Source organism: Acidocella sp. (genome assembly GCF_036489515.1).
GTDB lineage: Bacteria > Pseudomonadota > Alphaproteobacteria > Acetobacterales > Acetobacteraceae > Acidocella.
In genome coordinates this window covers 1-93403 of sequence record NZ_DASXFO010000091.1, presented here as the reverse complement: position 1 = coordinate 93403, position 93403 = coordinate 1, and the positions used below count along the sequence as shown (strand labels likewise).

The 93403-nt window shown below is 63.8% G+C and carries 89 protein-coding genes and 1 tRNA gene; 36 read left to right on the top strand and 54 right to left on the bottom strand.

Annotated features, from left to right (window positions below; all coding sequences use genetic code 11):
* Positions 1-56: 56 nt before the first annotated feature.
* The 13 genes from VGG47_RS13490 to VGG47_RS13430 all read right to left on the bottom strand — a co-directional run bounded on the left by VGG47_RS13490 (position 57) and on the right by VGG47_RS13430 (position 14686).
* Positions 57-3146 carry a multidrug efflux RND transporter permease subunit gene (locus VGG47_RS13490; protein ID WP_331539411.1) on the bottom strand — a complete coding sequence of 1030 codons (3090 nt, stop codon included), beginning with the start codon at positions 3144-3146 and terminating at the stop codon, positions 57-59.
* A complete protein-coding gene (locus VGG47_RS13485) occupies positions 3143-4486 on the bottom strand; it encodes an efflux RND transporter periplasmic adaptor subunit (protein ID WP_331539409.1) in 1344 nt (447 codons plus the stop codon). The genes VGG47_RS13490 and VGG47_RS13485 overlap by 4 nt, the downstream gene beginning before the upstream one ends.
* Positions 4487-4874: 388 nt before the next feature.
* On the bottom strand, positions 4875-6146 hold the full coding sequence (gene serS / locus VGG47_RS13480) for a serine--tRNA ligase (protein ID WP_331539407.1): 1272 nt from the start codon (positions 6144-6146) through the stop codon (positions 4875-4877).
* A gap of 2 nt (positions 6147-6148) precedes the next feature.
* Positions 6149-6892 (bottom strand): twin-arginine translocase subunit TatC, encoded by a 744-nt coding sequence (gene tatC, locus VGG47_RS13475; protein WP_408842102.1) that lies wholly within the window; start codon positions 6890-6892, stop codon positions 6149-6151.
* A 45-nt stretch (positions 6893-6937) separates the two neighbouring features.
* Positions 6938-7462 carry a Sec-independent protein translocase protein TatB gene (gene tatB / locus VGG47_RS13470; RefSeq protein ID WP_331539403.1) on the bottom strand — a complete coding sequence of 175 codons (525 nt, stop codon included), beginning with the start codon at positions 7460-7462 and terminating at the stop codon, positions 6938-6940.
* Positions 7463-7485: 23 nt separating this feature from the next.
* The gene (locus tag VGG47_RS13465) at positions 7486-8154 is read right to left on the bottom strand and encodes a gamma-glutamylcyclotransferase (protein ID WP_331539401.1); all 669 of its coding nucleotides are present in this window, start codon (positions 8152-8154) and stop codon (positions 7486-7488) included.
* Positions 8151-8768 (bottom strand): SMC-Scp complex subunit ScpB, encoded by a 618-nt coding sequence (gene scpB / locus VGG47_RS13460; protein WP_331539399.1) that lies wholly within the window; start codon positions 8766-8768, stop codon positions 8151-8153. The genes VGG47_RS13465 and scpB overlap by 4 nt, the downstream gene beginning before the upstream one ends.
* On the bottom strand, positions 8755-9534 hold the full coding sequence (locus tag VGG47_RS13455; protein WP_331539421.1) for a segregation and condensation protein A: 780 nt from the start codon (positions 9532-9534) through the stop codon (positions 8755-8757). Before VGG47_RS13455 ends, scpB begins: the two co-directional genes overlap by 14 nt.
* Positions 9518-10204 (bottom strand): site-2 protease family protein, encoded by a 687-nt coding sequence (locus tag VGG47_RS13450; protein WP_331539397.1) that lies wholly within the window; start codon positions 10202-10204, stop codon positions 9518-9520. Before VGG47_RS13450 ends, VGG47_RS13455 begins: the two co-directional genes overlap by 17 nt.
* Entirely contained in the window at positions 10194-11051 is an 858-nt protein-coding gene (gene nagZ / locus VGG47_RS13445; RefSeq protein ID WP_331539395.1) for a beta-N-acetylhexosaminidase, read from the bottom strand. Before nagZ ends, VGG47_RS13450 begins: the two co-directional genes overlap by 11 nt.
* Positions 11048-11794 (bottom strand): SPOR domain-containing protein, encoded by a 747-nt coding sequence (locus VGG47_RS13440; RefSeq protein WP_331539393.1) that lies wholly within the window; start codon positions 11792-11794, stop codon positions 11048-11050. The genes nagZ and VGG47_RS13440 overlap by 4 nt, the downstream gene beginning before the upstream one ends.
* A 3-nt stretch (positions 11795-11797) precedes the next feature.
* Complete coding sequence (argS, locus tag VGG47_RS13435) at positions 11798-13534, bottom strand: arginine--tRNA ligase (protein WP_331539391.1); 1737 nt, start codon at positions 13532-13534, stop codon at positions 11798-11800.
* Between the two features lie 9 nt (positions 13535-13543).
* Positions 13544-14686 carry a deoxyguanosinetriphosphate triphosphohydrolase gene (locus VGG47_RS13430; protein WP_331539389.1) on the bottom strand — a complete coding sequence of 381 codons (1143 nt, stop codon included), beginning with the start codon at positions 14684-14686 and terminating at the stop codon, positions 13544-13546.
* A 64-nt stretch (positions 14687-14750) separates the two neighbouring features.
* On the opposite strand from VGG47_RS13430, the gene VGG47_RS13425 reads away from it, so the two are divergent.
* Both VGG47_RS13425 and VGG47_RS13420 read left to right on the top strand, forming a co-directional pair.
* Positions 14751-15092: a HesB/IscA family protein gene (locus VGG47_RS13425; RefSeq protein WP_331539387.1), complete on the top strand. Its 342-nt coding sequence runs from the start codon at positions 14751-14753 to the stop codon at positions 15090-15092.
* An 81-nt stretch (positions 15093-15173) separates the two neighbouring features.
* Positions 15174-15944, top strand: a complete 771-nt coding sequence (locus VGG47_RS13420; protein WP_331539385.1) for an exodeoxyribonuclease III — start codon at positions 15174-15176, stop codon at positions 15942-15944.
* A gap of 141 nt (positions 15945-16085) precedes the next feature.
* Here VGG47_RS13420 and VGG47_RS13415 read toward each other — a convergent pair whose 3' ends face one another.
* Both VGG47_RS13415 and cysS read right to left on the bottom strand, forming a co-directional pair.
* Positions 16086-16859: an RNA methyltransferase gene (locus VGG47_RS13415; RefSeq protein ID WP_331539383.1), complete on the bottom strand. Its 774-nt coding sequence runs from the start codon at positions 16857-16859 to the stop codon at positions 16086-16088.
* A 19-nt stretch (positions 16860-16878) separates the two neighbouring features.
* A complete protein-coding gene (cysS, locus tag VGG47_RS13410) occupies positions 16879-18270 on the bottom strand; it encodes a cysteine--tRNA ligase (protein ID WP_408842094.1) in 1392 nt (463 codons plus the stop codon).
* A 35-nt stretch (positions 18271-18305) separates the two neighbouring features.
* Between cysS and VGG47_RS13405 the strand changes: the two genes are divergently transcribed.
* Entirely contained in the window at positions 18306-19682 is a 1377-nt protein-coding gene (locus VGG47_RS13405) for a dipeptidase (RefSeq protein WP_331539381.1), read from the top strand.
* Positions 19683-20108: 426 nt separating this feature from the next.
* On the opposite strand, the gene VGG47_RS13400 is transcribed toward VGG47_RS13405, so the two are convergent.
* Positions 20109-20510, bottom strand: coding sequence for a YraN family protein (locus VGG47_RS13400; RefSeq protein ID WP_408842091.1), 402 nt, complete (start codon positions 20508-20510; stop codon positions 20109-20111).
* 59 nt (positions 20511-20569) lie between these two features.
* Positions 20570-21616: an AI-2E family transporter gene (locus VGG47_RS13395; protein ID WP_331539379.1), complete on the bottom strand. Its 1047-nt coding sequence runs from the start codon at positions 21614-21616 to the stop codon at positions 20570-20572.
* A 202-nt stretch (positions 21617-21818) separates the two neighbouring features.
* Between VGG47_RS13395 and VGG47_RS13390 the strand changes: the two genes are divergently transcribed.
* Genes VGG47_RS13390 through metC form a run of 3 tightly spaced genes read left to right on the top strand, consistent with a single transcriptional unit; the run spans position 21819 to position 24721 of the window.
* Positions 21819-22697, top strand: a complete 879-nt coding sequence (locus VGG47_RS13390) for a helix-turn-helix domain-containing protein (protein WP_331539377.1) — start codon at positions 21819-21821, stop codon at positions 22695-22697.
* Entirely contained in the window at positions 22697-23539 is an 843-nt protein-coding gene (sseA, locus tag VGG47_RS13385; protein ID WP_331539375.1) for a 3-mercaptopyruvate sulfurtransferase, read from the top strand. The genes VGG47_RS13390 and sseA overlap by 1 nt, the downstream gene beginning before the upstream one ends.
* A 3-nt stretch (positions 23540-23542) precedes the next feature.
* Complete coding sequence (gene metC / locus VGG47_RS13380) at positions 23543-24721, top strand: cystathionine beta-lyase (RefSeq protein WP_331539373.1); 1179 nt, start codon at positions 23543-23545, stop codon at positions 24719-24721.
* A 151-nt stretch (positions 24722-24872) separates the two neighbouring features.
* Here metC and VGG47_RS13375 read toward each other — a convergent pair whose 3' ends face one another.
* The 6 genes from VGG47_RS13375 to VGG47_RS13350 all read right to left on the bottom strand — a co-directional run bounded on the left by VGG47_RS13375 (position 24873) and on the right by VGG47_RS13350 (position 31255).
* Entirely contained in the window at positions 24873-25571 is a 699-nt protein-coding gene (locus VGG47_RS13375; protein ID WP_331539415.1) for a helix-turn-helix domain-containing protein, read from the bottom strand.
* A gap of 61 nt (positions 25572-25632) precedes the next feature.
* A complete protein-coding gene (gene folD / locus VGG47_RS13370; protein WP_413788649.1) occupies positions 25633-26538 on the bottom strand; it encodes a bifunctional methylenetetrahydrofolate dehydrogenase/methenyltetrahydrofolate cyclohydrolase FolD in 906 nt (301 codons plus the stop codon).
* Between the two features lie 184 nt (positions 26539-26722).
* Positions 26723-27583 carry a formyltetrahydrofolate deformylase gene (gene purU, locus VGG47_RS13365; protein WP_331539369.1) on the bottom strand — a complete coding sequence of 287 codons (861 nt, stop codon included), beginning with the start codon at positions 27581-27583 and terminating at the stop codon, positions 26723-26725.
* A 43-nt stretch (positions 27584-27626) separates the two neighbouring features.
* Positions 27627-28484, bottom strand: a complete 858-nt coding sequence (locus VGG47_RS13360) for a metallophosphoesterase (RefSeq protein WP_331539367.1) — start codon at positions 28482-28484, stop codon at positions 27627-27629.
* Positions 28485-28520: 36 nt separating this feature from the next.
* Complete coding sequence (locus VGG47_RS13355; RefSeq protein ID WP_331539365.1) at positions 28521-29090, bottom strand: cob(I)yrinic acid a,c-diamide adenosyltransferase; 570 nt, start codon at positions 29088-29090, stop codon at positions 28521-28523.
* Between the two features lie 152 nt (positions 29091-29242).
* Positions 29243-31255 carry a hypothetical protein gene (locus VGG47_RS13350; protein ID WP_331539363.1) on the bottom strand — a complete coding sequence of 671 codons (2013 nt, stop codon included), beginning with the start codon at positions 31253-31255 and terminating at the stop codon, positions 29243-29245.
* Between the two features lie 353 nt (positions 31256-31608).
* On the opposite strand from VGG47_RS13350, the gene VGG47_RS13345 reads away from it, so the two are divergent.
* The 3 genes from VGG47_RS13345 (at position 31609) to VGG47_RS13335 (ending at position 34522) form a co-directional block, all read left to right on the top strand.
* The gene (locus tag VGG47_RS13345; RefSeq protein WP_331539361.1) at positions 31609-31947 is read left to right on the top strand and encodes a P-II family nitrogen regulator; all 339 of its coding nucleotides are present in this window, start codon (positions 31609-31611) and stop codon (positions 31945-31947) included.
* Between the two features lie 242 nt (positions 31948-32189).
* Positions 32190-33488 carry a formimidoylglutamate deiminase gene (gene hutF / locus VGG47_RS13340; RefSeq protein WP_331539359.1) on the top strand — a complete coding sequence of 433 codons (1299 nt, stop codon included), beginning with the start codon at positions 32190-32192 and terminating at the stop codon, positions 33486-33488.
* A 260-nt stretch (positions 33489-33748) separates the two neighbouring features.
* On the top strand, positions 33749-34522 hold the full coding sequence (locus tag VGG47_RS13335) for a ferredoxin--NADP reductase (protein WP_331539357.1): 774 nt from the start codon (positions 33749-33751) through the stop codon (positions 34520-34522).
* Between the two features lie 103 nt (positions 34523-34625).
* On the opposite strand, the gene VGG47_RS13330 is transcribed toward VGG47_RS13335, so the two are convergent.
* Complete coding sequence (locus VGG47_RS13330) at positions 34626-35636, bottom strand: alpha-E domain-containing protein (protein ID WP_331539355.1); 1011 nt, start codon at positions 35634-35636, stop codon at positions 34626-34628.
* Positions 35633-37120 carry a circularly permuted type 2 ATP-grasp protein gene (locus tag VGG47_RS13325; protein WP_413788648.1) on the bottom strand — a complete coding sequence of 496 codons (1488 nt, stop codon included), beginning with the start codon at positions 37118-37120 and terminating at the stop codon, positions 35633-35635. Before VGG47_RS13325 ends, VGG47_RS13330 begins: the two co-directional genes overlap by 4 nt.
* A gap of 268 nt (positions 37121-37388) precedes the next feature.
* On the opposite strand from VGG47_RS13325, the gene VGG47_RS13320 reads away from it, so the two are divergent.
* The gene (locus VGG47_RS13320) at positions 37389-39587 is read left to right on the top strand and encodes a circularly permuted type 2 ATP-grasp protein (protein WP_331539353.1); all 2199 of its coding nucleotides are present in this window, start codon (positions 37389-37391) and stop codon (positions 39585-39587) included.
* A gap of 3 nt (positions 39588-39590) precedes the next feature.
* Complete coding sequence (locus tag VGG47_RS13315; RefSeq protein ID WP_331539352.1) at positions 39591-40457, top strand: transglutaminase family protein; 867 nt, start codon at positions 39591-39593, stop codon at positions 40455-40457.
* Between the two features lie 144 nt (positions 40458-40601).
* On the opposite strand, the gene VGG47_RS13310 is transcribed toward VGG47_RS13315, so the two are convergent.
* Positions 40602-40847, bottom strand: coding sequence for a hypothetical protein (locus tag VGG47_RS13310; protein ID WP_331539350.1), 246 nt, complete (start codon positions 40845-40847; stop codon positions 40602-40604).
* A 107-nt stretch (positions 40848-40954) separates the two neighbouring features.
* On the opposite strand from VGG47_RS13310, the gene VGG47_RS13305 reads away from it, so the two are divergent.
* The 5 genes from VGG47_RS13305 to VGG47_RS13285 all read left to right on the top strand — a co-directional run bounded on the left by VGG47_RS13305 (position 40955) and on the right by VGG47_RS13285 (position 49508).
* On the top strand, positions 40955-41350 hold the full coding sequence (locus VGG47_RS13305; RefSeq protein WP_331539413.1) for a DUF2177 family protein: 396 nt from the start codon (positions 40955-40957) through the stop codon (positions 41348-41350).
* Between the two features lie 121 nt (positions 41351-41471).
* Positions 41472-42794, top strand: a complete 1323-nt coding sequence (locus tag VGG47_RS13300) for a replication-associated recombination protein A (RefSeq protein ID WP_331539348.1) — start codon at positions 41472-41474, stop codon at positions 42792-42794.
* 176 nt (positions 42795-42970) lie between these two features.
* Positions 42971-43942, top strand: a complete 972-nt coding sequence (locus tag VGG47_RS13295; RefSeq protein ID WP_331539346.1) for an RluA family pseudouridine synthase — start codon at positions 42971-42973, stop codon at positions 43940-43942.
* Positions 43943-44163: 221 nt separating this feature from the next.
* Positions 44164-45987, top strand: a complete 1824-nt coding sequence (locus tag VGG47_RS13290; RefSeq protein WP_331539344.1) for an autotransporter assembly complex protein TamA — start codon at positions 44164-44166, stop codon at positions 45985-45987.
* Positions 45987-49508 (top strand): translocation/assembly module TamB domain-containing protein, encoded by a 3522-nt coding sequence (locus VGG47_RS13285; protein ID WP_331539342.1) that lies wholly within the window; start codon positions 45987-45989, stop codon positions 49506-49508. The genes VGG47_RS13290 and VGG47_RS13285 overlap by 1 nt, the downstream gene beginning before the upstream one ends.
* Positions 49509-49604: 96 nt before the next feature.
* On the opposite strand, the gene VGG47_RS13280 is transcribed toward VGG47_RS13285, so the two are convergent.
* Complete coding sequence (locus VGG47_RS13280) at positions 49605-51179, bottom strand: peptide chain release factor 3 (protein WP_331539340.1); 1575 nt, start codon at positions 51177-51179, stop codon at positions 49605-49607.
* A gap of 187 nt (positions 51180-51366) precedes the next feature.
* Positions 51367-52215 (bottom strand): fumarylacetoacetate hydrolase family protein, encoded by an 849-nt coding sequence (locus VGG47_RS13275; RefSeq protein WP_331539338.1) that lies wholly within the window; start codon positions 52213-52215, stop codon positions 51367-51369.
* A gap of 131 nt (positions 52216-52346) precedes the next feature.
* On the opposite strand from VGG47_RS13275, the gene VGG47_RS13270 reads away from it, so the two are divergent.
* The gene (locus VGG47_RS13270; protein WP_331539336.1) at positions 52347-52637 is read left to right on the top strand and encodes a YciI family protein; all 291 of its coding nucleotides are present in this window, start codon (positions 52347-52349) and stop codon (positions 52635-52637) included.
* A gap of 380 nt (positions 52638-53017) precedes the next feature.
* On the opposite strand, the gene parA is transcribed toward VGG47_RS13270, so the two are convergent.
* Positions 53018-53647 (bottom strand): ParA family partition ATPase, encoded by a 630-nt coding sequence (gene parA / locus VGG47_RS13265; protein WP_331539334.1) that lies wholly within the window; start codon positions 53645-53647, stop codon positions 53018-53020.
* A 93-nt stretch (positions 53648-53740) separates the two neighbouring features.
* Between parA and VGG47_RS13260 the strand changes: the two genes are divergently transcribed.
* Positions 53741-55075 (top strand): NAD(P)H-hydrate dehydratase, encoded by a 1335-nt coding sequence (locus VGG47_RS13260; protein WP_331539332.1) that lies wholly within the window; start codon positions 53741-53743, stop codon positions 55073-55075.
* 121 nt (positions 55076-55196) lie between these two features.
* Here VGG47_RS13260 and VGG47_RS13255 read toward each other — a convergent pair whose 3' ends face one another.
* Complete coding sequence (locus VGG47_RS13255; RefSeq protein WP_331539330.1) at positions 55197-56294, bottom strand: aromatic ring-hydroxylating dioxygenase subunit alpha; 1098 nt, start codon at positions 56292-56294, stop codon at positions 55197-55199.
* 379 nt (positions 56295-56673) lie between these two features.
* On the opposite strand from VGG47_RS13255, the gene VGG47_RS13250 reads away from it, so the two are divergent.
* From VGG47_RS13250 to VGG47_RS13220, 7 genes are all read left to right on the top strand, one after another.
* Positions 56674-56955 carry an RcnB family protein gene (locus tag VGG47_RS13250; RefSeq protein WP_331539328.1) on the top strand — a complete coding sequence of 94 codons (282 nt, stop codon included), beginning with the start codon at positions 56674-56676 and terminating at the stop codon, positions 56953-56955.
* A gap of 33 nt (positions 56956-56988) precedes the next feature.
* Positions 56989-57279: a hypothetical protein gene (locus tag VGG47_RS13245; RefSeq protein WP_331539326.1), complete on the top strand. Its 291-nt coding sequence runs from the start codon at positions 56989-56991 to the stop codon at positions 57277-57279.
* A 37-nt stretch (positions 57280-57316) separates the two neighbouring features.
* The gene (locus VGG47_RS13240) at positions 57317-57658 is read left to right on the top strand and encodes an RcnB family protein (RefSeq protein ID WP_331539324.1); all 342 of its coding nucleotides are present in this window, start codon (positions 57317-57319) and stop codon (positions 57656-57658) included.
* 197 nt (positions 57659-57855) lie between these two features.
* Positions 57856-60219: a transketolase gene (locus VGG47_RS13235; RefSeq protein WP_331539322.1), complete on the top strand. Its 2364-nt coding sequence runs from the start codon at positions 57856-57858 to the stop codon at positions 60217-60219.
* 146 nt (positions 60220-60365) lie between these two features.
* Complete coding sequence (locus tag VGG47_RS13230) at positions 60366-60977, top strand: cytochrome b/b6 domain-containing protein (RefSeq protein ID WP_331539320.1); 612 nt, start codon at positions 60366-60368, stop codon at positions 60975-60977.
* Positions 60974-61690 carry a molybdopterin-dependent oxidoreductase gene (locus VGG47_RS13225; protein ID WP_331539318.1) on the top strand — a complete coding sequence of 239 codons (717 nt, stop codon included), beginning with the start codon at positions 60974-60976 and terminating at the stop codon, positions 61688-61690. The genes VGG47_RS13230 and VGG47_RS13225 overlap by 4 nt, the downstream gene beginning before the upstream one ends.
* A gap of 145 nt (positions 61691-61835) precedes the next feature.
* The gene (locus tag VGG47_RS13220; RefSeq protein WP_331539316.1) at positions 61836-63299 is read left to right on the top strand and encodes a glycosyltransferase family 39 protein; all 1464 of its coding nucleotides are present in this window, start codon (positions 61836-61838) and stop codon (positions 63297-63299) included.
* 110 nt (positions 63300-63409) lie between these two features.
* On the opposite strand, the gene VGG47_RS13215 is transcribed toward VGG47_RS13220, so the two are convergent.
* The 3 genes from VGG47_RS13215 to cydD form a co-directional block, all read right to left on the bottom strand.
* Positions 63410-63871, bottom strand: a complete 462-nt coding sequence (locus VGG47_RS13215) for an Hsp20 family protein (protein ID WP_331539314.1) — start codon at positions 63869-63871, stop codon at positions 63410-63412.
* Positions 63872-64105: 234 nt separating this feature from the next.
* On the bottom strand, positions 64106-65734 hold the full coding sequence (gene cydC / locus VGG47_RS13210) for a thiol reductant ABC exporter subunit CydC (RefSeq protein WP_331539312.1): 1629 nt from the start codon (positions 65732-65734) through the stop codon (positions 64106-64108).
* On the bottom strand, positions 65731-67419 hold the full coding sequence (gene cydD / locus VGG47_RS13205) for a thiol reductant ABC exporter subunit CydD (RefSeq protein ID WP_331539310.1): 1689 nt from the start codon (positions 67417-67419) through the stop codon (positions 65731-65733). Before cydD ends, cydC begins: the two co-directional genes overlap by 4 nt.
* 81 nt (positions 67420-67500) lie before the next feature.
* Between cydD and panC the strand changes: the two genes are divergently transcribed.
* Positions 67501-68325 carry a pantoate--beta-alanine ligase gene (gene panC, locus VGG47_RS13200; protein ID WP_331539308.1) on the top strand — a complete coding sequence of 275 codons (825 nt, stop codon included), beginning with the start codon at positions 67501-67503 and terminating at the stop codon, positions 68323-68325.
* A gap of 142 nt (positions 68326-68467) precedes the next feature.
* On the opposite strand, the gene VGG47_RS13195 is transcribed toward panC, so the two are convergent.
* Positions 68468-69805, bottom strand: coding sequence for a hypothetical protein (locus VGG47_RS13195; RefSeq protein ID WP_331539306.1), 1338 nt, complete (start codon positions 69803-69805; stop codon positions 68468-68470).
* A gap of 205 nt (positions 69806-70010) precedes the next feature.
* Positions 70011-70769, bottom strand: a complete 759-nt coding sequence (locus VGG47_RS13190) for an ABC transporter ATP-binding protein (protein ID WP_331539304.1) — start codon at positions 70767-70769, stop codon at positions 70011-70013.
* Positions 70770-70941: 172 nt separating this feature from the next.
* Here VGG47_RS13190 and VGG47_RS13185 point away from each other — a divergent pair, with 172 nt between their 5' ends.
* Complete coding sequence (locus tag VGG47_RS13185; protein ID WP_331539302.1) at positions 70942-71370, top strand: TIGR01244 family sulfur transferase; 429 nt, start codon at positions 70942-70944, stop codon at positions 71368-71370.
* A gap of 164 nt (positions 71371-71534) precedes the next feature.
* Here the strand turns inward: VGG47_RS13185 and VGG47_RS13180 are convergent, their stop codons facing one another.
* Positions 71535-72101 (bottom strand): YbhB/YbcL family Raf kinase inhibitor-like protein, encoded by a 567-nt coding sequence (locus tag VGG47_RS13180; RefSeq protein WP_331539300.1) that lies wholly within the window; start codon positions 72099-72101, stop codon positions 71535-71537.
* Positions 72102-72236: 135 nt separating this feature from the next.
* Between VGG47_RS13180 and VGG47_RS13175 the strand changes: the two genes are divergently transcribed.
* Positions 72237-72725, top strand: coding sequence for a phosphate-starvation-inducible PsiE family protein (locus VGG47_RS13175; protein ID WP_331539298.1), 489 nt, complete (start codon positions 72237-72239; stop codon positions 72723-72725).
* A 129-nt stretch (positions 72726-72854) separates the two neighbouring features.
* On the opposite strand, the gene VGG47_RS13170 is transcribed toward VGG47_RS13175, so the two are convergent.
* Both VGG47_RS13170 and VGG47_RS13165 read right to left on the bottom strand, forming a co-directional pair.
* Entirely contained in the window at positions 72855-73550 is a 696-nt protein-coding gene (locus tag VGG47_RS13170) for a hypothetical protein (RefSeq protein ID WP_331539296.1), read from the bottom strand.
* 174 nt (positions 73551-73724) lie between these two features.
* Positions 73725-74156: a hypothetical protein gene (locus tag VGG47_RS13165; RefSeq protein WP_331539294.1), complete on the bottom strand. Its 432-nt coding sequence runs from the start codon at positions 74154-74156 to the stop codon at positions 73725-73727.
* Between the two features lie 392 nt (positions 74157-74548).
* On the opposite strand from VGG47_RS13165, the gene VGG47_RS13160 reads away from it, so the two are divergent.
* Positions 74549-75082, top strand: a complete 534-nt coding sequence (locus tag VGG47_RS13160) for a tetratricopeptide repeat protein (protein ID WP_331539292.1) — start codon at positions 74549-74551, stop codon at positions 75080-75082.
* Between the two features lie 92 nt (positions 75083-75174).
* On the opposite strand, the gene VGG47_RS13155 is transcribed toward VGG47_RS13160, so the two are convergent.
* The 14 genes from VGG47_RS13155 to VGG47_RS13090 form a co-directional block, all read right to left on the bottom strand.
* Positions 75175-75429 carry a WGR domain-containing protein gene (locus tag VGG47_RS13155; RefSeq protein WP_331539290.1) on the bottom strand — a complete coding sequence of 85 codons (255 nt, stop codon included), beginning with the start codon at positions 75427-75429 and terminating at the stop codon, positions 75175-75177.
* Positions 75430-75577: 148 nt separating this feature from the next.
* A complete protein-coding gene (locus tag VGG47_RS13150) occupies positions 75578-75949 on the bottom strand; it encodes a hypothetical protein (RefSeq protein ID WP_331539288.1) in 372 nt (123 codons plus the stop codon).
* Positions 75949-76578, bottom strand: coding sequence for a cytochrome c oxidase subunit 3 (locus tag VGG47_RS13145; protein ID WP_331539286.1), 630 nt, complete (start codon positions 76576-76578; stop codon positions 75949-75951). Before VGG47_RS13145 ends, VGG47_RS13150 begins: the two co-directional genes overlap by 1 nt.
* Before the next feature lie 2 nt (positions 76579-76580).
* Positions 76581-78647, bottom strand: a complete 2067-nt coding sequence (locus tag VGG47_RS13140) for a cbb3-type cytochrome c oxidase subunit I (protein WP_331539284.1) — start codon at positions 78645-78647, stop codon at positions 76581-76583.
* A 46-nt stretch (positions 78648-78693) separates the two neighbouring features.
* Positions 78694-79644 (bottom strand): ubiquinol oxidase subunit II, encoded by a 951-nt coding sequence (locus VGG47_RS13135; protein WP_331539282.1) that lies wholly within the window; start codon positions 79642-79644, stop codon positions 78694-78696.
* Between the two features lie 644 nt (positions 79645-80288).
* Positions 80289-80540, bottom strand: a complete 252-nt coding sequence (locus VGG47_RS13130; RefSeq protein WP_331539280.1) for a hypothetical protein — start codon at positions 80538-80540, stop codon at positions 80289-80291.
* Positions 80519-80749 carry a hypothetical protein gene (locus VGG47_RS13125; protein ID WP_331539278.1) on the bottom strand — a complete coding sequence of 77 codons (231 nt, stop codon included), beginning with the start codon at positions 80747-80749 and terminating at the stop codon, positions 80519-80521. Before VGG47_RS13125 ends, VGG47_RS13130 begins: the two co-directional genes overlap by 22 nt.
* Before the next feature lie 89 nt (positions 80750-80838).
* Positions 80839-80915 (bottom strand) — tRNA-Pro (locus tag VGG47_RS13120).
* 211 nt (positions 80916-81126) lie between these two features.
* A complete protein-coding gene (locus VGG47_RS13115) occupies positions 81127-81732 on the bottom strand; it encodes a MerR family transcriptional regulator (RefSeq protein ID WP_331539276.1) in 606 nt (201 codons plus the stop codon).
* 9 nt (positions 81733-81741) lie between these two features.
* A complete protein-coding gene (locus VGG47_RS13110) occupies positions 81742-82050 on the bottom strand; it encodes an integration host factor subunit alpha (protein WP_408842073.1) in 309 nt (102 codons plus the stop codon).
* A gap of 51 nt (positions 82051-82101) precedes the next feature.
* A complete protein-coding gene (locus tag VGG47_RS13105) occupies positions 82102-83073 on the bottom strand; it encodes a beta-ketoacyl-ACP synthase III (protein WP_331539272.1) in 972 nt (323 codons plus the stop codon).
* Complete coding sequence (plsX, locus tag VGG47_RS13100; protein WP_331539270.1) at positions 83066-84118, bottom strand: phosphate acyltransferase PlsX; 1053 nt, start codon at positions 84116-84118, stop codon at positions 83066-83068. Before plsX ends, VGG47_RS13105 begins: the two co-directional genes overlap by 8 nt.
* Before the next feature lie 51 nt (positions 84119-84169).
* A complete protein-coding gene (rpmF, locus tag VGG47_RS13095) occupies positions 84170-84373 on the bottom strand; it encodes a 50S ribosomal protein L32 (protein ID WP_331539268.1) in 204 nt (67 codons plus the stop codon).
* A 167-nt stretch (positions 84374-84540) separates the two neighbouring features.
* Positions 84541-85062, bottom strand: coding sequence for a YceD family protein (locus VGG47_RS13090; protein ID WP_331539266.1), 522 nt, complete (start codon positions 85060-85062; stop codon positions 84541-84543).
* Between the two features lie 187 nt (positions 85063-85249).
* Here VGG47_RS13090 and VGG47_RS13085 point away from each other — a divergent pair, with 187 nt between their 5' ends.
* From VGG47_RS13085 to VGG47_RS13075, 3 genes are read left to right on the top strand one after another with little or no spacing between them, the layout of a single operon-like run.
* Positions 85250-85801: an outer membrane protein assembly factor BamE gene (locus VGG47_RS13085; RefSeq protein WP_331539264.1), complete on the top strand. Its 552-nt coding sequence runs from the start codon at positions 85250-85252 to the stop codon at positions 85799-85801.
* Positions 85788-87386 (top strand): PhoX family protein, encoded by a 1599-nt coding sequence (locus tag VGG47_RS13080; protein WP_331539262.1) that lies wholly within the window; start codon positions 85788-85790, stop codon positions 87384-87386. Before VGG47_RS13085 ends, VGG47_RS13080 begins: the two co-directional genes overlap by 14 nt.
* Complete coding sequence (locus VGG47_RS13075) at positions 87383-87817, top strand: GNAT family N-acetyltransferase (protein ID WP_331539260.1); 435 nt, start codon at positions 87383-87385, stop codon at positions 87815-87817. Before VGG47_RS13080 ends, VGG47_RS13075 begins: the two co-directional genes overlap by 4 nt.
* A gap of 117 nt (positions 87818-87934) precedes the next feature.
* On the opposite strand, the gene VGG47_RS13070 is transcribed toward VGG47_RS13075, so the two are convergent.
* Positions 87935-88357: an acyl-CoA thioesterase gene (locus tag VGG47_RS13070; RefSeq protein WP_331539258.1), complete on the bottom strand. Its 423-nt coding sequence runs from the start codon at positions 88355-88357 to the stop codon at positions 87935-87937.
* 164 nt (positions 88358-88521) lie between these two features.
* Positions 88522-89271, bottom strand: a complete 750-nt coding sequence (locus tag VGG47_RS13065) for an orotate phosphoribosyltransferase (protein ID WP_331539256.1) — start codon at positions 89269-89271, stop codon at positions 88522-88524.
* 141 nt (positions 89272-89412) lie between these two features.
* Here VGG47_RS13065 and VGG47_RS13060 point away from each other — a divergent pair, with 141 nt between their 5' ends.
* From VGG47_RS13060 to VGG47_RS13045, 4 genes are all read left to right on the top strand, one after another.
* Positions 89413-90627, top strand: a complete 1215-nt coding sequence (locus tag VGG47_RS13060; protein WP_331539254.1) for an NADP-dependent isocitrate dehydrogenase — start codon at positions 89413-89415, stop codon at positions 90625-90627.
* A 264-nt stretch (positions 90628-90891) separates the two neighbouring features.
* Positions 90892-91605, top strand: coding sequence for a CatB-related O-acetyltransferase (locus tag VGG47_RS13055; RefSeq protein ID WP_331539252.1), 714 nt, complete (start codon positions 90892-90894; stop codon positions 91603-91605).
* A gap of 72 nt (positions 91606-91677) precedes the next feature.
* Positions 91678-92385: a CatB-related O-acetyltransferase gene (locus VGG47_RS13050; protein WP_331539250.1), complete on the top strand. Its 708-nt coding sequence runs from the start codon at positions 91678-91680 to the stop codon at positions 92383-92385.
* A 24-nt stretch (positions 92386-92409) separates the two neighbouring features.
* A complete protein-coding gene (locus VGG47_RS13045; protein ID WP_331539248.1) occupies positions 92410-93237 on the top strand; it encodes a sulfotransferase family 2 domain-containing protein in 828 nt (275 codons plus the stop codon).
* Positions 93238-93403 lie beyond the last annotated feature (166 nt).

The following is a 93403-nucleotide window of genomic DNA, read 5'->3' as shown; positions in this document are numbered from 1 at the left end:
GCCCAACGTCAGCAGCGTGGTGGCAACCGGCCGCCGGATGAAGAGCGCCGAAAGATTCATGCAGGCGCCGCCCCGCGCCGGCGGAAGCGCCGCGCCAGCCCATCAAAGGCAAGATAGACCACTGGCGTGGTGAACAACGTAAGCACCTGGCTCACCGCCAGACCGCCGACGATGGCAAGCCCCAGCGGCTGGCGCAGCTCCGAGCCCATGCCGGTGCCCAGGATCAGCGGCACCCCCGCCAGCATCGCCGACATGGTGGTCATCAGGATCGGCCGGAAGCGCAGCAGCGACGCTTCATAAATCGCATCGCGCGGCGACTTGCCCTCATTACGTTCGGCGTTCAGCGCGAAATCGATCATCATGATCGCGTTCTTTTTCACGATGCCGATCAACAGCACGATGCCGATGATGCCGATCACGTCCAACCCGTCTCCAGCCAGCCAGAGAAAAACCAGCGCGCCGATGCCCGCCGATGGCAGGGTCGAGAGGATCGTCACCGGATGGATGAAGCTCTCATAGAGCACGCCAAGCACGATGTAGACGGCGATCACCGCCGCCAGCAGCAAAAACACCTCGTTGGCGAGCGAGTTCTGAAAGGCCAGCGCCGCGCCCTGGAAGCTCGTCGTCAGCGCGGCCGGGAAATGCAGTTTTTGCTCAGCGTTCTGAATGGCGTCGACCGCGGCGCCGAGCGAAGCGCCCGGGGCCAGGTTGAACGAGATCGTGGTCGCCGGGAACTGGCCCAGATGCTCGATCATCAGCGGCTCGGGCTGGGTGGTGAAGGTGGCGATGGCCGACAGCGGCACCTGCCCGCCCGCGGCGGAGGAGGAGGGCAAATAGATCGCCCCCAGCGCAGCGATGCCGGTCATCTGCCGCGGATTGACGGTCATGATCACGCGGTACTGGTTGGTCTGCGTGAAAATGGTCGTGATGATGCGCTGGCCGAAGGCGTCGTAAAGCGCATTGTCCACGGTCGCGGCGGTGATGCCGAAGCGCGCGGCATTGGTGCGGTTGATGTCGATGTACACGCTGTTCCCGGCCGCCTCCAGCTCGCTCGCCACATCGGCGAGCTGCGGCAAGGTCTGCAGCTTGGCCATCAGCTTCGGCACGTAGATCGAAAAATCGTTCTCATTCAAATCTTCGAGCACGAACTGGTACTGCGTCGGCGAGACCGTGGTGTTCAGCGTCAGGCTCTGCACCGGCTGCATGTACAGATGCACGCCGGGCACGCCCGCCAGTTCCCGGTTCAGCCGGCGGATTACCGCGGTGGCGGAGAGCCGCTCGCCCTTGGGCTTCAGGTTGATCAGGAACCGGCCCTGGTTGAGCGTCGAATTGGTGCCGTCCACACCGATATAGGAGGTCAGGCTGAGCACAGCCGGGTCCTTCAGGATCACGTCGGCCAGCGCCTCTTGGTGCTCGGCCATCGCCGCGTAGGAGGTGCTCTGCGCGGCCTGGGAAATGCCCTCGATCTGGCCGGTGTCCTGGACCGGAAAGAAGCCTTTCGGGATGAAGACATAGAGCAGCACGGTCAGCACCAGCGTGCCGACCGCGACCAGCAGCGTCGCCCGTGCATGCGCCAGCACCCAGGTGAGGCCGCGCCCATAAGCGGCGATCAGCCGGTCGAAATTGCGCTCGTTCCAGGCCTCGAACCGGGTCGGCTTCACGCTGCCCTGCTGGCGCAGCAATCTGGCGCACAGCATCGGCACCAGCGTGAGCGAGACGATGGCGGAGATCACGATGGTCACGGCCAAGGTGATCGCGAATTCGGAAAACAGCCGACCGACCACATTGCCCATGAACAGCAGCGGGATCAGCACCGCGATCAGCGAGACGGTGAGCGAGATGATGGTGAAGCCGATTTGCCCGGCGCCCTTCAGCGCGGCCTCCAGCGGCGTGTCGCCCATCTCCAGATAACGGGCGATGTTCTCGATCATCACGATGGAATCGTCCACCACGAAGCCGGTCGCCACGGTCAGCGCCATCAGCGACAGGTTATCGATCGAGAAGCCGCACAGATACATCACGGCCAGCGTACCGATCAGCGAGACCGGCACCGAGATGCTGGGAATGATCGTGGCGCGAAAATTGCGCAGGAACACGAAGATCACCGCGACGACGAGTAAAACACTGAGGATCAGCTCGAACTCGGCATCGTCGACGGAGGCGCGGATCGAGGTGGTGCCGTCGCTCATCACGGTCACCTGCATCGCCGCCGGCAGGCCGTTGGTGAGCATCGGCAGCTCGCGCTTGATCGCATTCACCGTGGCGATGACGTTGGCATTCGGCTGGCGCTGCACATTGAGAATGATCGCCGGCTGGCGGTTCGCCCAGGCGCCCAGCTCGGTATTCTCCGGTGCTGAGATGATTTTTGCCACGTCGCCGAGATAGACCGGCGTGCCGTTATTATACGCGACGATCAACGAGGCATATTCCGAAGCCTCCGTGACCTGGTCGTTAGCGTTGATGGTGTAGCTCTGCGCCGGGCCGGAAAAACTTCCCTTCGGCGAGTCCACTGTGAGGTTAGAGATTTCCGTGCGGATATTGTCGATGCTGAGCCCATAACTCGCGAGCGCGCGCGGATTCACCTCGACGCGAATGGACGGCACGTGGCCGCCGCCGATACTGACCAGGCCGACGCCCGGCACCTCGGAAAGTTTCGAGGCGAGACGCGAATTCGCCAGGTCCTCAAGAGAGGTGAGGCTCATCGTCTTCGACGTGATCGCCAGCGTCATGATCGGCGCGTCGGCCGGGTTCACCTTGGCGTAGACCGGCGGCGCCGGTAGATCCGCCGGCAGCAGATTGCCGGCCGCGTTGATCGCCGCCTGCACCTCCTGCTCGGCGACGTCGAGGCTGAGCGACAGGTCGAACTGCAGCGTGATCACCGAGGCGCCGGCGGAACTCTGCGAATACATCTGGTTCAGCCCCGCCATTTCGCCGAGCTGGCGCTCCAGGGGCGCGGTGACAGTTGTGGTCATCACCTGCGGCGAGGCACCGGGATAGAATGTCTGCACCTGAATCGTCGGGTACGTGACGTCCGGCAAAGCGGAGACCGGCAGGAATTTGAAGGCGACCAACCCGGTCAGCACGATGGCGATCATCAGCAGCGATGTCGCCACCGGCCGCAGAATGAAAAGGCGGGAGGGGTTCACTGCGCTGCGGGAGCCGGGCTGGGAGGCGACGCGCCCGAGGAGACGGCGCCACTGCCGGTCTCACCCGGCGCCCCGGGCTGACCATTCGCATTGCCGCCGTGATGCCGATGCCGCGCGGCCATCTGCCCGTTTTGTGCAGACGGCGCCGCGTTGCCAGCCGCCGCCGCGGTTTGGGTACCCGGCGCCGTGACGACGCTAACCTTCGCCCCCGCGGTGAGCCGGTCCACGCCGTCCACCACCACGGTCTGGCCCGGCGTCAGCCCCTTGGTGATGACCGTATCGGTGCCGTTGCTCGGACCGGTGGTCACCGGCTGCACGCTCACGGTGTCGTTGGCATCCACCACATACACGTAGGTGCCGGGAGCGCCGGTCTGCACCGCGGGGCTCGGCACCAGGGTCGCGTTGGTCAGCGTGTTCACCAGCAGATGCACGTTGACGAATTCATTCGGGAACAGCTGCTTGTCGGCGTTGGCAAAATCCGCGCGCAGCTTCACCATGCCGGTGCTGGTGTTCATCATATTATCCACCGCTGAGAGCGTGCCGTCTTCGAGCTTGGTCGTGTCGTCGCTGGAATAGGCGGTGGCCTGCAGAGTCGCCCCCTGCCCCAGCCGCACCAGCACCGCCGCCAGATTGCTCTGCGCCACCGAAAAGATCACGGTCGTGGGCGCGATGGTGGTGACCACGGCGATGCCGGTCACGCTGCCGGGGGTGACGTAATTGCCCGGATCGACCAGGCGCAGCCCGATCCGGCCGGCCACCGGCGAGGTGATATGGCAATAGACGAGATCGAGTTTGGCGCTGTCGATATTGGCCTGATCGACCTGGACCGCCGCCGCATCCTGCGCGACCAGGAATTGCTGGTCGGTCACCTGCTGCTCGGCAATCGATTGCTGCCGCGCCAGCACCTCGTAACGTGCCAGGTCAGAGCGGGCCTGAGCCAGCGCGGCGCTGTCCTTGGCCAGCGTCGCCTCATATTGCTCGAGCTGGATCTGATAAGGCCGCGGGTCGATTTCCGCCAGGAACTGCCCCTGGGTCACGTCTTCGCCCTGGGTGAAGGCGACCTGCGTGAGATAGCCGCTGAGTTGCGGCAACACGGTGACGGTGGCGACCGGGGTGACGGTGCCGAGTTCGTCCAGCACCTCCGGCATCGAGCCGGACACCACCTTCGCGACCCCAACCGCCTGCACCGCCATCGTGCCGTGACGGCCGCCGCGACCTCCGTAACCGCCGGCGCCGTGGCCGGAATGGCGGTACCAGATAAAGGCGACAAGCAGGACCGCGATCCCGACAAAAATCCAGCGCGTCCTGCCCTTGCCGCGCCGCTTGACCGGATCAACCACGCAAAACCCCTTCAGAAAAACTCTGGCAGTCTATACCCAGTTACAAACGGCTTGTCCCACGCCCCTGTGTGCCGGTGCATAACAAATGGTAACCGAAGGGGAAGGCCTCTTTTTGTGAACAAAAAGAGGTTTTCGGTCCTTTAGAGCGCGATGACTTTAAGTCATCTGGCTCTAACTTATTTACCTAGAGCCGGATTCAGATTTTAGAGCGGATCGCTACGCGATTCGATCTAAAATCATCCGGCTCTAGGCCGTGCTGGTTTCAACGCCCGCGCCCTCCGGGGCTATTCCAACGGTGCTACGCACCGCCGGAACCTTTAGCCCCTCCGCCCAGCATAAAAAAAGTTTTTGCGCTGCTCTTTTTCAAAAAGCGGCCACTTGCTTTCCTCTACCCGACCAGCCGCTCGAGCCCGCCCATATAAGACCGCAGCACCGCCGGGATCGTCACCGAACCGTCCTCGTTCTGGTAATTTTCCAGCACCGCGATCAGCGCCCTGCCGACCGCCACGCCAGAGCCGTTGAGCGTGTGCACGAAGCCCGGTGCCTTGCCGTCGGCCTCGCGGTAGCGTGCGTTCATCCGCCGCGCCTGGAAGGCCCGCGTATTCGAGCAGGAGGAAATTTCCCGGTACATTTCCTGGCCGGGGAGCCAGACTTCCAGATCGTAGGTTTTTGCCGCCGAGAAGCCGGTGTCGCCGGCGCAGAGCAGCATGCGGCGATACGGCAGTTCGAGTTTTTCCAGCACGGCCTCGGCGCAAGCGGCCATGCGCTCATGCTCCGCTTCGCTTGCCTCAGGGGGCACGATGCTGACCAGCTCCACCTTGGTGAACTGGTGCTGGCGCAGCATGCCGCGCACGTCGCGCCCGGCCGAACCAGCCTCGGAGCGAAAGCACGGCGTGAGCGCGGTGACGCGGACCGGCAGTTGCGCTGCCGGCAGAATTTCGCCGGCGACAAGGTTGGTCAGCGACACTTCGGCGGTCGGGATCAACCAACGCCCGTCGGTGGTCTGGAATAAATCCTCACGGAATTTCGGCAGTTGGCCGGTGCCGAAAGCCGCCGCGTCGTTCACCAGCAGCGGCACCATGGTCTCGGTATAACCATGTTCGGTCACGTGCAGGTCGATCATGAACTGCCCCAGCGCCCGCTCCAGCCGCGCCAGCCCGCCGCGCAGCACGGTGAAACGCGAGCCCGCGAGTTTCGCCGCGGCGGCAAAATCCATCATGCCCAGCTTTTCGCCGATCTCGAAATGCTGTTGGGGTGCGAAGCCGAACTCGCGGATCGTGCCGTGCCGCTTGATCTCCCGGTTGTCCGCCTCGTCGCGCCCGTTGGGCACGGCCTCGTCCATCACGTTCGGCACCGCGGCGAGCGTCTCGCGCAGCAGCGCCTCCAGCCGCGGGACCTCGGCTTCCAGCGCCTCCATCTTCCCACGCAGGGCCGCGCCCTCGGCTTCCAGCGCCGCAGTGTCTTGGCGGGCGCGCTTGGCCTCGCCGATCCGCTTGGCCAGCGCGTTGCGCCCCGCCTGCAGCACCTGCAACTGCGCCACCGCCTGCCGCCGCTCTTCGTCCAGCGCCATCAGCCCGGCAGAGAGCGGCAAAACATTGCGCCGGGCCATGGCCGCGTCGAACGCCGCCGGGTTTTCCCGGATCGCCTTGATATCATGCATGGTTATGCTTCCGGATCGACTTTCGGTTCGACCATTTTCACGGAGAAGACCGAAATTTCATAAAGAAGGATCAGCGGCAAAGCGAGGCCGCATTGGGTCAGGATATCCGGCGGGGTCAGCACCGCCGCCAGGATGAAGCAGCCGACATAGGCGTAGCGCCGGTATTTGCGTAAGCCTGCGGAGCCGATGATGCCGACCTTACCGAGCAGCGTGAGCAGCACCGGCAGCTCGAAAGACAGGCCGAACGCGAAGATCAGCTTCATCACCAGGTTCAGATAATCGCTGACCTTCGCCATCAGGTCGATCTGCACATCGCTGCCCGGAGCGGTGTTCTGAAAACTCAGGAAAAATCTCCAGGCGGCCGGGAAGATCACGTAATAGGCCAGCGCGCCGCCGGCAAAAAACAAGATCGGCGTGACCACGAGGAAGGGCAGCATCGCCCGCTTCTCGCGCTTGTACAGGCCGGGCGCGATGAACAGCCAGAGCTGTGTCGCGATCACCGGAAAGGACAGGAAGGCGGCGGCGAACACCGAGACCTTGATGTAAGTGAAGAACGCCTCGTAGAGCGCGGTGTAGATCATCTCCGGCTTCTGGCCGCGCGCCTCCAGCGCGTGCGCCAGCGGGGCTGCGAGGAAATCGTAGATCCGCGGCGCGAAATGATAGCTGATGATGAAGGCGATGAGGAACGTCCCCGCCGACCACAGCAGCCGGCGCCGCAGCTCCGACAGGTGGTCCAGCAGGGACATTTCCTTGTCGTGGATCTCGTCTTCCGGGGTCACGTTATCCACCACTCAATATCCCCAACGCTTGGTGCCCGGCGGGATGAAATCCGGGACCGGCGGTTTGCGCGCCGCGTCCGGCGGAATGAAGGCGGGCGCCTCGGCGGTGACCTCCGCCACCACCGGCGGCGGCACGAAGCTCGGCCCGGCCCCCTCACCCATTTCATAGACGGATGCCAACTCCGCCGCAGGCTCTGATCCGGCCGCCGCGGCCGCCGCCACCGGTGCTGCGGCCATAGACGGCATATCGAACGGCCGCGCCACCGAGTCGCGCAACGCGCCGTCCGGGTCAATCGCGTTTTCCGCAGCGCTCTTGAAATCGAAGCGCCGCAGCTTGTCGATCTCCTGCTTGACGTCGGAGAGATTCGCATCGCGCATCATCTCGTCGACATGCCCCTGGAACTCGGCCGCCATGCCGCGCGCCTTCTTCATCATCGCGGTGACGGTCCGGATCGCCACAGGCAAATCCTTCGGTCCAATGGCGATCAACGCCACCGCCATAATCAGTCCAATCTCTGCCCAGGAAAATCCAAACATACCGGTGGCTTGCTAGCAGGCTCTTAAGGGTTCGGCAAAGCCGCGGCGATGCGGACGAGGCCCTCATCGCTCAGGCCAAGCTCGCCCAGGTGTTTCACGGTATTTTCGAGGTATTCGCGGCAGGTGCCGAGATCGCCGCAGCCGGTGGCGATCAGCGCCGCGGTCTGCTCCAGGCTGATTTCGCGGATATAGCGCGGATGGTCGTGGTTGATCACGAAGGTGACCGCCGCAATTGGCTCGCCCTCGGCTTCCAGCGGCAGCAGCCGCGCATGATAGGCGCCGCCATGCATCTCACGCTGCCAGAGAATGCCCAGCTCCTCGCGCACCTTGCCGGCGGCGATGCGGAAGGCCACCCCATGGCAGGCCCCGCCCTGGTCCAGCGCCAGCATCACACCCGGCGTCTGCGGCGAGCCGCGGCCCATGAACATTTTCAGGCAGAACCGCCGGTGCCAGCCGCGCAGCAGCGCCGGCCGCTTCTCGATATAATGGAAGGCCGGGTTCCAGATCAGCGATCCGTAGCCGAACACCCATAAATCCTGCGTGGCATCGTGCTGGGCGAGAATGTCCTCGAGCAGCGCCGCCATCTCCAACTCGGTGCGCCAGCGCATCTCCGGATGCAGCGCCGCATATTCCAGCTGGCGCGCGCGGACCGTGCCGTTCTGCAGCGTCTCGCGGGTGATTTTCAACGTCACGATGCGTCCTCCGCCGGCGCTTGCGCCTGCGGCGCTTCCGGCGGCGTCACTGACACGGTCGGATCGAGCAGCAGCTCCTCGCGCTTGGGCATGTCGCGCAGGTCGTTCAGCCCGAACTGCGCCAGGAAGGCAGGCGTGGTGCCCCACAGGGTCGGCCGGCCCGGCGTCTCCTTGTGGCCCTTCGGCGTCACCAGCCCGTTCTCCAGCAGCAGGTCGAGCGTGTTCTGCGACAGAGCGGCGCCGCGGATCTCCTCGATCTCGGTGCGCGTGACCGGCTGGTGATAGGCGATGATCGCCAGCGTCTCCATCGCCACGCGCGGCAGCCGGCGCGGCACCTCCACCACCTTGCGCAAGGCCGGGACGACATCCGGCGCGGTGCGGAACTGCCAGCCGCCGGCGGCCTGCACCAGGTTGATCCCGCGCGGCGCGTAGGCCTCGACCAGCGCCGCCATCACCGCGGCGAGATCGGCGTCATCGGGCAGAAGGTTGGCGAGCACGCGCGCGCTCACTGGCTGGGCAGAGGCAAAAATCGCCGCCTCGACCAGGCGCAGCGCCGACTCCGGCACGGGAACCCCGGTCACGCTCTCAGGGGCCTGCGCGTCAGTCTGGTCCATGCTCATCCTCAAAATCCGTCACCGTCCCTTCGCCCTCGACCGCCCGTACCAGGATCGGCCCAAACATCTCTTCCTGTCTTACCTGCAGTTGGCCGCCTTTGGTCATTTCAAGGCCGGCGATCAGGGTTGCTGAAAGTGCCGCCCTGCGCGGCAGGCCATCACCCAGCCCCTGCGGCAGAAACCCTTCCAGGCTCGACCAGTCCGGCTTCGAGCCGACCAGCCGGTGCAGGCGTTCCAGCGCGTTCTGTACGGAGAAAAAGATCATCGGCTTCGGCCGGTATTGCAGCTTGCCCCCGGCGCGGCGCCGCGCCGCCAGATAGGCGCTGAGCAGCCCGCTCATCTCCAGCCGCAGCTTGCTGCGGTCGGTCTCGGTGAGATCCTCCGGCATGCCGCGCGCGAACACGTCCACGCCCAGCATCGGTCGCTGGCTCAGCCAGGAAGCGGCGGCGCGCACACGCTGCAGGTCGATCAGCCTGGCGGCGAGGGTTTCCGCGGCGATCTCGGCGTCCTCATCCTCGCCCGCGGAGGGCACCAGCAGCCGGGATTTCAGCCAGGTCAGCCACGCCGCCATCACCAGCCAGTCCGCCGCCAGCTCCAGCCGAACCCGGCGCGCGCCCTCGATGACCGCCAAATACTGGTCGACCAGCGCCAGGATGGAAATCTTCGCCAGATCGACCTTCTGTGAGCGCGCCAGCTCGAGCAGCAGATCGAGCGGCCCCTCAAAGCCTTCCAGATTCAGGACGAGCGCCTCAGACTCCACCGCTATGCCCCGTAATTCGTAGGATTGTATCAACCGCCCAGGGCAGCACGCGCGCCATCGCCGCCTGGAACGGGTCGAAAGCCACGCCGAACTGGCCCAAGACCGTCGGCAGGACGAATAAAAGCAGCAAAACCAGAATGATGCCAGCTTTTTCTGATTTCGCAAGCCAACGCGCGGCGGGCAGCGGCAGCACGCCGACGGCGATCCGCCCGCCATCCATCGGCGGCACCGGCAGCAGATTGAACAGTCCCAGCGTCAAATTGATGATGATGAAATAAGTCAGGAATGTTGTCGCCTGGCTGATCGAGAGCAGGTAGCCGCCGAGTAGCGCAAGGGCGAAATTGGCGAGCGGCCCGGCCGCCGCGACGATCGCCATCAGCTGTCTGGGGTGGCGCTGCCCGTTCAGCTGCAGCTGCATCGGGTTCACCGGCACCGGCTTCGCCCAGCCATACAGGAATTCGATTCGGCCGATCGTCGCCAGCTGCCCCACCGCGAGGATCACGGGGAGCAAAATACTGCCGAAAGGATCGATATGCTTGATCGGATTGAGCGTCAGCCGTCCGGCCTGCTGCGCCGTGCGGTCACCCAGCAGGCGCGCCACCGCGCCATGCGCCAGCTCGTGCAGCACCACGGCGATGATGAGCGCGACGACGATGTCGAGCGTTTCAACGCTCATCCAGCGCCTCCAGCACCGCGCGATTGCCGGCGAAATCGCCGGGGCAATACAGCGCGATGTCGCACCCCGCGGCCAGCGCCGCCTGCGCCCGCGCGGCGGGCGAGCCGCTCAGCGCGTGCATGGCCAGATCGTCGCTCAGCAGCGTCCCGGCAAAACCGATTTTTCCGCGAATGATTTCGGAAATGATGATGGGCGACACGGTAGCCGGGTTCACCGGATCATATTGCTCATAGATCACATGCGCCGTCATCGCCCAGGGCAGGTTTTTGTTGGCGATGAAGGGCCGGAAATCGTCGGACAGATCCACCTTCGGCACCCTCGGTAGCGCCATATGGCTATCCACCAGCGCCCGTCCATGACCCGGCAGGTGCTTCATCACCGGGATCACGCCTTCCGCCAGGATGCCTTCGGCGATTTTGCCGCCCAGCAGCGCCACGGTCTCCGGCCCACCGGTGATGGCGCGGTCGCCCACCACATCACTGGCGCCGGGATAACGCAGGTCGAGCACCGGCGCCGCCGTGACGTCGAACCCGGCGGCCTTGACCATCGCCCCCAGCGCCCTGCCATGGGCATAGGCTTCCGCCTCGTCGCGCAACGCACCGGCAGCGGGCAAAGCTTGCCAGTGCGGCGGCTTCAGCCGCGCCACGCGCCCGCCTTCCTGGTCCACCATCAGCACCGCATCTGCCGGCAGAATCTCTCGAATTTCAGATGTAAGATCAGATAGTTGAAACGTGTCTTTTATGTTTCGCGAGAACAGGATCACGCCGCGATGCGGGTGCGCCCGGAACAACGCACGTTCGTCCGGTGCAAGCGCCGGACCGGAAATGCCAAGAATGACCGGCTTCAAAACACCGCCACCGTGCAGGCCGCGCCCTGGGCTTGGACGGAGGCGCAGAAATCCCGCGCGGCTTGGAGGTCGGCGAAGCCGCCGATGCGCAGCCGCCACACAGTCCGGCCGCTCACCACGGCGGGAATGATGTCCGCGTCCCGACGGCCGAGAAGAGCAGGCATTTTAAGCTTCAGCGCGTTCCAAACCGCTTGCGCGCCGGCCTCGCTGCCGGTTGCCGCCAGCTGCACGGCAACGTCGCGGGCACTTTGCCCCGGGGCCAGCGGCGCGTTGGACGATGTCGCCTGCGTCGCAGAAGACGGGGGCGCAGCAGAATGGGGTGCGCCAACGCCCGCTTCCTGGTCGAGCTGGGCAATGTCCGGGGTGGGCGCCGTCTGCAACACCGGCGGCGGCGGCGGCGCACCGATGCCCGCATCCTGGTCCAGTTGCGAGATATCCGGGGTGGGCGCGCCCGGCGCCAGTTGCGGCGGCGCGACCGACGCCACGCCGGACATGATCGGCACATTCGCCTCCGGTACGACCAGCCCGCCGGGATTGACCGGCGCGATGCGCAGCGGCCCCGGCGGTGCGGTGATCACCGGCGGCGGGCCAAAACCACTGCCGCGCACCCCACTCCACAGCAGCGCCACCACAATCACCAGCAGCGAGGCGCCGCCGGCGCCCAGCGCCATGCGGCGCATCGCCGGGTCCATCGCACGGGGATCGCGGCGCGTGCGATAGACGAAATCCTCCTCGGGCTCCACCGGCTACCTCATCTCTTCGACCGGGGTGACACCAAGCACGGCCAGGCCGGAACGCAGCACCAAAGCCGTGGCCGCCACCAGGGCGACGCGCGCGGCGGTCTCGGCCGGCTTGTCCTCCTGCAGGAAGCGCAAGGTCGCATTCTCGCGCCCGGCATTCCACAGCGCGTGGAAGTCGCCGGCCAATTCGTAGAGGAAGAAAGCGACACGATGCGGTTCGCGCGCCTCGGCCGCCTGCTCGACCAAACGCGGCCAGGAGATCAGCCGGCGGATCAGCGCCAGTTCCTCCGGCGCATTCAGCGAATCCAGAGCAGCGCCCGCGTCCACCTGTGCTGCGGCGCGCAGCACCGAGCGGCAGCGCGCATGGGCGTATTGCACATAGAAGACCGGGTTCTCGCGCGTCTGCGCCACCGCGGCGTTGAGGTCGAACTCCATCTGCGCGTCGGATTTGCGCATCAGCATGAGGAAGCGCACGGCATCCGGCCCGACCTCCTCAAGCAGGTCGCGCAGCTCCACGAACGTGCCCGCGCGCTTGCTCATGCGCACCGGCTCGCCATCCTTCATCACCCGCACGATCTGACACAGCACCACGTCCAGCCGCGCCTCGCCGTTGCCCGACAGCGCCTTCACCGCCGCGACCACGCGCCTGACGTAGCCGCCATGGTCCGCGCCCCAGACATTGATCATCTCGCCGAACCCGCGCGACATCTTGTCGGCATGGTTGGCGATGTCGTTGGCGAAATAGGTCCAGCTGCCGTCGGATTTCTGCACCGGCCGGTCCACGTCGTCGCCGAAGGCGGTGGAGCGGAACAGCATCTGCTCGCGCGGCTCCCAGTCGTCGGGCGTCTTGCCCTTGGGCGGCTCCAGCACGCCGCGATAAATCAGGCCCTTCTCTTCCAAATCGTCGATCGCCGTCTCGACGCCGCCGGCTTCCACCATCGCGCGCTCGGAGATGAACACGTCATGCCGCACGCCGAGCGCCGCCAAGTCTTCGCGGATCAGCTCCAGCATCTTTTCCACGGCGAAGTCGCGGAACAGATCCAGCCAGGAATCCTCGGGCTCGTCGACAAAATTGTCGCCATGCGCCTCGGCCAAGGCCGCGCCGACCGGGAGCAGATACGCACCGCCATATTGCATGCCGCCGTTCACCGTCGCGATATAGGCGTCCGGCGACCGGCCAAGCGCCTCCAGGTAGCGCACGTAAACCGAGCGGGCGAGTGCGATGACCTGCGCCCCGGCATCGTTGATGTAGTATTCCTTGGTGACGTCGTAGCCGGCCTTGGACAGCAGGTTGGCGAGCGCGTCGCCCACCACCGCGCCCCGGCAATGACCGACATGCAGCGGCCCGGTCGGGTTGGCGGAGACGTATTCCACGTTGATCGGCCCGCGCAGCGCCGGCGATTGCCCGTATTTCTGCTCCGCCGCCAGGATCACGGGCAATTGTCGCTGCAGCAGGCCGGTTTCCAGCGTGATGTTCACGAAACCAGGGCCGGCGGGCTCAGCCTTGGCAATGCCCTCGCGCTTGGACAGCGCCTCGGAGAGTGTGGCAGCGATCTCGCGCGGATTTTTGCCGGCGGGCTTGGCCGCGACCATCGCCGCGTTGCTCGCCATGTCGCCATGCGCGGCATCGCGCGTCGGCGTCAGCTCGACCTTCCGCAGCACCTCTTCCGGCAACCCGGGCAACAGGACCGCCAACTCCGCCAACACCCAGCTGCGCAGGACCAAAAACAAATTCTCAGACATTACTCACCTTCAAGTCGGCACGGACGGGTCGGTCAGCCGCGCATATTCATCCAAAGCATAGCGGTCCGTCATGCCCGCCACATAATCCCGCACCGCCGCCGCGGCCTGCTCGCTCTCCGGCTTGCCGGCGCGCTCGCGCCAGTCATCGGGCAGCAGATAAGGCCGTTCCAGCAGCAGCGTGCCGAGGGATTTGGTCACCATCTTGGCCTTGTGCGTCATGCGGTTGACGCGCCAATGCCGGTACATCCGCTCGAAAAGGAATTTTTTAATCTCCTTGTTCGCCACCGCCATGGGAGGAGAGAACGCGATCACCGGGTCGGGTGCTGCGCGGATGTCGTCGGCGCTTTGCGGATTCAGTGCGGCGAGGCGCCGCGCGCTCTCGGCGAGCGCGTCATGCACCAGCGCGTTGATCACCCGGCGGCTGATCTCATGCCTTACCCGGCCGATTTCTGTCGTCACGCCCTGCGCCTCGCGCACCGCGTCTCCCACCATCGGCAGGTGTAAAATATCCTCGAAGCCGAACAGCCCGGCGCGCAGCCCGTCATCCAGGTCGTGGGTGTTATAGGCAACATCGTCGGCAAAGGCGGCCACCTGCGCCTCGGCCGAAGGCTGGCGGTGCAGCTCCAGCGAATAGCCGGCATCGAAGGCGGCAATATAATCGGGCGGCGCGGTCAGCGGGCCGTTATGCTTGGCCAAGCCCTCCAGGGCCTCCCAGCTCAAATTCAGCCCGTCGAAATTGGCGTAGCGGTGCTCCAGCAGGGTCACCACGCGCAGGCTCTGCGCATTGTGGTCGAACCCCCCGAACGCCGCCAGCGCCTCGTTCAGCCCGGTCTCGCCGGCATGGCCGAAGGGCGGGTGGCCCAGATCATGCGCCAGCGCCAGCGCCTCGGTCAGATCCTCGTCCAACCCCAGCTTACGGGCGATGCTGCGGGCGATCTGCGCCACTTCCAGGCTGTGCGTCAGCCTGGTGCGGTAGAAATCGCCCTCGCGGGTGACGAAAACCTGGGTCTTGTATTGCAGCTTGCGGAAGGCCGAGCAATGCACCACGCGGTCGCGGTCGCGCTGATACGGGCTCCGGTCATCCGATTCGATCTCACTGAACTTGCGGCCCCGCGACATGCCCGCGGCCACCGCATAGGGGGCTTTCCACATGGTCTTGAGCCATACCCCATCCCTGCCCTTACCACCAAGGCCTACAGACGCTATATGCAAGGTTATGAGCCAGACCCTGGACCAATTCCGCCTCACCCCGTCCGCCGCCGCGCGCGTCGCGGAGATCCTCAACGCCGATCCCGAGTCGAAGGCGCTGCGAGTCGAAGTGCTGGCCGGCGGCTGCTCCGGCTTCCAGTACAAATTCGACCTGACCGCGACGCAGCATCCGGACGATCTGGTGATCGCGGCGGAGGGCGCCACCGTGTACGTGGACCCGACCAGCCTGGAGCTGCTGGCCGGCGCGGAGCTGGACTTCAAGGACGCGCTGATGGGGGCGCATTTCGCGGTTAAGAACCCTAATGCTACTTCCGCTTGCGGCTGCGGGACTTCGTTCTCAATCGACTGAAGGCAAGTAAGCGCTTCTTTTTGTGAACAAAAAGAAGCAAAAAAACTTTGATTAGTTTGGGCCTCGGGCTATGTCGGGGCCATGAAAATTACTACCTGGAATGTGAATTCGGTGCGGATGCGCGAGTCGCATGTTGCGGATTTCCTCTCCCGCGAGCAGCCCGATCTTCTGCTGCTGCAGGAGATTAAATGCGAGGAACACCAATTTCCCGCCCTCACCTTCCAGGCGCTCGGCTACGAAGCCATCGTGGTCGGCCAGAAATCCTATAACGGCGTCGCCATCCTGCACCGCATCCCCGTGGAAGTGACCGTGCGCAAGCTGCCGGGCATGAGCGAGGCGGACCTGCATTCCCGCTTCATCGAGGTGCGCGGCCAGGGCGTTTCGGTCGGCAATCTGTACCTGCCCAACGGCAATTCCCGCGGCGACGACGGCTATGCCTACAAGCTGGAATGGATGGCGGCCTTGCGCGCCCATGCACAGAACCTGATCGACGCCGACCAGGATTTCCTGCTCGCCGGGGACTATAATGTCTGCCCGACCGACGCCGATTTCGCCGCCGGCGCGCTGCCCGCGACGGACGCGCTGGTCCGCCCGGAAACCCGTGCGGCCTTCAACGCGCTGATCTGGACCGGGCTGACCGACGCCCTGCGCGCCCTGCACCCTACGGAAACGCTCTACACCTTCTGGGACTATCAGGCCGGCGCCTGGGACCGCAATGTCGGCCTGCGCATCGACCACGCGCTGCTCTCCCCGCGCCTGGCCGAACGCCTCACCGCAGTGCGCATCGGCAAGGATGAGCGAGCCAAAACCCAGCCCTCCGACCACGTGCCGGTGACGGTCGAACTAAGTTAGAAAGGAAGGCTACTTTTTGTGAACAAAAAGTAGCAAAAAAACTTTGTTATGCTGGGCCATGGGCATTGTCGGTGACAACGCCCATGACCCAGCGGAGCAAAAAATTTTTGCGCCGCTTTTTTTAAAAAGCGGCTGCTTTCTTTATCTGAGCTTCCGCCCTCGCACCAATTCGCTGACGATCCCGTGCAGCGTGTTCAGCTCCTGCCTTGTCACCTCGCCGCGCGTGAAGAAATGCCGCAGGTTGCGCACCATGCCGGGGCGTTTCTGCTCGTTCTTCAGGAAGCCCGAGTCATCGCATTCGCGGATCAGGTGATCCATGAAATTATCGAGCTCGCCTTTGGTGGCCGGGGCGGTTTCGTTGGTTTGTAGGGCGCGCATCGGCAGTTCGTCCTGCCGCGCCAGCCACCATTCATAGCCGAACACCATCACCGCCTGGGCCAGGTTCAGCGACATGAAGCCGGGATTTAGGTCGTAGCGGATCAGGCTGTCGGCGCAGGCGATGTCGTCATTGTCGAGCCCGGTGCGCTCGGGGCCGAACAGAACACCGCAGCGCAAGCCCCGACCACCGATCGCCACCACCTCGGCCGCGCCGCCGCGGGCCGTCAGCACCGGCTTGATGATGTGCCGCGGCCTAGGGCACGTCGCAAACACACGGTGTAAATCCGCCACCGCCGCCTCGACGGTCGGAAACACTTCGGCGCTGTCGAGAATGCGGTGCGCGCCGGAGCCGGTGACCCAGGCACGCTCCAGCGGCCAGCCGTCGCGCGGCGCCACCAGACGCAGGTGAAACAGCCCGCCATTGCCCATGGCCCGCGCCACCGCGCCGATATTTTCCGCCATTTGCGGCCGGACCAGGATCACCACCGGCGAGGGCTCGATCGGCTCTAGTTCCGCGCCACCATCCCGCCCGGTCATTTTTTGGCTCCGCGCATGATCACGCCTTGCGCAACGTGTAAGTACCGCCGGGGCCGTCCTCGATGATCACGCCGTGCTTGGCGATTTCCGCGCGCAGCCGGTCGGATTCCACGAAATCCTTGTTTTTGCGAGCGGCCACACGCTGGTTGACCAGATCGTTGATAGCGGATTGGTCGATGCCGCCCTCGAACCATTCCTTGGGCGTGACATTGAACAGGCCGAGCACCCCACCCGCCGCCAACAGGCTTGCGCCCGCCGCCGCATCACCGGCCATGGCCGCATCGGCCAGCGCGTGCAAAGCGGCGATGGCGCCCGGCGTGTTCAGATCATCGCATAGCGGCGCCAGAACACTCTCCGGCACCTCGGCTGCGGCAGTCACGCCCGGATGGCGTTCCAGCGCGCGATAAAACCGGTCCAGCTCCTTGCGCGCCTCGACCAGCCCGGCATCGGAAAAATCCAGCGTCGAACGATAATGCGCGCGCATCAGCAGGAAGCGCACCGCCTCGCCGGGGGCGGTCTCCAGCACATCGTGGAGGACCTTAAAATTGCCGAGCGATTTGCTCATCTTTTCGCCGTTCACCAGCAGCATCCGGTTATGCACCCAGACATTGGCGAAGGTCGAGCCGGGAAAGGCGCAGCAGGATTGGGCGATCTCGTTCTCATGATGCGGGAAGATCAGGTCGTCGCCGCCGCCGTGAATGTCGAAATTCTCCCCCAGATGCTTATGCGACATGGCCGAGCATTCGATATGCCAGCCCGGGCGGCCGCGCCCCCAGGGGCTGTCCCAGCCCGGCAGGTCGTCGGAGGAGGGTTTCCATAGCACGAAATCGCCGGCATCGCGCTTGTAGGGCGCGACTTCGACACGCGCCCCGGCGATCAGATCCTCAAGGCTACGGCCGGAAAATTTGCCGTAATCAGCATCCGAGGCCACCGCGAACATCACGTGCCCCTCGGCCTCATAGGCATGGCCGTTGGCGAGCAGGCGCTGGATGATGTCGATGATCTCACCCAGATGGTCGGTCGCGCGCGGCTCGATATCCGGCGGCAGCGCGTACAGCGCGCCCATATCCTCATGGTAATAGCGGATCGGCCCTTCGGTGACCGCGTCTATGGACAAGCCGCGCTCTTTGGCGCGCGCGTTGATCTTGTCGTCGATGTCAGTGATGTTGCGCACATAGGTCACGCGCGGATAGAGCTTGCGCAGCAGCCGGACCAGGATGTCGAACATCACGACATTGCGGGCATTGCCGATATGCGCACGGTCATACACGGTGGGGCCGCAGAGATAGACCCGCACATTGGCCGGGTCGATCGGGTGGAAAATTTCCTTGCCCCGCGTGCGGGTATTGAACAGCGTGAGTTCCATGATCCCCGCCTCTTCGGCGAGTTTCTGCTCCAGATCAAGCCTCATTGATTTTTCCGGAAGGCTGCGCCCAGATAAGCACCATGGAACAAATTCTGAAGCATATCGACGATCATCTCGACGCCTCCCTGCAACAACTGTTCAGCCTGCTGCGCATTCCCAGCATCAGCGCCCAGCCGGCGCATGCGGGGGACTGCCGCAAGGCCGCCGAGTGGGCGCGCGACACGCTGACTTCGATGGGGTTTGCCGCCCGCCTGTCAGAAACCGCGGGCCATCCGGGCGTGATCGCCACGCATCACGGCGCCGGGCCGGATGCGCCGCATGTACTGTTCTATGGCCATTATGACGTGCAGCCGGCCGATCCGCTTGCCCTGTGGGAGTCCGATCCGTTCGACCCGCAACTGGTCGACGGGCCGCGCGGAAAGCGCATCGTCGGCCGCGGTGCTGTGGACGACAAGGGCCAGGTGGTAAGCTTCTTCGAGGCCTGCCGGGCGCATCTGGCGGTGAATGGCAAGCTGCCGGTGCGCCTCACGATCCTGCTCGAAGGCGAGGAGGAATGCGGCAGCCCCTCTTTGGCTGAACTGCTGACCAATGAGAAAGAAACGCTGGCGGCGGATTTCGTGCTCGTGGCCGACACCAATATGTGGAATTTCGAGACCCCGGCGATCACAACCTCGCTGCGCGGCTTGGCGGCGGTCGAGGTGACCGTGAAGGCGGCGTCGCGCGACCTGCATTCCGGACTGTTCGGCGGCCTCGCGCTGAACCCCATCAACGCGCTGACCCGCGTGCTGGGCGACCTGCGGGACGACCAGGGCGGCATCCGCATCCCCGGTTTCTATGACGGCGTGGCACCGGTGCCGGAGGCGGTGCAGAAATCCTGGGAGCAGCTGGGCTTCGACGCGGCCGCGTTCCTGGGTGATGTCGGGCTGCGTCACCCGGCGGGCGAGCATGGGCAATCGCCGCTGGCGCAGCTCTGGGCCCGGCCGACCGCCGACATCAACGGCATCTACGGCGGCTATCAGGGTGCCGGCACGAAAACCGTGATCGCGGCGGAGGCGACGGCGAAACTGACGTTCCGCCTCGTCCCCGGCCAGGACCCGGTCAAAATTCTCAACAATTTTGAGCGTTTCGTGACCGAACGGCTGCCCACTGACGCGAAGGCTGAATTCAAGCGCTCCGGCGCCGCACTCGGCTTCGCCATGGACCTCAACGCGCCCTTCATGGCGGCGGCGCGGCAGGCGCTGGCGGACGAATTCGGCAAGCCGACGGCGCTGATCGGCTCCGGCGGGTCGATCCCGGTGGTGGAAGCCTTCAAAACCCATCTCGGCCTGGACACGCTGCTGGCCGGCTTCGGGCTGGATGACGACCGCATCCATTCGCCGAACGAGAAATTCGAATTGGCCTGCTTCCACCGCGGCGCCCGCGCGCACGCGCGGCTATTGGCGGCGTTCGGAAAGTGACCCGCAAGTAGAAGAAAGTGGCCGCTTTTTGAAAAAAGCGGCGTAAAAACTTTTGGTTATGCTGGGCCATGGGCGGTGGCACCAACGACGCCCATGGCCCAGCATCAAATAGTTTCAACATAAGAAAAAATAAGCTTTTTAGCGTTTAGCGATTGCCCTGGTCGTCCTCGTCAAATGTTCCTTGGTTCGATCTGCAAAGCGCCTGTTCCTTCGTCCCGACCTGCCATCAGAATGCCGCCGCGCGGAAATCTTGTCAGGGATGGCCTCGCTTAGAGGCCACCGCGCAGCGGCGCGTTAGCGTCCTTGACGAGATTGAGCACGGTGGCAGGCTGGTGGCAGGCCGAGGCGACTTCATCCGATCGAATGAGTCCATCCGATCAGCCCTTGCTCCAACGCACCCGCCCACCGCAACGCCGTCCGCGGAACCTACTGGTAGCGAACCGCATCCTCGATGTGCTGACACGCGCCGCCGCCGAACAGAACCACGTCGAAGCGGGTGCAGGGGCGCGCCCATTCGGGATGGCGCGCCATGGCGACGCTGGCGGCTTCCAGCAGCCGGGCTTGCTGGCGGGGCGAGACGGCGTAAGCCGCGTCCGCCAGCGATGAGCGCGCCTTCACCTCCACGAAAACCAGCGTGTCCCGGTCGGCCACGACGAGATCGATTTCCCCCACGCCTGTACGCAAGCGCTGCGCGAGGATCGTAAAGCCCTGCGCAACGAGGTACGTGGCGGCGTCATGCTCGGCGGCACGGCCGGAAATTTCCGCCGCGCGGCGCCGAGCGAGGCCCGTTGCAGTGGCTGTGGGAAACGCCGTGATTATGGGAAACAAACTTGCTGACGCCATAAGCCGGTTTTATCGCCAAATCATTAATACTTTTCTAATCCCCCTCACGGCTGGCGCCACGCTCCGCGCGGCTGACCGGCGAACTCTTCCGCCACCGCCAGACCAAGCACCAGCAGCACGGGGCCTACGAATATGCCCAGGGCGCCGAACGCGATCGCACCACCGAGCACGCCCAGCAGCGTGAGGGCATAGGGAAGCGAAGCCCCTCGGGCGATCAGCCAAGGACGGATGATCGAATCAGCGCCCCCGACGACGACAAAACAATAGATCAGCAACACAACCGCATGCAGAGGGTGCCCGACCGCCAGCAGAAACAGGCAGAGCGGCACATAGACGATCACCGCGCCGGCCGGCACGATCGAGACTAGCCCCGCCAATGACGCCAGCAGCAGGGCCTGGGGCGCGTGCACCAGCTCAAAACCGATCGTATAAAGAACGCCCTGCAGCGCCGCCGTACCGACGATGCCGAACACCACCCCACGCACCGTCCCGGCGACCAGCGTCAACAAATGCTCGACCGTATTCTCGTTCATCAGCCTGACCAGCAGCATCCGGATCCGCACGACGATCTGAGCCCCGGTGAGGAAGAAAAAATACGTGATGAACAGCGCCACGACGATGCCAACGAGCCCGTGCGTCAGCTTGAACAGCAAATGAATGCCCGAATGCGCCACGGTGCCGAGCACTGGCTGCAACGAGCTGGCGACCCCGCCCAGGTCATCCGCCGAATTGTTCCAGAAATCCGTAAGAATGCCACCAACCAGCGGCAGCCGGGCCAGGACCGGCGGGGCCGGCGGCAGGCCGTTTTGCATCACATCCTGCACCCAAGCACGATTATCCCGCGCCTCCCGGGCGGCGACCAGCGCAACATGCACCAACGGCACCAGAATGATCGCCGCCAGCGCCAAGGTGATCAGGCAGGCGGCGATGCTCGAAGGAAGATAGCGCGACAGTTTCAAGTAGATCGGCCACAGGCAGTAGGCCAGAATACCGGCCCAGAGCATGGCCGGCAGAAATGGCAGCAGGATGAGAAAGCAGCCGATGCCAAGCGCCACGGCCAAGGCCAGCAGCAAGATCCGTTCATATTTCATAGAGCTGTGATGCCCGATGAGGCATCCGGCCGGCAAGGCCTGTCTCGCCCCACAATAAATCTCAACCACACTTATCTTTTTTGGATTTTTGCGACATTTCATGTATATAAATTGCCGGCAGGTGCACCATGATGATTTATGAGATGCCCCATCTCGGCGGAAGTGCTCCTGCGGCGGAACCGGTTGGCAAGAGGTAATATCAATGCGATTCAATGAGATCGGTCAACAATTACGGGCCTACCGTATGGAATCCGGGCTCAAGGCAGAGGAAATTTCCGCCCGTCTCGGCGTCTCCCGCGCCGCCTTGTATCGATACGAGAAGGGCGAGGTCATTAAACTCGACACCGTCAACCGGCTCGCGGAACTTCTCAAAATATCGCCATTGACGCTGCTGGGCATCGGCGTGGAATATTATGCCAAGCCGGTCGGCTACATGGAGCGCGTCCGCCAGATCGAGGAGACCTCCGACCAGATCCTGCAAGTGTTCGGGCCGATCTGCTACCTGATCTCCTCGGAGCAATACGACAACGTACTGGCGCAGGTCTACGAGGAGGCAGCCGAGGCCACGGGCACCGACCGCGCGATCGCACGCGCCGCCGCCGAACAGCTTCTGAATGTCATGATTTCGCGCAAACGCATGTACGCGTCACGCAAACCCTCGATCATCGGCATCCTCACCGTCAGCTCGATCCAGAAATTCCTGGCCGAGGGCGTGGCGGGCGCGGTGCCGGTCAGCGAGCGGCTGCGCCATGCCGCACGTGAGGTCGCGCAGCGCGAGATGGAACTGATCGCCACTTTGATGGAAAGCGAGCCGATCGGCCTGCAACTCGGGCTGATGGCCGGTGGCGAGCCCAACGGCCCCTTCACCCTGCTGCGCTCACGCGAGCGCGCCACCCTCGCGATCAATCCGTTCCAGCCGGACTCCCTGCCCTCCGTGCAATCCGGCGTGGCGATGATCACCGGGGCCGAGGACGCCGTGGCAGCCCACCAGCGCGTCTCGGAAAACGCGTGGCGCGATGCGATCAAGGGCGCGACCGCGGCGGAACGGGTCCGGGCGCTGGCCGCGGCGGCGCGCAGCTGATGCCGTTTCTGGTTTCCCCCGTTTGGCTGCGGGAGCGGCTCGCCGCCCCAGCAGCCACCCCGATCCGCCTGCTGGACGCCACCTATTACCTGCCGAACGAGGCCAAGGATGCCGCGGCCCTGTTCCAGGCGGCGCATCTTCCCGGCGCCCGATTCTTCGACATCGACAAGGTCGTCGACGCCGGCTCGCCCCTTCCACATATGCTGCCGACGGCGCAAAATTTCGCCGCCGCCGTCGCGGCACTGGGCGTTAGCTCCACCGATCATGTCGTCGTCTACGACCAGCGCGGCCTGTTCTCGGCGGCGCGGCTGTGGTGGATGTTCCGCGTGTTCGGCCATGACAATGTGTCGGTTCTCGATGGCGGCCTGCCAGGCTGGATCGAGGCCGGTGGCGCGGTCGAGAGCGGCGCCCCCGCCCCGGCGATTCCGGGACATTTCGTCGCCGGCTTTCGCCCTGAACTGGTGCGCAGCCTGGACCAGATGAAAGCCAATCTGCAAAACCACGCCGAGCTGGTGCTGGACGCGCGCGCCGCCGGGCGGTTCGACGGCAGCGTGCCCGAGCCGCGCCCCGGCATGCGCAGCGGGCACATCCCCGGCGCGAAATCCCTACCTTTCACTGAGTTGCTGCAGGACGGCAAAATGCTGCCGCCAGAAAGTCTCCGCGCGAAATTCGCCGGGCTCGGCGTGACGCCCGACAGCCAATTGGTGACCAGCTGCGGCTCCGGCGTCACCGCCGCCGTGCTCACTTTGGGGCTGGCGGTGGCCGGCCTGCCGCAAGGCGCGCTGTATGACGGCTCCTGGTCCGAATGGGGCAGCCGCAACGACACGCCGATCGAGGTTTAAAAAATGGCTAAGAAGATTGATACGGCGCTGGTGCATGCCGGCCGCAACGGCACGAAGTCCTATGGCTACGTGAACCCGAAACTGGTGCGCGGCTCAACCGTGCTCTACCCGGACATGGCGACCAGGCGCGCCATCGGCCAGCGCCGCCGCGAACCGGTGGACATCTACGGCACGCACGGCAACGAGACGCATTTCGCCTTGCAGGCGGCGGTGGCGGAGATCGAGGGCGGCACACATTGCCAGGTGGTCGGCTCCGGCCTCGCGGCGGTGACTGTGCCGCTGCTGGCCTATCTGCGGGCCGGTGACCATATGTTGGTGCCGGACTCAGTGTATGGACCGACACGCAATTTCTGCGACGGGCTTTTGCGCCACTACGGCATCGAAACCGAGTATTACGCCCCGATGATCAGTGCTGCGGATTTGCGGCCGCACTTCCGGGCCAACACCCGCATCCTGTTCACCGAAAGCCCCGGCAGCCATACGTTCGAGGTTCAGGACATTCCCATGCTGGCCAGGCTCGCCCGTGAGGCGGGGGCAAAACTGTTCATGGATAATACCTGGGGGGTGCTCAACTTCCAGCCCTTCACCCATGGGGTGGATGTGTCGATCCAGGCTCTGACCAAGTATGTCGGCGGCCATTCGGACCTGATCCTCGGCGCGGTGACGGTGAACAGTGATGAGGACTGGGCCTGGCTGCGCGACGGCGCGCTGCAGATGGGCGCCTATGCCTCGCCCGACGATTGCTGGCTGGCGCTGCGCGGCCTGCGCACGCTGGGGGTAAGGCTGAAGGCCCATGAAGCGGCCGCGTTGCGCGTGGCAAAATGGTTTTCCACGCGGCCGGAAGTGGCGCGCGTGCTGCATCCGGCCTTGCCCGGCTGCCCCGGCCACGAAATTTTCAAGCGCGATTTCACCGGCGCCTGCGGCCTGTTCAGCGTGGTGTTCCAGCCCGAGTTTTCCGCCGCCGCAGTAGTGGCAATGATCGATGCGCTGAAGCTGTTCGGCATCGGCGCCAGCTGGGGCGGGTTCGAAAGCCTGGTGCTGCCAACCACCGGAACGATCCACCGCTCCGCCGGCAGCGGCGTGTTCGAAGGCGAACTCGCGCGCTTCCATATCGGGCTGGAAGACACCGACGATCTGATCGCCGACCTCGAGCAAGGCCTGGCCGCGCTCCGCGAAGGATAGAAAAAGGAAGGCTACTTTTTGTGAACAAAAAGTAGCAAAAAAACTTTGTTATGCTGGGCCATGGGCTGTGTCTGCGACAACGCCCATGGCCCAGCACAACAAAAATTTTTGCGCCGCTTTTTTTAAAAAGCGGCCACTTTCTTCCCTTTCTTCAGCTTGGCTCGCGCAGATAGCTGATGACTGACAAATACTTCATCGGCTGCACCAGCAGTTTTTCCGGCCCGTGCGGGGCGCCGGAATCGAACAGCAGCGAGTCTCCGGGGCGCAGATGATAGGAGTGGTCGCCATGGCGATACATCACCTCGCCGCTCAACATATAGATGAACTCGCGCCCGGCATGCTGGAAAGCCGGGTATGGGGTGGCGCCCTCGTGCAAGGTGATGAGATAGGGTTCGATCGCCACCTGACCGCCCATAGCGTGACCGAGCAGGCTGTATTCATGCCCGGCGCGGCTGCCACGCCGTTCGATGATGACGCCACTGCCGGCGGGCACGAAGGAGCAGTCGCGCCGCTCCTCGAAGGTCGAAAAAAACGTCGTGATCGGCACGTTGAGCGCCTTCGCCAGCGCCTGCAGGCTGGAGAGCGAGGGCGAGATCTGCCCATTCTCGATTTTCGACAGCATGCCACCGGACAGTCCCGCCGAGGCCGCGAGTTCGGAGACGGTGATGCCAAGACGGCGGCGCATCGCCCTCACCTGCACACCGAGTGCCTGCTCCAGGGTCAGATCCGATACGCAAGCCGCCGCATCCGACAGGTTCATTGGCAGGTTGACGTCCTTGAGAAGCTTCGGAAAATCGCCCGTCATGGTCTCCGCCTTATCGGCGGTCTTGTTTTTGATGCGCGCCGTCATATTGACCACTCTCCATCCCTGTGCAGTTTTATGACAGACTCGTTATAACTGCCAGACATGTTTACACATCAGAATGAAAAAGCTGCCGCTGCGCCGCGGTCAACGTGTTGCGCAGCAGGCAGGCGATGGTCATCGGCCCGACACCGCCCGGCACCGGGGTCAGATGCCCGGCGACGTCTTTCGCCGCGTCGAAGGCGACATCACCGACCAGCCTGGATTTCCCATCCGCGCCGCTGATACGGTTGATGCCGACATCGATCACCGTCGCCCCCGGCTTGATCCAGTCGCCCTGGATCATTTCTGGGCGCCCGACCGCGGCCACCAGAATGTCCGCGGTGCGGCACAGCTCACCTAAGTTCCGGGTGCGCGAATGCGCGATGGTCACGGTGCAGTTCTGGGCAAGCAGTAATTGTGCGATCGGCTTGCCGACGAGGTGGGAGCGGCCGACAACCACGGCGTGCAGGCCGGTGAGATCGCCCAGCACGTCCTGCAGCAGCAGCATGCAACCGAGCGGCGTGCACGGCACCAGGCCCGGCCGGCCGGCCGCGAGCAGGCCGGTATTCGTAACGGTGAGGCCGTCGACATCCTTGGCCGGGTCGATCGCTGCGATGATCTGCTCCGGGTCGAGATGCCGGGGCAGCGGCAGCTGAACCAGGATGCCGTGCACCGCCGGATCGGCGTTCAACTGCTGCACCAGATGCAGCAGCTCACCCTGGGAAATGTCGCCGGACGGGCGGTGCTCGAAAGAGCGCATGCCCACCTGCACCGTCTGCCGCGCCTTGTTGCGCACATAGACCTGGCTGGCCGGATCGTCGCCCACCAGCACCACGGCAAGCCCCGGCTGGAACGGCAGGGACGCGACCTCGGCGGCGATCGCCGCCAGCTGCCGCGCCGCGAAGGCTTTGCCGTCGATCAGTTGTGCCGCCAATGTTTTACGCCTTTCCGAAAAAATCGTTGTGGGAGCTATGAAACCGGCCCGCTCGAGTCAATGAGGGGACGGACTTTTCGGATAGAAAGAAAGTGGCCGCTTTTTGAAAAAAGCGGCGCAAAAACTTTTATTATGCTGGGCCTGGGGCTGTGTCAGCGACAAGCCCATGGCCCGAAGGAGCAAAAGACTACTTTTTGTTCACAAAAAGTAGTCTTCCCTTTTCCTAATTCGCGAACACGACGCTCTTGCGGCCGTTCAGGATCACCCGATCCTCCAGATGGTTGCGCACCGCGCGGGCCAGCACCCGGCGCTCGATATCCCGTCCCTTGCGAATCAGATCGTCCGGCGTGTCGGCATGGCTGATACGTTCCACGTCCTGCTCGATGATCGGCCCCTCATCCAGGTCGGCCGTGACGTAATGCGCGGTGGCGCCGATCAGCTTCACGCCGCGCCCATGTGCCTGATGATAGGGTTTCGCGCCCTTGAAGCCGGGCAGGAAGGAGTGGTGGATGTTGATGCAGCGGCCCACCAGCTTCGCCGTCAGCGCGTCGGAGAGCACTTGCATATAGCGCGCCAGAACCACCAGCTCGGCGCCGGTCTCCTTCACCAGCGCCCAGATCTGCGCCTCCTGCTCCATCTTCGTCTCCTTGGTGATGGGCAGATGGTGGAAAGGCAGGCCGCCGAAATCAAGGCCCTCATAATATTCCGCGCTGTGGTTGGAGACGATGGCCGTGGGGGTCATCGGCAATTCACCGATGCGCCAGCGATACAGAAGGTCGACAAGGCAATGGTCGAATTTCGAGACCAGCAACAGCACCCGTCGCGGCGTGGCGTGGTCGCTGATCTGCCAGGTAAGCTTCAGCGTCTCCGCCACGGCGGCGAAGGCTTCGCGCACTGCAGCGATATCCCCCTGGCCCAGCAGGTCGAAGGCGATGCGGGCAAAAAATTTCCTGGTCTCCACATCGTCGTACTGCTGCGCCTCGCGGATATCGGCGCCGTGCTCGAACAGACAGGAGGAGACGGCGGCGACGATGCCGGGCCGGTTGAGGCAGGAGAGGGTCAGGACGTATTGCGGTTTCGACATGGTGCTTCTGATAGGTTTCCGCGCAGCAACACGCAATGGCGCATCACAATTCCAGGATGCCCGGCCGGTACTCCTGCGCGGCCATCCCGTCATACAGCACATAGCCGCGCGGCGCGGAGACGAAACGGATCCCCTCCTCCTCGCTCTCATGCCGGAAATGGGTATGGCCATGGATCCAAGCGGCGGGCACATAACTTGCGAATTCCAGCAGCAGTTCCGAGGCATAGGCCGGGCCGATGCCGCCCGACCGCTCGCCCAGCGCCGCCCCGCTCGGTGCATGATGGGTGACGATGAGATTTTTGCTCCCCGCCTCGTAGTGGCGCAGCCGGGCCAGCGTCTTGTGCAGCCAGACGCGTGACGCGAGATGGCGGCGCAGCGCATCTTCCGGCGCAAAACTATGCCGGCCGGTGTGGATGGCGTCGTGGTCGTTAATCCGCCGCACCGCGGTGTGCATCGCGCCGGCGGGATCCCCGTAGAGATCGTAATCGGTCCACAGCGTGCAGCCCAGAACGTTCAGCCGCTGCTGATCGAACGTGAAGGTGGCGACGTTGTTTTCCAGAAAACTGACGCGGCCGTTGGTGCGCGCCGCGGCGCGATGCAAGGCGGGCAGCAGCCGCTCGATGTTCTGGTGATAGAATTCGTGATTGCCCGCCACATACACCGCCGGCGCCTGCAAAAACCGCGAGAGCTGATCGGCGTAGACGATCCCGCGCACGCTGTTGTGCACGTCGCCGGCCAGCACGATCAGGTCGACACGTTCGGACTCCTCGATCATCGGCCCGCGCAGCAGATGCTTTGGCACCGTGAGGTGCTGGGCCATGAAGGCGGCCCAGCCGACGATGTTGAGCCGCCAGCGCTCCATCTCCAGATGCAGATCGCTCATGTGCAGGATGCGGATCATTTCCGCACCCGCACCGGCATAACGAGAGATCCGGCCTCAGCCGTCACGATTTGCCGCCGGCACCCAGAGCACGTCATGCGCGCCCTTGCCGTTGACGTAGCGGGACATCACGAACAGCAGGTCCGAAAGCCGGTTGAGATAGACCAGCACCAGCCGGTTCACCGCTTCATCCGGCAGGGCCAACAGCGCCACCACCAGCCGCTCGGCGCGCCGCACCACACAACGGGCCTGATGCAGGAAGGCCGCGGCGGGCGAGCCGCCGGGCAAGATGAAGGATTTGAGCGGCGCCAACTGGGCGTTCATGCGGTCGATCTGCCCTTCGAGCCAGTCCACCTGCGCCTGGGTGACCCGCAAAGCCGGCGCCCCCTCCTTGATCGGCACGCAGAGATCCGCGCCCAGATCGAACAAATCATTCTGGATGCGCGCCAGCACGATGTCGTCCGGACCGGAAATATGCAGCCGCACCAGACCGATCGCGGCGTTGGCCTCGTCCACATCGCCATAGGCAGCCACGCGGGCCGAGGATTTGGCGACGCGCGCGCCGTTACCGAGCGAAGTTTCGCCGGCATCGCCGCCGCGCGTGTAAATTTTATCGAGCTTGACCATAGTACTAGGGTAATCATGGGCGGCAGACGGCGGCAAGCAGAAGGAAGAAAGTGGCCGCTTTTTAAAAAAAGCGGCGCAAAAATTTTTATTATGCTGGGCCATGGGCGTTGACCCCGACAACGCCTCAGGCCCAGATTCATAAAGTTTTTTTGCTACTTTTTGTTCACAAAAAGTAGTCTTTCTTCCTGCTTCTGTGCGACCGGCGGCGCCGGGCGGTAGCGGGGCGCCGGGTTGGCTTCGACCAGCAAGGTCCAGTGGCGGAGGATCAGATCGATCTTGGCGAACACCAGTGCCAGATCGGAGAACTCCTGGTTGAGCCGGGCCTGGGCGCGCAGGCCGCGATGCGAGGGCTCGCCTGAAATCAGCCGCGCTCCGGCGGAGACTCGCAACGCCCCTTGCACGCCCTCCCCGCCCGGCTGCGCCAGCGGCACCGGCTGGCCGATATGGCAGATGCGCGCCGCCAGCGCCCCGGCCTGCGGCAGCAGCGCCGAGAGGTCGGTGTTCAGCCAGAGATACACGCTGCGCGCCTCCGCCGGGGTCAGGCAACGGGGCTCATGCGGCGCACGCAGCGAGAAGGTGAAAATGCTGGGCAGAAGCTCCCAGTCCTCTGCGCCTTCAAACCGGGTTACGCCGGGTACTTCCAACAAGGTCAGGGCCTCGTAACGGGCGATGGCGGCGCGCGCGGTCTGGCCGAAACCGCGCAGGATTTCCACGCGCCGCGCCCCGGGCACGCGCAGCAGCGCGCGGATTTCCGCCAATGCCGCCTGCCAGCGCAGCGCCAGGCCGTAATTGCCGACCGGCGGCAAATGAGCGGCCGCCGGACAGTCGGCGGGAAACTCGTCGCGGCCGAAATAGGCGTCCAGCCCGTCCGGCAGCAGCGCCTGCCGCAACCGTGCCGCAACCGTCTCCGGCAGCAGCGCCGCCCCGGCGAAAGGCGGGCCGGTGAAGAATTTGGAGCCGGTGATCAGCACCACCGCGTCCAGCGCCAGATAACGCCGGATCGAGGCGGGGGAGAGCCGCGCCTGGCAGGCATCGAGCACGATGTCGAAACCCTGGCCGTACGTCGCGCGCAGTTCCGCCAAAAAGGCCGGGCGCGGCGCCAGCAGGCCGGTCTTGGACAGGTCAAGCCCGTGCAGGATCACCCGCCGCCCCGCGGCAATGCCCTGCGCCATCGCCGCCGCGATATCCGCCCCTACCTCTGCGCCCGGCCGCAGCGCACCGGTCGGGCCGCGCAAGGCGATGTTCGCCAATTCCGTGTCATCGCGGAACCCGGCGATCGGCGCCTGGAAGGTGACGTCGTGGCCGAGCGCGGTATCGACCGCGAAATGCAGCCCGCGCGCCGCCATCGGCACGCCGCGCCCGGTCTCCTCCGGGGCGATGAGAATGTTCAGAACCGGCCGGTCATCCGCCAGATGCGCCAGCGCCAAGGCCAGCAGCTCGGTATCGGTGCCCGAGGCGGCAAAAACGATGCGTGTGCCCGCGTCCAGGCCGAAAGCGCCGGAAATGCCGCGCCGTACCTCGTCGATCGCGTGACGGACCGCGCTGCGGCGCTCCGTGCCCTTGAGCAGCGCCCGCGTATTGCGCAGCCGGGCGCGATCGGCGGCGATATAGCCACGCTCGGACGACGAAGACGCGGTGGAGGAGGCGAACGTCACCGCCCAGGGGCGCGGCCGATGGCTGCAGCCATAGCCGTTCAGCGCCGAAAGCGGATCGCGCGCCAGGCGGATGTCCCCGCCGGTCTCCATCAGCGCCTCGGCCGTGCCGAGCAGGCCCCAGACGCTGCGCACCAGCGCGATGTGGGCGCCGTCGGCGGCAAAATGCTGGGCGATCACCGCGGCGGCGGGTGAGACCTCGGCGGCCATCACCGGCACCCAGGCGGGAAGTGCGGCACGGTCGGCTTGGCTCAATGCCTCGGCCTCGGCGGCGATGAACTGGGCGCTCACGCGGGCCGCCGCCAGCTCGGCCACGCCAGCGGCCACGCCATGGCGACGCAGCCAGGACGCCTCCATTTCATGGCGCAGAAAAAAGCCCAGCAATGCCGGGCGTTCATAGGCCGTCTCGGGTAGGTCGACGGGAACCCCTTGAAATGCCGCAAATTCCGGTTGCGAACGAAGGGCGTCGAGATGCAGCTTCCGTTCGACGTGGATCAACGTGGAAATCGTCATGCAGGCTCCAACCGAAGGGTCCTGCCGCTTAGCGCAGCTAAGCAAAAAATTCCACTGAGGCGAATTTGCCACAAGGAAAGCCTACTTTTTGTGAACAAAAAGTAGTTTTCTGCTCCTTTAGGCTCGTGCCGTTTCAGAGCCTCAGGCCCAAAGTCGCGAAAAGTTTTTGCGCCGCTTTTCATCGAAAAAACGGCCTCTTTCTCTCCCGCAAAGCTTGCGATTGCATCCGCCCCCGCCCCATGTCAGGCTTTATTCCTGCCAGTCGCACGCCGGCAGGGGACTCCAGGAAATATCGTCACATATCTTCACATGACATAAGGGAGACGCCCGGTTTTCCACGGGCGCGAGAGGCGATGAAAAAAATCGAAGCGATCATCAAACCGTTCAAGCTGGACGAGGTCAGGGACGCCCTGAACGAAGTCGGGCTGCAAGGCATCACCGTCACCGAGGCCAAAGGGTTCGGCCGCCAGAAGGGCCATAGCGAGGCGCATCGCGGCGCGGAATACATCGTCGACTTCCTGCCGAAGGTGAAGCTGGAAATCATCTGCGAGGATTCACAAGTGGAGAACGCGGTGGAGGCGATCTCCGCCGCCGCGCGCACCGGCCGCATCGGCGATGGCAAGATTTTCATCATCCCGGTGGAGGAGGTGATCCGCATCCGCACCTCCGAAAAGGGCGTCGCGGCTATTTGAGGTAAAGTAAGGGAAGGCTACTTTTTGTGAACAAAAAGTAGCAAAAAAACTTTACTATGCTGGGCCATGGGCGTTGTCGCCGACAACGCCCATGGCCCAGCATAGCCAAAAATTTTTCCGCCGCTTTTTTAAAAAAGCGGCTGCTTTCTCTCCCTGCGATACAACGAGCGATTGCATGCAAAAACTTTGGCCGAGCGGGCCAAAATTGTCTATGCAACAGGGAGCGGAAAAAAGGCCGTCCCGTGACGCAAACGCTGTTTTTCCGGCACGCTTTGCTGCCGGCAGGCTGGACCGAGAATGTCCGCCTGGAGATCGCGGCGGGGCGCATCGCGGTCCTGGAGAGCGCGGCGCCCGCTGGCGGTGAGATCCATGACATCGCCTTACCCGCGATGCCGAACCTGCACAGCCATGCCTTCCAGCGCGCCCTGGCCGGCCGGATGGAGACGCGCGGCACGGCTGAGGACAGTGTCTGGGCCTGGCGCGACATGGTGGACCATGCCGCTTTGCGCCTCGACCCGGACGATGTCGAAGCTGTCGCCACCCTCGCCTTCATCGAAATGCTCGAAGGCGGGTTCGGCGCGGTGGCGGAGTTTCACGTCCTGCACCACGCGCCGGATGGCCGCCCGTATGACGACATCGCGGAAATGGCCGCCCGCCTCGCCGCCGCCGCCGCTACCGCCGGTATTTTCCTGGTCCTCCTCCCGGTGTTTTACGCGCATGGCGGGTTCGGCGGTCAGGCCCCGCGCCCGGCGCAACGGCGGTTTCTCAACGATCTCGCCACTTACGAGACGCTTCTGCAGCACTGCGAAAAGCTCGCCCCCACAGGCATCGCCGCGCATTCGCTGCGCGCGGTCACGCTGCAGGAGCTGGCCGCCCTCACCCGGCTCGCGCAAAACCGGCTGGTTCACATTCCCATCGCCGAACAGAGCGCCGAGGTGGAGGATTGCCTGGCCTGGTCCGGGCAGCGCCCGGTGGACCTGCTGTTCCGCCATGCGCCTGTGGGACCGAACTGGTGCCTGGTGCACGCCACCCAGGCCGATGTGGTGGAGCGGCAGAAAATCGCCGCCAGCGGCGCGGTGGTGGGGCTCTGCCCGGTCACCGAAGCCGATCGCGGCGACGGCGTTTTCCCGGCCGCGAAATTTTCCGGCGCCTACGGCATCGGCTCGGATTCCAACCTGCTGATCGGCGTGGGCGACGAATTGCGCATGCTTGAATATGCGCAGCGCCTCACCGCCCGCCGTCGCAACATGCTCGCCAACGATGCTCATCCCGCCACCGCCACGGCGCTTTATCTGCGCGCTTTGGCCGGCGGCGCGCAGGCGCTCGGGCTTTCCGCCACCCTCGAAGCGGGCGCGCCAGCGAACATCGTCACCCTGCGCGGTGGCGAGCCCGACATCGCCTTGGCGCGGACGGTCTTCTGCCGCAGCCCGATCGACACGGTGTGGGTGCACGGCCAGAAACGCGTCACTGGCGGACATCACCCCCTGGCGGCGCAGGCGCGGCGCAAATTCAACACGGTGGTGAAAAAACTGGTATCGTGAGCCCCCGCCGCCCGCCGCCCGGCCAGCACAGAAAGGAAGGCTACTTTTTGTGAACAAAAAGTAGCAAAAAAACTTTACTATGCTGGGCCATGGGCATTGTCGGCGACAACGCCCATGGCCCAGCATAGTAAAGTTTTTGCGCCGCTTTTTTCAAAAAGCGGCCTCTTTCACTGCCTGCCGGGCTGAATTGTGAATTGAGAGGTTAACTTTTGCCGCGGGCTCATTTAATCAGCCCGATAAGATTCCAAGGAGCGACACTTTTGGCGACGATGTATACCGAGACGGTGCAGACCGTCCGGCACTGGACTGACACCCTGTTCAGCTTCACCGCGACCCGCAACCCCGGCTTCCGCTTCATCAGTGGCCAGTTCACCATGATCGGGCTGCAGGTTGAGGGCCGGCCGCTGCTGCGCGCCTATTCCATGTGCAACGCCAATCACGAGGACCAGCTCGAATTCTTCTCGATCAAGGTGCCGGAAGGCCCGCTGACCTCGAAACTGCAAAAGCTCGCCCCCGGCGACCAGATCCTGGTCGGCGGCAAGCCCACCGGCACGCTGATCCAGGACAACCTGCTCCCCGGCAAGACGCTGTACATGCTGGGCACCGGCACCGGTCTCGCCCCGTTCGTCAGCATCATCAAGGACCCGGACACCTATGAGCGCTACGAGCACGTGGTGCTGGTGCACGGCTGCCGCGCCATCGCCGAGCTCGGCTACGGCGAGCTGGTGGTCGACCGCCTGTTCGAGGACGAGTTCTTTGGCGAGATGGTCAAGGACAAGCTGCTTTATTACCCGACCGTCACGCGTGAGGCGTTCCGCAACACCGGCCGCATCACCACCCTGCTGGAGAGCGGCAAGCTGGAAGGCGACCTGCAGCTGCCGCGCCTGAACCGCGACACCGACCGCGTGATGCTCTGCGGCAGCCCGGGCATGCTGGAGGACCTGAACATCTTCCTCACCGAATCCGGCTTCCAGGAGGGCAACCATTCCGAGCCTGGCCATTTCGTGATCGAGAAGGCCTTCGTCGAGAAGTAAGAAAGCAGCCGCGCTGGGCCTGGGGCGTTGTCAGCGACACCGCCCCAGGCCCAGATTAACAAAGTTTTTTTGCTACTTTTTGTTCACAAAAAGTAGTCTTTCCCTACCCTTGCGTCTGCAATTGCCCAGACGACGGCGCCTCGGGGCGCCAGTCCCGGAAAAAGGCCCGGCCGATAGCGGCGGCGAGTTTCTGGATGTGCACCTGCACCGTATCGAGATAATCGTGCAGGCCCATGGGAAGAATACGGCCGAGTGGCTTCTCCACCAGCAGCTCGCGCAGATATTCCGCCAGCTCCATCGCTTCGGCCCCCCTCGCCAGACCATAGATGCGGCGCAAATCGTCCAGATGTGATTCCACCCGGCGGATGCAGAGCAGCACCGAGCGCGGTGAGGACGGGTCACGGAGCAGGAAATGCACCACATCCTCGGCCAAGAAATTCGCGCGGTGGCGGCGGCGGAAAGCGTGATAGGCGGCGGCGGCGCGCAGCACCGCGTTCCATTGCGTCAGCTCCGCCACGCGCTTGGCCTCGCCGTCGCGCGGCAGCATGGCGGTGTATTTGATGTCCAGCATGCGGGTGGTCTGGTCGGCGCGTTCCATCAGCCGGCCCAGCTCGTAGAAATACCAGCCCTGGTCGCGGTAGAACGTGCCCTCGGTGATGCCGGTATGCGCCTGCACCCCGTCCTTCAGCCGCGTGCACAGGCGCGAGAGCGCGTCGCCTTCCAGATCCTCCGGCGTAAGGTGGCTGACGAAGCGGTGGAACATGTTGATCTGCCGCCACATCTCCGTGCTCATCAGCGGCCGGAGCGTGCGGGCGTTCGTGCGGGCATCCTCGAGTGCCGCCGGGATCGAGGTCGGGTTGCCGCGGTCGAGCAGGTAGAAGCGCTTCACCTGCTCGGCCTCCGGTGAAAAACCTCGCGCGGCGAAATTCTCCTCATCGGCGTTGATGCGGATCAGCCCGAACCAGGCATCGCTCTCGAAACCGGGGCTTTCGAAACTCTGCGTCACGTCGATCAGCCGCGCCAGGTTCTCCACCCGCTCCAGATAGCGCGCCATCCAGAACAGCCCCTCGGCGTCGCGGGAGAGCAGGACCGCGTCGAAGCGCATGGAATTCATCGGCGTCCCTCCGCAAACTCATCCGCCAGCACCCAGGTATCCTTGGAGCCGCCGCCCTGGCTGGAATTCACGATCAGGCTGCCGCGCTTCATCGCCACCCGGGTCAACCCGCCGGGCAGCACCCAGCTTTCCTTGCCGGTGACGGTGAACGGCCGCAGGTCCAGATGGCGCGCGCCGACCCCCTCCTCCACCAAGGTCGGCGCGACCGAGAGGCCGATCATCGGCTGGCTGATCCAGTTGTCCGGATCGGCGAGGATAGAGGCGCGGGCGATGGCCAGTTCCTCGCGGGTGGCGCGCGGGCCGATGGTGATGCCGTAGCCGCCGGATTCACCGACCGGCTTGACGACCAGCCGGTCGAGATTCTCCAGCGTGTAGTTAAGCCCCTCCGTTTCGCGGCAGATATGCGTCTCCACGTTCGCGATCAGCGGTGCCTCTCCCAGGTAATATTTGATGATGCGCGGCATATAGGCATAGACCGCCTTGTCATCCGCGACCCCGGTGCCGACCGCGTTGGCGATCGCCACGTTCCCCGCTTTCCAGGCGCCGATCAGCCCGGGCACACCCAGCACGGAGTCGCGCCGGAACACCGCGGGATCGAGAAACTCATCATTGAGCCGGCGATAGATCGTATGCACCGGGCGCCGGCCGGTGGTGGTGCGCATATAGACGCGCTCATCCTCGACCACGAGGTCGGCGCCCTGCACCAGCGGCACGCCCATCTCGCGCGCCAGAAACACATGCTCGAAATAGGCGGCGTTGTAGATGCCCGGCGAGAGCAGCACGACCTGGGGATCTTCCAGGCCGCCGGGGGCGATCTCGTTCATCGCGGCGCGCAGCCGGCGGCCGTAATCGTCCACCGGCAGCAGGCGGATGCCGGCCATCAGGTCGGGAAAGCTGCGCAGCATCAGATGCCGGTTCTCGATGACATAGGAGACGCCCGAGGGCGTGCGGGCATTATCCTCCAGCACCCGGAAATCGCCCTGTTCGTCACGGATGATGTCGGTGCCGCAGACATGCACATAGGTGCCGTGCGGCACCGGAAAATCCTTCATCTCCGGCCGGTAATTGGCATTTTTGAAAATCAGCGCGGGCGGGATCACCTGGTCCCGCAGAATATGCCCCTTGCCGTAGATGTCGCCGAGAAACGCGTTCAGTGCCGTCACGCGCTGGATGCAGGCGCGCTCCAGGAGGCGCCATTCACGATTCGTCAGCACGCGGGGGATGCAGTCGAAGGGCAGGATACGGTCGATCGCCAGCGCGTCGGAATACACGGTGAAGGTCACGCCGAGATCGATCAGCTCGGTCTCCGCCGCGGCGGCGCGGGCGCGCAACGCGTCCAGGCCGATGCGCCCCAGGCGCTCCATCAGCCAGCCCGGCACCAGGCCAGCATCGGGGCGCTGGCGCGTCAGTTCACAAAAATAACGTCCGGGATCGTAATCCGGCCAGGTTCCTTGAGCGCTTCCGTCTTTTTGGATGTTTTCGATCAATCCAGCCGCTCCGTCTTGGGGTAAAACCCGTTCCGTGCAACTTCAGGCCGCGAATCGCCACGCTATTCACTATCGGTATTTACCTATCATTTGGGCAATTCGCGCCAGCAGCGCCAAGGACTTCACCATTGGTTACCTAAAAAAGGAGCGTCCACAACGTTTATTTCCCGGCTGCCGCAAAAATATGCTTTGCCGCCCGCACCGTCCAAACCACCGGCCGGTTTCACGGTGGCAGCATGCCCGCCACTCTGTTAAGCCCTCTTAGATGTACGTCGCCGCTGCCAGCGATGAAATGATCGACCGGTCCGGGCGGCTGCGCACCGCCTGGGTCCCGGTGATGGAGGCCGCCTACACCATCGGCCCGGACGAGTTGGCGCGCCGTGCCGTTTCACTGAACCGGCAGATGCATCTGGCCGCCCCGTTCGGCGCCAGCACCGCGCGCGAGTACGACCCGCTCCCGGCCCCCCTCACCGCCATGGAATTCGCCGTGCTGGAGGTCGCTCTCGCCCAGCGCGCGCGGCTGCTGAACGCCGCACTTGAGGATCTATACGGACCACAGACCCTGCTCCGCGACGGCACGCTTCCGCCGTCTCTGGTCTTCTCCAGCCCGCATTTCATCCGCAGCCTGCATACTGTGCAGAAACTGGCCGTGCCGCGCATGACCTTCTACGCCGCCGACCTGATCCGCGGCCCGCATGGCGGCTTCCAGCTGCTGCGCGATCATACCGGGATCATCCCCGGCCTCGGCCACGCCTTGTCGCTGCGGCGGCTGACCGCCGGCACGGTGCCGGAGATTTTCCGCGCCGGCGGGCTGCGCAGCCTGCGGCCGGCGCGCGACATGCTGACCGACCATCTGCACCGCGAGGCGCAAGGCGGGCTGGTGGCCGTGCTCTCGGCCCGCGCCGCCAGCCCCGCCGAGGCGCAGGACATGACCGATGACGCGCTGCTCGCCCGCGCGCTGGGCGTGCTACTGATCGAACCCGGCGACCTCGCCGCCCGCAACGGCGCGCTGCATATGAAGACGCTGAGCGGGCTGTTGCGTGTCGCCACGCTGATCCGTGGGCTCTCCGGCATCGAGCTCGACCCGTTGGAACAGGGCGGGCGTCCCGATGCCGGCGTTCCCGGCGCCTTCGGCGCGGTGCGCGCGGGCCTGCTGGCGCTGTTGAACATGCCCGGCAGCGGCCTGCTGGAAGGCCCCGCCTTCGCGCCGTATCTCGAATCGCTGTTCGCCCCCCTGCTGGGCGAAACGCCGCTACTGGAACGCGCCGCCGCGGAAACCGCGCCCTCCCACGCGCCTTTCGTCAACGGCGCGGCGCTGGAATCGCGGCCCATGATGTTCCGCCTGTTCGCCTGGCATGACGGGCAAGGCTGGCAGGTGCTGCCCGGCGGACTCGGCTTCGGCATCAGCTCCCAAGCGGCCCCGCTTGGCAATGCCGGCGTCAAGGATCTGTGGGTGCTCGAGGCCGAGGAGCCGCATTTCATCGCCGGCGCCGCCCCGGCGGAGCCGCCGGCACGCCCGACCTTCCTCGCCGCCGCCAACCTGCCCTCGCGCGTTGCCGACAACCTGTTCTGGCTCGGCCGCTCGGTGGAGCGGCTGGAAGCCGCCGCGCGCCTGCTGATGCTGGCGCTGCCGCGGCTGGAATCCGGCACCTCCCTGCCGCGCGATGCCGCCGAGCGGCGGCTGATCTCGCGCTGCCTGGCGCAGGCCGGGCTGCTGCCGGCCGATCTTTCCGGCGGCGCCGTCTCGGGCCGGCTGCTGCGCAGCGCGCTGGTGCGCCGCAAGCCGGTCGCCGGGCTGCTCAAGGAGGTCTCCCGGCTGGTCAACGCCGCCAGCGAGCGGCTCAGCCCCAGCATGCTGGCGACCGTGCGTTTCGCCCTGAACCAGGCTTCCGAAGCGCTGCCGGACGAGGAGAACGCCCTGCCCTCGATCCTCAGCTTCGCCGCCACCTTCGCCGGCATCGCCGCGGAAAACATGCTCCGCGACGGCGGCTGGCTGTTCCTGGAAATGGGCCGCCGGCTGGAGCGCGGCGAAACCCTGGCGGAGGGCCTGAGCCTGCTGCTGGACGGGCCGCCGGAACGGCTGGAGCCGGGGCTTGGCCTCGGCATCGAGCTCGCGGACTCGGTGCTCAGCTACGATCTACGCCATGCCGGCATCCTCGCCCCCGCCCCGGTGCTGGCCATGCTGCTCGCCGATGCCGGCAACCCGCGCTCGCTCGCCTATCAGTGCGCCGTGCTGTGCAACTGCCTGAAGCGGCTCGGCGCCGACGATGACGCCGAGGCGACAAGGCAATTGCAGCACCGCGCCGTGGAACTGGCAGGTGCGGCCACCGAATTGCGGCCCGCTTTGGCGGCCATCGCCGCCGATCTGCGCCTTCTCTCCGATCATGTGCAGCGGCGCTTCTTCACGCTGCTGCCCGAGGCGCACCAGCTCGAAGACCAGGAAACGCTCGAGGCGGCGCAATAACCCATGCTCTACCGCCTGCGCCACAGCACGACCTACGATTATGCCCAGCCGGTCGTGATGAGCACGCATTTTATGCATCTTCTGCCGCGTGAGCGGCCGGGACAAAGAGTGCGCGAGGCGGATCTGGAGATCTCCCCACGGCCCGAGACGCGGCGCAATGAGAGCGATTATTTTGGCAACCCGACCACCACCGTTTCGTTGACCACGCCGCACCAGCGGTTTTCCGTCAGCCTCAGCGCCACGGTCGAAGTCGCCCCCAAGCCGCCCCCGCCGCCCGAGGCCACCCTTGGCTGGGAGACACTGGCGGCCATCGCGATCCAGGACCCGCAGGTCGCGGAATTCTGCTTAAGCAGTCCGCTGGCGCAGCCCTCGGATGAAATCAACGCCTATGTGGGGCCAAGCTTTTCGCCCGGCCGCTTCGTCCTGGAAGGGCTGATCGACCTCAACCGGCGGATCTGGGATGATTTCGCCTACCGCCCCGGCGTGACCAGCGTCGTCACCACCGCGACCCAGGCGCTGCAGGCCCGCGCCGGGGTGTGCCAGGACTTCGCGCATCTGATGATCGCCGCCTTGCGCACGCTCGGCCTGCCGGCCCGCTATATCTCGGGCTATCTGCGCACGCTGCCCCCGGCGGGAGAAGTCCGCCGACGCGGCGCCGACCAGTCGCATGCCTGGGTGTCGGCCTGGCTGGGCCCCGAGTTCGGCTGGGTCGATCTCGACCCGACCAACAACCTGCTGGTCGGCGAGGAGCATGTCACCCTCGCCTGGGGCCGGGATTTTCAGGATATCAGCCCGCTGCGCGGGGTCATTCTCGGCGGCGGACGGCACACGCTGCGTGTCGGCGTGGATCTCGACCCGATCTTAACCTAGAAGGAAGTAGCCGCTTTTTAAAAAAAGCGGCGCAAAAATTTTGGTTATGCTGGGCCATGGGCGATGTCCACGACAAAGCACATGACCCAGCATCGCAAAGTTTTTTTGCTACTTTTTGTTCACAAAAAGTAGTGCTTCCTTCCTTCAGAAGCGGCGGAACTGCATCCGCAACGGGCCGCGGGCGAAGAAATAGCCGACCACGCCCAGCACGATCAGCACGGGAATGATGAACAGCGCCGCCCAGAACAGTAGCGCCACAACGCACAGCGCCACGCCGAACGCGATGATCCGTGAGACGATGGTGCCAAACGAGGCAGGCTGCTGTTTCGGAGGATCGATGAACGTGCCATCCGGGGTCATATCGATGACCGGACCGTCTGATTTTTCCATGGGCCGAATATAGGCTGCGCTCCGGGCAAATCAATCATGCGTCATCGCCGTTTGGCGTTCGGAACGTAACGACTACATTAACAGACTTTACGGAGCCTCGCTTGCCCATGTTCTGGAGCGGCTACCTCACGGTCTTTCTCATCCTCGGCTTTCTCGATGCCGGTTGGCTGAGTTTCAGTCTCAACCATTTGTACCGGCCGGCCCTCGGGCATCTGATGGCGGAACGGCCGCGTATGCTGCCGGCAGCGCTGTTTTACCTCGTCTACCCGCTGGGCGTGACCGCGCTCATCGTCGTGCCGAGCCTGCACGGGCTGGGCCTGTATTATGCCCTCACCCGTGGCGCGATCCTCGGGCTCACCGCCTATGCCACCTATAACCTCGCCTCGATGGCAAGCCTGCGCGGCTGGCCGGCCTGGATCAGCGCCATCGACATCGCCTGGGGCACGCTCACCACCTGTGTCGCCGCCATCGTCACGGTGTTCGTGCTGGGCCGGGTTGGTTGAAGCCGCCGCCGGGGCTAGATTGTGAGGATGCCAGAAGACGATCTTTTCACGCCACCGGTAACAGCCAAGGCCTCGCCCACGTGCGGCCAGCCGGGCGCCCGCGCTCTAAGGATACCTTAAAATGGCCGGTCGCTTTGACGATATGCCGAGCCTTTTTGGCTCTCAGGCGCCCCGCCCGCTTGCTGATCGGCTACGCCCTCAAACGCTTGCCGAGGTGGTTGGTCAGGCGCATTTGCTGGCTGACGGCGGCCCCATCGCACGGATGGTGGCGGCGCGGTCCCTATCGTCGCTGATTCTCTGGGGACCACCGGGAACCGGCAAAACCACGATCGCCCGCCTGCTCGCGCAAGCGACTGACAGGCAATTCGAGACCCTGTCGGCGATCCAAAGCGGCGTCGCGGACCTGCGCAAAGTGTTCGAAACGGCGCGGCAATGGAGTGCGACAGGCAAAGGGACACTCCTGTTCGTGGACGAGATCCACCGCTTCAATCGATCGCAGCAAGACGCGTTCCTGCCCGTGGTGGAGGACGGCACGATCACCCTCATCGGCGCGACGACCGAAAATCCGTCTTTCGAGCTAAACGGTGCGCTGCTCTCTCGATGTCAGGTCTTTGTCCTCAAGGCTTTGGACGAGTCAGCGCTGGAGCAGCTTGTGCAACGTGCCGAAGCCGAGATGGGGAAGAAGCTGCCCTTGATACCCGAGGCGCGGTCGGGACTGCTGGCCCTTGCCGGCGGCGATGGGCGGTACCTCCTGAACATGGTCGAGCAAGTCTATTCCGCGGGGGTTGACGAGCCGCTTGATCCCGCGTCGATGGCGCGCGTGCTGCAACGGCGGATGGCGACCCACGACAAGGCAGGCGACGGCCATTACGATCTGCTCTCGGCATTTCACAAATCCTTGCGCGGATCGGATGCGCAGGCCGCACTCTATTACGCGGCGCGCATGATGGTCGCGGGTGAGGCGCCCGAGACGGTATTTCGCCGTCTCGTCTGCGCGGCCTCCGAAGATGTCGGCATGGCCGACCCCCAAGCCATGGTTCAGGTCATCACGGCGTGGGACGCCTATGAGCGGGTCGGCTGGCCTGAGGCCAGGCTGTTCATGGCGCAGGCGATCAATTACGTCGCCACGGCCCCCAAATCGAACGCGTCATATCTGGGCTTCAATGCCGCCTTGCGCTTGGCGGAACAGACGTCTCATCTTCCCCCGCCGTTGGATGTCCTGAACGCGCCGACTGAGTTGATGAAGCAGCTCGGATATCATGCGGGCTATCAATACGATCACGACCAGCCCGATGCGTTTTCAGGTCAGGAGTTCTTCCCCGAGCAACTCGCCGGAGAGAACCGCCCGGAATTTTATCAGCCCAACGAACGAGGCTACGAGCGCGACATCCGCAAGCGGCTCGATTACTGGTCTGGGCTACGGCAGAAGCGGCGTTCGCAATAAGCAAGAGAAGGCTACTTTTTGTGAACAAAAAGTAGCAAAAAAACTTTATGAATCGGGGGCATGGGCGTTGTCGGCGTCGCAGCCCATGACCCAGCATAACAAAAATTTTTGCGCCGCTTTTTTTAAAAAGCGGCTACTTTCTTTGCTTATCCGACGAAACTGCGCGAAGAGGGCGCATGATTCAACAATTCGAAGTGACGGCGACCGAGGCCGACTCCCGCCTCGACCGTTTTCTGCGCCGCCAAGTGGAGGGTCTGACCCAGGGTGTGATCCAGCGCTTTCTGCGCACCGGCAAAATCCGCGTGAACGGCCTCAAGGTCGAGGCCAGCGCGCGTCTCGTCGCCGGTGACGTCGTGGTGATGCCCACCATCACGCCCCCGAGTGAGATGCCGAAAACCCGGCATGTGATGGTGCTCGACCCCGGCCAGCAGCGCGACCTGGAAGCCATGGTGCTGTACCGCGACGATGCGGTGATCGTGCTGAACAAGCCGGCCGGCCTCGCGACGCAAGGCGGCAGCGGCATTTCCGTACATCTCGACGGCATGCTGGACGGCCTGCGCTTCGGCGCCGAGGAACGGCCCAAACTGGTGCACCGGCTCGACCGCGACACGTCGGGGGTTCTGCTCCTGGCACGCACCACCGCGGCCGCGCGCCAGCTCGCCTTCGCCTTCCGCGGCCGCGATGTGGAAAAAACCTATTGGGCGCTGCTCTGGGGCGTGCCGGAGGCGTTGGCAGGCCGCATCGACCTGCCCTTGCTGCGCGTCGAAACCGGCGGGTCCTCGCGTTCCGAGCCGGCGCCGCGCAAACATCCCGAGGCGCTGAAGGCGCAGACCGATTACCGCATCCTCGATTACGCCGGCAAAAAATTCGCCTGGGCCGAACTCAACCCGCTCACCGGGCGCATGCACCAGCTGCGCGCGCATTGCCTGGCGCTGGGCACGCCCATTCTCGGTGACGCCGCCTATGGCGCCGCCTTCGCGGATGGGTTCGCGCCGCAATTGCACTTGCATGCGCGGCGCCTGAGCGTGCCGCATCCCGACGGCGGCACGCTCACCGTGGAAGCGCCGCCGGCGAAACATCTGCATGATGGCCTGGTTTATCTCGGTTTCACAATTCCGGACCCGGCCAAGCCGCAGCATCGCGGATAGAAGAAAGTGGCCGCTTTTTAAAAAAAGCGGCGCAAAAATTTTTGCTCCGCTGGGCCAGAGGCCGTGACGGCGCCAACGCCCATAGCCCAGATTAATAAAGTTTTTTGCTACTTTTTGTTCACAAAAAGTAGCCTTCCCTTCTTTCTGCCCCATCGCTTCGTTAACGCTTCGTAAGTCGCTCGTCACTAGGCTATGCTGCGTCGACATGGCAGGAATTCCCCATGCGGCGCTGCAAAAAATATCTTCTTGCTGGTTTGTCCGTCGTCCTGGGTCCCGCCGCTTTCGCCACCGAAACCGTCAGCTATACGGTCACATTCCATCCCAGTGGCGATGCCAAGCTCGACACGCTGCTGAAACAGACCTCTTCGCTTGTCTCGTTGCAGAAAGGTCTTCCCGCCGCGCCCTTCGCGCTGATCGGCCGGGCCCAGGCCGACACGCAGCAATTCGCGGTGGTGCTGCACAGCCTCGGCTACGATGCCGGCAGTGTCACCATCACCATCGACGGCATGGCGCTGGACAGTCCCGCTTTGGTCGACCGGCTGATACAGGCCCCGGCGGGTGAGAGAGCCCAAATCCTGGTCACGCCGCATCCGGGCGAGGTGTTTCATCTCGGCCGAGTCGATGTCACCGGCCTGCCGCCTGGTTTCAAGCTGCCGGAGATCGTCAAACCCGGGCAGGTCGCGCTCGCCGCCCCGATTCTCGCCGTCACGCCAGCGCTGCGCACGGCCCTGCATAACGACGGTTACGCCTTCGCCGCGGTCAGCGAACCGCTCGCGGTCGCCGAACCCGCCGCGCATCGTCTCGATGTCACCTACAAGGTCTCGTCCGGGGCGCGGGTGAAGATCGGGCCGATCCGTTTTTCCGGCCTCACCCGTACCAACGAGGCGTTTTTGCGCCGCCATATCGCGCTGCGCGAGGGCCAACAATATAGCGACACGTCGATCACCGCGGCGCGCGACTCACTGCTCAACCTCGGTGTGTTCTCCTCGGTCACGCCGGTGCCGCAGGACCAGCTGACACCGGATGGCCAAGTGCCGATCCTGTTTCGCGTCACGCAGCAGAAATTGCATGCGGTCACGTTCAGCGGAAGCTACGCTACCGATGTCGGCATGACGCTCAGCACCTCCTGGGAAGATCGCGACCTGTTCACCCATGCCGAGACGCTCACCTTCACCGCGGCGGCGAACGGGCTGGGCGGCACCGGCACCGTCGCGCCGGGCTACGACCTGAAGGCCGTGTTCGCGAAACCTGACTATTACATTCATGGACAGACTCTCACCGTGTCGCTGGAAGCACTGAATCAATCGTTGAACGCTTATAGCCGCACCGCCGTGATTGCCGGCGCGCAGCTTTCGCGCCCGCTGACCCCTCACATCACCATCAGCTACGGCCCGAGTTTCGTCACCGAGCGCGTCTACCAGAACAGCACCACCCGCTCTTATGTTCTGGCGCAGTTCCCCACCACCGTCGCCTACAACACCACCGACAGCGTGCTGGAGCCGACGCACGGCATCAATGCCAGCCTCACCCTCACGCCCACCGAGCCGGTCTCCGGCACCGATTCCGCGCCCTTCCTGATCGTCTATGCCGCAGCGGCGACCTATATTTCGGTCGAGCCCGCCGCCCGCGGCATCATCGCCGTGCGCGGCCAGGTCGGCACGATCCAGGGCGCCTCGCAGTTTCAGGTGCCCGCGGACCAGCGTTTTTATGCCGGCGGCAGCGGCACGGTGCGTGGTTATGCCTATCAGACCGTCGGCCCGCTATTTCCCGACGACACGCCCGAAGGCGGCTTGGCGCTCGACGCGTTCAGTCTTGAGTTCCGCCAGCATATCGTCGGTAATTTTGGTATCGTGCCGTTCGTCGATGCCGGGCAGGTCAGCGCCGGCAGCGCGCCCTTCACCGGCCAATGGTTCATCGGCACCGGTCTGGGCGTACGCTATTATACCGGCATCGGCCCGATCCGTGTCGATTTCGCGGTGCCCCTGACCCGCGTGCCCGGCGATGCCGGGTTCGAGGTCTATGTCGGCCTCGGAGAGGCATTCTGATGTTGCGCGCCCTGAAATATCTATCCTACCTGATCGGTCTGCTGCTCCTGCTGGCGGTCGTGATCGTGGGCGGCGTGCTGATCGGCCTGAATACCGGCGCCGGACGGCAGCTCGCGGAACAGGAAATCAATCGGCTGGCGGGGCCGCGGATCGCCATCTCCGGCCTTGGCGGCCATTTCCCCGCCGATATCAAACTCGCCTCGCTGCGCGTTGCGGATGCGCAAGGGGCGTGGCTCACCGGCCAGGATCTGGAGCTGCGCTGGCTGCCGCGCGCGCTGCTGCGCCGCGATCTGCATGTCACCGCCCTCACCGCCGCCCGGTTGGATGTTTTGCGCCGCCCGGTTCCGGCGGCCTCCGGTCCGTCCTCGGGCGGTTCGGGCGGGACGCTCCCCAAAGTTTCGTTCCAGCTGGATCATCTGGCGGTACAGGAACTGGCGCTTGGCGCCGCCGTCGCCGGCCAGCCGATAAGCCTCGACGTCACCGGGGCCGCGCGGCTGCCGAACCTGCAGGATTTCCAACAGGGCAGCGCGACCCTGAATGCTGCGGCACCGGATGGCGCAGACTACCGGCTCGCGGCCGCACTCGGCCGGAACAACGTGCGGATGACCCTGCACGTCGCCGAACCGCCCAATGGGCTGATCGGCCATTTCGCCGGCCCGAAAATCCAGGCGCCGCTGAACCTCGACCTCTCCTTGGCAGGGCCGCGTGACGGCGCAATGCTGAATTTCGCGCTCGCTTTTGGGGCGGCGCAGGTGAACGGCCGCGGCACGCTGGGGCTGATCCCAGGGACGCCGAGCGCCGATCTTGTGCTGGACGTCCCGGCTTTGGCCCCGTTCGGCGCCTTTGCCGCGCAACAGATCGCCGGCAGCACGACCGTGCATGTACGCGCGGCACAACAGCCGAATGGCAGCACCGTTCTGGCACTCGACGGCGCGTTGGCGCTGACCCAAGCCCCCTTTGGGGCCGCCAAATATGTGGGGCCGGAAGGGCATTTTTCGCTCCGCGCCGATCTGCAGGACCAGACCCTCGACATCCAGCAGCTTGACGCCTCGGGCGCGGCCTTCGCGGCCTCCGCCGCCGGGAGCATCGCGCCATCCGGCTTCGACCTGACGACGCATGTCAACCTGCCGCAGGTGAGCGATTTCGCGCCCGGCCTTTCCGGCCCGCTGACCGAGGACGGCACCTTCTTCGGCACGCCGCAGGATTTCGCCGTCAACGCCCTGCTCTCCGGAGATATTCTCGAAAAAGGCGTGCCCTCCGGCCCGTTCAGCTTCAGCATCAACGCGCAGCATCTGCCGCGCACGCCGGTCGGCACGCTCACCGGCAGCGGCGCGCTGGAGAACGCGCCGCTGCTGCTGGACGCCGCCTTCGCCCGCGCTGCCGACGGCGCGGTGACGCTGGTGATCAACAACGCGCTGTGGCGCTCGCTGAACGCGACGGCCAATCTGACCCTCTCACCCGGCGCCTATCTGCCCACCGGCACGGCCACCTTCAAGCTCGGCAACCTGGCGGATTTCCAGAGCTTTGCGCCGGTGCCGCTGCGCGGCAGCGTGAACGGCGATTTCTCGCACCTGACAGGGCAGATTTTCAAGCTCGACCTCGACGCCAGGAACCTGCTGGTGGCGCCGCAACTGGGGGCCGTGAACACCACCATCCACGCGCTCGGCCCGACCAAGGCGCTGGCCGTCAAGGCCCAGGCGACGATCGCGAAACTGGTTTCCGCGCCGGCCCGCCTCGACCTGGCCGGGGTGCTCGATCTCGATAACCGCTCCGCCAATGTCACCGCGTTCAGTGCCTCCTGGCGGCGCATCGACACGCGGCTGCTCGGGCCGACCGCCATCGCCACGCAACCCGGCCTCATCGTGCGGCATCTGGTGCTGGGGCTGAATGGCGGGCGCATCGGGCTGGACGGCACGCTGACGCCGCGCCTCAACGCGACACTGAACGTGCAGGACCTGCCGGCCAACACCGCCCGCCTGTTTGACCCCGACATCGACGCCAGCGGCATGCTCTCGGCCACCGCCACGATCACGGGCTCGCGCAACGCGCCCACCGGAAAGCTCACTTTGACCGCCCGGACCCTGAAACTGCATAGCGGCGAGGCCGCGGCACTTCCGCCCGCCGACATCACCGCAAGTGCCACCGTCACCACCCAGAACGCCAATATCGACGCGCATCTGACCGCCGGGCCAAACTTGACCATCGGCGCCACCGGGCTTGTGCCGCTGAACCAGACCGGGGCCATCAACCTGCGGGTCAACGGCCGCACCGATCTGCGCCTGCTCGATCCCTTCCTCGCCACGCAAGGCAATGTCGTGCGCGGGCTGGTGACGGTCGACATGGCGGTCACCGGCACGCCAGCCTCGCCGCGCGCCAATGGCAGCCTCACCCTCGCCAGTGGCAGCGTGGAAAACATTTCCTCCGGGCTCAACCTCACCCATATCAGCGCACGGATCGCCGCCGCCGGACGCATGGTGACGCTACAGGAGCTGACCGCCACCGCCGGCCCGGGGCAGATCTCCGGCCAAGGCACGGTGGATCTCGGCGCCCCCACAATCCCGCTCAACGTGACAATCAAGGCCAGCAATGCCACCCCGGTCTCGTCGGACATCGTCAACGAGACGCTGGATGCCGACCTGCACCTATCCGGCGCGCTGCGGGGCAAAATGGCGCTCGGCGGCACGGTGCGGATCAACCATGCGAACATCAACATTCCGCAGGGGCTGCCGCCGAGTGTGGCCAACCTGCCGATCATCTATCCCGGACAGAAACCGCCGCCGCCGCCCACACCGCCGCCGCCCGTGGCCCTCGACCTCACCATCGCCGCGGTAAACCGGATTTTCGTGCGCGGCGACGGATTGTTCGCGGAGCTGGGCGGGCAATTGCACATCGGCGGCACCGCCGACCGCCCCGAGCCGGAAGGCGGGTTCGAGCTGATCCGCGGCAACATCTCCCTGGCCGGCAAGACGCTGCAATTCACCCAAGGGCGGGTCGGGTTCAACGGTGCCGGCTTCATGCCGACGCTCGACCTCGAAGCCACCACCGTGACCTCCGACAACAACACCGCGACGCTGATCATCGGCGGCACGGCGGCGGAGCCGAAAATCACCCTGACCAGCACCCCGCCGCTGCCCTCCGACGAGGTCCTCGCGCAATTGCTGTTCGGCCAGAGCACCTCCAGCCTCACCGCGTTCCAGGCCGCCTCGCTGGCGGCGGCACTGGCGCAGCTCTCCGGCGTCGGCCAAGGGATCAACCCGCTTGACCGGGTGCGCAACGCACTCGGCCTCGACGAATTATCGCTCGGCGGCAGCGGCTCCGGCCCGCCTTCGGTGCAGGCCGGGCGCTATGTCGCCCCGGGCATTTATGTCGGCGCCAGCCAGGCCACCAACGGCCAGGGCACGCAGGCCAGCGTGCAGATCAACCTGTATAAGGGGCTGAAACTGAATACCGCCACCGGCACCTCCAGCACCGGCGCGGGCAACGCCAGCAGCGTCGGGCTGACGTATCAGTTTAATTATTAGCGAAAGGAAAGTAGCCGCTTTTAAAAAAGCGGCGCAAAAACTTTTGGCTATGCTGGGCCATGGGCGTGGGCGACGCCAACGCCCATGGCCCAGCCGCTAGCGCCTTTCGCGTGTGGCCGAGAAGGTCAGCTCCGAGAAATTCTCCTTCATCCGGTTCAGCTCCCAGCTGTTGCGCACCAGATAGACCGGCGCACCCTCGCGGTCCTCGCTCATCGCGTTCTTGTTCACCTCGATGAAGAACTTCAGCCGCGCCTGATCCTCAGAGAAAATCCAGCGCGCGGTGTCGAACGGCGCCTGCTCGAACGCCACCGGGACGTTGTATTCCTGCTCGATGCGGCTGGAGAGCACGTCCAGCTGCAGCGCGCCGACCACGCCGATGATCCATTCCGAGCCGTTCATCGGCCTGAACACCTGGGTCACGCCCTCTTCGGCCAGATCCTCCAGGGCCTTGCGCATCTGCTTCGCCTTCATTGGGTCGGTCAGGCGCACGCGGCGCAGGATTTCCGGTGCAAAATCGGGAATGCCGGTGAAGCGGATTTTCTCGCCCTCGGTCAGCGTGTCCCCGACCCGGAGCGTGCCATGGTTCGGGATGCCGATGATGTCACCCGGATAGGCTTCCTCGGCCAGCGAGCGGTCCTGGGCGAAGAAGAAGATCGGCGCCTGGATCGCCATCGGTTTGCCGGTCCGCGAGTGCACGAGCTTCATGCCGCGGGTGAACTGGCCGGAGCAGATGCGCGTGAAGGCGATGCGGTCGCGGTGCTGCGGGTCCATGTTGGCCTGCACCTTGAAGACGAAGCCGGTGACCGGGGTTTCGGTCGGCGCCACGATTCGGGTGTCCGCGGCGCGGGGCTGCGGCGGTGGGGCGTGCGCGACCAGGCCTTCCAGCAATTCGCGGACCGAGTAATCCTTCAGCGCCGAGCCGAAATAGACCGGCGTCAAATGCCCCTCTTCATAGGCCTGCCGGTCGAATTCCGGGAACACGCCGCGCACCAGCTCGACATCCTCGTCGAGTTGCGCCTGCTGCTCCGGCGGAATGTCGAAGGCGACGTTGCGCTCCTCCTGGCCGGGCTTCACCGCCGAGACGAAGCGGTCGTTGCGGATGTCGAAACAGCCGCGAAACAGCCCGCCCATGCCGACCGGCCAAACCATCGGGCAGATGTCCAGCGCCAGCGTGTTGGCGATCTCGTCGAGCAGCTCGAACGCGTTCTGGCCCTCGCGGTCCACCTTGTTGATGAAGGTGGTGATCGGGATGTTGCGCAGGCGGCAGACCTCGAACAGCTTTCTGGTCTGCAGCTCGATGCCCTTGGCGGCGTCGATCACCATTACCGCGCTGTCGACGGCGGTGAGCGTGCGATACGTGTCCTCGGAGAAATCCTCGTGGCCCGGCGTGTCGAGCAGGTTGAACACCGCGCCGCCGAATTCGAACGTCATCACCGAGGAGGTGACCGAAATGCCGCGCTGGCGCTCGATCTTCATCCAGTCCGAGCGCGTCTGGCGGCGGTCCTGCCGCGCCTTCACCATGCCGGCCTCGCGAATCGCACCGCCGAACAGCAGCAGCTTTTCCGTGAGCGTGGTTTTGCCGGCGTCCGGGTGCGAGATGATAGCGAAGGTCCGCCGCGGCGGGATTCCGGTCCCGGTCTCGGCGTCGGTGATGGGCAGGCTCTGATCCATCGCGGTCCCCTACCAACTTTTTGGGCCGGATGCCACCGCCGCAAAGGAAGCAGCCGCTTTTTGAAAAAAGCGGCGCAAAAACTTCTTTTATGCTGGGCCACAGGCGTTGTCGGCGCCAACGCCCATGACCCAGATTAGCAAAGTTTTTTTGCTACTTTTTGTTCACAAAAAGTAGCCTTCGCTTGCCTTACTCCGCCGCGACGGTTTTAGCGACTTGCTCGCCCATGCCTTCGATGCCGGTCTTGACGGTCTGGCCGGGGCGCAGAAACACCGGCTCCGGCTTGACGCCGAGGCCAACACCCGGCGGCGTGCCGGTGGCGATGATGTCGCCCGGATGCAGGGTGATGAATTCGCTCACATAGCTCACCAGCTTTTGCACGCCGAAGATCATCGTGCGGGTGTTGCCGTTCTGCATGCGCTTGCCGTCGATCTCGCACCAGAGGTTCAGGTTCTGCGGGTCGGGCACCTCGTCCTTGGTGACCAGATACGGGCCGACCGGGCCAAACGTGTCGCAGCCTTTGCCCTTGTCCCAGGAGCCGGACCGTTCCAGCTGGTACTCGCGCTCGCTGACATCGTTGACCACGCAATAGCCGGCCACATGATTCAACGCCTCGGCCTCGCTCACATAGGAGGCCTTGGTGCCGATCACGATGCCGAGCTCCACTTCCCAATCGGTCTTCTTCGAGCCGCGGGGGATGCGGATGTTATCGAACGGGCCGGAGAACGCCGACAAGGCCTTCAGGAATACGATCGGCTCCTTGGGCGCCTTGGCGCCGGTCTCGGCGGCGTGGTCGGCATAGTTCAGGCCGATGCACACGAAATTCAGCGGCCGGGGGATCGCAGCACCGATGCGGCGTTCGGTCTTCAGGAGCGGCAGCTTTTCCGGGTCGAGGTTCTGCAACTGCTTCAGCCAGCCCGGGCTCAGCTCATCGCCGGTGACGGCGGTTAGCACATCGTCGAGAATCCGGACCTGGCCGGCGCCATCCAAGACGCCCCATTTTTCCTGGCCTGGATCGCCATATCGAAGAAGTTTCATGTCCTGCTCTTTCTCTTTTTTAAAAACGCGCGATGAGCGTTAGGCTCAAAGCTGGGTGGCGTACAGATCTTATGTACAAAACCGAAATTTACTCTACTCATGGTGAGTTACTAGGGAGAGGCTAAAATACAATGCCGTTATTTGCAGTCCATGTGCTTGACCGGCCGGGCGCTTTGCCGCTGCGGCTGGAACAATCCGCAGCCCATCGGGCCTTTGTGGAAACCGAATCCGACCAGGGCCTGAGCATCGTGATGTCCGGGCCGCTGCAGTCCGACGATGGCGAGAGCATGATCGGTTCGCTGTTCATCATCGACGCGCAGGATCGCGCGATCGTGGAAGCTTTCGTCAAAGCCGACCCCTTCTTCCAGAGCGGTGTGTGGGGCGAGGTGCAAATCACCCGATTCCATCGGCGCACCGGCTGAACCGCATATAAATCCAACGATATATCGGACCATGAAGCGAACCTGCCGCGCCTCATGGGATCGCCCTTTTTGCTCCCTTGGGCCGCACAGCAGCAAAAGTTTTTAGCCGTTTTTTTCAAAAAGCGGCCGCTTTCCTCAATCTAAGCCATATAGAGCCATCCATGCAAAAAAGGCCGGTCCTAAGACCAGCCAATTTGCATCGTTTTTATTGATTTTATTGTAGCTCCCTAAACTTGGCGGCTATTTTTATTTGATGTGTTCTCACATCATGTTTTCATCACGTAAAGGAATGTGACCGAAAAAAGATGGTCATGCAACCCCCCGCGATGCGCTTTAGTGCAGAAAAAGAACTGCCGGCATGAATTTTTTTTCAGAGCCATTCACTTCAGCCAGAGGCGCAATGCAGCCACCGCAGCCCTGACCTCGTCGGCCGCCGGGCTCGAAGGGCCGGCTTCGGTGACGCCGAGCCCATCGGCGAAGGCGTTAGCGTAGCCGGCACGGTTGGCCAGGGCCACGTCCAGCAGGCTGAGCCCGCGCGCGGCGATCTCCGCCTCCAGCCGCTTGCGCAGGCGCGAGGAAGCGGGCGCGCGGTTGAATATCAGCCCGGCGCGGCGCTTTTCTTCCGCCGCCAGTTTCAGCGTCCCCTCGGCGGCCCAGAGGTCGGGCGGCGCCGGGTTCAGCGGGATCAACACCAGATCGGCGCCACGGATGGCCCGGCGCGCGTCGCTGTCGATCACCGGCGGGGTGTCGATGAATACGTAATCGTGGCTCGCCTTGAGCTTTTCCACCTCGTTGGCGAGGCGCCAGCCGGCCAGCGTGGTCATGGTGATCTCGCTTGCCGCTTTCGGCGCCTGGGCCCGCAGCCTTCCCCAGGCGGTCAGGCTGCCTTGCGGGTCGATGTCGAGCAGCGCCACCCGGGCCTGCACCGCCAGCGCCACGGCGAACTGCACCGTAAGCATGGTCTTGCCCGAACCGCCCTTCTGCTGTGCAACCGCGATGACGCTTCCCATATTTTCTGATCTCCCGGATACAACGAGTTAACGCGACTTTTCTCTGAATGGCCACTTTCTGAAGGGCCCATCTTTGCAAGATCAGGGGGTTTTATGGACGAGCTGCTGACTCCGGCGGAAATGGCCCAGGCCGATGCGCTGGCGAACGACACTGCGGCGCTGATGGCGGCGGCCGGGCGCGCGGTGGCGCGGGCGGTGATGCAGCATTATGCTCCCTGCCGCACGCTGGTGCTGTGCGGCCCCGGCAATAATGGCGGCGACGGCAAGATCGCGGCCGATTATCTGCGCCTGGCCGGCTGGCCGGTGACGGTCCGGGGGCTGCACGACGCCACCCTCGCCGAGACGGAACGCGCGGAGCTGGTGATCGACGCGCTGTTCGGCGCCGGGCTGTCGCGCGACCTTTCCACGTCCACCGCCGCCCTGCTGCGCGCGGCCCGACGCCTCGTCGCGGTGGACGTGCCAAGCGGGGTGGACGGCGCCACCGGCGGTGTGCGTGGCGACGCACCGCAGGCCGAGCTCACGGTGACATTCTTCCGGCTGAAGCCCGGTCACCTACTCTATCCCGGCCGTGGCCTATGCGGCCAGGTTTTACTGAAGGACATCGGGCTGCCCGATTGGGTCCTGAACGAGGTGAAACCCCAAACCTGGCGCAACGGACCGCAAAGATGGGCGCTGCCGGCTCGCCGGCCGACCGGCCATAAATATGTCAGCGGCGACGTGACAGTGCTGTGCGGCACCATGCCCGGGGCCGCGCGCCTGGTCTGCGCCGCCGCCCGCCGCGCCGGCGCCGGCATGGTGACGCTGGCAGCAGACGCGCCGATGCTCCTGCCGGAAGCGGGGCTGATCGTGCGCGACGCGCCGCTGGCCGAGCTGCTGCGCGACCAGCGCCGCAGGGTGTTCGTCTGCGGGCCGGGGCTGGGCCCGGACTCCGGGCCCAAACTGGCGCAGCTTATCGCCGCCGGAAACCGCAAGATCGTCGCCGACGCCGATGCGCTGACCGCCTGCGCAAGTGCGCCGGAACGGCTGCGCGGCGCCGCCGTGATCACCCCGCACGACGGCGAATTTTTACGCGTGTTTGGCCCGCCCGGGCCGGACCGGCTGACCGCGGTGCGCGCAGCGGCGCAAAAAACGGGGGCCATCGCGGTGCTGAAAGGGGCGGATACGATCGTCGCCGCCCCGGACGGACGCGCCATGATCAACGACAACGCGCCCCCCTGGCTCGCCACCGGAGGCACCGGCGACGTGCTGGCCGGCATCATCGCCGCCCTTCTGGCCCAAGGCATGGCTGATTTCGAGGCCGCCTGCGCCGCCGTGTGGCTGCACGGCGAAGCGGCGCAACAGATCGGGCCAGGGCTGATCGCGGAGGACATTCCGCCGACCCTCGGACCGCTGATGGACGAGCTTATAAGAAAAGCGGCCGCTTTTTAAAAAAAGCGGCGCAAAAATTTTTGGTCCGCTGGGCCATGGGCGTTGTCAGCGACGAAGCCCATGGCCCAGATTAACAAAGTTTTTTTGCTACTTTTTGTTCACAAAAAGTAGCCTTCCTTTTTTAGTCCTCCCCCTCCGGCGGCAGGCCGCAGCGCCCAAGCAGGCCGGTGAGTTCGCGGATTACCGGGAACACTTCCTGGTTCCAGTTGGCGCCCTGGGCGTCATGGGCCGCCTGCTCGGCCTCGACGATGTGGCGGTCCTCGCGGAAAATCCGCTCGGTAAAGGCGACCAGGAACGGCCAGCCGACGGTCAGGCCGGCGCGTCCGAGCAGACCGCCGGGCTTGCGGATCGACAGCAAGCCGAAGGTGCGGATGGTCCTCTGCTCCTTGTCCAGCGGCACGTAGACGATCCACAGATCCATCACCGGCGCGTCGCCCCCGGCCGGCATGATCCGCAGGTTCTGATAGGGGTAATCGGTGCGGATGGTCATGACGTCCTTGTCATTGACGTCCTTGGTGCGCTTGCCGCCGAACACGGCGGCCTCGCCCAGCGGCTGCTTCCCCCCGGTGCGCGCGAACGTATACTGCACCTCCAGCCAGTCCTCGCCGAGGCGCCGGCCGAGATAGCGCGGGCGGATCTGCCCCATCTGTTTGCGGTGCAGGAACTGATGGTTCATGTCCATCAGGTTCTCGTGCATGAACGAATAGTGGCAGTTAACCGCGCGGCCGAAGCGGCGGGTCTTGTAAACGTTTGCCGAGGCCGCCGAGAGATCGGGAAAATTGTCCGCGAGCGCCGGATCGCCGGGGAAAATGAACACGAGCCCGGCAGTTTCGCGGCAGGGATAGGATTTGACCCCGTTCGGCAGCTTGCCCTTGCCCAGATAGGGCACGTCGATGCATTTGCCCGAGGCGTCGTAGGTCCAGCCGTGATAGCCGCAACGGATGGCGCAACCGGAGACCACGCCGGCATCGAGCGGCACCTGCCGATGCGCGCAACGGTTCTCCAGCGCGAACACCGCGCCTTCCTTGGGGCGCACCAGCACCACCGGATCACCGGCGAAGCGCACGGCCAGGGGCTTGCCGGCTTTTAGCTCACGCGACCAGGCGACCGGATACCAATGATCGGGATGGATGCGGACGCGGCGTGTATCGAGGACCGGTTCGGTCTGCGGCAGAGGCACTTCGGGCGTATCGTCGGTGTTCAGCTCGATCGAATCCATGAATTTTCCCTGTGATACGCGTTCAGCCGGAGACCTGGCGCATGATCGCTACACAGCCATCACGCGCCAGCCTTATTTTCCCGAGCGATTTCGGGGCTCAAGCGAGAAGCTGCGCGATTCGGTGGCAAGCCATGTCGCTCCAGCACGTTATCTTTTTTTGAGCATAGGTAAAATGTTGCGACGCCAACAAGCCCCGGAATCCTCGCAAACCAGCCGTTAACGCCGCTTTGGCCGGGCGAATCATTACCCCGGCGTCATTGGGCCGGCCCGCGCCTATGGCCAACGGCTGCAATAAAAACTTACAATTACAGGGGACGGCAACACGATTCTGCCGCTTTCAGATGGTCTGAATGAGCTTATCGAAAGGATACACGGCCCCATGAACAAACTGCGTTCGTTCCTCGTGGCGGGCACCGCCGTCATCATGTCACTCGGCACCGCCGCCGTGGCGCAGGCGCAATACTACCAGCCGGTCCCGCCGGGCTACTATCACCACCACCACCACTGGCATGTCGGCGACCGCTATTTTGGCCCGCAGCACATCATCGTGCATTGGCGCCACTTCCGCCTGCCGCCGCCGCCTTACGGCTATGTCTGGATGCAGGCAGGCCCGCAATTCCTGCTGGTCGGGCCCGGTGGCGTGATCTCCCGCGTCTGGTAACGCACTTTTTTCGAATTTTTTAAGGACAAGCAGATGAAACGTCTTTCTCTGGCAGCTCTCAGCGCCGGTTTCGGCTTGGCGTTGCTCGCCGCACCGTTGGCCATGGCGCAGCAATATCCGGCTCATCACGATAACAGCGCGCCCCACGGCGCACCCGCCCACCACGTGCCAGTGCCGGTCCACCGGGTGGTAAGCACGAGCCACCGCCAGCCGGCCCCCAGGGCCCGTGTACAGCCGCACATGACCAGCATGCAGCACCACACCGTGATGGCGCCGCACCACACCGCCATGCCGGCACACGACAGCATGCAGCATCATAGCTAACCCCCTCACGCATTATAAATTTTTTAAGGACAATAAGATGAAGCGTGTTTCGTTGACGGCGCTCAGCGCCGGTCTCGGCTTGGCTTTGCTCGCAGCACCTCTGGCGATGGCACAGCAATATCCGGACCATCAGAATAACGGCGCGCCCCATGGCGATTATGGCCACCAGATGGGCCATGAACAGCCGCACATGGCCATGCAACATCAATGGCATAATGGCGACCACTTCACCGGCAATCGCGAGGTCGTCTCCAACTGGAACCACTACCATGTCCGCCGCCCGCCTGCCGGCTACGAATGGGTGCATGACGGCAACCAGCTGGTGATGATCGCCGTCGGCACCGGTCTGATCGCCTCCGCGCTGGCCAACGGGTACTAAGAAAGCGGCCGCTTTTAAAAAAAGCGGCGCAAAAACTTTTATTTATGCTGGGCCATGGGCACTGTCCCCGACAACGCCCATGGCCCAGATTAATAAAGTTTTTTTGCTACTTTTTGTTCACAAAAAGTAGTCTTTCCTTCGCTTGTGCGCGCAGGTTTCCCGTTCCCCCGAAGCTCGTGTTGCACTAATCTCGATACATGAACGAAATTCGGCCGTTTAGCCCGGAGCTGGGGAAGTTGGAAACGCTGGCGGGGGTGGAGCAAAAACTGCTCTGGCTCTCCGCCTGGATGATCCATAACGCCAATCATCTCCGCCCCAACCGCGACGGGTTGAAGGTCGGCGGCCACCAGGCCTCCTGCGCTTCGGTCGCCAGCATCATGACCGCCTTGTATTTCGACAGCCTGCGCCCATTCGACCGGGTGGCGGTGAAGCCGCATGCCGGGCCGGTGCTGCACGCGGTGAACTATCTGTTCGGCCGGCAGAACGTGGAACAGATGGCGGGGCTGCGGCAGTTCGGCGGCGCCCAGGCCTATCCGTCCCGCGTCAAAGACGGGCCCGAAATCGATTTTTCCACCGGCTCGGTCGGGCTCGGCGTGGCGCTCACCAGTTTTTCCGCCTTGATGCAGGATTATTTGCGGGCGCACAGCCTGGTCGACCCCACCTCGCCACGGCCGCGCCATGTCGCCATCGCCGGCGATGCCGAGCTGGACGAGGGGAATATCTACGAGGCGCTGCTCGAAGGCTGGAAGCACGACGTGCGCGATGTCTGGTGGGTGGTCGACTATAACCGCCAGAGCCTGGATTCGGTGATGCCGGACCGGCTGTTCGGCCGCTTCGAGGGGCTGTTCCGCGACATGGGCTGGAAGGTCGTGTCACTGAAATACGGCAAGCGGCTGGAGGAGGCCTTCGCCCGCCCCGGTGGCGCCGCGCTGCGCGGCTGGGTCGATGAGTGCCCGAACTCGATCTACTCCGCGCTGACCTTCCAGGGCGGGGCGGCCTGGCGGCAGGCGCTCCTCGCCGATATGGGCAAGTCGCGGAACTTGCGGGCCATCATCGATCCGTTAAGCGATGACGAGCTGGCGGCGCTGATGACCAACCTCGCCGGGCACGACCTCGCCACCCTCACCGAGACTTTCCGCGCCGCGTCGCAGCATGACCAGCCGACCGTGTTCCTCGCCTACACCATCAAGGGCATGGGCCTGCCTTTTGCCGGGCATAAGGACAATCATGCCGGGATGATGACGGTCGAGCAGATGCAGGCGTTTCAGCAGCGCTTGAACATTCGGCCCGGCCATGAATGGGAGCCCTTCGAGGGGCTCGCCATGCCCCAGGCCGTCGAGCGTTTCATCCAGAGCGTGCCTTATGCGGAACCGCTGACCCGGCAGGGCCGCCGGCTGGGGGCAGCACCCATTCCCGTGCCCGACCGTCTGCCGCAGCCGAAAATCGTCGGCCGGCGGATGAGCACGCAGGCCGGGTTCGGCGAGATTCTCGCGGAAATCGGCCGCGCCCAGGGCGACAGCGCGGCGCTCTCCCGGCATATCCTCACCACCAGCCCGGATGTCTCGGTCTCCACCAATCTGGGTCCCTGGATCAACCGGCGCGGCGTGTTCGACCGCCACAGCCGCGAGGACGTGTTCCGCGACGGCAAGCTCGCCAGCGCACAGCGCTGGGGCAGCAATCCGGAGGGGCAGCATATCGAGCTCGGCATCGCCGAACAAAATCTCTTTCTCCTCCTGGCCGCCGCCGGGCTGAGTCATGATCTCGCCGGGGCCAGGATCCTGCCGATCGGCACGGTGTATGATCCGTTCGTCAATCGCGGCCACGATGCGCTGTCCTATGCCTGCTATCAGGATGCGCGCTTCCTGCTGGTCGCAACACCTTCCGGCATTTCCCTGGCGCCGGAAGGCGGGCAGCACCAGGCGACCAATACACCGCTGCTCGGCATCGTGCAGGACAGGCTCGCCGCCTTCGAGCCGGCCTATTGCGACGAGCTGGAGATCCTGCTCCGCCATGCTTTCGGGCATATGCAGAAGCCGGAGGGGAGCGCCGTGTGGCTGCGGCTCTCGACGCAGATTTTGCGCCAGCCCGAACGTACCCTGAACGAAGCGGATGTGATCGCCGGCGCGCATTGGGTGGTCCCACCCGCACCCGGGGCCAGAATCGCCATCGCCTATCAGGGCGCGGTCGCCTTCGAGGCGGAAACGGCGTTCGAGATGCTGCGCGAGGATATGCCGGAGGCCGGGCTGCTCGCCGTGACCAGCCCGAACCGGCTCTATGCCGACTGGCGCGCGGCGCAGCGCCAGCGCCGCCAAGGCCTCAAAGCCAGCGCGCATATCGAGCGCCTTCTGGCCCCGCTCGCCCGCGACGCAGCACTCGTCAGCGTGCTGGACGGTCACCCGGCGGCGCATGCCTGGCTGGGCGGGGTGCGCGGGCAGCGGGTGATGGCGCTCGGGCCTGACCGGTTCGGCCAGTCCGGCGATGTGCCGGACCTCTATGAACATTACGAGATCGACGCGGCGGCCATTCTCGACGCCTGCGCGGAAGGGCTGCTGGCGCCTTAAGCGAAGGAGAAAGGCTTCTTTTTGTGGACAAAAAGAAGCAAAAAAACTTTATTATGCTGGGTCATGGGCGGTGTCGCTGACAACGCCCATGACCCAGCATCGCCCGCCGGATCTGCTATAAGCGTTGTTTCGGAAGGAATACGTCCATGCAAAACCCCGCCCCCAAGCGCCGGGTGATCCATCCTTGGCCGCTGCGACTCATGCACTGGCTGAACGCCTTTGCCATCATCATGATGATCGGCTCCGGCTGGCAGATCTACGACGCCTCGCCGCTGTTCGGCTTCACCTTCCCGCCGCTCGTCACCATCGGCGCGTGGCTGGGGGCGGCCATCGCCTGGCATCTGGCCTTCATGTGGCTGCTCGCGATCAACGGCCTGATCTATGTCATCTGGACTCTGGCCAGCGGGCATTACCGGAAATTCTTTCCCCTCAGCCTCTCAGGCGTGTGGCGCGATCTGCGCGCGGCGCTGCGTTTTGACCTGAAGCATGACAGGGGCGTGTACAACGCCGTGCAGAAGCTGCTGTATCTCGGCGTGCTGTTCGCCGGGCTGGTGGTGGTGCTGTCGGGGCTGGCGATCTGGAAGCCGGTGCAGCTGTGGTTTTTCTGCAACCTGTTCGGCGGCTATTTCACCGCACGCTATGTGCATTTTTTCGCGATGTCGGCGATCGCCGCGTTCTTCGCGATCCACCTGATCCTGGTGGCCCTGGTGCCCAGGACCCTGCCGCCGATGATCACCGGGGGGCGGCAGGAATCATGACCCCGCTCGACCGCCGCGGTTTGCTTATGCGCGCACTGGCACTGGGCGCCGTGGCGCCTCTGGCCGCCTGCAATTACGAGGATCCGGCTCATCCCGACCTCGCCGACCGGTTCCTGCATATGATGTCCGCCTGGAACGACCGGGTGCAGGCGGCTCTGTTCAACCCGCATACGCTGGCCCCGACCTTCCGCCCCGACCAGATCACCCACCCGCCGCGCTTCAACGCCTATTACGACATCAGCCAGGTGGTGACGGTCGATCCCGCGACCTACCAGTTGGAACTGGGCGGGCAGATCCAGAACAAGACGCCCTGGACGCTGGCGGCCCTAGATGGCCTGCCGCAGACGCAGCAAATCACCCGCCTCGTCTGCGTCGAAGGCTGGCGGGTGATCGGCCAATGGGGCGGCGTGCCGCTCGGGGAGTTTCTGCGCCACGTGGGCGCCGACACCACCTGCCGCTATGTCTCGTTCCGCTGCGCGGACAATTATTATTCCAGCATCGACATGGCGAGCGCGCTGCACCCGCAGACGATTCTCGCCACCAGCTTTCTGGGCGCGCCGCTGACCCCGCCTTTCGGCGCACCGGTGCGGCTGCGCATTCCCACCAAGCTCGGCTTCAAGAACCCGAAATCGCTGATGCAACTGGCGGTGACCAATGTCTTTCCAGGCGGGTATTGGGAAGACCAGGGGTATAACTGGTTCAGCGGCTCCTGAAACAAGAAGCATGGGCGTTGTCGGGGACAACGCCCATGCCCCAAATTAACAAAGTTTTTTTGCTACTTTTTGTTCACAAAAAGTAGCCTTCCCCTTTTTTTGCCTTACCCTTGCCTAAACCCCGGCACCACGCCATGCAGCGGACATGAATGCGGTTTGGGTTGTGCTGCTGGCCACGGTGCTGCGGCTGGTTTTTGCGAATTTCACCGGGCTCGGCATCGACGAGAGCTATATGGTCGCGGCGTCGGACCATTTTGCCGCCTCGTATTTCGACCATCCGCTCGTCTCCTGGTGGCTTGAGCTCGGCAGCCGCGCACTGTTTCACAGCATGGCGCCGATTGTCGTGCGCCTGCCTTTCATCCTGCTCTCGGCGGTCTCGTCCTGGCTGATCTACCGGATCACCGCGCGGCTCTACACGAGGGGTGCGGCGTTCTGGGCGGTGGTGGCCTATAACATCTCGCCGGTCTTTTCACTCGCTTTCGGCAGCTGGGTGCTCCCGGACGGGCCGCTGGATACGGCACTGCTGGCGGCGCTCTACGCCATGCTCCGGGCGCTGGGAATCGCCGCCGTGCCGACCCCGCCGCAGCCCCGCTGGTGGCTTGCTGCCGGGTTTTTCGCCGGGCTGGCTTGCTTAAGCAAATACAATGCGGCCCTGGTGCTCGCAGGCGCCGGGCTGGCGATGCTGAGCGACCCGCTCTCACGGCGGGAGTTGCGGCGTTTCGCACCTTGGGTAGCCGCCGTGCTGGCGGTGGCGATGTTCATGCCGGTGATCTGGTGGAACGCCACCCATGGCTGGCAGTCCTTCGCGTTCCAGGGCGACCGGGCGACCGGGCTGCGCCTGCATCCCCTGGCGCCGCTGACCGTCTGGGGCGGCGAGGCGCTGTTTTTGCTCCCCTGGCTGTGGCTGCCGATGGTCTGCCTGCAAATCGGCGCGCTACGGCGCGGGCCGGCGGAGCGGCGCGGCTGGCTGCTCAGCCTGCTCGGCCTGCTGCCGGTGGTGCTGTTCTCCGTCTTCGGCATCTGGTCATCGACGAAAATTCTCTATCACTGGGCGACGCCGGGCTATCTGATGCTGCTGCCGATGCTGGGAAGCTGGGCGGAAAATTTTGCCCCCCGGCTGCGCAACACCGTCGCCGCCCTCTCCGCCTTTCTGCTCGCGTTCGCCGCCATGTTCATCGCCGCCGAGGCGACGCTGAACTTCATACCGGGGCTCAATCATTTCTTCCCGCCCGGCAAATCGCCGCTGCTGCAGATCGTCGACTGGGACACGGCCGCCGCCGGCATTCCGCGCCAGGCGCAGGCGGTGGTGGCGTTGCGCTGGTTCGATGCGGGCAAAATCGGCTACGCCCTGCGCGATCGGCTGCCGGTCACGGTGTTCGGGGCGGATCCGCATGAATTCGGCATCGCCACACCGCCTGCCTCGCTGCTGCACAAGAACATTCTCATCCTCGCGATGCCGGGGAACGTGTCGCAGATCGCCGACGAATACGCGCCGGATTTCATGCTGCTGCGGCCGGGCCCGGCGCTAACGGTGATGCACGGCCACGACGTGCTGCTGGTGATCCCGACCTTGATCGGCACCGATCTGCGGCATGTGCCGGGGACGTAAGGAAGTAGCCGCTTTTTGAAAAAAGCGGCGCAAAAACTTTTGGGCTATGCTGGGCCATGGGCGGTGTCAGCGACAGCGCCCATGGCCCCCTTTTTCCTTACCTTGGAAAATTACGCCGCTTTGGGAACGTCCGGACCGTCGATCGTCTTCGGCACGGCGCTGGCACCGGTGATGGCGATGCGGCGGGGTTTCGCGGCTTCCGGCACCACACGCTTGATCGAGACGTGCAGCAGGCCGTTGGCGATATCCGCCCCCTCGACCACCATGTGGTCGGCGAGCACGAAACGGCGGGTGAAGGCGCGCGCGGCGATGCCACGATGCAGGAACTCGTTCTTGCTGGGTTCCTCGGCGACACGCCCTGCCACCACCAGCGCGTTATCCTTCACCGTCAGCTCGATATCGTCGGCAGAGAAGCCGGCGACCGCAAGCGTGAGGCGATAGGATTCCTCGCCGGTCTTTTCGATGTTGTAGGGTGGGTAGGTCGTCGCATCCTGCGGCAGCGTATCCACCAAACGGGCGAGGCGGTCGAAGCCGATCGCGGTACGGAATAGCGGCGCAAAGTCGTACGTCATGATAAACCTCCTGAGTTTAGCAAGGTCATTTTTTACATTCCGGCCCCCATCAGGCGGACCGGCAGGCATGTGCCCCAAAACCCTCTCCGAGGCGCTTTGGACCATTGGTTATAATGGAATTTTTGATGCCCGCTTCAAGGGGCCGGGCCAAGGGCGTTGTCGGCGACACCACCCATGGCCCAAATTAATAAAGTTTTTTTGCTACTTTTTGTTCACAAAAAGTAGGCCTTCCCTTTATCCGGCAGCGGCGACCAGGGAACCTGCGGTCAGGCGCCAGATACGGTCGAGCTGTTCGGCGCCGGTGAGGCGGTGCAGGATCAGCAGCACGGTGCGGCCGGTGACGGCGTCATTCAGCGTGCGCATGAATTCCATTTCGGTCGCCACATCCAGGCCCGCGCAGGGCTCGTCGAGGACCAGGATCGGCGCGTCGGAGAGCAGGGTGCGGGCCAGCGCGAGCCGCCGCCCCTGCCCGCCGGAGAGCGTCTGTCCCCCCTCGCCCAGCCAGCTGTCCAAGCCCTCGGGCAGAGCGCGTATTGTCTCCGCCAGCTGCGCCGCGTCGAGCGCCGCCCACAGCCTGGCATCGTCGGCCGTGGGGTCGCCGAGCAGCAGATTGTTGCGGATGGTATCGGCGAACAGATGCGTCGCCTGGCTGAGATAGGCGATGCGATGGCGCACCGCTTCGGACGGCAGGGTGGCGAGGTCGGCCCCGCCGAGACGGATTTGCCCGGATTCGGGCGCGATGAGTTTCAGCAGCAGCGCCGCGATGGTTGATTTGCCGGCGCCCGAGGGGCCAAGGATGGCCGTGCGCGAGCCGCGCGGCAGCTGCAGCGAAAGGCCCTCGAACACGTAAGGCAGGTCCGGCGCGTAGCGGAAGCTGACATGCTCGAAGGCGATGGCATTGCCCGACGGCATGGCGACCGGGTGAAGCGGCTCCGGCACGTGCGGCGGTGCCTCGGCGGCGGACACCACGCGCGAAGCGGCGGCGGTGGCCTGGCCAAAGAGCAGCCCGGCGCGCGGCAGGCCGAGCACGGTCTCGAAGGCCAGGATCAGCACGAACACGGCGATGACCGCGGCCACCGGCGCGCCCGCCAGGCCGACCACCAGCGCCAGCAGGATGCCGGCCTGGGCGGCGAGGTAGGCGCGACCGTTCAGGGCGCTGCTGCGGAACACGAGGTCGCGCTGCGCCGCCAGGAAGGCGGCCTCGCGCGCCTGCACGGCGGCCAGCATGCGGCCCTCGGCGGCGAAAATTTTCACCTCGCGCAGGCCGGTGAGCGCGTCCAGAACGGCGCTGCGCAGGCCCGACATCGCGAGCCCGGCGCGCGCGCCGTTTTCCTGCGCCGCCCGCGCCGCACGCGCCGGGAGCAGAAAGGCGACATAGCAGAACGGGATGAGGGCCAGGATGGCGGTGGGCAGCTCGTGCCAGAGCAGCACCGCGAGGATCGGCAGGAGCAGACAGGCGCCGAGCAGCGGGACCAGAATCCGCAAGTAAAGGCCGTCCAGCGCGTCCACGTCGTTGACCAGGCGCGCCAGCATGTCACCGGAGCGGCGCAAGCCGAGGCCGCCGGCGGCGCTGCGGGTCAGGCCCGTGAACAGCCAGATGCGCAGCCGCGTCAAAGCGCGAAACATCGCCTCATGGGTGAAGACGCGCTCCAGGTAGCGCAGCACCACGCGGGCCGTGCCGGTGGCCTGCAGCAGCATCGGCACCAGAGCGACGCCGCCCAGGAGCGAAATGGCGATATAGCGGCCGGAGGCGCCCATCAGCGCCGCCCCGGCGGCCAGCGTCCCCAACGAGAGCAGTGCGCCGAACGCCAGCCACGCCACCTGACCGCGCCACAGCTGGAAAATGCGGGTGACCGCATTCATGCCACCACCCCCCGCAGGCGGGCGTAGCGCAGCGCGTCGAGATCGAGCCGACGAGCGCCGGAATTGCGGGCAAAATCCATCGCCACTGCGGAATGGGTGGCGAGGATCACGGTGCGCCCGGCGGCGAGGCGCTTGATGCTGTCCAGCACGTCATGCTCCACGGCGGGGTCGAGATGTGCGGTCGGCTCGTCGAGCAGCAGCAGCGGCGCGTCCTTGAGGAAGGCGCGGGCGATGGCGATGCGCTGCGCCTGACCGCCGGACAGCCCGAACCCGCCCTCGCCGATGCGCGTTTCCACGCCCTGCGGCAGGGCGGCGATGAGCTCGGAAAGGCGCGCCAGGCGGATCGCCTCTGCGAGCTCTTCATCTCCCGCCTCGGGCCTTGCGAAGCGGATGTTCTCGGCGATGGTGCCCGCGAAAATCACCGGCTTCTGGCCGATCCAGCCGAGCATGCGCGTGCGCGCCGCCGGGACCAGCGTGGTGAGTTCCGCACCGTTGATCGTCACCTGGCCGGATTGCGGTTCGATAAAGCCGAGGATCAGGTCGATGATGGTGGATTTGCCGGAACCTGACGCGCCGGTGAGGAGCAGAATTTCCCCCGCGCCGACGCGGAAGGACAAATCATCCAGCACCCGGCCGCGCGCCGCTTCCCAGGTAAAGGACACATGCTCGAAGGCCAGGGTCAGGCCCTGCGCGGCGACGGTGCGGATTTCCGCGGCCGGCACGGTCTCCGGCGGCGGCGGCAAGGCGCAAAAATCTTCGGCCACCGCTTCGGCCCCCATGCGGTCGCCATAGACGGCGGCGAAGGCCCGCAGCGGGGCAAAGAATTCCGGCACCAGGAGCAGCACGAACAGCGCCGTCGGCGCCAGCCCCAACGCGCCATGAACAATGCCGGAAAAGCGCAGCACGATGACGATCAGGGCGGCGGCGGCGGCCAGGTCGAGCGCGGTGGAGGACAGGAAGGCGACGCGCAGCACGCGCATGGTGCGGCGGCGCAACTCCTCCGCGACGGCGCTCAGCGCGCTGGCCTCGTCCGCCGCGCGGCCCGCCAGCACGATGGTGGAGATGCCGCGGATGCGGTCGAGGAAGCGCACCTGCAAGCGTGTCATGGCGAGGAATTGCCGTTTCGCGGCGACGCCGGCGCCGATGCCGGCGACCGCCATGGCGAACGGCACCAGCAGCCCGGCGATGAGCAGCACGATCCCGCTCCGCCAGTCGGCCCATAAAGCGGCCAAGCCAACTAGAAGAGGACCGATGACCGCCATGGTGGTGGCGGAAATCCAGCGGGCGTGGAACCCTTCCATCGCTTCGACACGATCGACCGCCGTGGCGGCGAGTGCCGCGGAGTGCTGGCCGCGCAGCGCGCCGGGCCCCAGCGCCAGCAGCGTGGAAAGCACGCCGTTGCGCAGGCGGCGGCGCGCAGTCGCGCCGGCTTCGAAACCGAGGCGTTCCGCCTGCATCTGTGCCCGCGCGCGCAAGACGGCGAGGATGATGAACCCGAAAGCGGCCAAAAAGGCGCCAAAGTCCCGCGGCGCCAGATGCAGCACGGCGGCCAGGAGACGCGCGGCGCAAAGGGCCTGGCCGATCCCCAAGACGGTCTGCATGGCCCCCAGCAGAATCGGCAGCCACCCGGCCCGCCGGCCGAGTTTTGTCTCGGCCTTGATCCAGGCCTTGGTTCTGGAACTCATTGGATTCCCATATCCCCTGCGGCCCCCGCTGCCCAGCCTGCATGACTGGACGACGGCCCGAAAATCGTCAACACGGCGGTCATGAAAATCGTACGCACCCTGCCCGAACTGCACGCCGCCCTTGCTGAACTTGGCCCGGTCGGGCTGGTGCCGACCATGGGGGCGCTGCACCGAGGGCATCTCGCTTTGGCGGCGGCGGCGCGGCAGGCCAAACGGCCGGTGGCGGCGAGCATTTTCGTCAACCCGCTGCAATTCGGACCAACGGAGGATCTGTCCCGCTACCCGCGCGACGAGGCGGGCGATCTGGCGCAGCTGGCGCAAGCCGGTTGCGATCTGGTCTGGCTGCCGGATGTCGCCACCATGTACCCCTCGGACGCGGCCAGCACGATCACGGTCGGCGGGCCGGCAACACGTTGGGAAGGTGCGGCGCGGCCCGGGCATTTTGCCGGCGTGGCCACGGTGGTCGCGAAACTGTTCGGCCAGGTGCGGCCGCACGCCGCGTATTTCGGCGAAAAAGACTGGCAGCAGGTGCAGGTGATCCGCCGCTTCACCGCCGATTTTCTGTTGCCCGTGGAGATCGTGCCGGTGCCGACGGTCCGTGAGGTGGACGGGCTGGCGCTCTCCTCCCGCAACCGGTTTCTGAAGCCCGCCGAGCGCCTGGCGGCTCCGGCACTCTATGCGGCACTCACCCGTGCAGCGGCGCAAATAAGCGGCGGCGCGGCGGTGGCCGAAAGCCTTGAAGCGGCGAAACACGCCCTGATCGCCGCCGGGATGACACCGGATTATCTGGCGCTGGTCGGCGCCGAAACGCTGGAGCCGCTGGAGCGCCTGGCGCAACCCACGCGCCTGATCACCGCCGCGCGCCTCGGCAGCGTGCGACTGCTCGACAACGTGGCGGTCGGTTAGAAAGGCTACTTTTTGTGAACAAAAAGTAGCAAAAAAACTTTGTTAATCTGGGCCATGGGCGTTGTCGCCGACAACGCCCATGGCCCAGCGGAGCAGAAATTTTTGCGCCGCTTTTTTTTAAAAAGCGGCTACTTTCTTCTATTTAATCCACCAGCAGCCACGCGGCGAAGGCCCAGGCGCTGCTGACCGCGACGCCGACGACCAGCCCGAGCACTGTGCCGGTCTGGCCTTTGCCGAAGAAAGCGCGGACCAGCGGGATCGGCAGGCGGATGCCCACCGCCAGATTGCTGGCCAGGACCAGCGCCATGCAAACCAGCAGGACAGGCGCCAGCGACCGGGCGCGCCACAGCACCAGGAGCACCGGTCCGGCCAGCAGCAGCAGCGTCGCATAGGCGGCGGCGCCGAGCGCCGCGCGGCGGAGGAACGCGCGCGCCACCGGGGCGCTGGCGCCGAGATCCGGCGCGTCGTCGGCACCGACCAGCACGGAGATGAAAAACAAACCGAGCTGGCCAGAGAGAAAAACCAGCAGCGGCACCGCGACCTCGACACCCCCGCTTGTGCGCAGCCGGCCGGCGAGGATCATTGCCACCGGCACCAGCGTGAGCGAGCGGTAGACCGTCTGGCTGACCACACCGGGGAAGCGTGTGAGCAAACGCAGGTTTTTCATGAACACCGCGCTCACCGGACCGGCCCGGAAGGAAGCACCCTGCCGCCTTGTCGCCCCCGCCGGGCGGTAGGCGGCGGCACTGATCGAGCCGTTGGCAAAGCGCCGATCCAGCGTGACCCATACCAGGCCAAAGATGGCGAGGCTCAAGCCGAGGCTAAGCGCCAGCGGCATTGTTTGCCCCAGCATGGCGCGGGCGAAAATGAGTGCCGGGCCATGCGCGCCGGGTGACGGGGTGAAGGCCTGCCAGAAGCGCGTCAGCAGCGCGGGCCCCATGAAGCGGGGCGCCTGGCCCAGCGCGAAAATAACCACGCCCATCAGCAGCGCCAGCGTGTGCCCGGCGCGCCGCGCCGCCGCCGGGCCGGTCGTGCCCACCAGCATCACCACCAGCGCGAAGGCCAGTGCCGCGACCAGCAGCCCTTCGGCCAGGAGCATGGGATAGACCGACAACGCCCAGTACTGCCCGTATACGGCGAGACCGTTGGCCAGCACCCCGCCCAGCAACAGCCACGGTGCGGCTACGCTGGCGCCCACGCCGATTATCCGCACCGCCAGCACCCGTCCGGGCGGAATCGGTGAGGCGAGCAGGAAATCCACATCGCCGCGCCCGTACAGCACGTCGATCGCCGCGATCATCGCGCGCGAAAACATCAGCACGAAGAAAAAGAACAGGTTGATGTTGGCGACCAGCAGCATTTCCGGTTCCGGCAGCCGGTGGCGCGTGATCTCGCCGGCGAGCAGCAGGGCCACGCTTTGGAACAGCAGCCCAATGACGATGACCGGCCCCAGCACATAACGGCGCGAACGGACCAGCATAGAGCCGCGCCACAACACCCGCATTTCTTGAGCCAGCAGCCAGAAGAAGCCGGGAGGGTTAAACATCAGAAAGACAAGGTAAGCGAAGGGAAGGCTTCTTTTTGTGAACAAAAAGAAGCAAAAAAACTTTGTTATGCTGGGCCATGGGCGTTGTTCCGGACAACGCCCATGGCCCAGCATAAAAGAAGTTTTTGTGCCGCTTTTTTCAAAAAGCGGCTGCTTTCTTCTCGCCGGCGGTCAGGCGCAAAAAGACGTCTTCCAGCGAGCCGGCGGAAACGCCGGCGCGCAACTGCAGCGCCGTGAGGTCACCTTCCGCCAGCAACTGGCCGCCGGCCAGAATGCCGATACGGGTGGCGAGGCGCTCGGCAACTTCCAGACTATGCGTGGTGAGGATCAGCGCCGCGCCGGCGGCGGCGCGGCGCTGCAGCATCTCCTTCACCAGCCGCGCCGAAGCGGCGTCCAACCCGGTGAAGGGCTCGTCGAGGAGCAGAAACTTCGGCTCGTGGATCAGCGCTCCGGCCAGCACGGTTTTCTGCTTCATGCCGCGGGAGAACCCTTCGCAGCGCTCATGCCGGTGCGGCCACAGACCCAGCGTTTCCATCAGCGCCTCGGCCCGGACCCGGGCATCGCGCGGCGGCACGCGCCACAGCCCGGCGACGTATTCGAGATATTCCATCGGGCTTAGCCGGTCGTAGAGCAGCGGCTCGTCCGGCAGCCAGGCCATGATCGACTTGGCCGCAATCGGGTCCGCCCAAACATCGCGGCCAAACACCGAAACGCTCCCGGCGTCGGGGCGCAGCAGCCCGGCGATCATGCGTAGGCTGGTGGTCTTGCCGGCGCCGTTGGGGCCCAGCAGCGCGTAGAACTCGCCCGGCTGGAGGCGCAGGTCCAGCCCGGCGACGATGTTCCGGCCAAAAGACTTCGTCAGCCCCCGCACCACCAGCGCCGCGTTCCGGTCCATCATGCCGATCCATACCATGCCGTGAAAGCAAGGCGAGAGCTTGATTCCAGGGCTTGAAGTTACGGCGTTTTGCCAAGGCCGCAAGGGGCGACACGATGCTTGACCGCGCCCTGCACTTGGCAGAAGGAAACGCGATGGGGCTGCAATTTCGGCCCGCAAATAGGGAGAATTGCTGATGCCGATCAAGCCGATCACCGAAAATTTTGCCGTGGCGCCGCAGATATCGGCCGCGGATATCGCCGCCGTCGCACAGCTCGGATACACGACCATCATCAACAACCGGCCGGACGGCGAGGTTCCGGGGCAGCCGAACGCGGCGGAGATCGAGGCGCTGGCGAAGCAGCATGGGTTGAACTTCGTCAACATCCCTGTGAGCGCCGCGACCATGACCCCTGAAGCGGTGCAGCTTATGGCCGCAACGCTGCAGACCGCACCCGGCCCGGTCCTGGCCTATTGCCGCAGCGGCATGCGCTCAACCACCATGTGGGCACTGGCGCAGGCCGGAAAGATGCCGGCTGACGAGATTCTGCACCACGCCGTGCAAGCCGGGTACGATCTCAGCGGTCTGGAACCGCGCCTCCACGCCAAGAGCGATATTGGCTGAACTCTGCTTAGAGAAGCGTAAGGAGAAGGCTTCTTTTTGTGAACAAAAAGAAGCAAAAAAAACTTTGTTAATTTGGGGCATGGGCGCTGTCGGGGACACCGCCCATGCCCCAGCATAGTAAAAGTTTTTGCGCCGCTTTTTTCAAAAAGCGGCTGCTTTCCTTTCTACCGCGCATACGTGCCCGTATAAGTTCCCTGCGCAATGACATGGCCGCGCACGGCGATCTGCACCGCCGGGCCGGTTGAATCCGCAGTCACGGCAGGCAGGCTGGCGACGTTCAGGGCGCTGATCGTAAATATGTAATGGTGCGGGTTGCCGCCCACCGGCGGGCATGGCCCCTGATAACCAGGCAGATGGTGATTGGTCATGCCGGCGACGGCCCCGGCGGGCAATGTGGCGCCCGCCTTCAGGCTGGTGACGGAGGGCGGAATGTTCACCACCAGCCAGTGCCAGAAGCCGCCGCGGGCCGGCGCGTCACGGTCGAGTTCGGTCAGGGCAAAGCTTTTGGTCCCGGCCGGGGCGCCGCTCCAGCTCAGCTGGGGGGAGATATTTTCCCCGCCGCACGCGGCGAAAGCGACGCTGCGCGGCTGCTCCGCGCCATTGGCGAAACTGGTGCTGGTGACATGGATTTTCGGCAGATCCGCCGGCGTGCCGGTCGACTGCAGGGTTTGCGCGCCGGAAGCAGCGGGCAGCAGGGCGATCAGACAAATCGCCGGAACAGTATAACGCATGCGTAAGCTCCCACAATTTTGAGGTCACGGAAACGCGATTTTTGTCCCCTGTCCAGCCCCCACAAAATATGCGACGCGGCTAGAGCGGGCCTCGCATGCGCGCCTTGCCCCCCTGCACGAAGGAAGATTAACGGTTTGACCGAGCTGAAGAACGAAATACACCACAACAGCGGCATCCGGCACCTGATATTCCGGCTCTATGACCGGGCGATCGAGCTGATCATCCTCGGCGTGATTCCGTTGATGCTGGTAGCACTCGGCTTCGCCTTCCTGCAGGCGGTGATCAGCACGCTGGCGATGTTCCCCTTCGCGGGCCAGCACGCCACCGACGAGAGCATGCTGCGCGCGCTGGTCGAACGGGTCCTCGAAGTCGTCATTCTCATCGAACTGTTCAACACCTTCATGGAATATGCCCGGACCCGGCATATCCGGCTGGCGAACCTGCTCGACGTGACGATCGTGTTCGCGCTGCGCGAGTTGCTGATCCAACTCTACGCCCAGGTGATTTCCGCGGTCGACATCATGACCTTGTGCGGGCTGGTGATCGTGCTGGTGATCGCCCGCAGCATCGCCTCGCGCTTCGCGCGCGCCCGGCCGCCCTATGAGGACGACCGGCTCAGCTAAAAGGAAGCAGCCGCTTTTTGAAAAAAGCGGCGCAAAAACTTTTTCTTTGCCGGGCCTGGGGCTGTGTCACCGACAACGCCCATGGCCCGGCATTTATCAAAAAGCCTTCCCCTGCGCTTGCAGACCCGCTCAGGTCCAGCTGTCGTTGTTGTTGTCGTCGTTCCAGTTGTCCGCCTGCTGCGACCCGTCGCTGCTGTTGTCCCAGCCATCATTGCCGGCGTTGTCGCCGTTCTCGTTGATGATGGTCTCGTTCACCGGCTGGTCGCGATTTCCGAGCATCTCGTCGGCGATTGCGCCGCCGATCAACCCGCCCGCGATTCCGCCCGCAAGCCCACCCAGCATACCGCCCCCGGCCGCCGGAGGCTGCTGCGGATACATGTTCGGGTTATAGCCCGGAGGGCCCATATTCGGGTTGAACGGGTTCGGGCTGCGGCCGAATCCCTGGGCGCCCGGCGCACCGTACATGCTGCCCATCGCGCGCCGCTGCCGGGCCCGCATGATGCGGAACACCACCCAAATGCCGACCACCAGCAGCACGATGGGGACCAGCCTTCCATGGCCGCCCTGCGGCGACGCGATGTTGAGCGGCATGACACCGCCAGTCTGCTGCCCCGCCAAATGCGTATCGACCGTGGCGAGCATGCTCTGCGCCTTGTGGCTGTCAGGATGGTCGCGCAGCACCGCCATCAGGTCGTCATGCGCCTGTTGCCACTGCCCCGCAGCCATTTCCGCCTGGATTTGCGTTGGCGCCGGGTCCGCCCAGCTCGGCTGGCTGAAGGCGAACAAAGAGGCAAGAATACAGGCAGCGCCTAAAAACCGTTTCATAAGATCCCTCGTCGGAAAAAATGGCCAAGCGCACAGTGCGGCGACCGACCTACGTGCAGGGCGTTGACCGGCTCCCCCGCATCGCCGTGAAACATGATCCGTCGTCATATCATGCCTAGCCAAGCTCAGATTAGCAGCAAACCCCAAGCCTGTCTCTCCGCCGCGCCTGCCCCCCTACTCGGCGGAACCGTAGATGCGGCGGCCATCGTTGGCCGGACAGGAGCAGCGCGCGCCGACCGGCACAGTCACCCGCGTGGGGCAAACATAAGGGCTGGCATTGCAGGTCTGCCCCGGCGCGCCGGCTGACGGCTGTTGAGCGATATAGCCCGGATAGGGCGAATAATAGCCGGCCGGCGGCGGGTAATAAGCGGGTGGGGCATAATAGGCCGGCGGATAGTAATAATAAGGCGGTGCCGCATAATACGGCGCGATGCCGACGCCGACACCCCAGCCGCCGTACCAGCCTCCACCGCCATGCCAGCCCCCACCACCGTGCCAACCGCCACCGCCCCAACCGCCACCGCCATGCGCCGAGGCGGGCGGTGCCAGCATGCCGGCGGTGGCCAGGCCGAGGGCACAAAGTGCCAAAAACTTACGGGTTCTCATGATCGCGATCCCCAAAGGGTAACGCCCCAGTCTACTGCGGATTAGATGGTTTGTCTGCCCGCTTCTGCCAGCAGGACGAAGGCGCAATCCGCTGACCTCGCATGTTTGTGAGCGGGATTAGTATCCGCCACGCCAAGCTGAAAGCGCGTTAATCGTTGCATTTTACGATAATCCACAGAATTCTGGATAAGCTTGTGGATAGGCCATGTATGCCGCTGCGCACGCCGCCATTTACCTCGGTCTATCTCACTTTGCCTCTCCAGGCACAGCCGAACGCGTCTCGCCCATCCCCCTCTGTGCTTTGACGTGAGTTCCCCGGATCTGCTTGCTTGTCGCGCGGCTTGAAATACGTCCCGTTCGTTAGCGGAAACGAGTCGCCAAGGATAATGGGAATGAACCGGAAACAGCGTCGCGCACAGGTCAAGACTGTATCGGCGCCACAGCAGCCCGCATCGGCAAATCTCAAAATGATGTTCGAGGCCGGCCTTCGGCACCATCAGGTCGGCCAACTGGCGGAGGCCGAGCGGTTCTACCGTCAGGTGCTGGCGATCGATGCCCTTCATGCCGACGCCCTGCATCTGCTCGGCGTGATCGCCAATCAGACCGGACGAAACGACATGGCTGTCGAAATCATTGGAAAGGCAATTAAGATCAATCCAACGGCCGGCGACTATCATTATAACCTAGGCACAATCCTTATAAACTTGGGACGCTTAGATGAAGCGGTTGTCGCCTACAACAACGCCATCCGCTGCAGGCCAGACTATGCAGAGGCTCACTCCAACCTGGGCAACGCCCTACGGGACCTGGGACGCCTCCATGTGGCTGGATTGGTGCCAGGCAAGCTAGCACGGGGCTCAGCAGCGGAAGAAAGCGGCCGCTTTTCGAAAAAAGCGGCGCAAAAACTTTTGCTATGCTGGGCCTGAGGCTTTGTCGGCGACAACGCCCATGGCCCAGCGGAGCAAAGTTTTTTTGCTACTTTTTGTTCACAAAAAGTAGCCTTCCTTTTCGCCAGCCTCTAGGCGTCGCAATAACCGCTGCGGCGCTTGGCGCGAGCAAGCTCGGCCAGGGCATTAAGCGCGGCGCCGGCATCGGGGTGTGGATCGAGGCGGCGCCGTCCTTGCGTGCCGACGCGCCCCCACTGCCGGACCAACAGGGTGCGACCAAACAGATCAGGCCAAATCTCCAGCCGATAGAACCGGCACTCGTTCTGCTCCGGTCGAACCCTGGTGAGGGCGACGGCTTCAGGGAAGAGCGCAAGCTGAACCGGCATGGAAATCCCCGGGGCGTTAAGGCATGACCTGCGATGACCATATCACCTTCGGCAAGTACCCGCCAAGGGAGATGCTGAAAAAGCTCCTATTTTTCGTGGCGGCAGGACAGAGTGACCTGGCCTGCCGCTCCACAAAAGGCGAAGATAACTATTGCAGAAGCGTGGACTGGGTTTCCGCCGTGGGCATCATCATCCGGCCACTCATCTCATGGAACATCCAGACCGTGAGACCGATCGAAAGAACAAACAAGGGGACGGTCAGAACCAGCGAAATACTCTTCCATATCTGGTGCTGGGAAATATCCAGCCCATAGAAAAAGAAGGCCTGCGCAATCAGCGCCAAGAGGGCAAGGCCTGATACCGCCACCAATAACAGCATCGGCGAGAGAGCATGCCCTGAAACCAGCAGCAATGCCCCCAACAACATGAGCACTGAGACGATATAACCAGACACATAACCAAGGGCGCTGGCTTGCTGCACTTCCGGATGGTGCAACGGGTTAGAGTGTTGCGTGGACACTAGGCAGCCCCCCTCAGATAGATAAACACGTAAACACACACCCAGACCGAGGCCTGGAATTGCCAGAACATACGCAAGTTCAAAAGCCGCGAGACGATATCCTGCGAAAATCCCGAGCGCAGGCATTGGATCATGAGGACGAACATCCACAGGAGGCCAAACACCATATGCAAACCATGGCTGGCGATCAGCACAAAAAAGGCCGACAGGAAGCCACTGCGATCAGGTGTTATGCCTTGAGCCATCAGGTTCGCAAAATCATTCAACTCCAAACCGATGAATGCAAGGCCGAGCACGAACGCCACGATCATGCCGAGCAGTACCCCCGCTTTATTGCCGGTTTTCAGCGCCACAGTCGCTAAACTATAGGCAAGTACGCTCGTCATGACGGCCATGGTTTGCCAGAAGGCGGCAACAGGATGGACAATTTGCGCCGCGGTCGGCCCGCCTGCCATATTCATCGGCTGGTCGAGGACCGCGTAAGCGGCGAACAGTCCGGCAAAGATCAACGCATCGCTCAGCATATACAGCCAAAACCCGAAGGTCTTGGTGGCGATTTGGTCGTGATCATCATGACCGTAGTACCAGAGCGGCGGAACATCACCGCCGGGCTTAACAAAAACATCCATGATTAAGCCTTTGCCTCCACGCCAAGCGTTTGACCTTCAGAGTCCGAGAGAATGCCGACCGCTTCGTCTCTTGCTTCCATCTGTGCCAATTCCGCGGCCGAAATCTCATATCCAGGGCTGCGGATAAAGGAACGGATAATGATCGTCGCAATAATCACAAGAAGCGAGATCGCCGCCATCCACCAGATGCGCCAGACCATGCCGAAGCCAAAGCCGAATGCGAACACGCCAATGATCAAGGGGATCACGGAATTTTTTGGCATATGGATCGGCTCATAATGATCCGGACCCACTTCATGAACGCCCCGTTCACGACGCCAGGCAAGCTCGTCCAAGGCATTCACCTGCGGCATGACCGCAAAGTTGTAATACGGCACCGGCGAATGGGTCAGCCATTCCAAGGTGCGCGAGCTGTGCCAGGGATCGGCGCCAACCTTGTTCTTCGCGCGGTCGCGTATGCTCACGTAAAGCATCTTCGCAAAATAATAGCACGAGGCGCAATACAGGAAGATGCCGATTTCTTCGACGATCAGCAGCGGTTTCCATTGCGGATCGAACAGGTAATCGAGCCGGCGCGTTTCTCCCTGGAAGCCCAAGGCAAACATCGCGACGAAGGTCAGCGTCGTGCCCAGCGAGAAGGTCGCAAAGAACAGTTTTCCACTACGCTCATCGAGTTTGAAACCGAACACCTTCGGGAACCAATAAGCGACTGCCGCGAAGATTGCATAGGCGATCAGCAAGACCATGCAGTGAAAGTGAGCAATGACAAACACGCTATTATGTACGGTATAATCGATCGCCGGAACGGCCAGCATCATACCCGTCAGGCCACCGACCAACAGCAGGAATAACGCCCCAAGCGCCCAGAGCATCGGCGTGTCGTACGTCAACCGGCCGCGATAAAGTGTGAACAGCCAGTTGAATACTTTGACACCCGTCGGGATGCCGACCAGCATCGTCGCCACACTGAAGAAGGTGTTGACGTAAGGTCCCGCCCCCATGGTGAAGAAGTGGTGCAGCCAAACCGCCCAGGAGACACCCGCAATGGCGAAGGTGGCGGCAACCATCGTAAAATATCCGAACAGCGGCTTTTCAGAGAAGGTCGGGATCACCTCGGAAATCACGCCGAATGCGGGAAGCACGAGGAAATACACCTCGGGGTGGCCCCAGATCCAGAACAGATCCGTGTACAGCATCAGATTCCCGCCTTGTCCGGCGGTATAAAAATGTGTCCCCAGGTAGCGGTCGGCACCGAGCAATGCCAAAGCCACACCGAGCACGGGGAATGCCGTCAAGCCAATGATGTTGGTCGACAGCGTGGTCCAGGTGAAGATGGGGATGCGCCCCCAGGTCATGCCAGGTGCGCGCATGCCGACGATGGTTGCAATGATGTTGATGGCGTTCAGCGTCGTACCGATGCTGGAGATCTGGATCGCCCACATCCAGTAATCGACGCCGACACCGGGGCTATAGGGCAACTCCGTGAGCGGAGCCAAGCCGACCCAGCCGGCATCCGAGAATGTCCCGATAAAGAGTGACGCCATGACCAGTGCAGCGCCGACCGCGGTCAGCCAAAGACTGATCGCATTCATGACCGGAAAGGCCATATCGCGCGCGCCGATCTGCAGCGGAACAACGATATTTCCAAGCCCCGTCAAGATCGGCGTGACGGCGAACAAGATCATGATTGTTCCATGAGAACTATAGATCTGGTCGAAGTGAAAGGGCGGAAGGTAACCGTGAAGCGAGCCCATATAGCCCGGGGAATGCGGACCATCGGCCATGACCTGCTGGGTCCGGATCATGAAGCCGTCGGCAAAGCCGCGGAACATCATCACAAGACCAAGCAGAATATACATCACGCCGATTTTTTTGTGATCGACGGTGGTCAGCCATTCACGGAATAGATATCCGACTTTTCCATAGTAGATCGTCGGAATGACAATCGCCAACCCGGCAATTGCCGAAAAGGCAAATGCCCCAATGAGGATTCCACTGTCGTAGGGAATTGCGGAAAGCGTCAGCCTCCCGAATAGTAAAGACCACGCCCCCTGGAGATGAACAGGCACTGATTAGACCTTTCTTATCGACTCAAATCTAGTTTTCGGCCTTGCGTTAGTTTGTCGCGTTGGCTGTCATCGTCTCGGTCAGATTGTCCGGAACCGGATAGACCTTCCCGTTGCGGACCTCGTCATAGACATGAGCGAGCAAACCGTCCTGGACCGCCGAAAAATAGGACGGTTTGGCGCCGATATTGATCGTTGTCTGCGCCAAACGCTCAAAGTCGGCATAGGACAAATGATCCGGAGAGGCCTGAACCGATGACACCCAGCCGGCATAGTCCTGAGGCGTCACGACGCGTGCCGCGAACTGCATCCAGGCAAATCCGGCCCCGCTGAAATCGGCAGAAAAACCTTCGTAAGTTCCGGTGTTTTTGGCCCTGAACATATCGAGTGTCTGCATTCCCGGCATGACGTCCATCATGGGCACCAGTTCAGGAACAAAAAAGTCGTTCACCACCGTCGCGGACGTCATGTGGAACTCCACGTCTCTCCCCTGCGGCACGACCAGTTCATCGATCGTCGCAATGTGAAGCTGCGGATAAATAAAGAACCACTGCCAATCCGTCGTAATCACATCAATTTGTAACGGCCCTGCGGGAGATGGGTCCGGAGTTTGCATAACCATTCCTGGCATTGCCGGCGCGACGCTTGCCATGCGCACCTTGGGCGCCGCATCGGCACCGCCGAGCACCGCGGGCCCATAAGGGTTCACCGCCAAGGTGGTCTCATAAGAGAAAAATGCGAGCACGGCCACCGTGACCAGGGGCACCGCCCAGACCAGAATTTCGAGCGTCAGGGAGTGCGACCAATGCGGATCATAGGCGGCGTTTGCCGACTTACGGTAGCGCCACATGAACACGCAAATGAGCACCGCCACCGGCAGGATGATCACCAGCATGACCGCGACATCGACGATCGTGGATCGCAATTCCAGATTCGCAATGGGGCCATTGGGGTGGAACAGCCTGTACGAAGCCGGCACGCATCCGGCGAGGAACAGCATAGGCAGACAAATCATTTGTCGAGCCATGCGAGCCCAGACATGTCGGCACGGTAACTTCATGAGTGATCAACCAAATTTGTCGATGGAAACAATAAGGCGGCGCCGGCAATCCGAACTGGATTATTTCGCGTCATGCGCGCCCGGTTCGAACCCGCTGCCTTGGGGAATTGAATTGCGCTCTCCGGGCAAGGCGCCATCCCAACTTTGACATGTAGCCTATTCTCAAATGCTTCTGCGCCGCTTTGCGACCAAGACGTCATTAGTCCACTTCTCCCGCCTATCACCGTCCGCTGCAGATGCCGCTGACAAGATGATCTACAGATACCTTCCGAAAGACTGATCGATCACGGTACGGTTGATATATTTAGCCTCTAGAATGGTAGGGTAGATGAATTCACAAGTCAGTTCAAGGCGTCATAAAGAACTCTGTGTGAAAGGTTTTTTGTTGTTCCGACAGTAAAACTAACACAGCGATTGCGCGAAAGAGATTAGCAAAGGGGAAGGCTACTTTTTGTGAACAAAAAGTAGCAAAAAAACTTTGCTAATCTGGGCCATGGGCTGCGTCTGCGACAACGCCTCAGGCCCAGCGAAGCAAAAATTTTTGCGTCGCTTTTTTTAAAAAGCGGCCGCTTTCGTCTGCCTGATCAGACCGCCTTCTCGAACTGGGCGCCGGCGAATTCCGCACTCCTGGGCGCTTGGGTTCCGACCGCGGACTGCACCAGCAGCACATAGCGCCGGAGCAGCCAGACGATCTGCTCGTAGGCCGCGGTGATGGCGTAAACCGCGCGGTAGTGGCCGTGCACGGTCCCGGCCTCGGTCGAGATTAGGTCGGCGCGCATTTGCTCGACCCACGCGCCGCGATCGCCGGTCATGCTCAGCACGGTGTCGAAATCCACGGCGGCGCGTGCAGGATGAAAATCGGCACCATGCCGCCACTTCCGGCATAGAAAATGAACGCGACATTGCTGCCGATCGCGGCAACGCGCAGCCATCGCATTTCCGTAAGCGAGAAGGTGAGAAATACCAGTACGCTCGCGATGTATCCGAGCCCTTGCGCCGTGGCAGGGGGAATGTCGAAGAGATGACGGATCACGTCGCCGATCATACAAGCCCTTCCCCGCAACTCGGTTCGTGGCTCGCGCGGTTTCGGACGTTCAGCCGGTGGCCCTGGCGTCCCGAACTCATCGGCTTATTTGGTCGGAGCGGCGGGATTCGAACCCACGACCCCCAGTCCCCCAGACTGATGCGCTACCAGGCTGCGCTACGCTCCGATCATGCGCTGCCTGTAGCAACTATGTCGCTGCAGGCCAAGAGGCACCGACTATATCGGGGAGAAGAAAGCGGCCGCTTTTTGAAAAAAGCGGCGCAAAAACTTTTGTTATGCTGGGTAATGGGCTGTGTCGGCGACAACGCCCCAGGCCCAGATTAATAAAGTTTTTTTGCTACTTTTTGTTCACAAAAAGTAGCCTTCCCTTCCCTTCCTCAGCCGATCATCCGGCGCAGTTCTTCCAGCGCCTGCAGCGTCTCGGCCAGCAAGGAGCGCAGCCGCTCGTTTTCCTGCTCGACCTTGTGCCGACCCGCGGCGCGGCTTGGCGCCGGGCGCTGTGCCTCGATGTTATGTTCGGGCTCCGGCTCCGGCAGCAGGCCCGGCATTGCCGGCTGCGGTGGCGTAAAAATTTTTTTCGGGGCGGCTTCGGTGACGCCGCTATGGCGCTCCGCCTCGGCGGCCTGACGCTCTTCCTCCGAAGCGGGCGGAATATGCTCATGCAGAGCCCCGCCGCCTTCGCGTAAGAGACGCTGCACGCCCTTGATCGTGTAGCCCTGGGTATAGAGCAAATCGGCGACGCGCCGCAGCAACAGCACGTCCTCGGGCCGGTAATAGCGCCGGCCGCCGCCGCGCTTCAGCGGCCGGACCTGCGGAAACTTGGTCTCCCAGAAGCGCAGCACGTGCTGCGGCACATGCAGCTCGTCCGCGACCTCGCTGATGGTGCGAAACGCATCGGCGGTCTTGCGCGGCTTACCGCGCGGCGCTTCCGGATGGGCGTCGGAAAATTCCTCCTCATCGCCCGGAAAATCTTCATCTACCATAAAATAAGGTCAATCCTGATTGGCGGAAGCCGGCACGGCGTTCACCGCCTCGCGCAGCATCTGGCTGGGACGGAACACCAGCACCCGGCGCGGCAAAATCGGCACTTCCACGCCCGTCTTCGGGTTGCGGCCAATGCGCCGCCCCTTCTGCCTTACAGAAAAAGTTCCGAACCCACTGATCTTGACGGATTTGCCAACCGTAAGCGCATCGGAGATGCGGGTTAGCATCAACTCCAGAAGATCGGCGGATTCGTTACGAGACAAGCCAACGGTAGCGTAGATCGCCTCGGTGAGCTGCGCGCGCGTCAAAGTGTTCATTTTCAAAGATTAGCACGCGTTTTTCGGGGGTCAACCCGATTTACGATTTGGTCATAAACGCAGCAGGGCTGAACCCCAGGTTAGACCGCCGCCCAGCGCCTCCAACAACACCAGCTGGCCGGGCTGGATGCGGCCGTCGCGCCGCGCCAGGTCGAGCGCCAGGGGAATGCTGGCCGCCGAGGTATTGGCGTGCTGGTCTACCGTAACGACCACACGGCCCATAGGCAGACCCAGCTTGCGGCCGACACCATCGATGATCCGGCGGTTCGCCTGATGCGGCACCAGCCAATCAATATCGTTTGGAGTCAGGTTGTTCGTCGTCAAAGCTTCATTGACCGCAGCCGCCAGCAACGTCACCGCGTGGCGAAAAACCTCGCGGCCGTTCATCACCAGATAGGCGGATTTGTCACGCTGACCAGTAGCGCCGTCGACATAGAGAATGTCCGCGAGGGTGCCGTCGGCATGCAAATGGGTGGAGAGCAGCCCGGCGCCGCTGCCGCTGTCATCGGCGCGCAGCAACGCCGCCCCGGCACCGTCGCCGAATAACACACAGGTGCCGCGGTCGTTAAAATCGATGATGCGCGAATAAACTTCCGAGCCGATCACCAGAACCGCGCTCACCTGGCCGGCGCGGATCATCGCATCGGCCACCGAAAGCCCATAAATGAACCCCGAACAGGCGGCCGCCAGATCGAAGCCAAAGGCGTTTTTAGCGCCCAGTGCGGCCTGAATGTGCACGGCAGTGGCGGGGAAAGCCTGGTCAGGGGTGGACGTCGCGACGATGATGGCGCCGACATCCGCGGGCGTCATGCCGGCCTGCGCCAGGGCGCGGCGCGCGGCTTCCGCCCCCATATAGGCGGCCGTCTCGTGCGGGGCTGCAAAATGCCGCTGGCGGATGCCGGTGCGCTCGGTGATCCATTCGTCGGACGTGTCGACCCGCTCGGCCATCTGCGCATTGGTGACGATCTGCTCCGGCAGATAGGAACCGGTTCCCGCCAGAACGGCGCGGCGCGGCTCACTCATGGCTGTCGGCTTCTGCTGCGGCGGAGAGGAGGGCGCTGTCCATGGCGGCCAACCCTTCCGCGATGCGGCTGTTAAAATCGTTACCGACCATATCGAGCGCGACATCCACGGCATGGGCAAAACCCAGCGCATCGGTGCCGCCATGGGATTTCACCACCACGCCGTTGAGGCCGAGCAGCACGGCGCCGTTATAGCGGCGCGGGTCCAGCCATTCACGCAGCCGGTTGAGGCCGCCACGGGCGAGGATGTAGCCGGCGCGGGCGAACGGGCCGGAGGTGAAGACGCGCTTGAGAAGCTCGCCGACCAGTTTCAGCGCCCCCTCACCCGTCTTCAGCGCCACATTGCCGGTAAAGCCGTCGGTTACCACCACGTCCACCGTGCCGGCGGCGATGTCGTGACCCTCGACGAATCCATAAAACTGTTTGCCGATCGGGCTTTCGCGCAAGGTGGCGGCGGCGCTGCGCAGGCTCTCGTGACCCTTGCCCTCTTCGGAGCCGATGTTCAGCAGGCCAAAGGTGGGCGCCGGAAGCCCCAGCACGATGCGCGCGAACATCTGGCCCATCAGGGCGAATTCAACCAGGTTGCGGGCGTCACAAATGACGTTGAGCCCGAGATCGAGCATGACCACATCGCCCTTGGACGAGGGGGCAATCGCCGCCATCGCCGGGCGGTCGATGCCCTTCAGGGTCTTCAAAACAATTTTCGAAAGGGCGAGCAGCGCCCCGGTATTGCCGGCCGAGATCACGCCGGCGGCCTCGCCGTTCATCACGGCATCGATCGCCCGACGCATCGAGGAGTCGCGCAGGCGCAACGCCACAGTCGGCTTCATGTCGCCGCCCACAAGCTCAGCCGCATGGTGCAATACCGCCTGCTTCCGCAGCCGCTTGGTCTTGTCGACCAGCGGCCGCAGAACGGCTTCATCGCCAAACAGGAGAAAGGTCGCCTGCGGATGCCGCTCGGCGGCCAGATCCAGCCCGGCAATAATCGCTTCCGGCGCGTGGTCCCCACCCATGGCATCCACGGCCAGTATCTGGTTCCGGCTCATTGCATACCCTTGAGGACGCTTACCCCTGCCGGCCTCGTTAGCCTGAGGCGTTTAGACGCGAACGACACCCTTGGCGGTCTTGCCAGAGGCGACGACTTCACGGTTGTCGTAATGGCCGCAATGGCTGCACACATGGTGCGGACGCTTCAGCTCACCGCAATTGGCGCATTCCGCATGCGCTTCGGCGCGCAGCGCCTGATGGCTGCGGCGCATGCCGGCGCGCGACGGGGAAGTTTTACGTTTAGGAACGGCCATGGCTGCTAGACACCTTAAAAGGACATAGAAAACGATACAGTCGCGCGGCGTAGCAGAGCCATCGCCGTGCCGCAAGTCATACGAGCCAGCGAATGCGGGAAAGCGTCTCCCCCGCACCGGACCGTTCGCGCCTGAAGCAGGACGGGCTCCAGGCGAAGGCGGGTTCTTCAGCCCTTATCCTTGCCAAACTTCGCGGCCAGCGCCGCGAACGGGTTCTCCGGCTCGCCGCGGTATTCCTCCGGCAGTTCGGCGCCGGGTTTACGCGGATACGGGTCGAGCGCCAGCGCCAGCTGCTCGGCCAAAGCGGCGCCGAGATCGATCATGTCATTTGTATAAGGGATTTCGTCCGGCCCTTCGAGGGTTTCCGGATCCAGCTCCTCCTCCTCGCCTTCCGGCACGGTTCGCGCGGGCACGAATCGGAGCGTGCTGCGCTCGTCGATCCGCGTCTCGAAAGGCTCCAGCGTGACCACGCAGGTCTGCGTCACCCTGGCCTGCATCGCAAGCGTGGCGGCGATCACCCCGCCTTGCTCATGCCGCAGCACGAAGGCGCCGCGCAACAGCGCGATTCCCTCAAGCCCATACGGGCCCGCCAAAGCCGCCCGGGCAGCCTCGTCGGCCACCACCACATGCTCCTGCGCCGCCTCTTTAATATGTCCGGCCCTGATCGTCCGGCTAAAAACTTGCTCCATAACACTCATATAGAGCGATATCGCTTGAAATCGAATCGCGCAGCGGTTCGATTGAGCGATGGAATCGCTCGTGCAAAAAAACTAGAGCATGATTGATCTAAAACGATCATGCTCTAGAGGGTGTACATTGACACGTAAGCCCCAGCCGTGAGACCCAACCTTTGATTACCGTCTCGAAGGATTTTCCGTGCGCCCTGCCCCGCTGCCTATGCTCGGCCTGTTCTGCGCTCTTCTTGCCCTTCCGGGCTGCGCGCTGTTCGCCAACGAACCGCAATATCGCGGCATCCCCGTTTCGCAACACGAACTGAACGAACTCACCCCCGGCATCTCGCAGCAAGCGGATGCCCAGGCGCTCCTGGGGCCGCCGACCTTCCAGGAACAGTTCGCCCCTAACAACTGGGTGTATGTGAGCCAGGTGACGAAAATGCGCATCGGCAACACCACGGGCGTGAAGCAGCAGCATGTCGTGGTGCTGACCTTCGATAATAACGGCGTGTTGAAGTCGATCTCCCAGCGCGACCTGAAAAACGGGCTGAACGTCGCCATGGACGGCGCGCAGACACCGGTGCCGGGTGGCCATGCCGGTTTCCTGCAGCAGCTGATCGGCGGCGTGGGCAGCTACAATCCGGGCATCGGCACCAATGGTGTCAGCCCCAGCGGACTGGGCGGGGCCAGCGGCCTCGGCGGCGAGGGTGGCTCGGGCAATATCGGCGGCGTCAACAGCGATGGCGGACTCTAGCCTCGCGATAAGCCGCCGCACCCTGCTCGGTGGCTTATCGGCAGCAGCCCTCGCCGGCACGGCGCGGGCGCAATCGGTTTTGGCGACGGATCCGGCGGCTTCCTTCCAGGCGCCGAAACTTGACGACACGGTGGCGGGTGATTTTCAGCGGCTGGTGATCGCCCGCTGGGGCGATGGCGTGTTGCCGAACGCGCCGCCCTTCGACCCTGATCCGCTGACGCCGCTGGAGGCTGGCACGCAGTTTCCCTATGACGCGACGATCACCGCGCTGATCAACCCGCCCCCGGCGCAGGATGGCATTCCGCGCCTGGTGATGGTTCTGGCCAACCCCGACGCACCGGCGCGCATGGTGTTTCCGGGTGGGATCGACCAGCCTGCCGTGGCCGGGCGGCTGCAGGGCGCCACGGTGCTGAACCTGCAATATCTCTCCGGCCGCTGGATGACTGTTGATGGCGGCTACCAGTCCCGCCGCCTCACCGATGGCACGCTGTGCCAGATTTCCGGTCCCGTCGCCGCCGCCATCGGCAGCACGGTGCAAGGCGTGCTGGCGCCGCAAGCCGGCTGCACCACGCCCTGGGGCACCGCGCTGCTGGCCGAGGGCGATCCCGCGCCATGGCTGGCACGGCTGGCGTCAACCGATTATGGCTACGCCGACCCGGCGGACGGACCGCGCTTCGGCTGGGTGGCGGAATTCAATCCGCTCGACCCCAGCTCGTTTCCCGTGAAACATACCGGCCTCGGCCGTCTTCCCCGTGCGGGAATCGCCGTGACCACGACGCCGGACGGCCGCGCCGTCGTGTTCATGAGCCAGGATGCCCCTGCCGGTTTTCTGTTCCGCTTCATCTCCGCAGCACCAGCGACCGATGGCTCCGCGTTCGAGGCGGGCACGCTGTCGGTGGCACAGATCAACGGCAGCGACATCACCTGGGTGGATCTCGGCTCCGACATCCCCAGCCTCGCCGCCACGATCAACGCCGCCGCCAATGCCGGCGGCTCGCCCTTCGACGGGCCTGGCGGCATCGCCATCGTGCCCGGCAATAGCGGCCTCTATCTCGCCTGCGGCGGCAACCCGGCGCGCGACTCGGCCGATGCACTGAATCCCCGCACCGGCGACGATAACGGCCATATTCTGCTTTTCACGCCGCCCAACGGCGATGTGACGGCGCCGCACTTCGCCGGCAATCTGGCGCTCGTCGCGGGCAATCCGGCGAACGCGCCGCTGGCGCAATACACCGCCGGCTCGACCGCATGGTTGAAAAACCCGCGCACGCTCAATCTCGACCCTCTGGGCCAGCTCTGGATCGGCACCGACCAGAAGGGGCATGTGTCCGATACCGCGGACGGGCTGTTCATCATGCAGACGAACGGGCCGAGCCGGTTTCTGCTCAGCCCGGCCTATCTCGCGCCAATCGGTGCGGCGATCGGCGGGGCGGCGTTCGACATGCTCACCAGAACGATTTTCAGCGTGGCACGGCATCCCGGCGCCACGCCGCAAGCAAGCTTCGACCATCCGGCGACGCGCTGGCCAACCCTGTTGCCCAACATGCCGCCGCAGACCACTGTGATCGGGCTGGTGCAGCAGTGAGCTTGGCCATCGCCAGCCACCGGTTTCCCGGGTCGGGCTATGAGCAATGCGTCGCCATCCGCATGGCGGTGTTCGTGCACGAGCAGAAAATTCCGCTCGAGGAGGAACTCGACCAGCTCGACGGCGGAGGCACGCATTTTCTGGCACTGCTCGACGGCCAGCCAGCCGGCACAGCCCGGCTGCTGTTCAAGGAAAACGGCACGGTCGGAAAAATCACCCGCGTCGCGGTGCTGGCCGAATATCGCGGCCAGGGGATCGGCGCTGCTTTGTTCCGGCATATCGAGGCGACGGCCGGCGTGCAGGTGTTCATGCTCAATGCCCAGGAACACGCGCTGCCCTTCTATGCCGGGCTTGGCTATGTGGCCGAAGGCGACACGTTCATGGAGGCCGGCATCCCGCACCGGCGGATGAAGAAAGTGGCCGCTTTTTAAAAAAGCGGCGCAAAAATTTTTGGCCTGCTGGGCCATGGGCGTTGGCGCCGACACTGCCCATGGCCCAGCATAACAAAGTTTTTTTGCTACTTTTTGTTCACAAAAAGTAGCCTTCCCTTACTTGAGCATCAGCGCCTGGAGTTTTTCGCGTGCTTCGGCGCTCAGCGGCGTGGAGCGGCGGGTGCGGTTGTCGACTTGCACCACCACGCTCTCGGCCGTGGAGACGCATTTGCCGTTCTGGAACAGGGCCTGGGTGAAGGTGATCGAGCTGTTGCCGAAAGCTTTCACCGCCGTGCCGATTTCCACCGTGCCGGGCCAGAAAATCTCGCCGAGATAGTCGAGGCTGAGGCGCGCGATGACGAAGCTGACATCCGGCAGGCTCACGCCCCCGGTTTGGCTCAGCAGCATCTCGATGCGGCCGGTCTCATACATCGTCACGAACACGGCATTATTGACGTGCCCCTGCCGGTCAGTGTCGCCGTAGCGCAGTTTGTCGTGGCTGCGGACCGGAAAGTCACTCAATTGCGGCGCGTTGGCCATATTTTTCGTTCCTCCTTAAGCGAAGAGAAAGGCTACTTTTTGTGAACAAAAAGTAGCAAAAAAACTTTGTTACTTTGGGCCATGGGCGTTGTCGCCGACACAGCCCATGACCCAGCATAACAAAAGTTTTTGCGCCGCTTTTTTCAAAAAGCGGCTGCTTCCTGTTATTTTTTAGCCTTACCCAGCTTATACGCCAGCGCCTCTTCCGCGGTGGCGACGCCGCCATGCGCGGCCGACCAGGCCATTGGGTTCTCCAGGAACTTGCGCACCCCGGCCAGGGCCGAGTCAGAGAAATAAGGCTGGTCCTTCGCCGCTTCCAGCACGTCCCACCAGGTGCAGAGATGGTGCAGCGCGATATCCATGCTCGCCAGCGTCTCGAAGCTGCCGGGGAACACGCCGTAGAAGAACACCACGAAGGTGTGGTTGCAGATGCCGCCGGCATCGCGCAGCGCCTTGGCGAACTGAATCTTGCTTCCGCCGTCGGTGGTGAGGTCTTCCACCAGCAGCGTGTTCATGTTCACCGGCACGTCGCCCTCGATCAGCGCGTTGCGGCCGAAGCCTTTCGGCTGCTTGCGGATATAGGCCATCGGCGCGCCCATGCGCTCGGCGATCCAGGCCGCGAAGGGAATGCCGGCTGTCTCGCCGCCGGCGACCGCCTGGATGGTCTCATAGCCGACATAGCGGCTGATCTTCTCGACCGCGAGATCGCAGATTTTGGCCCGCGCGCGGGGGAAGAAAATGATCTTGCGGCAATCGATATAGACGGGGGATTTCCAGCCCGAGGTCAGTGTGTAGGGCTCCTCGGGGCGGAAATTCACCGCCTTGATCTCCAGCAGCAGTTTCGCGGTGGTCAGCGCGGCATCTCTGTCCCAATCGCTTGCCCAATCGATCCGCGCCGCTATCCGACCACTCATGACTTTCAACTCCTCTGATTCCAGCGGCTTCCTATCGCGGCGCGCGCAACCCGTCCATGCGTTTCCCGCTCCGGCCCAGGGTTGTCTCGCCCGGCGGGAATGATAGAGAGGTCCTCACCTATAATAAGGAGCGCTGAGTATATGGCCAAGATCAAGGTAAAAACGCCCGTCGTGGAGATGGACGGCGATGAGATGACCCGGATCATCTGGGGCTTCATCAAGCAGAAGCTGATCCTCCCCTATCTCGACATTGACCTCAAATATTACGATCTGGGCATCGAATATCGCGATCAGACCGATGACCAGGTGACCCTGGACGCCGCCCACGCCACCAAGAAATACGGCGTCGGCGTGAAATGCGCCACCATCACCCCGGACGAGGCGCGCGTCGAGGAATTCAAGCTCAAGAAAATGTGGCGCAGCCCGAACGGCACAATCCGCAACGTGCTGGACGGCACGATCTTCCGCGAGCCGATCATCTGCAAGAACGTGCCGCGCCTGGTGCCGCACTGGTCCGAGCCGATCGTCATCGGCCGCCACGCCTATGGCGACATCTACCGCGCCACCGAGACCAAGATCCCCGGTCCGGGCAAGGTGCAGCTGACCTATCACCCGGCCGACGGCAGCGCGCCGATGATGCTGGACGTGCATGATTTCAAAGGCCCGGGCGTGGCCATGGGCATGCACAACACCAAGGCCTCGATCGAGGGCTTCGCCCGCGCCAGCTTCAATTACGGCCTGGCCCGCAAGTTCCCGGTCTATCTCTCCACCAAGAACACCATCCTGAAGGCCTATGACGGCATGTTCAAGGACGTGTTCCAGGAGATCTACGACGCCGAGTTCAAGGCGCAGTTCGAGGCCGCCGGCCTGACCTACGAGCACCGCCTGATCGACGACATGGTGGCGAGCGCGCTGAAATGGACCGGCGGCTATGTCTGGGCCTGCAAGAACTATGACGGCGACGTGGAGAGCGACATCGTAGCCCAGGGCTTCGGCAGCCTCGGCCTGATGACCTCGGTGCTGCTGAGCCCCGATGGCCACACGGTGGAGAGCGAGGCCGCGCACGGCACGGTGACCCGCCACTACCGCGAGCACCAGAAGGGCCGCCAGACCTCCACCAACCCGATCGCCTCGATCTTCGCCTGGACCCGCGGCCTGATCTATCGCGGCCGCTTCGACGGCACGCCGGACGTCACCGCCTTCGCCCAGACCCTGGAGCGGGTGTGCGTGGAGACCGTGGAAGCCGGCTTCATGACCAAGGACCTGGCAGCGCTGATCTCCAAGGACGCCCCCTGGCTGAACACCCAGGACTTCCTGGACAAGCTCGACGCCAACCTGCAAGCGGCGATGAAGTAGTTTTCTGCTCCTCCCTGCCGCCGGCGGATGCCGGCGGCAGGGGCTTAGCACGAAGGAAGCGGCCGCTTTTTGAAAAAAGCGACGCAAAAAGAAGCCTTCGCCGATCCTGTCAGGTTCCATCGCCCAACCGAAATGCTGCACGCTTCGGTTTCGCGCTACATCGCTCTGGCAAGTTCCCTCCGGAATAACGTTCCCTCTATGCAACGACATAAATGACGCTCATACTCAGCGCCATCGGTCCAGTGAGCTGAGGGTTAGCCATCCATGCGGATCTCTACCGACATTAAGACGGTTCTCGGGAAACGGGGCGTAACCACGCTGCACGATGGGCCTTTCGATCTGCCCGACAGAACGATTTTTGAAGCGCCATGCAGCATCAAATGGATGAAGGCCGAACATTCACTGGAAATGGGCGCGTTCTCCTATGCTGTCAGCGGCTACTATTTCGCCGTCAGCATCGGTCGTTATACCTCGATTGGCGAGGCCGTGCAGATTGGCCGCGGCTCACATCCGGTCACTTGGGGCAGCACCTCGCCGCTTTTCTATCAGCCGCACCGTTTAGTACTGGATCAGGATCGGCCGGAAGCCCAGGGCTTCGTATTCACCCCTCCGGACCATGCAGCGCAGACGACCGTCATCGGTCACGACGTTTACATCGGCCATGGCGCCTTCATCTCGCAGGGCGTCACCGTCGGCGACGGTGCGGTAGTCGGCGCCTATGCGGTGGTCACCAAGGATGTGCCTCCTTATGCGGTGGTCGCCGGCAACCCGGCCAGCATCGTGAAATTGCGCTTTCCCGCGAAGACCATCGCGCGCATGCAGGCCCTCGCCTGGTGGCATTATGCTTTCTGGGACCTCCCGGGCGCCCCCGTGGCCGATCCGGAAGCGTTTCTGGACCACGTTGAGGCCGCCATTCAGCGCGGGATTGCGCCCTATAGACCCGAGCCGCTGCATCTGACCACGCTGCGGGAGCTGTGATTTGGCCGCCGACGCTCACATTGCACGCCGAAACAAAAAAGGCCGTGCGACCACGCTAGTGGGGACCTGCCAATGCTGATCACCGCACCCCTGCGCCGCCAATTGTTGGAACATGGCGTCGCCACACAATTCACCGACGATTTTCACCTCCCCGACAACTCCAGCTTCGAGCCCCCCTGCAGCCTCAAACGCATGCAGGCGGTATTTTCTCTGGAGCTGGGCGCCTTCTCCTTCGCCCGGAGCGGTTATTATTTTGGCGTAAAAATCGGCCGCTACACCTCCATCGACGATGCTGTGCAGATCGGCCGTCGCTCCCACCCCGCGGCCTGGGGCACGACATCGCCGCTCTTCTACCAAAGCCATCTGCACGTGTTTAACCAGTTGGTAGAAGAGGCCAAAAACTTCCGGACCAATGCCCCGCCGCAAAAAGCCAAAGTGACGGTCATCGGCAATGACGTCAGGATCGGATATGGAGCGCTAATCGCACAGGGATTGACGATTGGCGACGGCTCCATCGTCACCCCCTTCGCCGTCGTGACAAAGGACGTGCCGCCTTACGCCATTATCGCAGGAAACCCCGGGGTTATCAGCGGCATGCGCTTCCCACCCGTCATCGCCGCACGGATGCAGGCCGCGGCGTGGTGGCGCCATGCGTTCTGGGATCTAGCCGGCGCACCGGTCGCCGAGCCGGAAGCGTTTCTGGATCATGTGAGCAGAACTGCTGACAGCGGCGTCATGCCCCATGAACCCTCGGCAATTTTCTTGTCCGCGCTGACTTGAATGTTCGGAGGCACTCAGAACCCCATGTCCGCCCCACCTTTCCCCCGCATCATTTTCCTGCATATACCGAAGACGGCCGGGCAATCTGTCCATCATTTTTTAGAGTTCTTTGTTCCTCCCGATAGAATCTCCCCTGCCCGTGTCAATGAACAGCTCATCATGATGTCGATCGACGAGATGCGCCAGTATCAGCTTTTCTCCGGCCATATGGATTGGTCCCTGTTGGATTGCTTAGATGGCCCTAAATTTACATTTACCATCTTGAGAGAACCTGTCTCGCGCATCATCTCCTTTTATCTTTATTTGCTTCGAGAGGCTAAGGCACTCTCGCCCGATCAATTGCGTCTTCCACAAAATGCCGGCCCACGTGCGATTCTTGAACTAAGTTGCGATCAATATTTTTCGGCCGGACCACCGGACATGCGCACCTTTTTAGATAATCACTACAATAATTTCTATGCATATTATTTTGCCGGACGACGGTTTGACGCACGCCAAAAGCTGATTTTCCATCAAAAATTCAACAAGGATTTAACCGACGAAAAAATCGTGGATATGGCATGCGAAAACATCCGCGTTCTGGACGGGATCTATTCCTTGAATGCGCTGCATCACCTTGAAAATGATGTTCGCATTTTAACCGGAATTAATACCGCCGCCCCTACTCTTGAAAATCTTAAGGTCAACGCTGGAGATTTCAACAACATTGAGGAACGAATGGCGGAACTTGAGAAACTTGGTGCCACGCAGGTGACGTTCAAGAAGCTTCAGGAAATGACGATCCTTGATCAACAAATCTGGAAAAAATTTGGAGAGAAATCCGAAATTTCGAGGCTAAAAATTTCCTCCTAGAAGGATCTCAGATGGCGCCCAATTGTTTTACTAACTGGACGGGCAAATAGGTATCATAATAGGACGTGGGCTGCTATCACATAGGCATGCCCATCGATCGTGATTTCCGCAAACTCCCTGCATCGACACAGGCCGAACTGCGACGCGTCGCCGTGAACATGGTACT

Coding starts and splice junctions, on each gene's coding strand:
- serS (WP_331539407.1), bottom strand. CDS start 6,146: ATGCATGATATCAAGGCGATCCGGGAAAACCCGGCGGCGTTCGACGCG.
- tatC (WP_408842102.1), bottom strand. CDS start 6,892: ATGTCCCTGCTGGACCACCTGTCGGAGCTGCGGCGCCGGCTGCTGTGG.
- tatB (WP_331539403.1), bottom strand. CDS start 7,462: ATGTTTGGATTTTCCTGGGCAGAGATTGGACTGATTATGGCGGTGGCG.
- scpB (WP_331539399.1), bottom strand. CDS start 8,768: ATGGACCAGACTGACGCGCAGGCCCCTGAGAGCGTGACCGGGGTTCCC.
- VGG47_RS13450 (WP_331539397.1), bottom strand. CDS start 10,204: ATGAGCGTTGAAACGCTCGACATCGTCGTCGCGCTCATCATCGCCGTG.
- argS (WP_331539391.1), bottom strand. CDS start 13,534: ATGTCTGAGAATTTGTTTTTGGTCCTGCGCAGCTGGGTGTTGGCGGAG.
- VGG47_RS13430 (WP_331539389.1), bottom strand. CDS start 14,686: ATGTGGAAAGCCCCCTATGCGGTGGCCGCGGGCATGTCGCGGGGCCGC.
- VGG47_RS13425 (WP_331539387.1), top strand. CDS start 14,751: ATGAGCCAGACCCTGGACCAATTCCGCCTCACCCCGTCCGCCGCCGCG.
- VGG47_RS13420 (WP_331539385.1), top strand. CDS start 15,174: ATGAAAATTACTACCTGGAATGTGAATTCGGTGCGGATGCGCGAGTCG.
- VGG47_RS13415 (WP_331539383.1), bottom strand. CDS start 16,859: ATGACCGGGCGGGATGGTGGCGCGGAACTAGAGCCGATCGAGCCCTCG.
- cysS (WP_408842094.1), bottom strand. CDS start 18,270: ATGAGGCTTGATCTGGAGCAGAAACTCGCCGAAGAGGCGGGGATCATG.
- VGG47_RS13405 (WP_331539381.1), top strand. CDS start 18,306: ATGGAACAAATTCTGAAGCATATCGACGATCATCTCGACGCCTCCCTG.
- VGG47_RS13395 (WP_331539379.1), bottom strand. CDS start 21,616: ATGAAATATGAACGGATCTTGCTGCTGGCCTTGGCCGTGGCGCTTGGC.
- VGG47_RS13390 (WP_331539377.1), top strand. CDS start 21,819: ATGCGATTCAATGAGATCGGTCAACAATTACGGGCCTACCGTATGGAA.
- sseA (WP_331539375.1), top strand. CDS start 22,697: ATGCCGTTTCTGGTTTCCCCCGTTTGGCTGCGGGAGCGGCTCGCCGCC.
- metC (WP_331539373.1), top strand. CDS start 23,543: ATGGCTAAGAAGATTGATACGGCGCTGGTGCATGCCGGCCGCAACGGC.
- VGG47_RS13375 (WP_331539415.1), bottom strand. CDS start 25,571: ATGACGGCGCGCATCAAAAACAAGACCGCCGATAAGGCGGAGACCATG.
- purU (WP_331539369.1), bottom strand. CDS start 27,583: ATGTCGAAACCGCAATACGTCCTGACCCTCTCCTGCCTCAACCGGCCC.
- VGG47_RS13360 (WP_331539367.1), bottom strand. CDS start 28,484: ATGATCCGCATCCTGCACATGAGCGATCTGCATCTGGAGATGGAGCGC.
- VGG47_RS13355 (WP_331539365.1), bottom strand. CDS start 29,090: ATGGTCAAGCTCGATAAAATTTACACGCGCGGCGGCGATGCCGGCGAA.
- VGG47_RS13350 (WP_331539363.1), bottom strand. CDS start 31,255: ATGACGATTTCCACGTTGATCCACGTCGAACGGAAGCTGCATCTCGAC.
- VGG47_RS13345 (WP_331539361.1), top strand. CDS start 31,609: ATGAAAAAAATCGAAGCGATCATCAAACCGTTCAAGCTGGACGAGGTC.
- VGG47_RS13330 (WP_331539355.1), bottom strand. CDS start 35,636: ATGAATTCCATGCGCTTCGACGCGGTCCTGCTCTCCCGCGACGCCGAG.
- VGG47_RS13320 (WP_331539353.1), top strand. CDS start 37,389: ATGTACGTCGCCGCTGCCAGCGATGAAATGATCGACCGGTCCGGGCGG.
- VGG47_RS13315 (WP_331539352.1), top strand. CDS start 39,591: ATGCTCTACCGCCTGCGCCACAGCACGACCTACGATTATGCCCAGCCG.
- VGG47_RS13310 (WP_331539350.1), bottom strand. CDS start 40,847: ATGGAAAAATCAGACGGTCCGGTCATCGATATGACCCCGGATGGCACG.
- VGG47_RS13305 (WP_331539413.1), top strand. CDS start 40,955: ATGTTCTGGAGCGGCTACCTCACGGTCTTTCTCATCCTCGGCTTTCTC.
- VGG47_RS13300 (WP_331539348.1), top strand. CDS start 41,472: ATGGCCGGTCGCTTTGACGATATGCCGAGCCTTTTTGGCTCTCAGGCG.
- VGG47_RS13295 (WP_331539346.1), top strand. CDS start 42,971: ATGATTCAACAATTCGAAGTGACGGCGACCGAGGCCGACTCCCGCCTC.
- VGG47_RS13290 (WP_331539344.1), top strand. CDS start 44,164: ATGCGGCGCTGCAAAAAATATCTTCTTGCTGGTTTGTCCGTCGTCCTG.
- VGG47_RS13285 (WP_331539342.1), top strand. CDS start 45,987: ATGTTGCGCGCCCTGAAATATCTATCCTACCTGATCGGTCTGCTGCTC.
- VGG47_RS13280 (WP_331539340.1), bottom strand. CDS start 51,179: ATGGATCAGAGCCTGCCCATCACCGACGCCGAGACCGGGACCGGAATC.
- VGG47_RS13275 (WP_331539338.1), bottom strand. CDS start 52,215: ATGAAACTTCTTCGATATGGCGATCCAGGCCAGGAAAAATGGGGCGTC.
- VGG47_RS13270 (WP_331539336.1), top strand. CDS start 52,347: ATGCCGTTATTTGCAGTCCATGTGCTTGACCGGCCGGGCGCTTTGCCG.
- parA (WP_331539334.1), bottom strand. CDS start 53,647: ATGGGAAGCGTCATCGCGGTTGCACAGCAGAAGGGCGGTTCGGGCAAG.
- VGG47_RS13260 (WP_331539332.1), top strand. CDS start 53,741: ATGGACGAGCTGCTGACTCCGGCGGAAATGGCCCAGGCCGATGCGCTG.
- VGG47_RS13255 (WP_331539330.1), bottom strand. CDS start 56,294: ATGGATTCGATCGAGCTGAACACCGACGATACGCCCGAAGTGCCTCTG.
- VGG47_RS13250 (WP_331539328.1), top strand. CDS start 56,674: ATGAACAAACTGCGTTCGTTCCTCGTGGCGGGCACCGCCGTCATCATG.
- VGG47_RS13245 (WP_331539326.1), top strand. CDS start 56,989: ATGAAACGTCTTTCTCTGGCAGCTCTCAGCGCCGGTTTCGGCTTGGCG.
- VGG47_RS13240 (WP_331539324.1), top strand. CDS start 57,317: ATGAAGCGTGTTTCGTTGACGGCGCTCAGCGCCGGTCTCGGCTTGGCT.
- VGG47_RS13235 (WP_331539322.1), top strand. CDS start 57,856: ATGAACGAAATTCGGCCGTTTAGCCCGGAGCTGGGGAAGTTGGAAACG.
- VGG47_RS13230 (WP_331539320.1), top strand. CDS start 60,366: ATGCAAAACCCCGCCCCCAAGCGCCGGGTGATCCATCCTTGGCCGCTG.
- VGG47_RS13225 (WP_331539318.1), top strand. CDS start 60,974: ATGACCCCGCTCGACCGCCGCGGTTTGCTTATGCGCGCACTGGCACTG.
- VGG47_RS13220 (WP_331539316.1), top strand. CDS start 61,836: ATGAATGCGGTTTGGGTTGTGCTGCTGGCCACGGTGCTGCGGCTGGTT.
- VGG47_RS13215 (WP_331539314.1), bottom strand. CDS start 63,871: ATGACGTACGACTTTGCGCCGCTATTCCGTACCGCGATCGGCTTCGAC.
- cydC (WP_331539312.1), bottom strand. CDS start 65,734: ATGAATGCGGTCACCCGCATTTTCCAGCTGTGGCGCGGTCAGGTGGCG.
- cydD (WP_331539310.1), bottom strand. CDS start 67,419: ATGAGTTCCAGAACCAAGGCCTGGATCAAGGCCGAGACAAAACTCGGC.
- panC (WP_331539308.1), top strand. CDS start 67,501: ATGAAAATCGTACGCACCCTGCCCGAACTGCACGCCGCCCTTGCTGAA.
- VGG47_RS13195 (WP_331539306.1), bottom strand. CDS start 69,805: ATGCTGGTCCGTTCGCGCCGTTATGTGCTGGGGCCGGTCATCGTCATT.
- VGG47_RS13190 (WP_331539304.1), bottom strand. CDS start 70,769: ATGATGGACCGGAACGCGGCGCTGGTGGTGCGGGGGCTGACGAAGTCT.
- VGG47_RS13185 (WP_331539302.1), top strand. CDS start 70,942: ATGCCGATCAAGCCGATCACCGAAAATTTTGCCGTGGCGCCGCAGATA.
- VGG47_RS13180 (WP_331539300.1), bottom strand. CDS start 72,101: ATGCGTTATACTGTTCCGGCGATTTGTCTGATCGCCCTGCTGCCCGCT.
- VGG47_RS13170 (WP_331539296.1), bottom strand. CDS start 73,550: ATGAAACGGTTTTTAGGCGCTGCCTGTATTCTTGCCTCTTTGTTCGCC.
- VGG47_RS13165 (WP_331539294.1), bottom strand. CDS start 74,156: ATGAGAACCCGTAAGTTTTTGGCACTTTGTGCCCTCGGCCTGGCCACC.
- VGG47_RS13160 (WP_331539292.1), top strand. CDS start 74,549: ATGAACCGGAAACAGCGTCGCGCACAGGTCAAGACTGTATCGGCGCCA.
- VGG47_RS13155 (WP_331539290.1), bottom strand. CDS start 75,429: ATGCCGGTTCAGCTTGCGCTCTTCCCTGAAGCCGTCGCCCTCACCAGG.
- VGG47_RS13145 (WP_331539286.1), bottom strand. CDS start 76,578: ATGGATGTTTTTGTTAAGCCCGGCGGTGATGTTCCGCCGCTCTGGTAC.
- VGG47_RS13135 (WP_331539282.1), bottom strand. CDS start 79,644: ATGCTGTTCCTCGCCGGATGCGTGCCGGCTTCGTACAGGCTGTTCCAC.
- VGG47_RS13125 (WP_331539278.1), bottom strand. CDS start 80,749: ATGATCGGCGACGTGATCCGTCATCTCTTCGACATTCCCCCTGCCACG.
- VGG47_RS13115 (WP_331539276.1), bottom strand. CDS start 81,732: ATGGTAGATGAAGATTTTCCGGGCGATGAGGAGGAATTTTCCGACGCC.
- VGG47_RS13110 (WP_408842073.1), bottom strand. CDS start 82,050: ATGAACACTTTGACGCGCGCGCAGCTCACCGAGGCGATCTACGCTACC.
- VGG47_RS13105 (WP_331539272.1), bottom strand. CDS start 83,073: ATGAGTGAGCCGCGCCGCGCCGTTCTGGCGGGAACCGGTTCCTATCTG.
- plsX (WP_331539270.1), bottom strand. CDS start 84,118: ATGAGCCGGAACCAGATACTGGCCGTGGATGCCATGGGTGGGGACCAC.
- rpmF (WP_331539268.1), bottom strand. CDS start 84,373: ATGGCCGTTCCTAAACGTAAAACTTCCCCGTCGCGCGCCGGCATGCGC.
- VGG47_RS13090 (WP_331539266.1), bottom strand. CDS start 85,062: ATGGAGCAAGTTTTTAGCCGGACGATCAGGGCCGGACATATTAAAGAG.
- VGG47_RS13080 (WP_331539262.1), top strand. CDS start 85,788: ATGGCGGACTCTAGCCTCGCGATAAGCCGCCGCACCCTGCTCGGTGGC.
- VGG47_RS13070 (WP_331539258.1), bottom strand. CDS start 88,357: ATGGCCAACGCGCCGCAATTGAGTGACTTTCCGGTCCGCAGCCACGAC.
- VGG47_RS13065 (WP_331539256.1), bottom strand. CDS start 89,271: ATGAGTGGTCGGATAGCGGCGCGGATCGATTGGGCAAGCGATTGGGAC.
- VGG47_RS13060 (WP_331539254.1), top strand. CDS start 89,413: ATGGCCAAGATCAAGGTAAAAACGCCCGTCGTGGAGATGGACGGCGAT.
- VGG47_RS13055 (WP_331539252.1), top strand. CDS start 90,892: ATGCGGATCTCTACCGACATTAAGACGGTTCTCGGGAAACGGGGCGTA.
- VGG47_RS13050 (WP_331539250.1), top strand. CDS start 91,678: ATGCTGATCACCGCACCCCTGCGCCGCCAATTGTTGGAACATGGCGTC.
- VGG47_RS13045 (WP_331539248.1), top strand. CDS start 92,410: ATGTCCGCCCCACCTTTCCCCCGCATCATTTTCCTGCATATACCGAAG.